Origin of the sequence: uncultured Desulfosarcina sp. (assembly GCF_963664155.2) — a bacterium.
Classification (GTDB): domain Bacteria; phylum Desulfobacterota; class Desulfobacteria; order Desulfobacterales; family Desulfosarcinaceae; genus Desulfosarcina.
On sequence record NZ_CAXXXH010000001.1, the window covers coordinates 1,210,437 to 1,325,779 of the forward strand.

104 protein-coding genes (2 of these 104 cut by a window edge) are annotated in these 115,343 nt (G+C 56.1%); 48 read left to right on the forward strand and 56 right to left on the reverse strand.

Features of this window, described 5'->3' with window-relative positions; translation table 11 throughout:
- Positions 1 to 2,599, reverse strand: partial view of an ATP-binding protein gene (locus ACHZBS_RS05390; RefSeq protein ID WP_319405500.1) — the 5' portion only. Its footprint begins 371 nt before the window's first position; the window shows 2,599 of its 2,970 coding nt (coding positions 1-2,599); it begins with the start codon at positions 2,597 to 2,599; the stop codon falls past the left edge of the window.
- Complete coding sequence (locus ACHZBS_RS05395; protein ID WP_319405501.1) at positions 2,586 to 3,659, reverse strand: DNA cytosine methyltransferase; 1,074 nt, start codon at positions 3,657 to 3,659, stop codon at positions 2,586 to 2,588. The genes ACHZBS_RS05390 and ACHZBS_RS05395 overlap by 14 nt, the downstream gene beginning before the upstream one ends.
- Positions 3,660 to 5,083: 1,424 nt before the next feature.
- On the opposite strand from ACHZBS_RS05395, the gene ACHZBS_RS05400 reads away from it, so the two are divergent.
- The 3 genes from ACHZBS_RS05400 to ACHZBS_RS05410 all read left to right on the forward strand — a co-directional run bounded on the left by ACHZBS_RS05400 (position 5,084) and on the right by ACHZBS_RS05410 (position 8,289).
- Entirely contained in the window at positions 5,084 to 5,572 is a 489-nt protein-coding gene (locus tag ACHZBS_RS05400; RefSeq protein ID WP_319405502.1) for a host attachment protein, read from the forward strand.
- 846 nt (positions 5,573 to 6,418) lie between these two features.
- Complete coding sequence (locus ACHZBS_RS05405; RefSeq protein ID WP_319405503.1) at positions 6,419 to 7,567, forward strand: hypothetical protein; 1,149 nt, start codon at positions 6,419 to 6,421, stop codon at positions 7,565 to 7,567.
- A 389-nt stretch (positions 7,568 to 7,956) separates the two neighbouring features.
- Positions 7,957 to 8,289, forward strand: coding sequence for a hypothetical protein (locus ACHZBS_RS05410; RefSeq protein ID WP_319405504.1), 333 nt, complete (start codon positions 7,957 to 7,959; stop codon positions 8,287 to 8,289).
- 634 nt (positions 8,290 to 8,923) lie between these two features.
- On the opposite strand, the gene ACHZBS_RS05415 is transcribed toward ACHZBS_RS05410, so the two are convergent.
- The 3 genes from ACHZBS_RS05415 to ACHZBS_RS05425 form a co-directional block, all read right to left on the reverse strand.
- Positions 8,924 to 9,721, reverse strand: a complete 798-nt coding sequence (locus ACHZBS_RS05415) for an aldo/keto reductase (RefSeq protein WP_319405505.1) — start codon at positions 9,719 to 9,721, stop codon at positions 8,924 to 8,926.
- Positions 9,722 to 9,913: 192 nt separating this feature from the next.
- Positions 9,914 to 13,438, reverse strand: a complete 3,525-nt coding sequence (locus ACHZBS_RS05420; protein ID WP_319405506.1) for an AAA family ATPase — start codon at positions 13,436 to 13,438, stop codon at positions 9,914 to 9,916.
- Positions 13,435 to 14,691, reverse strand: a complete 1,257-nt coding sequence (locus tag ACHZBS_RS05425; RefSeq protein ID WP_319405507.1) for a DNA repair exonuclease — start codon at positions 14,689 to 14,691, stop codon at positions 13,435 to 13,437. Before ACHZBS_RS05425 ends, ACHZBS_RS05420 begins: the two co-directional genes overlap by 4 nt.
- Positions 14,692 to 15,161: 470 nt before the next feature.
- On the opposite strand from ACHZBS_RS05425, the gene ACHZBS_RS05430 reads away from it, so the two are divergent.
- From ACHZBS_RS05430 to ACHZBS_RS05450, 5 genes are all read left to right on the forward strand, one after another.
- The gene (locus tag ACHZBS_RS05430; RefSeq protein WP_319405508.1) at positions 15,162 to 16,295 is read left to right on the forward strand and encodes an ABC transporter ATP-binding protein; all 1,134 of its coding nucleotides are present in this window, start codon (positions 15,162 to 15,164) and stop codon (positions 16,293 to 16,295) included.
- Position 16,296: 1 nt separating this feature from the next.
- Positions 16,297 to 17,226: an ABC transporter permease gene (locus tag ACHZBS_RS05435; RefSeq protein ID WP_319405509.1), complete on the forward strand. Its 930-nt coding sequence runs from the start codon at positions 16,297 to 16,299 to the stop codon at positions 17,224 to 17,226.
- On the forward strand, positions 17,223 to 18,044 hold the full coding sequence (locus ACHZBS_RS05440; protein WP_319405510.1) for an ABC transporter permease: 822 nt from the start codon (positions 17,223 to 17,225) through the stop codon (positions 18,042 to 18,044). Before ACHZBS_RS05435 ends, ACHZBS_RS05440 begins: the two co-directional genes overlap by 4 nt.
- 4 nt (positions 18,045 to 18,048) lie before the next feature.
- Entirely contained in the window at positions 18,049 to 19,215 is a 1,167-nt protein-coding gene (locus tag ACHZBS_RS05445) for an extracellular solute-binding protein (RefSeq protein WP_319405511.1), read from the forward strand.
- A 128-nt stretch (positions 19,216 to 19,343) separates the two neighbouring features.
- Positions 19,344 to 20,483, forward strand: a complete 1,140-nt coding sequence (locus ACHZBS_RS05450; RefSeq protein WP_319405512.1) for a serine hydrolase — start codon at positions 19,344 to 19,346, stop codon at positions 20,481 to 20,483.
- Between the two features lie 20 nt (positions 20,484 to 20,503).
- Here the strand turns inward: ACHZBS_RS05450 and ACHZBS_RS05455 are convergent, their stop codons facing one another.
- The 5 genes from ACHZBS_RS05455 to ACHZBS_RS05475 all read right to left on the reverse strand — a co-directional run bounded on the left by ACHZBS_RS05455 (position 20,504) and on the right by ACHZBS_RS05475 (position 25,070).
- Positions 20,504 to 22,162, reverse strand: a complete 1,659-nt coding sequence (locus tag ACHZBS_RS05455) for a protein adenylyltransferase SelO family protein (protein WP_319405513.1) — start codon at positions 22,160 to 22,162, stop codon at positions 20,504 to 20,506.
- Between the two features lie 383 nt (positions 22,163 to 22,545).
- A complete protein-coding gene (locus tag ACHZBS_RS05460; protein ID WP_319405514.1) occupies positions 22,546 to 23,157 on the reverse strand; it encodes a hypothetical protein in 612 nt (203 codons plus the stop codon).
- Between the two features lie 102 nt (positions 23,158 to 23,259).
- Positions 23,260 to 24,159 carry a haloalkane dehalogenase gene (locus tag ACHZBS_RS05465; RefSeq protein WP_319405515.1) on the reverse strand — a complete coding sequence of 300 codons (900 nt, stop codon included), beginning with the start codon at positions 24,157 to 24,159 and terminating at the stop codon, positions 23,260 to 23,262.
- A gap of 52 nt (positions 24,160 to 24,211) precedes the next feature.
- On the reverse strand, positions 24,212 to 24,514 hold the full coding sequence (locus ACHZBS_RS05470) for a hypothetical protein (protein WP_319405516.1): 303 nt from the start codon (positions 24,512 to 24,514) through the stop codon (positions 24,212 to 24,214).
- A 139-nt stretch (positions 24,515 to 24,653) separates the two neighbouring features.
- Positions 24,654 to 25,070, reverse strand: coding sequence for a secondary thiamine-phosphate synthase enzyme YjbQ (locus tag ACHZBS_RS05475; protein WP_319405517.1), 417 nt, complete (start codon positions 25,068 to 25,070; stop codon positions 24,654 to 24,656).
- Between the two features lie 442 nt (positions 25,071 to 25,512).
- Here ACHZBS_RS05475 and ACHZBS_RS05480 point away from each other — a divergent pair, with 442 nt between their 5' ends.
- A complete protein-coding gene (locus ACHZBS_RS05480; protein WP_319405518.1) occupies positions 25,513 to 26,895 on the forward strand; it encodes a transposase in 1,383 nt (460 codons plus the stop codon).
- Positions 26,896 to 27,227: 332 nt separating this feature from the next.
- Here ACHZBS_RS05480 and ACHZBS_RS05485 read toward each other — a convergent pair whose 3' ends face one another.
- From ACHZBS_RS05485 to ACHZBS_RS05535, 11 genes are all read right to left on the reverse strand, one after another.
- Positions 27,228 to 27,941 carry a hypothetical protein gene (locus ACHZBS_RS05485; protein WP_319405519.1) on the reverse strand — a complete coding sequence of 238 codons (714 nt, stop codon included), beginning with the start codon at positions 27,939 to 27,941 and terminating at the stop codon, positions 27,228 to 27,230.
- A 337-nt stretch (positions 27,942 to 28,278) separates the two neighbouring features.
- Positions 28,279 to 29,414, reverse strand: a protein-coding gene (locus ACHZBS_RS05490; RefSeq protein ID WP_319405970.1) for an IS3 family transposase whose coding sequence is annotated in 2 segments (ribosomal slippage) — positions 28,279 to 29,135 and positions 29,135 to 29,414 — 1,137 coding nt in all. Because the reading frame shifts where the segments join, the coding sequence is not laid out codon by codon here.
- A gap of 225 nt (positions 29,415 to 29,639) precedes the next feature.
- A complete protein-coding gene (locus ACHZBS_RS05495; RefSeq protein ID WP_319405520.1) occupies positions 29,640 to 31,079 on the reverse strand; it encodes a hypothetical protein in 1,440 nt (479 codons plus the stop codon).
- A gap of 194 nt (positions 31,080 to 31,273) precedes the next feature.
- Positions 31,274 to 32,050: a lipase family protein gene (locus ACHZBS_RS05500; RefSeq protein ID WP_319405521.1), complete on the reverse strand. Its 777-nt coding sequence runs from the start codon at positions 32,048 to 32,050 to the stop codon at positions 31,274 to 31,276.
- Between the two features lie 238 nt (positions 32,051 to 32,288).
- The gene (locus ACHZBS_RS05505; RefSeq protein WP_319405522.1) at positions 32,289 to 33,509 is read right to left on the reverse strand and encodes a phosphatidylserine/phosphatidylglycerophosphate/cardiolipin synthase family protein; all 1,221 of its coding nucleotides are present in this window, start codon (positions 33,507 to 33,509) and stop codon (positions 32,289 to 32,291) included.
- Positions 33,466 to 34,595, reverse strand: a protein-coding gene (locus ACHZBS_RS05510; RefSeq protein ID WP_319405160.1) for an IS3 family transposase whose coding sequence is annotated in 2 segments (ribosomal slippage) — positions 33,466 to 34,325 and positions 34,325 to 34,595 — 1,131 coding nt in all. Because the reading frame shifts where the segments join, the coding sequence is not laid out codon by codon here. Before ACHZBS_RS05510 ends, ACHZBS_RS05505 begins: the two co-directional genes overlap by 44 nt.
- A gap of 27 nt (positions 34,596 to 34,622) precedes the next feature.
- The gene (locus tag ACHZBS_RS05515; RefSeq protein ID WP_319405523.1) at positions 34,623 to 35,162 is read right to left on the reverse strand and encodes a hypothetical protein; all 540 of its coding nucleotides are present in this window, start codon (positions 35,160 to 35,162) and stop codon (positions 34,623 to 34,625) included.
- 31 nt (positions 35,163 to 35,193) lie between these two features.
- Complete coding sequence (locus ACHZBS_RS05520; RefSeq protein ID WP_319405524.1) at positions 35,194 to 36,186, reverse strand: TAXI family TRAP transporter solute-binding subunit; 993 nt, start codon at positions 36,184 to 36,186, stop codon at positions 35,194 to 35,196.
- A gap of 21 nt (positions 36,187 to 36,207) precedes the next feature.
- The gene (locus ACHZBS_RS05525; RefSeq protein ID WP_319405525.1) at positions 36,208 to 37,554 is read right to left on the reverse strand and encodes an LssY C-terminal domain-containing protein; all 1,347 of its coding nucleotides are present in this window, start codon (positions 37,552 to 37,554) and stop codon (positions 36,208 to 36,210) included.
- Positions 37,555 to 37,657: 103 nt separating this feature from the next.
- Complete coding sequence (locus ACHZBS_RS05530) at positions 37,658 to 38,089, reverse strand: hypothetical protein (RefSeq protein WP_319405526.1); 432 nt, start codon at positions 38,087 to 38,089, stop codon at positions 37,658 to 37,660.
- Between the two features lie 81 nt (positions 38,090 to 38,170).
- Positions 38,171 to 38,785 carry an MliC family protein gene (locus tag ACHZBS_RS05535; protein WP_319405527.1) on the reverse strand — a complete coding sequence of 205 codons (615 nt, stop codon included), beginning with the start codon at positions 38,783 to 38,785 and terminating at the stop codon, positions 38,171 to 38,173.
- Between the two features lie 475 nt (positions 38,786 to 39,260).
- Here ACHZBS_RS05535 and ACHZBS_RS05540 point away from each other — a divergent pair, with 475 nt between their 5' ends.
- Positions 39,261 to 39,953: a cytochrome b/b6 domain-containing protein gene (locus tag ACHZBS_RS05540; protein ID WP_319405528.1), complete on the forward strand. Its 693-nt coding sequence runs from the start codon at positions 39,261 to 39,263 to the stop codon at positions 39,951 to 39,953.
- 113 nt (positions 39,954 to 40,066) lie between these two features.
- On the opposite strand, the gene ACHZBS_RS05545 is transcribed toward ACHZBS_RS05540, so the two are convergent.
- The 13 genes from ACHZBS_RS05545 to ACHZBS_RS05605 all read right to left on the reverse strand — a co-directional run bounded on the left by ACHZBS_RS05545 (position 40,067) and on the right by ACHZBS_RS05605 (position 51,218).
- Entirely contained in the window at positions 40,067 to 40,522 is a 456-nt protein-coding gene (locus ACHZBS_RS05545) for a cytochrome c (protein WP_319405529.1), read from the reverse strand.
- Between the two features lie 186 nt (positions 40,523 to 40,708).
- On the reverse strand, positions 40,709 to 41,047 hold the full coding sequence (locus ACHZBS_RS05550) for a hypothetical protein (RefSeq protein ID WP_319405530.1): 339 nt from the start codon (positions 41,045 to 41,047) through the stop codon (positions 40,709 to 40,711).
- Between the two features lie 25 nt (positions 41,048 to 41,072).
- Positions 41,073 to 41,231, reverse strand: coding sequence for a hypothetical protein (locus ACHZBS_RS05555; protein ID WP_319405531.1), 159 nt, complete (start codon positions 41,229 to 41,231; stop codon positions 41,073 to 41,075).
- 386 nt (positions 41,232 to 41,617) lie between these two features.
- Complete coding sequence (locus ACHZBS_RS05560) at positions 41,618 to 41,821, reverse strand: cold shock domain-containing protein (protein ID WP_319405532.1); 204 nt, start codon at positions 41,819 to 41,821, stop codon at positions 41,618 to 41,620.
- A 176-nt stretch (positions 41,822 to 41,997) separates the two neighbouring features.
- Positions 41,998 to 43,029: a peptidylprolyl isomerase gene (locus tag ACHZBS_RS05565; protein WP_319409065.1), complete on the reverse strand. Its 1,032-nt coding sequence runs from the start codon at positions 43,027 to 43,029 to the stop codon at positions 41,998 to 42,000.
- A 129-nt stretch (positions 43,030 to 43,158) separates the two neighbouring features.
- Complete coding sequence (locus ACHZBS_RS05570) at positions 43,159 to 44,034, reverse strand: DUF3108 domain-containing protein (protein ID WP_319405533.1); 876 nt, start codon at positions 44,032 to 44,034, stop codon at positions 43,159 to 43,161.
- 155 nt (positions 44,035 to 44,189) lie between these two features.
- A complete protein-coding gene (locus tag ACHZBS_RS05575; RefSeq protein ID WP_319405534.1) occupies positions 44,190 to 45,161 on the reverse strand; it encodes a nucleoside recognition domain-containing protein in 972 nt (323 codons plus the stop codon).
- Positions 45,162 to 45,365: 204 nt separating this feature from the next.
- A complete protein-coding gene (locus ACHZBS_RS05580) occupies positions 45,366 to 45,842 on the reverse strand; it encodes a PilZ domain-containing protein (protein ID WP_319405535.1) in 477 nt (158 codons plus the stop codon).
- 4 nt (positions 45,843 to 45,846) lie between these two features.
- Complete coding sequence (locus ACHZBS_RS05585) at positions 45,847 to 46,341, reverse strand: SoxR reducing system RseC family protein (protein WP_319405536.1); 495 nt, start codon at positions 46,339 to 46,341, stop codon at positions 45,847 to 45,849.
- 42 nt (positions 46,342 to 46,383) lie between these two features.
- A complete protein-coding gene (locus ACHZBS_RS05590; RefSeq protein ID WP_319405537.1) occupies positions 46,384 to 48,438 on the reverse strand; it encodes an RnfABCDGE type electron transport complex subunit B in 2,055 nt (684 codons plus the stop codon).
- A 13-nt stretch (positions 48,439 to 48,451) separates the two neighbouring features.
- On the reverse strand, positions 48,452 to 50,299 hold the full coding sequence (gene nuoF / locus ACHZBS_RS05595) for an NADH-quinone oxidoreductase subunit NuoF (RefSeq protein ID WP_319405538.1): 1,848 nt from the start codon (positions 50,297 to 50,299) through the stop codon (positions 48,452 to 48,454).
- Between the two features lie 19 nt (positions 50,300 to 50,318).
- Positions 50,319 to 50,672: a hypothetical protein gene (locus tag ACHZBS_RS05600; RefSeq protein WP_319405539.1), complete on the reverse strand. Its 354-nt coding sequence runs from the start codon at positions 50,670 to 50,672 to the stop codon at positions 50,319 to 50,321.
- A gap of 51 nt (positions 50,673 to 50,723) precedes the next feature.
- Complete coding sequence (locus tag ACHZBS_RS05605; protein WP_319405540.1) at positions 50,724 to 51,218, reverse strand: NAD(P)H-dependent oxidoreductase subunit E; 495 nt, start codon at positions 51,216 to 51,218, stop codon at positions 50,724 to 50,726.
- A 278-nt stretch (positions 51,219 to 51,496) separates the two neighbouring features.
- Between ACHZBS_RS05605 and ACHZBS_RS05610 the strand changes: the two genes are divergently transcribed.
- From ACHZBS_RS05610 to ade, 4 genes are all read left to right on the forward strand, one after another.
- Positions 51,497 to 52,336: a purine-nucleoside phosphorylase gene (locus ACHZBS_RS05610; protein WP_319405541.1), complete on the forward strand. Its 840-nt coding sequence runs from the start codon at positions 51,497 to 51,499 to the stop codon at positions 52,334 to 52,336.
- Positions 52,333 to 53,646, forward strand: coding sequence for an amidohydrolase (locus tag ACHZBS_RS05615; RefSeq protein ID WP_319405542.1), 1,314 nt, complete (start codon positions 52,333 to 52,335; stop codon positions 53,644 to 53,646). The genes ACHZBS_RS05610 and ACHZBS_RS05615 overlap by 4 nt, the downstream gene beginning before the upstream one ends.
- 1 nt (position 53,647) lies before the next feature.
- Positions 53,648 to 54,982, forward strand: coding sequence for an amidohydrolase (locus ACHZBS_RS05620; RefSeq protein ID WP_319405543.1), 1,335 nt, complete (start codon positions 53,648 to 53,650; stop codon positions 54,980 to 54,982).
- A 114-nt stretch (positions 54,983 to 55,096) separates the two neighbouring features.
- Positions 55,097 to 56,806 (forward strand): adenine deaminase, encoded by a 1,710-nt coding sequence (ade, locus tag ACHZBS_RS05625; RefSeq protein ID WP_319405544.1) that lies wholly within the window; start codon positions 55,097 to 55,099, stop codon positions 56,804 to 56,806.
- A gap of 16 nt (positions 56,807 to 56,822) precedes the next feature.
- On the opposite strand, the gene ACHZBS_RS05630 is transcribed toward ade, so the two are convergent.
- Positions 56,823 to 64,874 carry an SDR family NAD(P)-dependent oxidoreductase gene (locus ACHZBS_RS05630; RefSeq protein WP_319405545.1) on the reverse strand — a complete coding sequence of 2,684 codons (8,052 nt, stop codon included), beginning with the start codon at positions 64,872 to 64,874 and terminating at the stop codon, positions 56,823 to 56,825.
- A 322-nt stretch (positions 64,875 to 65,196) separates the two neighbouring features.
- On the opposite strand from ACHZBS_RS05630, the gene ACHZBS_RS05635 reads away from it, so the two are divergent.
- Both ACHZBS_RS05635 and ACHZBS_RS05640 read left to right on the forward strand, forming a co-directional pair.
- A complete protein-coding gene (locus tag ACHZBS_RS05635) occupies positions 65,197 to 66,813 on the forward strand; it encodes a hypothetical protein (RefSeq protein ID WP_319405546.1) in 1,617 nt (538 codons plus the stop codon).
- Positions 66,814 to 67,039: 226 nt separating this feature from the next.
- On the forward strand, positions 67,040 to 67,471 hold the full coding sequence (locus ACHZBS_RS05640; protein WP_319405547.1) for a hypothetical protein: 432 nt from the start codon (positions 67,040 to 67,042) through the stop codon (positions 67,469 to 67,471).
- Between the two features lie 84 nt (positions 67,472 to 67,555).
- Here the strand turns inward: ACHZBS_RS05640 and ACHZBS_RS05645 are convergent, their stop codons facing one another.
- Complete coding sequence (locus ACHZBS_RS05645) at positions 67,556 to 67,954, reverse strand: response regulator (protein WP_319405548.1); 399 nt, start codon at positions 67,952 to 67,954, stop codon at positions 67,556 to 67,558.
- Positions 67,955 to 68,287: 333 nt separating this feature from the next.
- Between ACHZBS_RS05645 and mobB the strand changes: the two genes are divergently transcribed.
- Positions 68,288 to 68,797: a molybdopterin-guanine dinucleotide biosynthesis protein B gene (gene mobB, locus ACHZBS_RS05650; RefSeq protein WP_319405549.1), complete on the forward strand. Its 510-nt coding sequence runs from the start codon at positions 68,288 to 68,290 to the stop codon at positions 68,795 to 68,797.
- 66 nt (positions 68,798 to 68,863) lie between these two features.
- Here mobB and ACHZBS_RS05655 read toward each other — a convergent pair whose 3' ends face one another.
- Positions 68,864 to 70,156 (reverse strand): fibronectin type III domain-containing protein, encoded by a 1,293-nt coding sequence (locus tag ACHZBS_RS05655; protein ID WP_319405550.1) that lies wholly within the window; start codon positions 70,154 to 70,156, stop codon positions 68,864 to 68,866.
- Between the two features lie 638 nt (positions 70,157 to 70,794).
- Between ACHZBS_RS05655 and ACHZBS_RS05660 the strand changes: the two genes are divergently transcribed.
- The 7 genes from ACHZBS_RS05660 to ACHZBS_RS05690 all read left to right on the forward strand — a co-directional run bounded on the left by ACHZBS_RS05660 (position 70,795) and on the right by ACHZBS_RS05690 (position 80,739).
- Positions 70,795 to 72,261 carry an ATP-binding protein gene (locus tag ACHZBS_RS05660; protein WP_319405551.1) on the forward strand — a complete coding sequence of 489 codons (1,467 nt, stop codon included), beginning with the start codon at positions 70,795 to 70,797 and terminating at the stop codon, positions 72,259 to 72,261.
- A 117-nt stretch (positions 72,262 to 72,378) separates the two neighbouring features.
- On the forward strand, positions 72,379 to 73,104 hold the full coding sequence (locus ACHZBS_RS05665; RefSeq protein ID WP_319405552.1) for a hypothetical protein: 726 nt from the start codon (positions 72,379 to 72,381) through the stop codon (positions 73,102 to 73,104).
- Between the two features lie 4 nt (positions 73,105 to 73,108).
- Positions 73,109 to 74,485 (forward strand): sigma-54 dependent transcriptional regulator, encoded by a 1,377-nt coding sequence (locus tag ACHZBS_RS05670; protein WP_319405553.1) that lies wholly within the window; start codon positions 73,109 to 73,111, stop codon positions 74,483 to 74,485.
- Between the two features lie 553 nt (positions 74,486 to 75,038).
- On the forward strand, positions 75,039 to 75,650 hold the full coding sequence (locus ACHZBS_RS05675; protein WP_319405554.1) for an RNA polymerase sigma factor: 612 nt from the start codon (positions 75,039 to 75,041) through the stop codon (positions 75,648 to 75,650).
- Positions 75,637 to 75,906, forward strand: coding sequence for a zf-HC2 domain-containing protein (locus tag ACHZBS_RS05680; protein ID WP_319405555.1), 270 nt, complete (start codon positions 75,637 to 75,639; stop codon positions 75,904 to 75,906). Before ACHZBS_RS05675 ends, ACHZBS_RS05680 begins: the two co-directional genes overlap by 14 nt.
- 720 nt (positions 75,907 to 76,626) lie before the next feature.
- On the forward strand, positions 76,627 to 78,801 hold the full coding sequence (locus tag ACHZBS_RS05685; protein WP_319405556.1) for an HDOD domain-containing protein: 2,175 nt from the start codon (positions 76,627 to 76,629) through the stop codon (positions 78,799 to 78,801).
- A 9-nt stretch (positions 78,802 to 78,810) separates the two neighbouring features.
- Positions 78,811 to 80,739: a response regulator gene (locus ACHZBS_RS05690; RefSeq protein ID WP_319405557.1), complete on the forward strand. Its 1,929-nt coding sequence runs from the start codon at positions 78,811 to 78,813 to the stop codon at positions 80,737 to 80,739.
- A gap of 13 nt (positions 80,740 to 80,752) precedes the next feature.
- Here ACHZBS_RS05690 and amrS read toward each other — a convergent pair whose 3' ends face one another.
- The 6 genes from amrS to ACHZBS_RS05720 form a co-directional block, all read right to left on the reverse strand.
- The gene (amrS, locus tag ACHZBS_RS05695) at positions 80,753 to 81,940 is read right to left on the reverse strand and encodes an AmmeMemoRadiSam system radical SAM enzyme (RefSeq protein WP_319405558.1); all 1,188 of its coding nucleotides are present in this window, start codon (positions 81,938 to 81,940) and stop codon (positions 80,753 to 80,755) included.
- Complete coding sequence (locus ACHZBS_RS05700) at positions 81,927 to 84,026, reverse strand: hypothetical protein (RefSeq protein ID WP_319405559.1); 2,100 nt, start codon at positions 84,024 to 84,026, stop codon at positions 81,927 to 81,929. Before ACHZBS_RS05700 ends, amrS begins: the two co-directional genes overlap by 14 nt.
- Complete coding sequence (gene amrB / locus ACHZBS_RS05705; RefSeq protein WP_319405560.1) at positions 84,010 to 85,518, reverse strand: AmmeMemoRadiSam system protein B; 1,509 nt, start codon at positions 85,516 to 85,518, stop codon at positions 84,010 to 84,012. The genes ACHZBS_RS05700 and amrB overlap by 17 nt, the downstream gene beginning before the upstream one ends.
- A gap of 116 nt (positions 85,519 to 85,634) precedes the next feature.
- Positions 85,635 to 86,030 carry a hypothetical protein gene (locus ACHZBS_RS05710; RefSeq protein WP_319405561.1) on the reverse strand — a complete coding sequence of 132 codons (396 nt, stop codon included), beginning with the start codon at positions 86,028 to 86,030 and terminating at the stop codon, positions 85,635 to 85,637.
- 128 nt (positions 86,031 to 86,158) lie between these two features.
- Positions 86,159 to 87,202, reverse strand: coding sequence for a zinc-dependent alcohol dehydrogenase family protein (locus tag ACHZBS_RS05715; protein ID WP_319405562.1), 1,044 nt, complete (start codon positions 87,200 to 87,202; stop codon positions 86,159 to 86,161).
- 44 nt (positions 87,203 to 87,246) lie between these two features.
- Positions 87,247 to 87,459, reverse strand: coding sequence for a hypothetical protein (locus ACHZBS_RS05720; protein ID WP_319405563.1), 213 nt, complete (start codon positions 87,457 to 87,459; stop codon positions 87,247 to 87,249).
- A gap of 147 nt (positions 87,460 to 87,606) precedes the next feature.
- Between ACHZBS_RS05720 and ACHZBS_RS05725 the strand changes: the two genes are divergently transcribed.
- Positions 87,607 to 87,786, forward strand: a complete 180-nt coding sequence (locus ACHZBS_RS05725; RefSeq protein ID WP_319405564.1) for a hypothetical protein — start codon at positions 87,607 to 87,609, stop codon at positions 87,784 to 87,786.
- Between the two features lie 66 nt (positions 87,787 to 87,852).
- On the opposite strand, the gene ACHZBS_RS05730 is transcribed toward ACHZBS_RS05725, so the two are convergent.
- The 7 genes from ACHZBS_RS05730 to tpx form a co-directional block, all read right to left on the reverse strand.
- A complete protein-coding gene (locus ACHZBS_RS05730; RefSeq protein WP_319405565.1) occupies positions 87,853 to 88,389 on the reverse strand; it encodes a hypothetical protein in 537 nt (178 codons plus the stop codon).
- A gap of 61 nt (positions 88,390 to 88,450) precedes the next feature.
- A complete protein-coding gene (locus ACHZBS_RS05735) occupies positions 88,451 to 89,392 on the reverse strand; it encodes a ribose-phosphate pyrophosphokinase (protein WP_319405566.1) in 942 nt (313 codons plus the stop codon).
- Between the two features lie 107 nt (positions 89,393 to 89,499).
- Entirely contained in the window at positions 89,500 to 91,005 is a 1,506-nt protein-coding gene (locus ACHZBS_RS05740; protein WP_319405567.1) for a SagB/ThcOx family dehydrogenase, read from the reverse strand.
- Entirely contained in the window at positions 91,002 to 91,904 is a 903-nt protein-coding gene (locus tag ACHZBS_RS05745) for a TIGR01777 family oxidoreductase (protein WP_319405568.1), read from the reverse strand. Before ACHZBS_RS05745 ends, ACHZBS_RS05740 begins: the two co-directional genes overlap by 4 nt.
- Positions 91,905 to 91,931: 27 nt before the next feature.
- A complete protein-coding gene (gene trxA / locus ACHZBS_RS05750; protein ID WP_319405569.1) occupies positions 91,932 to 92,387 on the reverse strand; it encodes a thioredoxin in 456 nt (151 codons plus the stop codon).
- Between the two features lie 19 nt (positions 92,388 to 92,406).
- Positions 92,407 to 93,027, reverse strand: coding sequence for a VOC family protein (locus ACHZBS_RS05755; RefSeq protein ID WP_319405570.1), 621 nt, complete (start codon positions 93,025 to 93,027; stop codon positions 92,407 to 92,409).
- An 86-nt stretch (positions 93,028 to 93,113) separates the two neighbouring features.
- Complete coding sequence (tpx, locus tag ACHZBS_RS05760; RefSeq protein WP_319405571.1) at positions 93,114 to 93,713, reverse strand: thiol peroxidase; 600 nt, start codon at positions 93,711 to 93,713, stop codon at positions 93,114 to 93,116.
- Between the two features lie 209 nt (positions 93,714 to 93,922).
- Here tpx and ACHZBS_RS05765 point away from each other — a divergent pair, with 209 nt between their 5' ends.
- The 22 genes from ACHZBS_RS05765 (at position 93,923) to ACHZBS_RS05870 (ending at position 106,848) form a co-directional block, all read left to right on the forward strand.
- Positions 93,923 to 94,138, forward strand: a complete 216-nt coding sequence (locus ACHZBS_RS05765) for a hypothetical protein (RefSeq protein ID WP_319405572.1) — start codon at positions 93,923 to 93,925, stop codon at positions 94,136 to 94,138.
- A 133-nt stretch (positions 94,139 to 94,271) separates the two neighbouring features.
- Positions 94,272 to 94,745 carry a ferritin family protein gene (locus tag ACHZBS_RS05770; RefSeq protein ID WP_319405573.1) on the forward strand — a complete coding sequence of 158 codons (474 nt, stop codon included), beginning with the start codon at positions 94,272 to 94,274 and terminating at the stop codon, positions 94,743 to 94,745.
- 345 nt (positions 94,746 to 95,090) lie between these two features.
- A complete protein-coding gene (locus tag ACHZBS_RS05775; RefSeq protein WP_319405574.1) occupies positions 95,091 to 95,660 on the forward strand; it encodes a TlpA disulfide reductase family protein in 570 nt (189 codons plus the stop codon).
- A 118-nt stretch (positions 95,661 to 95,778) separates the two neighbouring features.
- Positions 95,779 to 96,387, forward strand: a complete 609-nt coding sequence (locus ACHZBS_RS05780) for a peroxiredoxin (protein ID WP_319405575.1) — start codon at positions 95,779 to 95,781, stop codon at positions 96,385 to 96,387.
- Between the two features lie 337 nt (positions 96,388 to 96,724).
- Entirely contained in the window at positions 96,725 to 96,934 is a 210-nt protein-coding gene (locus ACHZBS_RS05785; protein ID WP_319405576.1) for a hypothetical protein, read from the forward strand.
- 54 nt (positions 96,935 to 96,988) lie between these two features.
- Positions 96,989 to 97,564: a rubrerythrin gene (gene rbr / locus ACHZBS_RS05790; RefSeq protein ID WP_319405577.1), complete on the forward strand. Its 576-nt coding sequence runs from the start codon at positions 96,989 to 96,991 to the stop codon at positions 97,562 to 97,564.
- Positions 97,565 to 97,614: 50 nt separating this feature from the next.
- Positions 97,615 to 97,989 carry a desulfoferrodoxin gene (locus ACHZBS_RS05795; RefSeq protein ID WP_319405578.1) on the forward strand — a complete coding sequence of 125 codons (375 nt, stop codon included), beginning with the start codon at positions 97,615 to 97,617 and terminating at the stop codon, positions 97,987 to 97,989.
- A 171-nt stretch (positions 97,990 to 98,160) separates the two neighbouring features.
- A complete protein-coding gene (locus ACHZBS_RS05800; protein ID WP_319259024.1) occupies positions 98,161 to 98,316 on the forward strand; it encodes a rubredoxin-like domain-containing protein in 156 nt (51 codons plus the stop codon).
- A gap of 18 nt (positions 98,317 to 98,334) precedes the next feature.
- The gene (locus ACHZBS_RS05805) at positions 98,335 to 98,769 is read left to right on the forward strand and encodes a flavodoxin domain-containing protein (protein WP_319405579.1); all 435 of its coding nucleotides are present in this window, start codon (positions 98,335 to 98,337) and stop codon (positions 98,767 to 98,769) included.
- 59 nt (positions 98,770 to 98,828) lie between these two features.
- On the forward strand, positions 98,829 to 99,014 hold the full coding sequence (locus ACHZBS_RS05810) for a hypothetical protein (RefSeq protein ID WP_319405580.1): 186 nt from the start codon (positions 98,829 to 98,831) through the stop codon (positions 99,012 to 99,014).
- 199 nt (positions 99,015 to 99,213) lie between these two features.
- Positions 99,214 to 100,530: a cytochrome ubiquinol oxidase subunit I gene (locus ACHZBS_RS05815; RefSeq protein ID WP_319405581.1), complete on the forward strand. Its 1,317-nt coding sequence runs from the start codon at positions 99,214 to 99,216 to the stop codon at positions 100,528 to 100,530.
- A 51-nt stretch (positions 100,531 to 100,581) separates the two neighbouring features.
- The gene (gene cydB, locus ACHZBS_RS05820) at positions 100,582 to 101,610 is read left to right on the forward strand and encodes a cytochrome d ubiquinol oxidase subunit II (protein ID WP_319405582.1); all 1,029 of its coding nucleotides are present in this window, start codon (positions 100,582 to 100,584) and stop codon (positions 101,608 to 101,610) included.
- 99 nt (positions 101,611 to 101,709) lie between these two features.
- Entirely contained in the window at positions 101,710 to 102,054 is a 345-nt protein-coding gene (locus ACHZBS_RS05825; protein ID WP_319405583.1) for a cytochrome c3 family protein, read from the forward strand.
- A 9-nt stretch (positions 102,055 to 102,063) separates the two neighbouring features.
- Entirely contained in the window at positions 102,064 to 103,038 is a 975-nt protein-coding gene (locus ACHZBS_RS05830) for an NAD(P)H-dependent oxidoreductase (protein WP_319405584.1), read from the forward strand.
- Positions 103,039 to 103,066: 28 nt separating this feature from the next.
- A complete protein-coding gene (locus ACHZBS_RS05835) occupies positions 103,067 to 103,246 on the forward strand; it encodes a rubredoxin (protein ID WP_319405585.1) in 180 nt (59 codons plus the stop codon).
- 127 nt (positions 103,247 to 103,373) lie between these two features.
- Positions 103,374 to 103,535 (forward strand): rubredoxin, encoded by a 162-nt coding sequence (rd, locus tag ACHZBS_RS05840; protein WP_319405586.1) that lies wholly within the window; start codon positions 103,374 to 103,376, stop codon positions 103,533 to 103,535.
- A 206-nt stretch (positions 103,536 to 103,741) separates the two neighbouring features.
- Entirely contained in the window at positions 103,742 to 104,935 is a 1,194-nt protein-coding gene (locus ACHZBS_RS05845; protein WP_319405587.1) for a flavodoxin domain-containing protein, read from the forward strand.
- 115 nt (positions 104,936 to 105,050) lie between these two features.
- A complete protein-coding gene (locus ACHZBS_RS05850; RefSeq protein ID WP_319405588.1) occupies positions 105,051 to 105,257 on the forward strand; it encodes a ferredoxin in 207 nt (68 codons plus the stop codon).
- Positions 105,254 to 105,601, forward strand: coding sequence for a DsrE family protein (locus ACHZBS_RS05855; RefSeq protein WP_319405589.1), 348 nt, complete (start codon positions 105,254 to 105,256; stop codon positions 105,599 to 105,601). Before ACHZBS_RS05850 ends, ACHZBS_RS05855 begins: the two co-directional genes overlap by 4 nt.
- Before the next feature lie 10 nt (positions 105,602 to 105,611).
- Entirely contained in the window at positions 105,612 to 106,295 is a 684-nt protein-coding gene (locus tag ACHZBS_RS05860) for a DVU0298 family protein (RefSeq protein WP_319405590.1), read from the forward strand.
- Positions 106,296 to 106,432: 137 nt separating this feature from the next.
- Entirely contained in the window at positions 106,433 to 106,582 is a 150-nt protein-coding gene (locus ACHZBS_RS05865; protein WP_394707966.1) for a type II toxin-antitoxin system HicA family toxin, read from the forward strand.
- A 47-nt stretch (positions 106,583 to 106,629) separates the two neighbouring features.
- Positions 106,630 to 106,848 carry a type II toxin-antitoxin system HicB family antitoxin gene (locus ACHZBS_RS05870; protein WP_319405591.1) on the forward strand — a complete coding sequence of 73 codons (219 nt, stop codon included), beginning with the start codon at positions 106,630 to 106,632 and terminating at the stop codon, positions 106,846 to 106,848.
- Positions 106,849 to 107,478: 630 nt separating this feature from the next.
- Here the strand turns inward: ACHZBS_RS05870 and ACHZBS_RS05875 are convergent.
- Entirely contained in the window at positions 107,479 to 108,159 is a 681-nt protein-coding gene (locus ACHZBS_RS05875) for a 4Fe-4S binding protein (protein WP_319405592.1), read from the reverse strand.
- A 591-nt stretch (positions 108,160 to 108,750) separates the two neighbouring features.
- Here ACHZBS_RS05875 and ACHZBS_RS05880 point away from each other — a divergent pair.
- Entirely contained in the window at positions 108,751 to 110,217 is a 1,467-nt protein-coding gene (locus ACHZBS_RS05880; RefSeq protein ID WP_319405593.1) for a TolC family protein, read from the forward strand.
- 117 nt (positions 110,218 to 110,334) lie between these two features.
- On the opposite strand, the gene ACHZBS_RS05885 is transcribed toward ACHZBS_RS05880, so the two are convergent.
- The 5 genes from ACHZBS_RS05885 to ACHZBS_RS05905 all read right to left on the reverse strand — a co-directional run.
- On the reverse strand, positions 110,335 to 110,640 hold the full coding sequence (locus tag ACHZBS_RS05885; protein WP_319405594.1) for a putative quinol monooxygenase: 306 nt from the start codon (positions 110,638 to 110,640) through the stop codon (positions 110,335 to 110,337).
- 26 nt (positions 110,641 to 110,666) lie between these two features.
- A complete protein-coding gene (locus ACHZBS_RS05890) occupies positions 110,667 to 111,077 on the reverse strand; it encodes a GNAT family N-acetyltransferase (RefSeq protein ID WP_319405595.1) in 411 nt (136 codons plus the stop codon).
- Positions 111,078 to 111,139: 62 nt separating this feature from the next.
- Positions 111,140 to 112,525 carry a pyridoxal-dependent decarboxylase gene (locus ACHZBS_RS05895; protein WP_319405596.1) on the reverse strand — a complete coding sequence of 462 codons (1,386 nt, stop codon included), beginning with the start codon at positions 112,523 to 112,525 and terminating at the stop codon, positions 111,140 to 111,142.
- Between the two features lie 127 nt (positions 112,526 to 112,652).
- Complete coding sequence (locus ACHZBS_RS05900) at positions 112,653 to 113,426, reverse strand: hypothetical protein (RefSeq protein WP_319405597.1); 774 nt, start codon at positions 113,424 to 113,426, stop codon at positions 112,653 to 112,655.
- Positions 113,427 to 113,563: 137 nt separating this feature from the next.
- Positions 113,564 to 115,343 carry the 3' portion of a PAS domain S-box protein gene (locus ACHZBS_RS05905; RefSeq protein ID WP_319405598.1) on the reverse strand. Its footprint extends 857 nt past the window's final position, so only the last 1,780 of its 2,637 coding nucleotides appear in the window; the start codon falls outside the window, past its right edge — the gene reads right to left on this strand; its stop codon occupies positions 113,564 to 113,566.

Consider the following 115,343-nt stretch of genomic DNA (forward strand, 5'->3'; position numbering starts at 1 on the left):
TATGGCGTTCTAAGCGGTTCTCAAACAACTCCTGAATAAACTTTTCAATTTGATAGCCTACAATTTCTATAGGTTCTCTATACATCCGCCGCTGTAAGGGAGTAAATAAATTCAGAAAATTATCCAAATGGTCAAAACTTGTTCTTATTTTACGGTATAACGGCTCCAATTCGTCGTTGGCGCGTGCCCACCCTTTTAGTTCACGTACTCCCTTGCGAATTGTTTTTATAGCAGAATCAAATTCATGATTAATTATTCCAATTGTCATACCAAGCTGGGCCAAGTCAGCATCAAGATCGGCCTGTTCTCTTAATGCCAGTAGCTCTTCATCAATAGCTTCGTCCATTTCAATATTGGTTATGAATTCTCCAGCTTCGTCTGTTTCGAATGCAACAGCATCTGCGAGTTGGTTACGAACATGTTCAAGAATGTCGCGATTTCTACGTGCAACCGATGCAATATCGGCTTCCATATCTCCACGTAGTTTCTCTATTGATTCGGTAGCCATTTCAGCAAGATTCTGCCTACTGAACTCTGCAGTCACTTTTTCTATTGTTTGATTCATTTCAGCAATGGCATTTCTGGCGATATCCAATACCTTTTTCCGTGTTTCAGTGGCAGTACGGTTGGTATCCTGCACTTCTTTATTCATTATTGTTCGCGTTTTGTGGACAACGTTATCCAGTATCGCTTTTAGCCTTCTCCTTTGATCTACATATATTTGCGCCTCTCTAGCTACGTTACCTATTGTTTCGGTTATCCGTTCCGCAGCGGGGCCAAATACCTCCGTCTCCAATCTTGAATACTCGTTTACATACGCCTCCCAATCACGTCTTAATTGTTTGGTAAGACCGACTCCACGTGGCTTGGTAACACGATAGGATTCACTAATTTTTGATAATTTTTGGTTAGCGCCTAGTTCAGCATCAAGTAAGGCTTGTGCCGCTTTGTCCGGGTCCTTGATCTGGCCGGCTGAGTACATCTTTCGCTTTATCCAGTTGTCAAGTTGTACCACCTCAATGTCTACCAAACTCTCGTTTGTTCTTTGAAAAAACTTATCCAACAATTCCGAAAAATTTTTTCTTTTGGTCGTTGCCTGCCGCTCTTTTTTTTGGCGTGCCAATTCAATTCGAGTATATTCCCTCTTCTTATCATCATATAAAGTCGAAATATTTGCATTTGATCTAAAAAAATCGGCAGCTAACTGAATAAAAAAATTAATCAATATCTCACGAAACTGGCGAAAAGCTTTATTGTGTTGAAATCCCTCACGCCCGGCCTTTTCAACCAGTTTGTTGTTATCGACTTTATCGATTTTTACAGCGCCAAAAACTCTTCTATATGAGAAAAAATAGTACCCGGCACCTTTATTCCGACGTAGTTCTATGTCCAGCCAATCAAAATCCGAAAGCCCATAGGGGAGAACCCGCAAACCATTCCGGTATACATACAGGCCCCCAATTAAGGATGTTTTATCAGATAAAGCTCTCCATTCATCCGGTGGCATTTTTGTTTCGCGTCGATTCCCTTGAACATAACCGAATTCAATTTTAAAAGGGCCACATAGAGTTTTTTTTCCGGCACCTTCTTTCCATGAAACAATATGGTCAACAGGATCGGCATCATAAATGCGAACTTCGCCACTAAACTGACCGTAGTCATCAAAACGCCCTTTTAAATGATGATCAGCGTTTAAGAGCTCATCTTTGGTAAAAAATTCGTTGCTTTCTATTAAATCCTCATAATTTCGATCCGACTCCCAATAGCGGAAGGCTGTGTTTAAAACGGATTCTTCATCACTGGTGAATGTTTGATTGGAAAACCCAATGAGAAATTTGGTAAAATTCCGTTCTTCGCTCCGTTTTTCTGCCTCGACTTCCGCTTCAAGGTTTTCATCTGCAGGCATTATGTAAAAATGGGTGCCATGCCCGGAACCGGACAGACTCAAACCGTCAAGAAAATCATCTATGTCTATAGGATCGATGCATACCGTTTCTAATTCCTCCAAAATTGTTGGAAATTCATTATTATCGTGATGGTTGTCCCAGAGATACTTCACATTGGCTTTTAACTGATCGATAAGTCTGGCGATATCTTTCTGGCTGGGTAGTTTACCATTTGAGAAAGTGCGAACTGGGATCTCAATCTCTTCAAGGTTAATACCCGGGATAGTGAAAAGGCCCCAATGAATATATGCACCAACAAGATCGTGAAGTCCGTCCTCCCTCTTAGCCCTTGTCAGCACCAAAACCTGACGACCGATCAACGCAATTGCCAAGCGCCCAATCCCTTTTTCTCCCATAATACTCCGGGCCACCTTATCTTGCGGGATATAGGGGAGGCCAAGTTCATGTTCTGTGTCGAGCTTACTTTCAGTTCCGATGGTGAGCCATCGTCCCTCAAACTCAGCTGCTGTCATGCCATAGCCGTCATCTCTTAGGACAAACAAGCCATCGGATTTAAAGAAGTCAACCTCAACGTTATCAGCGTATGCATCGTATGCATTCTTAAAAAGCTCACTAATTGCTGTCGCAATACCGGCAATTTGTTGCCTACCTAGCATATCAACAGCTCTGGCTCTAGTTTTAAACTTTGCCATTTTTATCAATCCGAATGAGATGCTTTCCAATCCGTTCAGCCAATGCAGGAGGAACAGCGTTGCCAATTAGACGTGCCTTTGCAGCTTGACTGGAGCATATGAAGCGATATCGCTTAGGAAAAGTTTGCAGTGTTGCACCCTCTCTTAGAGATAACGCTCTGTCTTGATCAGGGTGACCAAATCTGCCGTTTGAGAGGCTATTGAATCGTGTAGTAATTGTAGGAGCAGGCCTATCCCACCACATACGCGCATAAACATCCATAAAATTTTTATCTTTACCCTCGTATGCTGGGATTTGGAGTTCTGGATCATCCCGCCATGCGAAACGATCACCGCCATCGTGCGGTGTTGTTCTAATACGTTGTAAGTTTTTATTTGATAACGCTGCTGCGGTATGCATTCTAACAGGTTTGTCCACATGTCCTGCGATAATTGGAGGAAAACTTTTAATTTTACCAATAAAATTTCGTACTGTTAGCCGTTTATTCCTTCTTCCTTTAGGCAGGACAATTTTGCGATGCCGGCGTGAAGCAATTAATAAAAATCTGTTTCGATTTTGTGGGACGCCAAATCGAATTGCGTTAACTACATCGTTATCACAAACATATTTTTGTTGTTCAAGAAATTGAAGAAACTCTGGTAGAGATGTCTTCTCATTTTTATTTTTTAGGCCGGGAACATTTTCGATGAGGATGTATCCAGGATTAAAATATTTAACAAATCTACGAAATTCACTTATGAGGAATGCACTACTTTCACTTTTTGTTTTGTCGGTATTTATTTTACTCCAAAACTGGCAGGGGCTACATCCAACGAAAATTAAGCTGTCATCGTTTTTTCTAATTCCAATTTCTTCTTTCAATTCCTCATTTTTTAAATATCGTATGTCTTTTTGTATAAATTTGGCAGGCTTATTGTTGTGTTCGTATGTTTCCTTGCATTGGTAATCAACATCTATTCCAGCTAATATTTTTATGCCGGCACGTGATAGGCCATAACTCATGCCTCCCGCACCACAGAAAAAATCGACTGCTTTTAAAACTTGGTCACAATGATTCATGTTGTTTATCGTGCTAACCATTTTTTTGAGAGCTCACACCTCATGAATGAGTAACAAGTGAAAATTTTATCCATATAACGATTTGATATAAATATAATATTAGAAAAAATCAAGGATATCAGAAAAATGGGTTTGTCATAATAAAACAATCCTTTGCTTTTAACCGCTACTCGTTATTTTCAATGATATACAATAAAAAGCCGCTGGGCTTTAGGTCCTCTCTCAAATATTGACCAGACGAGATAGAAAGAAAAAATCGTGTAATCTTTCTGTTTCTTCCGTAGTACATTTTTAGAGTTCCCTCAACTGCTCTCCATTTTAGAAATATTGTAAGGCACCAAAACAACCCGGATGATCCCATCCGCCGTATCCCCGATCTCCAACCCCACAAAACATCACAGCGCATAAAAATGCCCATTGCGTACAGCGATGTCCTTTTCCACCAGGCATCTGACAACATCACCGGAACGCATTCCCGCTATCTTACAAGCGCTGGTCGCGTACCGATCCCGGCCCGCTCCTGCCCCATGATCCGGGCGCCGGGAATGGTAAGTATCGATGCAAAAAACCAGATTGTGGGTCAATGGGGCCGGGACTCGGCAACAATAGTTGTATATCTGGGGGAAAGCAGTGGAAAAGTCCAGAAAAATTACCTTGATCGAAATGATTTCAGGCCAAACTGGCTGATTAACAAGGCCGGTTGTAAAACGTGTGTTCAGGATCCAGACCGTCGTTGTGCATAGGGTCTCAGCGTTTCCCGACGTTCAAGGAAACCGCCGACGCAATCAATCTTTTTGATCCGGCTTGATCCTGTCCCCAATCCTTTCCGAGAAGGACCGTCGCAAGCACCTCGGCACCTCGACCCCCTCGGGGGCTGTTCCTGGAAACCTCGTCACTATCCGGGGCCAGAATAATATTGACAGCCAAAATCAGTTATAACTAAACTTGATGAAGTGGTGGGAACGATCGCCGATGTTGATCCGCATTCACCCTTTTCACACCTGAATCCCCGTTTGCCCGCTTCTGCTGCGGTGATGCTTCATCCCCATGCTGATCCATCTTCCTGACAGGATGCCTGATAGGCACTGATCCGTTTTCCGATCATTTCCTGCCAATGGTCCCCTAAAAATGGAGGAAGTCATGACTGAGCAGGATTGGCTGGCCTTGGGAGTAACCCTTTTCGTGATGTCAATTATCGGGTTGATTCTATTGCTGGGTTTAACCGGGGCTTTTTCTTAAATGTAAAAGACCAGACCGGGCCATGTGAAAATTTGAGTTCGCCCCAAAGCAGCCGGTAAGACAGTCAGGCCCCCAATAATCAATGGAACCATCGGATATGAATAGGGCTCTTGCAGTGGCCTGGTTCTCAAAGACAGGAATGGACGTCGGCTTACATCTTTTTCATTGAAAAAGGAGGGACACAGATGAGCGAGACTCTGATTGTGGTGGTGAACCGCACGTCGGCACGTTTTTTTACACTCGAGCCGGTGAAGTTTCCCAAAATCGAGTCCGGTCCCAGATTAAAACCCCATGCAGAACTCGTAAACGCTGAAATCAAATCGGCCAAGGATAATTTTTCGGATTCCAAAACGGGCCGTGGCGCGGTTCCCCAAGGCGGCGGCGTCCACGGCTACGATGACAAACGGGATCAGCATCTGGATGAGTTGCGACGCCGTTTTGCAGCCAGGGTCATCAAACGCATCCAGAAGCAAAGAAAAGCGGAAGGTGCAGGCACGGTCATCCTGGCGGCTTCTGCCAGGATGCGCAGGTTTTTGTTTCCGGAGATGGAGGACCTGGCGCGACAGGGATTCCGACTCCACAAACTGTCTAAAAATATGATCAACTTCTCTCCCCAAAAAATTCATGAGTATCTGGCCGGGGAAGGCTTGATCCCTAAACAGCAAAAACCCTGACGCGGTATATGCAGCGCGATAATTTCAGGTAGACCTGCCTCACGTGAAAATGCGAGGCTTCGCCCTCTTCGCTTGATGAAGTGAAGCGGAAATCCCGCCTGCGGGGGCCCTGAAGCACGAAGGATCACGGAAGCCGCTATTTAACGCATCTTGGCTGCATTTCACTCCAGGACGCGTTGTCCTCTCTTCTGTCATCGCCGCTTCGACTGCATGGATCGATTCGTCTCTCGACGCCTGTGTACATGGGAGGATCGATTCTGCGACGATCGACTCCGGAGCGCCTGCTTTGGCTGCGTCGTTTGTCTTGTTGCTGTTCCACTGCTTCGACCTCAAAACGAATCACATGGATGGCTGCGTTAAAGGGTGACCGACCGATATATCTCTATATTAAAATGATTATAGCACCTGTCAAACATAAACTGCCTTTCTCAAAAGAATCGGATTGTATCCCCGAAACCATACTATAACCTATCTCAAAAATAGTCTGAGTGCCCATGGCGGCTTATGAAACGATTCAAAATGCTCACATACTACCTGTATGCTGCGCTTTTTCGCCGTTGCATGCCTTGCCCTGAACCCTGATCCTTATTTTTGAGATGCGTTCTAACAAAAGAATAGCCATGGATGGGTCATGTGACAAAAAGTGCACCCGCCGATTACGAAACCGGTTCATTTATCTGCCATGACGTCTTTTTCTCCCTCTGTTCCCTCACCGGGTAGATCCTAAACACAATGAAACTCAAACAAATCCCACCCTTTGTCATTTTCGGTTCACCTTGGCCTGCTGTTTGCTGGGTACTGGGATCAGAAAGAACCGCCTGACGACGACCATCCACAAGGGAAAACATGTTGAAACGATGGACCCTGCATCCGCTCTGCCGGTTATGCATGGCAGCGATTTTCATTCTAATGTCCGGCTGCGGCTCCGGCGGCGGTGGCGGAAAAACGGAGGCGCCTTCCGGTCAGACCAGCTATTTCCCGACCGTCAATCCGGACGATGGCCCACCTGCCGGCAATCCGGCCGGCACCGCATCGATACCGGCCGAAGCGAACCTCGAAGACGTATCCTCCCCCGATCAGATTGTCGGCAACGGCACGCCGGAGAGCTGCAGCGCCGAAGCTTTTATCGATGCCGTCGCCCAGGGAGGAACAATTGTATTCGACTGCGGTCCTGATCCGATCACGATAACGCTCCCAAGACCGGCCAAAGTGTTCAACAATGCCGACCCCGACATCGTCATCGATGGCGGCGGTTTGGTGTCGCTCAGTGGAGGGGGGCGAACCCGCCTGCTGTACATGAACACCTGTGATCCGGATCAGGTCTGGACCACCGATCATTGCCAGAACCAGGATTATCCGCGATTGACGGTGCAGAACATCACCTTTGCCAATGGCAATTCCAGCGCTGAAACCGAATATGACGGCGGCGGGGCAATCTGGGTACGCGGGGGACGATTCAAGGCCGTCAACTGCCGCTTTTTCAACAATGCCTGCGCCGATGAAGGCCCTGATGTGGGCGGCGGCGCTATCCGGGTGTTCAGCCAATACGACGGCCTGCCCGTCACCATCGTCCATTGCACGTTCGGCGGTGTCGAAGGATACGGCAACCGTGGATCCAACGGCGGCGCCATCAGCAGCATCGGTGTCTCATGGACCATCATCAACAGCCTGTTTTCCTACAACAGCGCCCTTGGATACGGCGCCAATCCGGCGCAATCCGGTACGCCGGGCGGCGGCAGCGGCGGCGCCATCTATAATGACGGCAACACGATGACCCTGACCGTTCTCGGCTCGCGCATCGAATACAACGAGGTCAATGAACACGGATCGGCCATCTTTTTCGTTTCCAATGACCACACGGGCGATATCATCATCGACGAGTCCGCAATAACGGACAATATCGGCGGCTTTTGGTACCCGGTATACGACGGCATCTCCATGCACAGCGACACGCCGATCACGGTGACCGACTCGATCATCGAAAACAATTCGTAAGCATCGGTCGGCCCCTTGCACACTTTTCCTTCTGTGTATCGAGGTCTTTTCGTGTGTTTAGTGTGTCCTGTGGTTCTCAGCACTCCCTTAAACCGCCTTTTTCGCTCCCGAAACATCGTTTTAAGACCAAAACATGGCCCTGTTTTTATCCTGAGCCCTTGATATTCGTTCATTCAGCCTGGCCCGACCCCATGCACTGTAAATTTTTTTGAAGATGCGGCTGTTTCGCAAGATCATGTAGGACAAAAAAGGACAGGCATTTCAGCGCTGCGCCGACGCAAAGTTCAGATGGGCACCGATACCGGATCCAACCTTGACGACGCATATTTGGACTGTCCGAGGGTGCCGCTGGCACCGCTTGTCCATTCAACCAACGAAAGGAGTCTCCCATGAAAACCAAACCGATCATGCTCCGCACAATGCTGTTGGCCTGCGTCTTCCTTTTCGTGGCCACGGCGACATCGGCCCTGGCCATGAGCGAAGAACTCATCGGCACCGTGGTGAAGACCGATAACGGCGCCGCCCTCAGTACCGACGCCGGTGAATATCTTATTCTGGGCAAAGATCTTGAGTCTTATACCGGAGATACCGTGGCCGTGACCGGTGACGTGGAAGTCGGCGCAATGGCCAAAACGATCCGTGTCGCATCCGTCAGCATCCTGGACATCAACCCCGTTATCAAGTCACCCGCGGCCGAGGAGACCATGCACCACAAGGGTTGATTCGCAGGCAGCGCGTTCCATTCAGCCGACAACGAATCGGGCACCAGCCTGTCTGGCCGTTTGGATGCATTGAAGTTAAAGAAACCGTTGGGGTGGGCGGAAAACCTTGTCCTGCCTTCGTTTCGCCTGCAGGGAGCCTGACCCCCCTTCCGCCCAGCCCTTCAACCGCCTTGGATTGGATGTTTCGGCAGTGTGGGTCGATCTGATGGACGATGCGTTTACTGCGGTGTTCATCCAGCAATTTTCTGTTGAGGGGCTTGGCAATGCCTGCAAACGGGGTGGGGTTGATAACGAGAACACCTTCTGAAGCGGTTCGGGTGATATGCCATCCGAGAAGGGCGAAACCGGTCGAAGCGGCGTTTTCTCACCGGTCCCCGAAAAGAGCCCGCGTTCAGGCCATACGGCTTGATTGTTGGTCTGTCACGGCGGTTTGGTTTCTTTCCATTGTGAAAAGTGGAGGCATCCGCCGTCGTAGGTTATCTTCTCCCGCAGGGGCTCGCTCACGGTCCGGCTTTATGCGTCGCCTCGGTGCGACCCCGAATTGCATTCCTGCATACCCTTTCTTCTGGGTCTCAAGGTCTTTCCGTGTATTCCGTGTGTTCCGTGGTTTCCCGCTCTTTTCTCTCCGTGGTATTCATTTCCCGTAAACCAGCTTTCCGATCATCCGCACCCGTTCCATCTCTTCCGCCGTCAGCGCCCCCTGATCCAAAACCGCCAGGTTCTCCCGCATCTGCTCCAATGTTTTCGCCCCCATCATGCAGACATCCACCGCCGGATGGGACAGCACGAAGCGATAGCACTCGGCGGCGGTCAGCGGCGTTTCGCCGTGAGGCAGCTTTCTTTTTCCGAGAAGTTTGCGCCAGTCCGTGGCGGTGAAGCTGACCACGCCGGGCCGGTCGTCGCCGGTGAGATGGGGAAAGGTTTCGGTTTCCGCACCGCGATGGGCGGCGTTGTAGCGGATGTGGAAAACATCGAACAGGCCCTCCCTGGCCAGCTCGGGAAACAGCTTGCGGTTGTGGCTGGTCAGCCCGATGAAGCGCACCAGGCCCTTTTCCTTGAGTTTGAGCGCCCCGTCGATGACCTTCTGCGGCGGACGCTTGGGAAACCAGCCCAGCAAAAGCACGTCGGCGTATTCCAGGCCGGCATCCCCTAATCCCTTGACAAAAAAATGCTCGGTGAGCCAGGCGTGATGGGCGTAGGTAAGCATGCCGACCACCAGATCGTCGCGCCTGCCGGCCGCGGTAATGCTGCGGATGGCCGAACGCATGGGACCGGAGCGGCCCCGGATGAAAGTGCCCCAGGTGAAGTAGTTGCAGCCGCGCTCGAAGGCCTCCTCGTAGGCGGCGGCCGGGGCACCGAAGCTCGATGAAATGCCCAATCTGCCTACTTTGAGGTTGGTGCGGCCTAGGGTCTTTTTTTCGCTAAAGGTCATGTGATCCTCCAAGTCGTTCAACCGCTTCCTCAAGCATTTCTATGTTGGGATTGTTACTCTTCGGCATCGGGTTTCAACCTTTTTTTAATTTCCATATGTGCCATCTGCCGCTCACGTGCCCGGCCTCCACGAATGGCATCGACGAGAGTCAGCAGCTCATATAGTTTTTCGTCTTCCCGTGCCGCTTGCGGATTAAGCGGAACCCAGCGTGTGTTGCGCGATGGCCAGACCCGACGCACGGTCTTCGACCAATTCCACCAGGTGGCGGTGGTGCGTAAAAAAGATCACCTGGGTTTTTCGGGACAGTTCACCCAACACCTTCAGCGTGGCCAGGGACCGCTCGTCATCGAAGCGCAAAAGGATGTCGTCGACCACGAAGGGCAGCGGCTCGTTGTGCTCCAGGTACTGCTCAAGGCTGGCCAGGCGCAGGGCCAGGTAGAGCTGGTCGGCGGTGCCGTCGCTCATGCCGTCGACCGTGACCTGGGCGTCGCCTTGCGGCCGGATGCCAACCAGGACGGGGTGGCCCTTGTCGTCGTAATCGGCCCGCAGCCGGCTGAAGGCGCCGAGGGTCATCTGGCAGAACAGCTCGCTGGCCCGGGAGATCAGAGGCCCCTGGTGCTTCTCGCGGTACTGCTCGACGGTTCGGGAAAGAATGATCGAGGCAATTTTCAACCGGGCATATTTCTCAACGTCCGACTCAAGGCCGGCCAGCAGGCGCTCGGCCTTCTCGGCGTACGTGGCGGCCGCGGAGCTGCCGTCCATCTGTTCGAGCCGGGCTTTCAGCGCGCCGATTTGCTGGTCGAGCGCCGAACGCTCCGTTTCCAGGGCCTGCGTGGCCTCACCCAGCTCCTGAAGTTCAGGCGCGATGCCGTCGGCATCCAGGGATGAGGCTTCACCAATAAATGCGTCAACCGTTGCCCCGGCGCTCAACCGGCGCAATTGCTGCTGGATGTCGTCAAGCGCTCTGACCAGCGCCTGGCGTTCCCGGGCCCGTTTTTCCGTCTCGGCCAGCAGCCCGGCATCGGCGCAATGGGCCGCCTGGCACAGAGATTCGATCAGCGCCCGGCATTCAAAATGGCGCCGCTCCGCATCTTCCAGTTCTTTCCGTGATGCTTCCAGCCTTTCGACCAGGCCGACGTGCCGGGACTCATCTTTACGGGCATGGGTCAACCGGCCGTTGAGCAATTCGGCCGCCCGGTCCCTGGATTCGGCCTTGAGATCCGGTGCGAGGGCGTCGACCAGCGCATCCACCCGGGACATGAATCCGGCGGAATCCCGGTCGATGCCGTCGATGCGCTTGCGCAGCACGTCGACTTCACCGAGCTTGCTCCGGACCTCCCGGACGCTCTCGATGACAGCCAGCGCCGCCGTCGGCGTGGCGTCGGCACGGATGCCGATTTTTTTGACGCTGGCTTCCCAGCTCGTTTTCCACCGGGAAAGGGCATCCGCCAGGTCCGCCCCAGTGGCATTGCCCTCTTCCAGGTCCGCCTCGAGGCGGATCAATTCCTGGTCGGCGGCGGCGATCCTGGATTCGAGGTCCCTTTGGGCGTTAATGTGGGCCTGGGCCGTCCTGATCAGCCCGGAAAGCGGGGGGGTTGGCTCCCGGGGAACCCCGGCGGCCTCGAGCGCGGTCATCAGGTCCGATTTGAGGACCGCCAGTTGGGCGGCCAGCGCTTCCGCCCGGCCCTTTCCGGATCGCCAATCGGCCAGTTTGTCCCGCAGCGATTCGATCCCGGCAAGCCAGCCCCGCATCTCCCTCGGCGTTTGCGGGGTCACGCCGGCCGGTTCCCACGCCTGTTGCCACGCGATCTCCAGATCAGCGTGCTGCGTCAGGGACGCTTCAAGCGCTGCATCGACATCGGCAAGCGTTTTTTCCAGCTTCTCTTTTTGGGCTTCCAGCAACCCCTTCCGACTGACCTGGTCGGCTTCACGCCTGAGACGGTCCGAGATGTGATCCGCCCGGACCATGCTCTTTTGGAAGGCATCGGGCAGGCCTGAAGCATCCTCAAAATGGCCTAATAATTCCCGGGATGCTTCAGCCGGCGGCGTCTGGCCTTCCAGCGTCTGGCGAATCACCCCCCACCCTTTGTCCCGCAGGGCTCGGATGGTTTTCAGGTCCGTCTCGGTGGGCACCTCCCTGGCCGAATCGATGGCCTGAATATCGGCCCGGATCGCAGCAATCTCGCCTTGCGTTGCAACCCTGGCCTCGCGCTGTTTTTCAAGCGCGCGCTGCAACGCATCCAAGCGGGCGTCGAACCGATCGATGGTCTCCCTGGATGGCAGCGGCAGTTCGTCGATATCCGCCAACGCACCACGCCAGAACGTCTGTCGTTTCAGCAACCGCTTCAGGTCGCCTTCAAGCGCATCGCTGGCGGACCGCATCTCGCCCAGCTGTTTTTCGATGGGTCCGGCCGATACCGCGGGTTGCAGGGCATTTTCAAGGGGTGACACATCCACGGGCGCCGGCATCGCCCGGCGCTGATCGGTCAGCTGGCTGAATCGGATATTGCGTTTGCGCTGCTGCTCGGCAGCCGATTCCTGCCTGGCGGCCAACCGTTCGTAAGCGTTGGCGAGTTCCTGGATCTCACCCACGGTCGACGGGGGCAGTTGCAATGCCCTGGCCGCTTCACCGGAGATGTCCGCGCTGATTTCCTCAAGCCTGTCAGCGGCCTGCTTCTGCAGCGTCCGCATGCGCCCTTCGAGTCCGGGCCGGTCTTTCTGGGCTTTGCGAAAGCCGCCCAACTCCTGCTGCAGCGATTCGATCGTGGCGGCATTTTCAAGCAGCGCCCGGTGAACCGGCAGGGCGTTTATTTCACTGCCGATTTTCTCGATGGCGTCCCGCGAACGCGCCACATCCCTGCCGGCCATTTTCAGATCTTTTTCCGCGTCGCGGCGCTGGTCTCCGAAATCATCCGCAAGATCCGGTACCCCCTGATAAGCCACAAGGTCGGTGTCGATTTCCTTTTTCCGGGCGATCAGCGGCAGCGCCTGCTGGACGCGTTCGAGCCTGGCCAGCCGTTGTTTGTGTGCCGCGAGCGTTGTTTTTACCTCCTCCATCCGATTTTGAGCATTTCGGAGCTCCAGATCGAGGTCCTTCCACGTCTTGGGCAGCAAGAGGGCATCCTTCTGCTCCTGGCGGGCGGTTTTTATCGCTTTAATCGACTGGTTGATCGAAGGCGTCGACCCGCTGGGCTTGAACAGCAGGCCGCATGCCTGCTCAAGATCCTTCTGGACGTTTTGAATGCGGATCAGGCCCGCGCCGGCTGCGAACAGGGCCTCGCCGACGCTGCCTTTGCCGGAGATAATCTCTTCCCCGCCGCGGATCAGGTCCTCGTGGCCGATGGCAAACATCTGCTCGAACACCTCGGCGCCGACACCGCCCAGAAAGGGAGCCAGCGCGTCGTCATCCAGCACGGTTTCATCGTCATGGCCGCGCAGGGTTTTGGCCAGCCCCTTGCGGCGAAGGAAGTCGATTGCGTCGCCGTTGCCGTTCACCAGCCTGGCCCCGACACGCAGGCTGGGGTAGCCGTGGAGAAAATTAACCGGTTCCCGTGACGGGATGCCGAAAAGCATGTGCCGGATGGCTTTCAAGGCCGAGCTTTTACCCGCTTCATTGGGCCCGAACAGCATGTGAAAATCCGCACCGGTGTCGGGCAGATCAATGGTCACGTCGGTAAAGGGGCCATAGGCGGCCAGCCGGATGCTCCTGATCTTCACGACGCGGCGGCCTCCTTTTTCATGCGGTTCACCAGCAGCGCATGGGCCTGCGCCACCAGTTCGCGCAACTGCTCCGGATCGTCCGGCTGGAGCCTGGCGTCCCCCTGGCGGTAATCCGGCGGCAGTTTTTGAAAAAGGGTCGACAACGCTTTGCCCAGTTCCAGTAATTCCGGGTCATTGGCCATCAGGTCGTCCACCAGCGCGCTCAACTCGCGCAACGGTCCCGGGTCGGCCACCGACCTAGCCCTGGGCCGGGTTCTGACGATTACCTTTTCAATCCAGGCCCGGTCGCCAAAATGGGCAATCGCCGTTGACCGGACCGCGTGCTTGAGGTGTTCGGGGTCGGCCGCGATCTGGTCGTGAACGTCGGTCTCACCGCCAAATTCCACCCGGGCAATCACCGGTTTGGGGTCATGCCGATCGATGACCGCTTCGAAGACCGCCAGAAACCGTTCAAGGATCTCATCGGCGCGGGTCACGCCGCCCAGACCGACATGCACCCGTTCCCAGCGGATCACGTCAAGGTCGTGGCGGGTAATCTCGGGGGGCGCCCCCTCTTCCGCGGTCACCAGCACACACCCCTTGGCGCCGGGCTCCCGGATGTGGCGGCCCTGGACGCACCCGGGAAACACGACCGGCGGATCATCGGCCACCTGCTCGAACTGGTGGACGTGCCCCAGGGCCCAGTAGTCGTAGCCTTTGTTGATCAGGTCGTCGAGCGAGCACGGCGCGTAGTTCTCGTGCCCTTCCCTGCCGGTGAGGCTGGTGTGCAACAGGCCGATGTTGAAATGCCCGGGAACCGGATCGGGATAGTCGAGGGCGAGGTTGTCCGTAATGGCAGCCTTCGAAAAGCTTTGCCCGTGAACCGCCGCTTTCAGATCGTCAAGGATTTTTGTTTCCGGTCTTCTGGATGAAAAGACATGCACGGTGTCGGGATACGGCAGGGTTCGCGTCATCCTGCCGGCAGCGTCGTGGTTGCCCGAGATGATCAACACCTGAATCCCCGCCTCGCCGAGCCGCCGGACCTGGCTGATGAAGTAAAGGCCGGTGTTGTAGTCTTTCCAATCGCCATCGAACAGGTCGCCGGCGATCAGCACGAAATCCACGGCTTCATCGACGGCCAGATCCACCAGGTTCTCGAACGCCCGTCTCGATGCCTGGCGAATTTCCTCGACGGGTGCCCCGTCGTAAGCCTCGAGCCGGTGCAGCGGGCTGTCCAGGTGGACGTCGGCGCTGTGGATGAATTTGATCATGGCCCGGCCATCCGGCCATGGCGGCAACCGGCAATCAAGCGTACGGCGGCCTCGATGAGGGTCGGCTTTCTGTTCAAGATCGGATCTTTTCTCCTGCGGTTGATTGGAAAAGAGAATTATATCAGGTATGGGTTTTAGTGAAGCCCGGAGCCGATGTCAATGGGATAGGACTGCCGCCGGACCGCGGGGGGCGGATGCCTTAAAAAAGGCCGGGGTTAGGAAACCGGAAGCCCTGTGGAGTCGATTTTGATTGCAACCTTCTCCCCGAAAGCCTCTTGAACGGCAGCAAAAAAGGGGATTGACACAAAAATGCCACTCCGTTATGCTCATAACCGTGAAAAGGGAACCCGCATCTTTATCCCCTTGTACCTCAACCTCCGCGCTACGATCATCATTCCGTAGAGAATTGTTTAACGCGTCTAAATAATAAGTTGTTTAAATAACGGCCGACTACAACAACAGGGGTCTGCATGGTTGAAAAGCAGGGAACAGGACAAGAAAACGCTGAAACGCCCTTGCCCGCCGCCATTTGCGCCGAGCGCGTAACCAAAGCCTTTGGTGAAGGCAAAAATAAGGTTCTGGCTCTCGATGATGTTTCTCTCACCATTGAAGAAAATGAGTTTTTTACCTTATTGGGGCCTTCGGGTTGCGGCAAGACGACCCTGTTGCGTCTGATTGCCGGGTTTGACCAACCCACCGCGGGCGCGATTTTGCTCCGGGGTCGGGACATCTCCCACCTGCCGCCCAATCAGCGTTCGGTGAACACCGTGTTTCAGGATTATGCATTGTTCCCACACATGACCGTCGCCAAAAATATCTCCTTCGGGCTCGAGATGCTGGGGAGGCCGAAAGATGATATTAAAAAGACGGTCGGCGACATGCTGGCACTGGTTAAGATGGAGGAGCTTCGCAACCGTCGCACCGACCAGCTTTCCGGCGGGCAGCAGCAGCGCGTGGCGCTGGCCCGGGCCCTGGCTCCCCGCCCCCAGGTACTGCTGCTCGACGAACCCCTTTCGGCCCTCGACTACAAGCTTCGCAAGGAGATGCAGATTGAGTTGAAGCAGCTGCAGAACGAAACGGGGATCACCTTTATTTTTGTGACTCACGATCAGGAAGAAGCGTTGACCATGTCCGACCGCATTGCCGTCATGAACGCCGGCCGCATCCTGCAGATCGGCTCCCCCCGCCAGATATACAATCAACCCGCCGACCGATTTGTGGCCAGTTTTATCGGCAGATCCAACTTTCTTTCGGCCGAAGTCCTCTCCGTAACGGGTCGGCGCGCCCGGCTGAAGCTTTCTTCCGGGAGGGAAGTCATTTCCGCGCTGCCAGACGACAGGGTGCCTCGCGGCATCGTAACCGCCGTGGTTCGGCCTGAATACGCCGAATTGGTTGCAGGTTCAGGCGACGTGGGCGATCTGCAGGGCGTACTCGAAAACATCGTTTATTTAGGCACGGATACCCAATACCACATCCGTTTGCCGGATGAGACGACCTTCGTGACCCGAAGCCAGAACCAGTGTCAGGAAGCCGAAGCCTTTGAGGATGGGCAATCGGTCAGCGTCGTCTTCAAGCCTGAAGCCGTCCAAGTACTGAGGTCCTGATGTGAGAAATACGACGGCCGCGTCCAATCCGGTCAGCGACATGCAAAGAAGCCGAACCCGAAAGAACTGGCTGTTAAGTGCGCCGGCGCTGGTGGTTCTGGCCGCCGCATCGTCCGGGCCGCTCTTGATCGTACTGGTCTATTCGTTTCTGAGCGCCGGCGAATATGGCGGCGTGGTCTGGAAATTTTCAACGGATGCGTGGTTCAATGTGGTTTTCTTTCGGGATATTTTCGATGGAACGACCACTTTCGCCGACGCCCATATGACGATCCTCTGGCGATCGGTCCGGCTGTCGTTTACGACTACCCTGATCACGCTCGCCGTCGGCTTTCCAACTGCCTATTTCATCGCCACCCGGCCCCGGAGAAATCGCAGCCTCTGGTTGTTCTTGATTACGGTTCCGTTCTGGACAAACCTGCTGATCCGCACCTTTGCCATCCTCGAAGTAATCCGCAACGAGGGACTCATCAATATCGGTCTGCAGATGCTCGGGATTATCGATAAACCGATCCAGATGCTTTATACCGATTTCGCTATCATGGTCGGCATGACTTATGTTTACCTGCCGCTGATGGTATTGCCCCTGTACGCATCCATGGAGCGCCTGAACTTCAGCCTGGTTGAGGCGGCTTACGATCTTTATGCCACCCGCCATAAAGTGCTGCACCGGATTATCATTCCTCTGGTCAAGCCGGGGATCATTGCCGGGTCTATTCTGGTTTTCATCCCGTCGCTCGGCGCATTTGTAACCCCGCGGGTGCTTGGCGGGGGCAAAAAGATGATGCTTGGCAACCTGATCGAACTGCAGTTTGGCGCCGGGCGCAACTGGCCGCTGGGTGCCGCGCTTTCCGTCACCCTGCTGGCCCTTGTCATGGCCGCCCTGTTGATGTATGTGCGCACGACCCAGCGTCATTCGGGGAGCATGCGATGATCGCTTTTATCAAGAAACGCACGCCCTTTTCCCTGAAACGGCAGCCCGGGTTCGGCTTGATCGCCGGCCTGTGTTTTGTGATGCTTTATGCGCCGATTATTACGCTGGTGATCTATTCGTTTAACGCCGGCAAATACATCTCCCCCTGGGAAGGGTTTTCCCTGCAGTGGTATGCGGCGGCCTGGAAGAACGAAGCCGTCCAGGACGCGACGATTCGCTCACTCTTTCTGGCGATACAGGCCGGAATCTATTCGACCGTGCTGGCGACGATGGCGGCGCTGGGTACAACCCGCACCCGTCCTTTTCGGGGGTTGATGGCGATCTACGCCATGATCAACCAGCCGCTGATGGTGCCGGAAATCGTCACCGCCGTGGCGCTTCTGATCCTCTTTGCGATGATCAAATCGCTGACCGGCATTCAGGGGATGTTCTACCTCGTCATTGCCCATACGGCCTTTTGCATTCCGTTCGCCTACCTGCCTATCCGGGCACGCCTGGAGGGAATGGATCTGAACCTGGAAACGGCGGCGGCCGATCTTTACGCCACGCCGTGGAAAACGTTCTGGCGGGTAACGCTGCCCCTGCTTTTCCCGGGGATCATCGCCGGGGCCATGCTGGCATTTGTCATCTCGCTGGATGACGTGGTGATCACCGAATTCATTAAATCATCCGGGCAGGAAACCCTGCCGACCTATATGCTGGGTCAACTCCGCCGGGTGGTTACGCCTGAAATCAATGCCATCTCAACCGTGTTGCTGGGTCTTTCGATATCCGTGGTCTGTCTACTCTTTTTCGTCGAAAGGAGGTCTCGGAAATAGGTTTTTGCGCATTGGTCAAGACAGTGGTGGAAGAGGCGGAAAAGCATGTTCTTTGCCGGGCCTCCTCTATCCGGCGACGTTGCCGATCTGGCGTCGAGGAGCGGAATTTAAACCCATAACGAAGGGAGTTGTCACCATGAAAATCAATAAGGTTGTTGCCGCCGTTGCAGCGTTCGGACTGATCTTCGCGACGAATGCGCTGGCAGCAGGTCAATTAAATCTTTTTAACTGGGGGAATTATACCAGTCCCGACCTGATCAAGAAATTCGAGTCAACCTACGACGTCAAGGTCACGATAACCGACTATGATTCGAACACGACCGCACTGGCCAAGGTCAAAGCCGGCGGACACGGCTTCGATATCGTCGTGCCGTCGGCCAATTATGTAAAGGTATTTATCGAAGAAGGCCTGGCGCTCGAGGTTCGCCCGGATCAGATGGAAAACTTCACGCATGTCGCCCCCGAATGGCGCAACTCCCCGTTTGACCCGGGCCGCCGCTACAGCGTCCCGTGGCTGTGGGGAACGGTCGGCATCGCGGTGGACACCGATGTCTATAAAGGCGACATCAACACCTCTTCCATCGTTTTTGACCCGCCCAAAGAGCTGGCGGGCAAGATCAACATGTCGCCGGAAATGGGCGATGTGCTGGGAATGGCATTGAAGTACATCGGCAGCGAGCCCTGCACCACCGATAAAGTGGCCCTGAAAAAAGCCCGCGATCTCCTGATGGCCGCCAAACCGAAGTGGGTGTCCATGGACTATGGCCTGACCGAAAAAATGCCGCGCGGCGACTTTTCTGCGGCGCTCTACTGGAATGGCGCCGTCTACCGGGCCGGGCTGGCTAAATCGTCAATCAAATTCGGCTACCCGCGTGAAGGCTATGAAATCTGGATGGATAATGCGCTGGTGCTCAAAGACGCGAAAAACGTCGAGAATGCCAAAAAGTTCCTGAACTTTATCATGGCGCCGGAAAATGCGGCGCTGAATTCCATCTTTACCCGTTATGCCAACGGCATCAGCGGTTCGGAAGCGTTCATGCCGGATGAGATGAAAACCGCGTCGGCGATCGTTATCCCGGAAGAATTCAAGGCTGCCGGCATGTTTTTCCCCGCCTGTTCCAAAGAGGCCACCGAGTACTACACCGCTATCTGGACGGAGTTGACCAAGTAGCCCTCCGGAACCTTTTTTTTCCCGCTAAGATGCCGATAGCGGGGTTGTTTTAAAAACAAGAGGATCTGTTTACCGGGTCCTCTTGTTTTTATTTTCAATCGATTGCTGACGCGTTGCGAGAGGAAGACATGGAAACGAAGGTCACCCTTGCCAACTGGCGAACGGCGCCGTACAGCACGCACGCCTTTCATCATGTGGATCGCATCATCCCGGTTTCCCCCATCAACCGTTCGGGGCGGGTCTGGGAGCTTTCAACCGACCCGCAATCCATAGACACGATCGTTTTCGACGATCAACACGGGCGGGAGCGGCGATTGACCGAGGTACTCGACGCCACCGCCACCCGGGGGCTGGTGGTGCTGCGGGGGGGGCGAATCGTCGCGGAGCGGTATTTCCATGGGTATGACGGCACACGCCCGCATATTTTGTTCTCGGTCAGCAAGTCCCTGACCGGGGCATTGACCGGAATCCTGGTCGACCAAGGCCGAATCGACCCGGAGAGCCCCGTGGTCAAGTATATCCCGGAGGTGTCCGGTTCCGCTTATGGAGACTGCACGGTACGCCATGTGCTCGACATGACGGTCAGCACGTCATTTTCCGAAGCCTACCTCGACAAATCGGGCGAATTCGCCCGCTACCGACGCGCCATGCTCTGGAACCCGGTCGAACCGGGAGAAGATCCCGGCACCCTGCATGCTTTTCTGGCATCCCTGTCCCGGGCAACGGAACCCCATGGAGAGGTTTTTCACTACCTTTCGCCGAATTCCGATCTGCTTGGCTGGTTGGTGGAACGGGCATCAGGCCGGGATTTTGCCGGCCTGTTTTCCGACCTGATCTGGAAGCCGCTGGGGGCTGAAGCCGGGGCCTATGTGACCGTCGATATGATCGGATCGCCGCGCTCGGCCGGTGGAATTTGTGCGCTTCCCCGTGATCTGGCCCGCTTCGGCGAGATGATGCGTCTGGGGGGTAAAGGATTCCTGCCGGATTGGTGGGTGCAGGATATCCGGTGCGGCGGAGACAGCGGGCCCTGGCGGAAAGGCAATTTTTATCAGTTGCTTCCCGCCGGACGCTACCGCAGCCAATGGTACCAGACCGGCAGTCCGTCGGGAGCCTTCTGTGCGATCGGCATTCATGGCCAGTGGCTGTGGGTCGACCCCCAAAGAGAGGTGGTCATCGCCAAGGTTTCCGCCCAGGAAGACCCGGAAAATGAGGATATCGACTTTACGCTGATGCGTGCTTTCGAGGCTATCGCCGAAGCCGTTCAATAAATGACGGGGTCGTCACCGCTTCAGGAGCTGCACGACAGCATCGAACAGCCTGGCCGGCGGCGGGCCCAGTCCGGCCGTTTGGCGGCAAAGCCCTCTTTTTCCGGCTGTTCGTCGTAGGGACGACGAAGCAGGTCAAGCAGGTCGTGAATCAAGGTGAAGTCGCCCTGTTCGGCCTTGTCGATGGCCAGTTGGGCCATGTAGTTGCGCAGTACGTATTTGGGGTTGACCGCGTTCATGCGCCGGCGCCGGGTCTTGGGGGCGATGTTGTCCCGGCCGGCCCGTTTCAGATAGCGTCGAAGCCAGTCGCCGGTCCGGCGGCGCACGGCGGGCGTCACCTGTTCGGGAACGTAATAGGCATCCATGAGCGGGCGCATAAGCGCTTCATCACCGACTGCTGCCGGGGACAGGTCATCCGCGTTCAGCCGGGCGAGACGCCGGAAGAAGATCGTCATGTCGGTTTCGGCCAGGCGTAAAATGGCAAGCAGCTCGGTGATCAACGCCTCGTCCGTCGCCGGCTCGAATGCGTTCAATCCCAGCTTGCGGGCCATCATCTGCTGCCAGGCGTCCCGGTAAGTGTCGGCGTATCGATCCAGCACCGCCTGCAGGCGTTCGACCTGCCCAATCAGCGGATAGATGGCGTTGGCCAGCTGGGCGAGGTTCCAGTGGGCGATGGCCGGCTGGTGGCCGAAACGGTAGCGCCGCCCGGCGGCATCGGTCGTGTTGGGTGTCCAGTCGGGATCGTAATTTTCCAGCCAGCCGTAGGGGCCGTAGTCGAGGGTCAGGCCGAGAATGGACATGTTGTCCGTGTTCATCACGCCGTGGACGAATCCCACCCGCATCCAGTGGACAATCATGTCGGCGGTGCGGCGGCACACCTCCTCGAACCACTGCAGGTAAACGTCCGGCGACGGTTCGCCCAGGTGGGGGAAATCGGTGCGGAGCGTATAGTCCGCCAGCTGCTTCAATACATGCATCTCCCCCCGGGCGGCGAAGATCTGGAAGCTGCCGAAACGCGTAAACGACGGCGCGACGCGGCAGACCACGGCACCCGGTTCCAGTTTGGGATGGCCGTCGTAGAACATGTCCCGCTCCACCTCCTCACCGGTCAGGGTCAGGCTCAGCGCGCGGGTGGTAGGCACGCCCAGGTGAGCCATGGCCTCGCTGCACAAAAATTCGCGCACCGACGAGCGCAGCACGGCCAGGCCGTCGGCCGTTCGCGAATAGGGGGTAGGGCCGGCCCCTTTCAACTGCAGCATCCAGCGCCGGGAATGGCCATTCACGATCTCGCCCAGATTGATGGCCCGTCCGTCGCCCAGCTGCCCGGCCCAGTTGCCGAACTGATGACCGCCGTAGCACATGGCAAAGGTCTGCATGCCCGGCAGCAGCCGGTTGCCGGTGAACACCTGGGTAAACGCATCGGATTCGCAGGTTTGCGTCGAAAGACCCAGCAGATCGGCCACCTCCCGTGAATAGGCAACCCGCTGGGGCGCCGCCACAGCAGTGGGTTTGACCAGGGAATAGCACGCCCCCGATACCTGGCGCCGCCGGTTCTGAATGTCAGGATCGGCAGGCAGCTCACGGACGAAGCGGTTATCGAAGCACAATGCGTTCAGGGTCTCCTGCGGTTTCGCGGATGTCTGACTGGGGGCAATGAAATCGGTGGATTCAAGCAGGTTCATTCGTATCGTCCTTTCGCCCATCGGCCGACCGCCCACCGCCATCAGATTGCTCGATGATGGCGGCTGATCAGTCTTCACCGATGGCCGGTGTTTTATTTTCTGATTCGGTATCTTTGATGGAATCGTAAAAAGTGTCATTCCCGCGTCGGCGGGCACACGCAGTGAAGCTTTAGCGCTATCTATAAGTATTTGATAACAATAGATCCCCGCCTACGCGGGGATGACAATAAAGAGAGTATTTCCACTTTTTACGACGCCGTTATCATTGGTTCAGTGTAAGCACTGAACCGCGCTGATGCCATACCGTGGAATGCAAACAAAAGGACGGGGATAAGGAAAGATCGTCGGGGGAAAACAGGAAAGGGAGTAGGTGAAACGCCCGGCTATTTATCGGTCCCGGCAGCGACTGAGGGGGTGCCGGTTGCGGGCGGATTCCCGGCCGCCGGTTCGGCGGACGGTTCGTCCGGGTTGCCCGTCTCCGGTGTTGATGCATCGGCGGCCGGTTCACGATTGCCTGGATCTTCCGCCGCAACTTCGGCATCTGCGCTTTCCACGCCGGCGTCGGCCGGTTCCGGCTCGTCTGCCGGTGGCGATTCGGTTTCGGCGGGCGGTTCGGCGGCTTCCTCGTCGGTCTGGGACGGCGATGCAAACGAAATGTCGGAACCCGACCCCCTGGGGTCGGCTTTCCCGAAAACCATGATGGTGAGAACCCGGTCCGACTCCCAGACAATCGAGTAGTTCAGGCTGCGCAGCAGGCGCTTGAGCCCCTGTTCCAGCGGCAGATTGCCGATGGTGGCGCTGACCGGATGGTCCTTCCATTTTCGGTTGAGATTGAATCGGTAGCCGGTATCCCGGGTGATGGTTTCAAGCACCTCGCCCAGGGGTTCGTTTTTGGCCGTCAGGCTGATCAGCGGGTCTGCTGCCAGGGCCGGATGAATCGCAGCGCCGCCGGCCTGGAAGAAAAAGCAAACGATCAGGCAAAAAATGGATTTCATGGAAGCACACCAAAAAATAAGGGTTGCCGGCCGCGGCCACTGAAGGTTTCGATCCGTTTCCGATGATGGATGGCATCGTTTTAGTCTATTTTCCCCCATTTCTCAACGGCTGAATGCCGCCAGGGCTTTTTTCGCGACGGTTTCCCCCCACTCGGGGACAAAGTGCCCCGCCTCGGCGATTTCAATGGGATCGGGGCAGTCACGGATATCGTTTTTCAGGGCACGCATCACCGGGGAGCCCAGCACCGGATCCTGCTTGCCGATGGCCATGAACGACCGGCCCCGCCATGAATCGCCAAGCCAGCGCCTGGCATCGCGGGACAGCCGGGCGCCGGGTGCATCGGGATGATTGGGCACCATTTCCGGAAACCGCCGAATACCGGCCTTATAGCGACCGTCGGGAAACGGTGCATCGTAGGCGCTGCATTCGGCCTCAGAAAGCTGGGAGCAGGTCCGTTGCAGGAGCCGCCCCGGTAAAAAATCGGGATTCTTTCTGACCCATTCCCGCCACGCCAGGAATCCTTTGGATAACTGATAATCCCCGGACCCGAGGGTGGTGTTCATGACCACCAGGCGGGAAAATCGCTCGGGCATCGCCATGGGCAGGGTCAGTCCGATAATACCGCCCCAGTCTTGGCAGACCAGGGTGATGTTGGTCAGGTCCAGTCGCTCGATGACGGCCAGCAGGGTATTGCGGTGAAAATCGAAATGGTAGGCGGATGGGTCAACCGGCTTGTCCGACCGACCGAAGCCGAAAAAGTCGGGGGCGACGACACGACCGCCGGCCCGGGTGAAAACCGGAATCATGCGGCGGAAAAGATAGCTCCAGGTCGGCTCGCCGTGCAGACACAAAAAAGTGTCCCCGGCGGCTTCGGGCCCCTCATCCAGGTAGTGCAACCGAAGGCCCTCGAAGCCGTTGAGGTTGTCCAGGTACGTGGGGGGAAACGGAAAATCGGGCAGCCCCGCAAAGCGTTCGTCCGGTGTTCTCAATGATTCAATCATCGCGGATCTCCTCTTTCGGGCGGTTGGGAACGATTGCGTGTGGGCGGATCGACTACAGGGTCTTCAGCTTGCGCAAATAGTCGCGAACATAGTGGGGTAGAACTCCCAATTTGAGATAGGCCTTGAAATCCTCATCGGCAATTTCCGGGTTGCGCGTCCAGGTGGCCGCCGCCCGCTTGAATACCTCATGCTCGCTGATGCCCTGGTTGCGGGCATGATTCCACAGGCGCTCCTCATCCGACAGGGGGGTCCGGTTGGCCCAGTATCTGTCCAGCCGGCGCATCACCTCAAAATAAATAAGGGCGGCCAGAAAAACCAACAGCACGGGCCAGTGGAAAACAAACCCGTCTTTCATCGAGCACCTCCGGCGATAATCGTCAGCTATACCATAATGCCGGAAATTGAAAAAACATCTGGGGGTCGGAAAGATTCGGCAGGTTGGTAGTGCTGGCCTGAATGGTTTTAAACACAAAGGCCCGAAACGATGAGCGCGGTTACTCCCCGATAATTTTAACCAGCACCCGCTTTTTGCGCCGCCCGTCAAACTCACCGTAAAAAATCCGTTCCCAGGTCCCGAAATCCAGGCGGCCGCCGGTGATGGCCACCACGACTTCCCTGCCCATGATCTGGCGTTTCATGTGGGCGTCGGCATTGTCTTCGCCCACGTTGTGCCGGTACTGGGAAACCGGCGCATGGGGAGCAAGCTTTTCCAGCCAGACCTCATAGTCATGGTGCAGGCCGGATTCATCGTCGTTGATAAAGACGGATGCGGTGATGTGCATGGCGTTGACAAGCACGAGACCCTCCTGGACGCCGCTCTCGTCGATGCACCGCTGCACGTCACCGGTGATGTTGATGAATGCCCGTCGGGTGGGGACTTCGAACCAGAGTTCTTTTCTATAGCTCTTCATGGGTGACTCCCTGTATTCGCAGTGGCAAAGAAAAACACGATACAAATATTTTAAGGGAAAAGCCAATCCATTCAATAGATGGCTGATGAAAACGTAAAACCTATGTATATTGAGAGCAAACCGGGGAATTGACGAATGTCAGAGTCAATGATTTCCAAGAATGCAATCCGGAAATGGCATTATTATCGTTTGGATCAACATAGACGGCACATACCTTTCAGAAGCAGCGGTTTGTTTGTAGTCGGAGATATCACGAAGCGCTGTTACTGATTCTGCCTTGTATAGATCAAGAATATATAAACTACTGAAGTTTCGCAGTTAATTTTCCAGCAATCGGAGAGAGTAATGTTTTGTAAATATTAGGAATTTAATTGAAAAGCGGCTCTCTGTTTAGTATATTAGACATCGCCAAACACCTAATATCACTAAAGAAAGAACCGCTATGTCCATTCCTAATACATTTTCCCTCTCCTTGCAAAAACAATTTGGTACGGAGCGTATTATCGATGACCACGAGCTGAACCAGGCCTTTACTGCTCTCAGGTTCAACTCAATGGTCCGCAGCAGCAATATCATCAAAAAGCGAGGACGCGAAACACTCACGCTGCTGTTTGCTTTTATCCTGATACCGTTCCTAAAAAGAAGCCTGACAGGATTCTGGAACTGCAGATACCTGCAGAATTACGTCCAGGCCCATAAGGATACGTTCTACCGGTTCTTGAACAATGAGACATTCAATTGGCGCAAACTGGTTTATCTGTTAGCGCTCAAGGTGATCGCCACGAATGATGATGTCCCGTTAGGCGAGAAAACATTGATCGCTGATGATTCGATCTGCCCCAAGACAGGTAAGGAGATTGAACTGGTCAGCTACCATTTCGACCACAAGGTCAACCGCTCCATCCTTGGGAACCAGTACCTGCAATTGGGCTTTCACAACGGGTTGAACTTTTTCCCGTTGGATGGCGCCTTTCATACCTCCAGCCATCGGCCCAATACCCATATGCGTGATATCGACAAGCGCACCAGCGGCTGGAAGCGGCGTAAAGAGGCGCTGAGCAAAAAGACCGATGTTCTGGTAAAGATGATCGACAACGCCTGGAAATCAGGGATCGATGCCAGTTTCGTCTTGTTCGACAGTTGGTTCTCCCATGACGACATCATCCGGCGGATCGTGGATATCGGCTACGGGGTCATCTGCCGGCTAAAACGCGGTCGCGTCAAGTACGGATACCAGGGAAAGGACTATACCCTCAAGCAGTTGTGGCAACAGTTCGCCAAAAAGAACACGGTCTGGATCAAGGATCGCACCGTTAAAGGGGTGTGTGTTGATGTCACCTTGAAGAAGACCGGCCACGTCCGGGTGCTCTTCGTTTCCGATGGCCGCAAACAATGGCAGGCCCTGCTCTGCACCGATATCGAACGGGAACCGTCCCGGATACTGGACTACTACGCCAGGCGCTGGGCGATCGAGGTTTATTTCAAAGATGCGAAGCAAATGCTCTACATGGGAAAAGAGCAGAGCAATACATTCGATGCCCTGGTGGCGTGCCAGAGCCTGGTGATGATCCGGTATCTGATCCTGGTATATATCCAGATGAAACGCCGGTTCAACACGTCGGTTGGCCCATTATTCCGCCAGATTTCGGATGACCAGTCCATCTGGATGTTCAGTCGCATGATCTGGACCCATGTCAAAGAGCTGATTGCAAAGTCAAGTGATGTACTTTCGTACCGGATTGAGCCGGATCTAATGTTTCATTTTATCGATATTATTGAAGATTTGATCATCAATAAGGCTCGATTAGTAACTGCGAAACTTTAGTAAACTTTTCAGGCAAAAAGGGTGCCCACTAAATATTAGGGTTGACTTTAAAAATTTGTCTTTGGGTTTTATATCTGATTTTCAGGTATACGGGCATCAATGATTCTCGAAAATATCTCGACAAATCCAGATTTAATAAAGACGTATGATTGCAACCATAAAGGAAGTTTTTTGCTTTTGCATGACCGAGATAATGCAATCAATGACATTAACTTGATGGACAATAACAGTATCCCAGTGAAAAATCACAACGATTCTCTGGGTGCCAAAACCTGTGGCAGATATCTACTGCCAAGTTATTCTCTATTTCTGGATGTGATTGAGTAATTGGTTTAATTAAGTAGTCTATTAATTTTTTCTAAAATATAATTACTTAGTTCTATTGGAGGTTTGGGTTTGGGGGGATCTGACACAATCGGAAATGTCTCTATTTTTAATTTCATGTTTCGTGCAATAACTTGACTTCCATAATATTCATTGATGTATCCTAAAATCTGAATCTTTGTGACATTGTTTTCCCTGGTTTTAACAAAATATACGGTGCCTACTGGTGGCGCATTGCTCATGTGGCTATAGAACAGATCCGGATAACCTGTCTTATTGTGTATTTGTGAAAAATAGGGAGCATCTCGAATTTCTCTATATAAAATGGATTCAAAATTCGCGAGACCTTTTAAATACCAAGAAACACCATTTTCAGCCCTCAATATTTCATACCCGCCAGGACCTGTGACATATACTAAATCATAATAGACACCAGGATTTTTAACACCGCTTGCCCATCCATCTTCCAAGTTTAGACGATCTAAAGGTCTTAAAAGGATTTCCATTGGTTTTATCGATTTCGATACCGGTGAAAACCTGACCCAATTTTCCAGATTTCTGCTGTATTCATCCACCTTGTTATCATACCTCTGGGTAAGTTGTTTTTGAATATCGTTCAGGATATCATAAACATCTTTAATCATCCCTCCATGGGTAGAAATTGGATAGAAAATAAAAATTGAAAATAAAGTGATCGATAAACACTTAATCTTCTTTGTCATACCGAAAACCTCCATTGAATAATTATATTTATAGATCAGTTCCCATAAATTAGAACATAATCAACATGGTCTGGCAGTTATCGAGTTTTCAGGTGCAAATTTCCGCTAATATCGCTTCGGTGAGAAAGGAGGAGGGGAATTTATATATGAGCTTTATTTCAAATAGAATAAATTGGTTGTTATGGTCAAGGGGAAAATGCCACATTATTAGCATAAATACAACAAATCGGAATTTTCAAAAGCATTCGGACGTAGATGGAGGTGGACCCCATCGGCTGGACAGCCTGAGGGGTAGAATAAGCTATGAGCCGAGAGCTTTTTAAAAGATAAAAAGGCATCAGGCAGCCTCGGCGAAAGGATGGGGCAGACCGTAATAAACCTCATCCGGGGTTCTGTCGTCAAGGGCCGAATGGCCCCGTTCGTGATTGTAATAATCGAGCCACCGGCCCAGACCCTGCCGCAGCGCCTTACCGGTGTCGAATGCGTGCAAGTAAATGTATTGGTGTTTGAGGGTCCACCACAGCCGCTCGACGAATATATTGTCCTGGCAACGACCCCGACCATCCATACTGATGGCGACCTTGTTATCGATGAGAACCTTGGTGAACGCGTTGCTGGTAAATTGAGCCCCTTGGTCGGTATTGAAGATTTCCGGTGGCTCATAGCGGCTCAACGCCTCTTTAAGGGCATCGATACAAAAGGCGCTGTCCAGGGTGTTGGATATCCGCCAGGCGAGCACCTTGCGGCTGTGCCAGTCCATGATCGCCACCAGATACATGTACCCACTGGCCATGGGGATGAAAGTGATGTCGCTGGCCCAAACCTGATTGGTGCGACTGATGGTCATACCCCTTAGCAGATAAGGATATACCTTATGCTGGGGATGGGGGCGGCTGGTCCGCGGTTTGGGATACACCGCCTCGATACCCATTAATCGCATCAGCCGCTGAACCCGTTTGCGATTGGCTGTTATGCCCTGACGATCCAGCTGGCGGCTGATCGTTCGGCTGCCCGAGGATGGATTGGTAAGATACAGTTCGTCGATCTTGCGCATCAGTTCCAGCTCTTCTTGGCTTATGGGTATGGGTTGGTAGTAATAGGATGACCGGCTAAGATCGATTAGTTCACACTGCCGGGAAACGCTCAGCTGCCGATCCAACGGATCGATCATGGATTTACGCTGTTTGCGATTCAGCTGCTGAGCTTGCGTGCTAAAAAATCGTTTTCCACCTTGAGTTGACCGATCTGGCGGTACAGTTCGGCGGTTTGGGCATCGGCCTGTTTTCTGGATCGGTGGCTTTTATCGAAGATATCGGCTGCACCGTCGAGCATCTGCCGCTTCCAGGTGGAAATCATGGTGGGGTGAACACCAAATCGACTGGCCAACTGTGCTGCGGTTTCTTCGTTCTGAATGGCAGCCAGAGCGACCTTGGCTTTGAACTGTGGACTGTGTGATTTGCGCTTGTTACCCATCGTCAGATCCTCCTCATTTTTGGTCTGACTCATAGCTTAGCACATTGTCCAGTTTTTGGGGTCCACCGCCGATTGACTCGAATCGCGAATTCAAATCATAAATGCATACTCTTGGATTGTGCCTCCTTATGTATTTTCGCTTAAACGAATACTTCATTAGGCGATTGACAGCCAAGCGTTCCCCGATAACCGCCAGATAAAACAAGGCGTTCCGAACGACCTCACCTATGGGTTCGGTTTCGCGTTTCTTCTGCCAACATTTCGTTGCGGCACCAATCGAAGCAGCCCCAAACCGGCAATCAGAAGAAAAATTAGGATGACACCTCTCCCGAACATTCGATCGACGATCGCCTCCACCGGATCGGTCATCACTGAAATTCTCTGGTCCCACGACTTGGATTCGAGGAGTTCGATGGCCCGCTCCAGCAGAAGGGTCACCCGATCGGCGGCGTGTCCGGTCTCGATTGCCGCATCGCGCACATCAGCTATGCGAAGCGGCTCTCCTTGGCTCTCCGGATCAGTATCGAATCGACTCACCACCCTGTCGATGGCATTCACCGTTTCGGTCAGTTCCCTGGCAAGCGTTCCGGAAACGGAAATTGTTTCGCTAAGCTCGGTCATGATTTCAAGGAGTTCTGTCTGCCGGGACGCAAGGTCGTCCAGGAACAGGGTCCGTTCTTGAGCCAGCCGATCGAAGAGCTGGTCGACGGCTTCGGAACGTTGGGTATGAATGCTTTCAGTGGCACGATCGAGTGATACCTTCACGGTTTTTTCCAGCGCTGCTTGCAGCTGAGCGATCGCATCTGTTCTTTCGGCTGAAACCCTCGAAAAGAAGGCCGCCTGCTGTTCTTCCAGATCATTTTTGATGGTTCCGAGGCGGTCTGAAAATTTTTCGCTGAGCTGCCGGGCGGACTTGATCGCCTCGATGAGTTGCGCGCCTTCCGGCTGGTCCATGAGCCGGTAGGCCGTGAGTTCGGTTTGTTCTCCGATCAGGTAAGGGTAACGTCCGGCAAACCAAAGCAGCCGTTCTCCAAGCAGACGCGCGTCGTCAACAACGGCGGTCGCCTCGCTGACCTCTCGGAGGAGACCGCGCGCTTTTCCCCGCAAGGACAGAGAGCTGATCTTACGCTCGTCGGCGAACTCATCGAATCTCACCAGCGCAACGACTGTCCGGTCAGCATTCTCCACGATCCATGCGTCGATCAGCCCGCGCAGGACGCGCAGTTGATCCACGGAGAGGATTCCCCCCGCGGAAGTCCATACATTCGCTTCTGCCTGCTTGAGTCGCTCCAGTGCGGGAATGCCTGCTTCTCCTATCCCGGCTGGGATCCAATGGACGCTGAACGACCACGTCTGCAGGGATGCCAGCACCAGCAGATCAAGCAGATTTACCGGAGGATTCGGGCCCACCGCAATGTCGAGGCTGGCGCCCACACCGTTGCGGAGGAACGACTGGGCGAGCCAGCGGCCCTTCGAATCCAGTTTGCCGCTACGTGTGAGCAAGTACACCGACTCACCGAGCGATGCGATATAGTCGTCGGCCATGCCCATGACCAGGGCTTGCATTTTCAGTGCAGAACCGTCGGACCGGACAGCCTCGCTGGCGGATGGCCCGGACGGTGCGGATGGCGGGGCTATGGCGCAGGATGCGACAGTTATGGACACTATTAAGGCCGGTATCGCAAGATATACGCTGTTACGTGTTGCCATGAGTTGAGTCCCGTTGAACTGCAATGACGAGCGCATTCCGCGTCGCTTGCGGTGGGGTTAGCGAACGAACAATAAATTGTTTTTTATCCTTCCGGTGAAGATTCCCCACGGCTTGCCCTGAGCCTTGGTCCTTATTTTTGAGATAGGTTCTAATTATCGTTTAACGTCAGGTTTTCTACCATTTCGTTCCAGAGCAATATCGCGTAAAGCAACGGGACATGGTCGCGGACCGAACTCGGGATGAAAACCGCTGAATTGATTTTCGCACCTTCCCGGGCACTCCCGTTAACATTCGAATCCTCGCGAAAGGGGGGGGCATCATTTTCCCCATCGTCGTCGCAACCATCTCGGCCACCATTTTGGGGTTCAATCCATTTGAGCTCGCCCACGTGGCGAAAGAAACCAGCCGGAGGGACACTGGCAACGATGTCACTGCCATTGACCACCCGAAAGGCTTTAGATCGAAATCTATCTTTAAAGGCTTGATCTCCCACTCTGGGTGATCCGAACGTGTAAAGCCCTTGAACATCCTCCAGTCGGTCGGCGGCAAGGGTCGCGAGAGCCGCACCCAGACTGTGCCCGGTTATCCATATTTTGAGGCCTTGCGCCTGTAACTTGTCGATTGCCGGCTGCAACTCATCCCAGACCTCATCCAATGCGGCCTTGAAACCACTGTGGACCCGCCCACCCTGATCCCATTGGGACAACCGGATATCGATATCGGTTTTTAAATCGGCAATTATCCGACGGGGATCAATATGTTCGTCCCGTTTCCAGATCTCGCTTCCTCGGAAGGCAACGATGGCGAACCTGTCGTTGGCGGCAACGAAACACTGGGTGCTGGACCGATTGAAAAATTGGATATGGGTCAGTTCGGCCTGGGTAAATCGTTGCATTACATACGCGTCGTCCGCATAGACAAGCATGGACGCTTCTGCCAACCACCACGCATTAATCAGGCTGAACGAAGAAGTATTATATTCAAAAGGGAAAAAATGAAAATTTTCAAAATAATCGTAATTCTTGTACGGCGGAGAAAGGTTTTTAAATGTGATTTCGGGGGGTTCCTTTTTGCAGACAACTGCTGCACCCGCACCCCGGGGGGAAAGCCAGAAAACCGCCAACACCATGGATAGAAGAAGGCCCGCAGATAACCGTGGCGATTTACAGCAACGGTTCAAAAAGGCCTCCGAACTCTTTCCGTAGTTTATAGAGCGCATCAGTGGGCTGGCGAAACTCATCGGCATCTTCCCGTGTGATTTGCCGACTGTAGGCCAGATCATTTTCATAAAACATTTCCGCCAACTCGGCAGACAGGATGTCACTCTCGAACACCACGGCCGTCTCGCTGTTGAAGTTCTCGCTCCGCGGGTCCAGATTGTAAGATCCCACAAGTGAATAACGCCGGTCAAAGACGGCATACTTGGCATGGATGGTCCCTTCGGTCTTCTGCGCGCGATCGTATCGCCAACCGAGCCATTCCCAGATCTGGACGTTTCCCCCGCTTTTCCTGATTTCCGCATCCTCGTTGATCGACAGAATGTTCTTGTAGTAGCTGCGTCCGACCATGGTCATTTCGGGCAGATCATTCGTCTCGGGGCTGTTGGTCAGGATCATCACGCGCACGCCCCGTCCGACGGCATCTCTGATCGCATCGACGAAATCGGCCGAGGGGATGAAATAAGCGTTGCAGATCACAATCTCATGCTGGGCATGGTCAAACAGTTTTCGATAGGCCTGTTTGATATAGGATTCGCCCAACCGGGGGCGGTTATGAAAAAACCGGCTGCGCGCATGGTCAAATTTCAGGTCCGGTTTCACGCGGGCCATCTGGTCTACGCGTTCGACCAGGTTTGACCGGGTCGAGTAGGAGACGGTCAATTTTCCGAATTTATCCAGGAATTCCCGTGTCTGTTGCCAATACAGATCCGTATTCAGGCCCGCCCGGCTCGCCTTTATCTTAAGAAAATGGTCGAAATTGCTGTCGAATGCCGTAACCATGTCGCTGACAAGGCTTCCTTTGACGAGGACATCCTGATCGCGCCAGTTCTGCTCGGGATCCGAAGGGTCCACCCGAAAATACGCGTTGGCGATATTCAGCCCGCCGACGACGGCAGTTCCCCCCTCGGTTTCTCCGTCCACGATCCACATCTTCTCATGGTAGCGGTGATTCGGTGCTTCGGGATCCCTGGCGGGTGAGAGGAACGGCACCGGCATCTCGTTTAGCCACTCCAGATAAAGGGACTCGTAGCCCTGGACTTCGATTCCGTGCTGAGCGCTGGCTCCGGGGTGCTGGACAGAAACCCGCATTTTTAAGTGAAGAAACTCTGCCGGGTTGGGATCAGGCTGCCCGGTGTTGAGGAAGTTGGCCGAAATAGACCACATCGGGGGTCTGCCCGTCAAGCGCCGAATGCGGTCGGCGTTGGTTGTAAAAAAGGAAGTAGCGCCCCAGGCCGCGCCGGGCATCCGCCACCGAGTCATAGGCATGAAGATATACTTCTTCATACTTGACGCTCTTCCAGAGGCGTTCGACAAAGACGTTGTCGCGCCAGGAGCCTTTCCCGTCCATGCTGATCTGAATATGATGCTTTTCCAACAAGCCGACAAAGTCTTTGCCGGTGAATTGGCTGCCCTGGTCGGTATTGAAGATTTCCGGGGTTCCGTAATCCCGAATCGCTGCTTCGACAGCATCAATGCAGAAATCGGCCGTCATGCTGTTGGACAGCCGCCAAGCCAGGACACGTCGCGTCGCCCAGTCCAATACAGCCGCCAGGTAGATAAAGCCCTTGTTCATCGGAATGTAGGTGATATCCATGGCCCAGGTCTGATTGGGCGCTGTGATCTTTCGATGGCGCAGCAAGTACGGAAACACCTTATGGCCCAGATGCGGTTTGGTGGTGCGGGGGCGTTGGTAAAGGGCCTCTATCCCCATTTTTCGCATCAAGGTGGCGACATGCCTGCGACCGACACTGGCCCCGTCTTGTCGCAGCAGATCCCGTAGCATCCGGCTGCCGGCAAAGGGATATGCAAGATGCAGCCTGTCAATCTGCCGCATCAATTCCAAATCTGCTGCTGAGACGGCCCGGGGGGCGTAATAGAACGACGAGCGCGCCATTTTCAGGATCTTGCATTGCTGCACCACCGGCAACGGGTGCTGCCGATCAATCATCACTTTGCGCTCGCATCGGGAATACGACCGAGCGCGCCGGCCAAAAAATCGTTTTCCATTGCCAACTGGCCGATCTTGGCATGTAGATCTTTGACATTGGGGCCGTTGACGGCCTTGCGCTCTGCCGCTGTAGCGAACAGATCCTTGGCGTGCTCTTGCAGTTGGGTCTTCCACTGCACGATCTGGTTCGGGTGGACATCGAACTGTTGAGCCAACTCCGCTAAGGTCTGGTCGCCCCGTAAGGCTGTTATCGCCACCTTGGCTTTGAAGGTTGCTGCGTGATTCCGTCTAGGTCGTTTCATTGTCTGCTCTCCTTGGTTAACGAATAGTTACTGCGTTATTAGAGCAGAGTTTTCACTTAAAAGCCTGTCCTTTTTTCCGAAACCGGCTCTCTGTTTCAAATCGAAATACATCCACTGTGTCTGCAGGCCGAGATTCGAGAGCGCATCCACGATCACACGGACATCGAGGCCTTCAGCTTTTTTCTTTTTAAGGATCTCGGCAATATGCAGTCCCGATTCGTCGCCCCAGAACACCAGGGCTTGAATGCGGATAGAGGTTCGGGCCTTTTCGAGCAACTGCACGCGCGCAGCAAATGATTCATCACCGTTCCTCAGCAACGCGATCCGGCTGTAATCATGAACGTCGTAAAGGCTCGCATAACCCACTTCCTCGAGCGGGCTGCCGGTATATTCATTCAATGCACCGAAAACCGGAACCGGTTGGTGGTCTTTGCCGATGGGTTCCAGGAACGGCATCAAGGGTGCCAAGACATGATCCGGGCCCGCTGGCGGCCTATCCTGCGGGGCGCAACCCAGCAGAAGTGCCAAAAGGCAGCCACCGATCAGCAAAAAATGGTATCGATTCATGGCAAAGTTCCGATCGGGCCGATGGATGACGCTAATCGATCAACCCGGTTTCCTTGTAATACCTGAGTGCGCCGGGATGCAGTGGAGCGGTCAGCCCCTCGAGCATGCCTTTGCGGGTCAACTGGTAAAAGGCCGGATGCTGCCGGCGAAAGATCTCGAGATTGTCAAATACCTCTTTGGTGAGGTCGTAGACGACATCCACAGGCACCCTGGCGGACGTACACAGGGTGGCGATAACGCCGAACGTGGTCACGTCCGCTTGACCGGCCGCATCCGCGCAGAGCTGCATAACCGGAATCGTCGCTTTGATGTAGTATTTGCGAGTGGCAACCAGTTGGTCGATACCGGGTCCGACGATTGGGATAAGGCGGGCTTGACGCTCACCGGAAAGGGCCTTGCGGATGGTCTCGCTGGGGTGCCCCACAGTGTAAAAATAGGCGTCGATACGGTGGTCCGCCAGCAAAGCCGGCGCATCTGAGGCCATCACTTCAATGGCATCGAAATCCCGGTTTGGATCCAGGTCGAATGCCGTCAAAGCCTCCGTGACCGTCCAGTGCTGGCTGGAGCCCGGATTGCCGAGGCTGACTGTTTTTCCCCTCAGATCATCCATGGCATTGATGTCCGCATCCACCGCAGCCACCAGGGTCAGGGCCTCACGGTGGAGACTGAACACAGCCCGCAGTTCCTGCTGGGGGCCCTTGTCCGCCCACTCGACCAGGCCATTGAACGCCTGGTAGAGTTTATCGGACTGGGTAAGGCCGAAGTCCATGTAGCCGGCCAGAATCGCATTCATGTTGAAGGTCGCGCCATCGGTTGCTTCCACCGTCGCCCGAATACCATAGTCGTGGCGTTTGGCGTTGAGCATCCTGGCGATGGCCAGGCCGCTGGGGTAGTAAACGCCGGACCGATCCCCACCGCCGATGGTGACGAAAATTTCAGCGGCCGAAAGCACGGGTGGACCGCCAAGCAATAACAGCCCGATCAATAAACCGGCGAACCCAACGACTGTTGTCTTTTTTCTCATGGCGACCTCATTCTCCGGCCTTCAATTTGGCGACGGTTCCATTGACGCCCCGATACGAAACGTCTGGGATGCTTCCCAGCCGAGCGACTTGACTTTATCCAATGCCACAGGACCCTCATCGAGTATCAACACGACGCGATGCCCATCGGTAAAGTAGGGATCGCCGGTCAAATTGGCCCTGGGGTTGGACGCTCTAACTCGCCCAACGCCTTTCACAAAGCCGACTTCGGCGAGCATTTGCGAATAAATCAGATCCTCGATGACGGCATCGCGCGCTTCGTCAATATCCGGATCGATCTTGTGGGTGACGGGTGGCCAGGCTCGGGAGGTGAAGCGGACTCCGATGTCACGACTGACCTGGCCGACAAACACCGGTTTGCCCCGGTAACGCAAGGGACTGTACCACAGCCGCAAATGGTTGCGCTCGTGGATGTTGTGCCGCGGTTTCTGACGCGCGAAGTCCTGGCGCCGGCCGTAGGAATAAAGCGGGCTCACCGGCGAATAGCGGTAGCGCGAACCAAAAAGATAGGACTTGATCGTTTTCCAAACGGCCGTGGAATAAGTCTCTTCGGCTGGCAGCCAACCCCGGCGGGCGAAGGCGGCAGCGACATCCTTGAAGTCACCGATAATCACCAGATTCAAGGGGTCCCCGAGCTTGTCGCCCGTTAGATTGGTGGTGCAACAAGGAAACTCCTCAAGGGCTGCCTTTAGCTCATCTTCATTGACCTCAAGGATTTCATCATCCGCAAAATCCACCATGCGGTAGTCGACCCGCATGCCGGGGATCTGGACGAAAAAAGTAAAGAATTTAACCTGCTCGGCTGCGATCAGGTCGATCTGCACAACTTTTTCACCCTCATCGAGGTTGGTGAAAATGAAACCCGCTGCAGCCGTGTTAGGCATGACCGGATTGTGGAAGCTCATCGACCGGAAATGATTCTCCATGGCATCGCGGTAAATGCCGAAAAGCCCGCCTCGCACGGCATAAACCGTTTCCAACGGTGAAAAATAATTTGGATCCGTGGCCGTGCTGTTCAGATAGTAAATTCGGTCGCTATGGTTTTCGACCTTGACCCATACCGGTTGAATCTCCTTCCGGATCAAATCGGTATTAAACAACGCACTGCTCTCCTCGGCGGTCGGCACCGCCACGGTCACCCGCACTTCCGCATCAGACTTCGATAGCGCGCGGTCGCGAAACCGGATCTCGTTGACCGAAGCAGGTTTAAAAGAGGTTGAGGTTCGCAACGTGGCACAGCTGGCAAGCACCATCACAGGAAGCAGGGTCGCAACAATCCTCACGATGCTTGTAATGCCGGGTCTGAAACCACCACCGTAGTGAGGTTGGGAAAACCTAACTGAACGCATCGATTGTCACATCTCCCGTTTTACTTTTTAGGCCGTCTTCCGCACAGCAGCATTATCAACCTGTTGCTCCGCTGTCGCAGCGTGCGCTAACGAAGGCTTTTTATCAATTGAACTTCGTCAGGGCTTCTTTATAGGCATCGTAGAGCGCCTTATAGGCTTCTGCAAAACCATTCTTGGCAGAATCCCAGGAATCCCCTGAAGCGTTTCCCAGCTCGTCAAGTTTTTTTGCGGTGACGGCACGTTTCTGCTTCAGGTTTTTGATTTCTTCCTGGTAGGCTGTCTTGGCGTCGCCGGAGGCATCGGCTACCTCACCCTCCAACGCGGCGATCTCTTCATCCGTTTTTTCCAAAAGGACCTTTCCATGCTCGACCGCTTCATTTTTTTTCTCAACCAGATAGGCCTTGATGGTCTGCAGAGTTTCTTCCGTCTTTTGGGCAACGTCGCCTGATATCGTGCCACCGAATACCGGTGTGAACGGCGGCACGGATATAACCAATGCAACCATTAATGCCGCTGATAATATTTTTCTTACCATGAGATCCTCCTGTCGGTCGTTGGTCGACCCTGAAAATTGTGTCCCGCCGTGTTTGGCAAGGCTTGAATGACATTCTTTATGCTACTGCCTTTGCATACAGCGCATCTCCGGTGCGCCGTATCCCCAAACAACCGTGGCCTCGCCCTGGTGTTCCCAGAAAAGCTCGTTTCTCCCCTTATATTTGGAACCGCTGCCGGAAGGCTGCAAAAGCATCAGCGACACCTGATCACCGTGCTCGGCGATTAAAGCCGGTGGCTCGGTTTCAAAAAATGTGATGACCACTTCGTTTCCTGGATTGCCATCGCATGCGTAAATGAATGGACCCTTTTCAGGAACCAGGCGATAACGTGCCTGCAATTCGGCGATACGGTTTGTGTATACGTTTTCGGTGCAAGATCGTAGGGAATCACTTTTCCAACAGTCGTTGCGTCCTTTAATCCAGCCACGCTGCTCCACCTCGAGCACCGGGGGATGTTCGTTAACCGCCTTTCGGCGAGCGACGGCATAAACCTCGGCCAACTCCCGGTCCAGTGTTGCGAGTCCATTATCCCTGCATATCAATTCTTCGATAGTCCCATCCGCTTTGGCGCAGTCGAACGAAGGGTCTGCCGCCAGGGCGCTGTCCCTGACTGATCCGAATGCTATGCACATCAGAGAAATGATAATAAATTCGACTATCTTTATCCGCTGATTCATCGTTTCCCCAATTACAAGGTTATTCCGGTCAATTCGTCAGGAAGATTTCGAAACAGATGAACAATCTTCAAATCGTAGGTTGTTGTAGCGAAAATGAATATAAAATAGGCATTGAAACAACATTGTTTTCAATTTGGTTTTGTCAAGATTGGAAACTTCGTTGAATCATAGAGATATAAACCGATATAATATCAAGATCTTGTCGTTATCCTGACGATCGATTAGGTAGCGAATCCATAATGATAGAAAAATGTGGGGGTAACCAGAGGGTTGGCCTCCAATCAATCCTGCCACCATCCGTCTCATTTCATTTCGGTTATTCTGAATGGTTTTTTTCGATAGTTTCCATTCAATTGAAAGTTCCGTTTTGGAAGCGGTCACATTAAAACATCAACCCCACATTTTCCAAACTGGCTTGCCATAATACCCGCGTACGCTTAAAATTAACCACGACACCTAATAAAGGAATCCAAATATGAATCCGGATGCAAGTGAAAGATCGAAACCGTCAGAAGCGTCCAACCGACTGATCCTGGTATGGGATCTGCCCACCCGGCTGTTTCATTGGCTGCTGGTAATGCTGGTGATCGCATCCTTTGCCACCGGCAAGATCGGAGGGCTTTGGATGCAGTACCATATGTGGAGCGGCTATGCCATTTTTGGATTGCTGTTGTTCCGTGTGGCCTGGGGTTTTGTCGGGGGACGACATGCGCGCTTTTCGAATTTTGTGTATGGGCCGGGCGCAGTGCTGCGCTACGCGCGTACCATGCTAAACCGGGAGGCATCCAGGCATCTGGGTCACAATCCGCTGGGAGGCTGGTCCGTACTGGCCATGCTGATCGCCCTGCTGGTTCAGGCTGTCACCGGCCTGTTCGCCAATGACGACATTTTCATCGAGGGGCCTCTTTACCCCTGGGTCAGCAAGGCAACCAGCGACTGGCTTACCCATATCCACAAACTGAACCAGGAAGTCATCCTGCTGCTGGTTGCCGTACACGTGGTGGCCGTGTTTTTTTACCTGATCCTCAAACACGAAAACCTGATCCGGCCGATGTTCACCGGTCGCAAACACTGGGGTGCAGAAGATCAGTCGTCGACCAACCTGCTTGGCATGGCGGCACTCATAGCCAGCCTGCTGGCCCTCGGGGTCTTTCTATTGGTGCGCTGACATGCAAAAAGAGCCGCTCGCCGATGGGTATGCCGCCGGCGCTTAATGGTGAAACCGGTCGGCTTCAATTTGCCGCATCGGGCTGCCGACGACTCCGGTGCGACGTATGGCTATTAATTCCGATAGGTCGAATGGCAGGCTTTACAACTCTTGGCAACCTCTCCGAATTGCGCTTTGACGGCCTCGATATCACCGCTTTTTGCCGTTTGTTCCAGTTTTTGGACAGCGCTCTCAAATTGCTGTGCCACAGCCATGAATTTGTCCTTTTCCTTCATCGCCAGGGCATTAAGGGTCGTATTGCCTTTATCCGATCCGGGCACCATGACCGCCTCCCACGCTAAATCGGCCATTGTCCGAAGCACCGCCGCATTATGTTCAACCTCGTTGGTATCGTAGGGCGGCTGTCCTTTGACCACAGCCGCCAGGCGGCCGAAATGCTGACCGATAACCGTCATCACTGCCTGGCGGTAGCGAATGGCATCCTCGGGCTTGGCAAAGCCTGCGAAAGCCACGCCGACCATAGCAGTCAAAAGGACCCCACAAATCGTCACCTTTAGTGAAATTCTCATACGCTCTCCTTTTTTTCTTGATAGTTGGCTGTCTTCAGCAACGAGTGGCAGATACCGGCTATTCGCAATTATCGCTACGGTCCTGAACAAGGAAGGGGACGGGGAACAAGTGCCGATAGGAATGAATAGAATAGTTTTGTTGCCTGGGTCAAGGGGCAAATAATCGGTAAATCCACCCTTGGGGTTTCAGGCGGACAATAAATCAAGGTCGTCAAAAAGCAGTTCCACCGAACTCTCTTCGGAGGAATTGTATAAATCCATGACAGATTCGGCAATTTTGGTGGCATTGGGTTCGATGGGAAATATATTGTGGGTCCGCAGGGTTGACAGCAAGGCGTTCATTCCTTTAGAGATTGAATTCACGACCATCTCACTTTTATAGTTCTCTTCACCAAGCAATGTAAAACTTCCCGTATCCAGAATGGGCGACGCCGCTTTTTTCAGATCTTTATCGATGATTGCATATTCTTTGATGTTGAGTTTTTTCTGGGTACGATCTCGGAATATCATATATTTTTGACGCATGGATTTTCTCCGTTTCATCCGTTTTCTATAATGATGAATCCTCTTCTACATCCTGGGATTCAATGGACGCATCGTCTGGCTGGGCAGTGCTTTTCTCCAGTCGGCTTTGTCTTTTTTCCGCTTTCTTTTTCTTCCTCGCCAATTCTTTTTGACGTTTATTAAATTGATAATTTGATCTTGCCAAATAGTCACCTCCCTGGCGGTTGTTTTGACAATCAAAAAGGAAAGGGCATCCCCTCAAGATTAGAAGGAATGCCCTGTTTACTCAGAAGCTTAGTTAGTTCACAGTGACATTTGCTGCGGCAGGGCCTTTTTGCCATTGCTCAACATCAAAGGAAACGCGGTTGTCTTCCTTGAGGGATTAAAAACCGCCTGCGTTAACTGTGAAAGGATAGTCTTTATTTAAAAAAAATACAATCTAAATATATGTTATTTTTATAATTTTTTTTAATTCACCATTTAACCGTACAAAATATAGATGTTACGCGGAAAAAACAGGGCGCCCCTAAACAACCGGGGCATCCCGCCATTTCTGGCAGAATGCCCCGGTTGGGAATCAATGCGATGTTGTCAGTTTGTTCTTTTTACGTTCTTGGCTTCAGGTCCGCGATCACTCTCCTCCACGTCGAAAACGACCATGTCCCCTTCGGACAGGGTTTTGAATCCCGTCATGTCGATGGCGGAAAAATGGACAAAGACGTCTCGACCTTCGTTTTCGTTTATGAAGCCATACCCCTTTTTGTCATTGAACCATTTTACTGTTCCGTTCGCCAAAACACTGACCTCCTCTTCTCCAAAGTTCCCCTCCAAAACGTCCCTTTGCCTTTGCAGACGATACTCCGGCACATGGAAAATTGCCGCTCAGAAGATGTCAGATCAGGGGTTGCGTTGGCCAAACTATCATCCAGAAAAATCTTTAGCCAATGAAATACTCATTGTCAAGCGAAAAGCTACAGCGGAAATCGTTTAATATCCGCATGTTCCTTCAGTTTGTCCAAGTAGACGTCGATCTTTTTACCCTCCTGCTCCTGGCGGAGACGGGCGGAAATGGCCTCCTTTACCTCGTTGAACGCCATGGTCTGCTCTTCCTGGCGTTCGGTCACCCGGATCAGGTGGTAGCCGAAGCGGGTCTGCACCACATCGCTTGTCTGACCCGGCTGAAGGGCAAAGGCGGCTTCGGAAAAGGGCGGAACCATCTGATCCCGGCTGAAAAAACCCAGGTCGCCCCCCTTGGTCTTGCTGGGGCAGTCAGAATTTTCCTGGGCCAGGGTGGCGAAATTCTCACCATTGTCGATTCGCGTCTTGAGAGCCTGGATGGCGGCCAGGGCTTCAGCCTGCTTGGCTTCGCCGGCGTTTTCCGGCACTTGAACCAGAATGTGGGAGGCCTTCACCTGCTCCGGCTTGCGGAACAGGTTTGGATTGTCATCATAAAATGCGCGGATCTGCTGGTCGGAAACGGATATCTTCTGGAGCACCTCTTTGTCGATGAGCGTTTTGATGGTCAGCCCATTCTTGATCTGAAGCTTCAGCATCTCCTCGGAAAATCCCATTTCCGACAACGCGTTCTGATATGACTTCTCATCCTTAAAGGCAGCCTTGAATTCATCCAGGGCTTTTGTTACGGGGCTGTCCTTGACATCGATTCCCTCGGTCTGGGACTGCTGCAGCAACAAGGTCCGGTTGATCAGGGTCTCACGGATCTCCCCCTCGTAGCGTTTAAGCTGCTGAGGATCCACCGGCCGCCCCTGGCGTGCCAGCTTCAGGGAGACCAGTTTCATCTCGCGGTCCAGGTCTTGACGCAGCACCGCGGTATCGTTGACCCGGGCAATTTGTCCGGCAGGCGCCTCCGCGGCAATGATGATTGTCGGAGCAGCCAGGAGGATCGCCATCATGGCGAGGGCAGCGAAAATAGTCTTGGGTTGAATAACGGTCATCGATTTCTCCTTGATGGGTTGCGGGGCGCTGATAAATACCCCGGGAATTGGCCGATCAGAAAGGCACTGATGGCGGTCAGTATGGGTTTAGGGTTAATGAGGGCGATGAAACGACCGATGCGCTGAGGCACTCGGCAGTCTTTACAATGAGGCCACTGCTGATGATTGTCGTCCATGTCATTCTTCTGAAGGATTACCCGAAGACAGCGGGCCGGTTCCCGTCATGCTCACCAGTTCGCCGGAAAAGCTGCCCACGATTACTTTGCTTTTCAATTTCACCGGTAGGCGCCGGTGATCCGCAGAGACCCAGAGCTGAATTTTGGCATCCGGGCTTTTCTCGAAGACGCCGCCCACATGCGCCAAATCCGGCTCGATGAGAAACGTGTCGAAGGTTCCCGCCGACACCTTCACCGTCTCCCGCCGGACCACATCGGCCACCCCCAGAACGTGCTTTTTCCCGTCGGTCACCGATCGTTGTATGCGACCGCCGACGACCAGGTTGGCCGACCGGGACCAGTAGAAAATGGACAGCGGATCAAAGGTGCCGGCCGTGATGAAAATCGGCTCCCGAACCTCTCCCTGATTGATGTATTGGACGGTCATGTCCTCCCAATCGAAGGAAACGGTGATGTCCCGCCGGGTGCTGCCTTCATGCTGTTTCTTGCGGTACAACAACGACCGTTGCATGGTGGCGTCAGCCCATGCGTCAATACGGTCCCTCACCATGTAAAAGGGATCCACAAAGGCATTGGACCGGGCTGTCAGGACAAAATGATGGGCATCGATCCCGGCCATGTGCTCCTGGTGCAGCACTTCCAGCACCGCCTCCCCGGCCGGAATGATGGTCCATTTGAGCACAAAGGTCAATCGTTCACCCGGCCTGAAGGCTTGCGTGGGAGCAGGTGAATCCGCTGACCGGGCCGTGCCGCCGATCAACAGCCAGATGGCAATCCCCACCATGGCAGCCCAGCGGGTACCATGATGGCGCCGCCCGGCACCCTTGATCCCCCCCCGATCCATTGCCCATTGATGTCTGTTTGTCCTTATCCGCATGGTGACGTTCGCATATTGATAAAGGTGTTGAAGCCCAACTGCATCCGCAATAACGGCAATTTCGTTCGTCGAAACCGGTCCATCGGTCGACCCGTCAGCCATTCAGTGGGATTTTGATCAACTCCGTTGAATCCCCGTCCCGTCAGCCGCTGCACTCAACGGCCGTCAACGGACAAGCTGATACCGGCAATCGACCGGCGGCGATTTTTCGTCCACAACCATACCCGGTATGCCTGGGTGAAAGCCACAGCGGTTACCAGCCGGGGAATCCACAGCCAGAAGGGATGAATGCCCAAGGGCAGAAACAGGGAGGGATCTTCCACCATGGCGTGATTGATACCGATGGAGACGTGCAGGGTTTTAAGATGCTCTGGAGAAAGATGGCGTTCCCGGGTTTCCGCTACGATCACCGCACCGCCGTAAGTGATACCGAACACGGCAGCCGTCATCCACAGCATGCCCACCTGCCGATCCAGACCCAACAGGCCCAGAAAGGGTTCGATGATCCGCACCACCTTGTCGATGAGGCGGTACTGCTTCAGAATTTCCATAAAAATCATCAGGGCCGTGATAATGAGCAGAATCTTCAGGCTCAGCCATGCCATGGCTTTGGCCCACACTTGCATGGCCGGCCAGAACGTCACCCGGGCCGAAGCCAACGCCCCCCCCGCCGCTTTATGAGCCGTATCCGGACCAACCACCCAACCTAATGCGAAGACGGTCAGCACGGCAGCCGACAGCCGAACGGCAGTCGCCAGCCAGGCGGGACATCCGGACTGACTCTGCACCAGGCCTTCCTGGATCAGGCTGTGGGCGATAAGCAGAAACACGGCCATCAGCGTCATCTGGTCGACGGTGAAGGGCAGCACGGACATGGCGGCTATGGCGCCATAGATACCGGTCAGCAGACCGGCCAGCAGCGGCAGGGCAGCCATGGCCGGCAGATGGAGCGCTCCCATCAACGGCTCCAGCAATCCGTCCATCCGGCCGAGCCAACCGGTATAATCCAACAGAAAGGTAACAAAGGAAACCGGCAGGATGATCTTAACCATCCAGAGAAAGCCCGCCCATCCCTTTACGGCGCCACGTTCAAAGTTGGTTTTAATCGGACATGTGCTGGGTGCCACGGTGATGTTCCTGTTTGCTGCCTGTTCCGGTTATGGGTCCATTCGCTGTCAGAAAAGACCCTATACCACAGTTTTTTTGGCAGGGCACGAATTGAAATGCAGGGTGGTTTTCACAAAAAAGAAACAGCCGAAAAAATCATGGCTGATCGGTGTTGATCGTTCACATCTCCGGAGGATGGCCGGGAGGCATCCAGGAAAAAATGGTTAACGCATGAGATAAAATCCCAGGGCAGGATCGTCCGGCTCGTTGGGGTGAAAGGAGGCCCCCACATAAAGACCGCTGACGTTGCGCACGATGACACGCTTCTCCATGGGCGTCCGTTTGCGGTCGTCCAGGCGAAATTCCACCAGCAGTTTTGCGCCGATGGGGAAGGTCCGGGGAACGGTCATTTTCAACTTCAGGCCGGTAGTGGACAGATCCACCACCTTCGCCAGGCCGGTGTCCTCGGGTCCGTTTTTTCCCAGAAGGGTAAATTTTCCGGGTAAATCGGCTCCCTTGCGGTATTGTTTGCGCTTTTCCAACCGACAGCGGAAATGATGGCCACAGGCACAGGTACAGTTGACCGAAATTTTCTTATCGGTTGAGGCATATTTGCTCACATCCGCGGTTTTGGCCTGGCCGCATTGAGGACAACGGAAGGTGGCCGTGTTGTTTTTGGATATGAAAACAGTCTGATCCATACGATTACAATTCTGTTTGAGGCATCACCAGTGCATCCGTCGATGGCGATTGGCGGCCCCTGACCTTTATGATTTCAGGTTTGTAGCTGGTATTTTCGGAAAGGCGCCGGCCCGTGATGCGAATGACGATAAAGGCCAGCCCGAAAAACAGGAAGCCGAACAGGGCGGAAAGTCCGGACGGATCGCTGCCCCGCATGACGGCCACCGTCTGCCCGAGTACCGCACCGGCGATCATGGCCAGAATCGGGAAGACATAAAGCAAAAAGGTGGCTTTTAACAAGGAGCCCGTTTTAATGTTCAAAACGATCCGATCCCCTACCCGGGCATCGGCGGTGTTGATTGCCTCCACCTCCATCTCCATCTCCTTGCCCTCGCCGCCAACATTGCAGACGTCTTTGGACGAACAGGACGCACAGGCACTGGAGCGGGTGGTTTTTACCCATACCGTCCCGGCCTCGGGGCTTCCCATTTTAAATACGACACCTTCTTCGGTGGCCATAGGCGTTTCTCAGTATATCGTTGTGTCCACCCGTAAGGGAAATCAGGCGTTGACGGCGTCCCTTATCTTTTCCAGCGGCCGCTGATCTTCCGTATTCCGATAGCAGATAAGTCCGCAATTGAGACACCGGGAAGCCTCCGCCTGGGCGGCCTCCGTGTCGAAACCCTTCTCCAGTTCCATCAGCTGTGCCAGGTCGCGGCTGTCGGCCAGGGGCATGATTTGGCGCCGGCTGGTCGCCACCGCTTCCACGTGGTCCACGTTCTGGATGGCTGCATCGGACTTCAGGATGTTTCCCGGCAAATCCAAAGGAATATCGTAAATGAGCTTATGGATGGCCGCGGCGGCACGACGCCCGGCGCCGATGGCCTTGATGGCGCCACTGAAATCGGTCAGGGCGTCGCCTGTGGCAAACAAACCGGCTTCGTCGGCATGGTCCGGCGGTTTGTAAGGGGGAATGGCCGTCCAGGTTCCCGGGCGGCTTTCAGTGTCATGACCGCCGTTGGGCCGAGTAAAAATAAGCTCGGGGAATCTTCCCGCGGAGAAGACCAGCGTCTGGGCTTCAAGCCGGCGTATTTCACCGGTATCCCCATTCAGCACTTCGAGTTCGGTAAGCGACTCCCCGTCGCCGAACAGGCGGGTAACACCGGCTCGCAAGATTACGTTGGCTCCGGCTTGGGTCAGCGCCGAAACGGTGGCGTTGCCGGGGCTCTCCCGAAAAATGAAGGTAACGGTCTCGGCGCCCAGGGAACGGGCCTTGTCCAGGCTCTCGCCGGCCAATTCTTCACCGCCGACAATCACCGTATGACTCCCGCAGGATACCGTCCCATGTCCCTTTTTGCCGGAACGCAGCAGGTCCAGCAGCAGGCAGCCGCCGGGCAGCGGCGCTTCCACCGTTTTCTCGGCACCCCGGGCCAGTCGGCTGTCCCACCCGCCCGAAGCGAGGAACACCGCCTCGTAGCCGTCATCCAGAAGGCCGGCCACGGTCACGTCACGGCCCAGCATCTGGCCGGTTCGGGCGTCCACGCCCATCTCCAGGATACCGTCGATATCCCACTTGAGGATCGTTTCGGGCAGACGGTACTTGGCAATGGCGGTATTGAGCAGGCCGCCCAGGCGGTCCGTACCTTCGAACACCGTGGCCCCATGGCCCAACCGGGCCGCAAAAAAGGCCGCGGAAAGGCCCTGGACCCCGCCGCCGACCACGGCGATGCGGCGGCCGGTATCCGGAGCCTTGAATGGCTGGACGCGCTCGTTCCGGGTGCGTTCATAGTCGGCGGCAAAGCGCTTCAGAAAATTGATCGCCACCGGCTCGTCCACATATTTGCGCCGGCAGTCGTTTTCACAGGGTCGCGGGCAGATTCTGCCGATCACCGTGGGAAAAGGATTGCGTTCCTTGATGGTTTGAACCGACCCGTGGTAATCGCCTTCGGCGATCTGCCGGATGTAACGGCTGATGTTGATCCCCGCAGGGCAGGCGCGCTGGCAGGGTGTCGTACAGTCTTCGGTGGTGTACTCCTTGAGGATTCTCCGGGTGACCGACGACAAGGTGATGATGTGCTTGGGACAGATCCGCTCACAGGTGCCGCAGCCGGTGCATTTGACTTCGTCCACCACGGGAAGCCCCTGGGGGCCCATGACGATCGCGTCGAAGGGGCAGGCGGCAGCGCAGGTACCCAGGCCGAGACAGCCGATATTGCACACCTTCATACCGCCGGAGAGCAGGGCAACGGCCCGGCAGTCGTTCATGCCGTCATAGCTGTATTTGACATCCGCGTCGGCCACGCCGTAAGTGCACCCGGGCAGGGCGATATCCGGCTCCTTGGCCTCTACGCTGACACCGAGGATGGCGGCAATGGCCAGAGCCACCTCATCGCCGGCGGCCACACAGGAGTTGGGCGAGGCCTTGCCCGCCACGATGGCTTCCGCGTTGGCGCTGCAGCCGGGCATGCCGCAGCCGCCGCAGTTGGCCCCGGGCAGGACTTCTTCGACGGATACGATTTTGGGGTCCACATAGACGTAAAAAACCTTGGAGGCCAGGGCCAGGCCGACACCCACCACCAGTCCCAGTCCGCCCATGAGTATTATGGCTATCGTCATCTCAACGCTCCTGTTAAAAAATGGCGTCGAACCTGCATTTATCGTAGCAGGTCAGACACTTGATGCACTTTTCCTTGTCGATGCGGGCCACTGCCTTCTTTTCCCAGACAATGGCATCGGCCGGACAGGCCCGGAAACACATGCCGCAGCGGGTGCAGGCGTCCGGTTCAATTTCAAACCGGAGAAGCGCCACACAGCGTTTGGCCGGGCAGCGCTTTTCGTAAATGTGAGCCTCGAACTCATCCCTGAAGTAACGCAGCGCGGAGAGTACCGGATTGGGGCCCGTCTGGCCCAGGCCGCACAGGGCGGTCTCACGGATGGTCTGCGAGAGTTCGATCAGGATGTCGATATCGCCCGGTTCTCCGCGCCCCTCGCAGATTTTTTCCAGAATCTGGAGCTGGCGGCGGGTGCCCTCCCGGCAGGGGGTGCATTTACCGCAGGACTCATCCTGAATGAACTCCATGAAAAAACGGGCCATATCCACCATGCAGGTTTTTTCGTCCATGACGATGGCTCCGCCGGAGCCCATGATGGCACCTACCTTGGCGATGGCCTCATAGTCTACCGGGGTGTCCAGGTGGGATTCAGGAATGCAGCCGCCCGACGGGCCGCCCAGCTGAACGGCCTTGAATTTGCGTTTGTTGGGAATGCCGCCGCCGATGTCGTAAATGATGGTGCGCAGGGGCGTACCCATGGGAACTTCCACCAGACCGATGTTGTTCACATCCCCGGACAGGGCGAACACCTTGGTGCCCTTGCTGGTCTGGGTACCCACACCGGCATACCAGGCACCGCCCTTGACCATAATCTGGGGTACGTTGGCCAGGGTTTCCACATTGTTGAGAATAGTGGGCTTTTCCCACAGCCCCTTGTGGGCCGGAAACGGCGGTCGGGGTCGCGGCATGCCCCGCTTGCCCTCTATGGATCGCATCAGGGCGGTCTCTTCGCCGCAGACAAAGGCGCCGGCACCCTGGTAGATCTCAATATCAAAGGAGAACTCCGACCCCAGGATATTGTCACCCAGCAGCCCGTAATCCTTGGCCTGATGGATGGCGATGCCCAGCCGCTTGATGGCCAGGGGATACTCGGTACGCGCGTAGATGTATCCTTTATGGGCATCGATGGCCTTGGCGGCGATAATCATGCCCTCCAGCACCGCATGGGGGTCCGCTTCGAGGATGCTCCGGTCCATGAATGCACCGGGGTCGCCCTCGTCGGCGTTGCACAGCACATATTTGACCGCGCCGGCACTCTTACTGGCAAAATCCCATTTCACGCCCGTGGGAAACCCGGCACCGCCGCGCCCCCGCATGCCGGAGACCTTCATCTCTTCGATGATCTGTTGAGGGGTCATGTCGAACAGCGCCTTGGCCGCGCCGATATATCCGTCCCGGCCGATGTACTCATCGATGGACTCGGGGTTAATCAACCCCTTGTTGCGCAGGGCCCGGGGCATCTGGTGGGCAAAAAAGGGAATCTTTGTCTGGGCGGCGATTTTGGCTTTGGATACCGGGTCCTTGTAAAACAGGCGCTCCACCGGTTTGCCGTTGATCAGGTGGGACTCCACCAGTTCGGGCATATCCTCCACAGTAAGTTTCTGGTAGAAAATATCGCCGGGGTGAACCACCAGAATGGGCCCCATGGCACAGAAGCCGTTGCAGCCGGTCTCGATCACCTGGACCGTATCGCTCAAGCCCTTTTCCTCGATGGCCGCCAGCAGGGCGTCCTTGACCCGGATGGAGCCGGTGGCATGACAGCCGGTGCCGCCGCAGATCAGCAGGTAGGTCCTGTCCCTGAACGCCAACCGCTCCTTTTGTGCACGTTTAATGTTTTCCAGGTCCTGAGTGGTCAGTTTCGCCATATTCCATCTCCAGCAGGTTTTACCAGGAACCGTCCAGCCCCCTGATGCCATTCATGTACAGTCGGCCGCAGGCCACAAACAACGAATATTCGGTCACCATCAGCGGGATTTCGAAAGATTTGGCCATCTCCACGAATGCCGCAGGGGGGGTTTTACCCCTGACGATGACAATAGTGCTCACACCGACGATTTTTGCCGTTCGGATAACATGGTCCGTGGTAACGCCCGTCAACAGGGCACAGCCCTTGGCCGCGGCCGCCAGCACATCGTCCATCAGGTCCGCCGCCCCGCCGGCGACGATGGTCTTGTCCATCTGGTTTTCACCACAAAGCATGCTGCCTTTGAGGATATCTTTAATTTCGGAGATTTTCATGTTCGCTCTGTCTTGAAAGCAATTGGGGTTAAGGGATTGACAACGATACGCCTAAGCATACATGTCGAGCAATTCAAGAACTTTGTCCGAACTCACGTCTCCGTGGGTGTCCTGATCGACGACCATCACCGGTGCCAGGCCGCAGGCACCCAGGCAGCGAACGGCTTCTAAAGAGAAACGCCGGTCCTCGGTGGTGCCGCCCTCTTTCAGCTGATATGTATTTTCGATGCGGCTCAGGGCCTCCTTGATGCCTTTGACGTAGCAGGCCGTTCCCATGCAGATCCTGATGGTGTGCCGGCCCTTGGGCACCATGGAAAACAGGGAGTAGAAGGAGGCCACGCCATAAACACTGCTGGAAGGCAGGTTGAGGCCCTGGGCGATGTAGTCCAGCAGCTCCACGGGCAGGTAACCGGCGATGGTCTGGCACTCCCTGAGAACCGTGATGACAGCCCCGGAAATGGTCCTGTTTTTTTGGATGACCGCGTCGATCTGCGACCACATGTCGTCGTTGATATCCGGGTGGTGCGGGTGGTGGGTCAGGGTCATGTCTGGAACGCTCCTTAAACCGCAAAAATGCAAAGGCTTCAAATGCGCATTGATTGGACGAATCGGCTGCCGGTAACGCAATGATAAAGAATCACCGATCACCGCGTGGCAACATTTCATAATTATATATAAATGTCAACGCTATCATGGCCGTCCACCCGCGCCTGACAACGCTTGACGGAGCTGGAAAAGCTGGTCTATAACTTCAACACCCGGAGGGTGATTAAAATTACCCGAAAGGATAGGAAAACCCCGCAAGCAGACACCGGAGGCAACCCTTGGACCGCCTGAAAGCAAAGGTGAGCGAAACTGCCGTATTTCTCGAATCGAAACTCGACGCTACGCCGGTAACCGGAGTGATCACCGGCACCGGGCTGGGGGAGGCCGTCGGCCCCCTCGACAATGCGTTGACAATGAATTACGCCGACATCCCCCACTTTCCCGTATCCACCGTTGTCGGGCATTCGGGACGGCTGATGGCCGGGACCCTCGCCGGGCACCCGGTGATGGTCATGCAAGGCCGCTTCCACCTGTACGAAGGCTATGGCCCCGGAGCCGTGACCTTTCCCGTACGGGTAATGCAGGCGCTGGGTGTAAGGCACCTGATTCTCTCCAATGCGGCCGGAGGAATGAACCCCGCCTTTCGCCAGGGCGACCTGATGGTGATCCGCGACCACATCAATCTCACCGGTGAAAATCCGCTGATCGGAGCCAATCATGACGACTGGGGACCCCGATTCCCGGACATGACGGGAGCCTATGACCGTTCCCTGATCCAGCTTTCCCGCCGGGCTGCCGACAGCCTGGGCATTCCTTTAAAAAGCGGCGTCTATGCCGGATTGAAGGGGCCGTCACTGGAAACACCGGCAGAAATCCGCTTCTTGAAACTCATCGGTGCCGATGCGGTGGGTTTTTCAACCGTGATGGAAACCATTGCCGCCGTGCATGCCGGCATGCGGGTGCTGGGACTGTCCATCATCACCAACATCAACGACCCGGACCGTCCGGCTCCGGCATCGCTGGAGGCGATCGTGGCCGCGGCCAACCGGGCAGCCCCCATGCTCAACCGCCTGATCGGAGCGGTAGTAGATCAGATCCACGGGGACGCATTGCCATGACGACAGCCGCCGATCTGTTGATCACCAACGGTATCGTCATGACCATGGACCCGCATGGCCGCATCATCGAAAACGGAGCAGTGGCGGTCTGCGGGGAGACGGTGGCGGCTGTCGGTCCGGCAACCGAGGTCGGATCGATAGCTGCAAAGGAGACCATCGATGCCGCCGGCGGCATCATCATGCCCGGCCTGATCAACACCCATACCCACGCCGCCATGACCCTGTTTCGGGGATTGGCCGACGATCTGCCGTTGATGACCTGGCTCAACGAGCACATCTTCCCCGCCGAGGCCCAGCTGGATGCGGACAAGGTGCATGCGGGCACGCTGCTCGGCTGTGCGGAAATGATCCTTTCAGGGACCACCTGCTTCTGCGACATGTACCTGTTCGAAGATGCCGTGGCCCGCGCTGCCAGTTTCGCCGGTATGCGGGCGGTGGTGGGGGAGGTGCTCTACGATTTTCGCTCGCCGAACTACGGCCCCATTGAAAAAGGATTCGACTACACCCGCCACCTGATCGACACCTGGAAAAACGACCCGCTGGTCACCATCGCCGTGGAACCCCACTCCCCTTATCTGTGCGCACCGGACCTGCTGACCGAAGCCGCCGACATCGCCCGGGAGCATCGGGTACCGCTGGTGATCCACCTCTCCGAGACTCACAAGGAAGTCCACGACATCCGGGAAAAATACGGAACCACGCCGGTGGCTCACCTGGCCAACCTGGGAGTGCTGGGCGCCAACCTGCTGGCCTGTCATTGCGTCGTACTCAGCAACAGAGACATGGATCTGCTTCAGCAGCATGACGTCAAAGTGTCCCACAATCCGGAGAGCAACATGAAGCTGGCCTCCGGCGTCTCACCGGTGGCCGATCTGGTCGAACGGGGAGTGTGCATCGGTCTGGGCACCGACGGCTGCTCCAGCAACAACAACCTGGATCTGTTCGCCGAGATGGATATGGCCGCCAAGCTGCACAAAGCCAGCCGCCTGGACCCCACGGTGATGGACGCTGCCACCGTGCTTCGCATGGCCACCATCGACGGTGCGCGGGCCTTGGGGCTGGACCGGATTACGGGCAGCATCGAGACCGGCAAGAAGGCCGACATCATCGTCATCGATACCCGCAAACCCCACCTGACCCCCATGTACCATCCGGCCTCCCATCTGGTCTACGCCGTCGGCGGAAGCGATGTCTTTGCCACCGTGATCAACGGCCGGGTGCTGATGAAAGACCGCCGACTCATGAATATGGACCTGGAAAAAATCATGGCCGACACCCGCCAGATCGCCGAAGCGATACGGGGCCACTGACATGTATTTCGATACAGTGATCCGTAATGGCACCCTGTTGACCGTGGACGAACGCATGTCAATCATCGAAAAGGGATGGATCGGCATTCAGGCGGGCATCATCCGGGCTGTTGAAGCCTCCTTGCCGGACATGGCACCGCCTGACGCCCGCCTGACCATCGATGCGGCCGGCGGTATCGTCATGCCCGGTCTGGTCAACACCCACACCCACCTGCCCATGTCCCTGTTCCGCGGCCTGGCCGACGACCTGCCGCTGATGGACTGGCTTAACGACCATATCTTCCCCGCCGAGGCCCGCTTCATCAATCCGGACACGGTGCGCTGGGGCAGCCTGCTCGCCTGCGCGGAGATGATGCTCTCCGGCACCACCTGCTGCTGCGGGGGTTATTTTCACGAAGACGCGGTGGCCCGGGCCGTCGCTGAAACCGGCCTGCGGGCCGTGCTGGCCCAGGGAGTCATCGATTTCCCGGCCCCCGGCGTGCAGGATCCGTCGCAAAACATCGCCCATGCCCGGGAATATGCCCGGCGCTGGACGGGCCGCCGCCCTCTGATCAGCCCGTCCATCTTCTGCCATGCGCCCTACACCTGCGGCGACGGCACCCTCAAGGCCGCCAAGGCCGCCGCCGATGACCGAGGCCTGGTTTTTCAGGTGCATGTTGCCGAAACCCGGTTCGAACGGGAGCAATCCATCAAGGAAAAAGGTCTCAGCCCCGTCGCCCATCTGGACCGCCTGGGTATTCTCGACCAGCGGACGCTCCTGGCCCATTGCGTCTGGGTGGACGACGCCGACATTGCCGCCATCAGCCGGCAGGGCTGTGCCGTCGCCCACTGCCCGGAAAGCAACATGAAGCTGGCCTCGGGCATCGCGCCGGTGACCAGGATGCGGTCAGCGGGAGTAACGGTGTCGTTGGGCACTGACGGCTGCGCCAGCAACAACAACCTGGACCTGTTCGGTGAAATGGGCACGGCCGCCAAATTGCACAAGGTGGCCACCGGCGACCCCACAGCCCTGAATGCGGCCAGCGTGCTGAAAATGGCCACCATCGACGGCGCCCGGGCCATCGGACTGGCGGATTGCATCGGCTCCCTGGAAACCGGCAAGCAGGCGGACATCATCGTTGTCGAGACCCGCACTCCCCATCTGACGCCCTTGTACCACCCGGAATCCCACATCGTCTATGCAGCCGACGGCGCCGACGTGCGCCATGTGCTGGTGGCCGGCAGTCCGGTAGTCAGGGACAGGCATTTGCTGACGATCGACGTCGGCGAAGTGATCGATCGGGTCAATGATATCGCCCGCGATATTCGTTCAAGCCTCAATGGAGATGCCAAATGAAGGGTGGAGACCGATCTAAATCAAAGAATGAGAATACCCCTTTTATTGACATCGGTGTTCGCCGGAAAATCAATCCGTTTTTAGCTTGGGCCATTGTTTCAAAAAGGAAAAAATATGGATTTCGAGAAGATCATCACTGCCGCCCGCGGTGAGACCCCGGTGGACCTTCTCCTGACCAATGCCAGGATCGTCAATGTCTTTTCCGGCCGCGTCGCCAACGGGAGCATCGCCGTCAAAGACGGCTACATCGTCGGATTCGGCGACTACGAAGCCGCTGAGAAGCTGGACGTGAAGGGCCGCTGCGTGGCCCCCGGGTTCATCGATTCCCACGTGCATATCGAAAGTTCCATGACCTGCGTCTCCGAATTCGCCCGGACCGTGGCCCCCTGCGGCACCACCACCGTGGTAGCCGACCCCCACGAAATCGCCAATGTGCTGGGGGCGGCAGGCATCGACTACATGCTCCGATCGGCCGAAAACCAGCCCATGGACTGCCTCTTCGCCCTGCCCTCCTGCGTACCGGCCACAGATATGGAAACCGCCGGCGCCCGGCTGAATGCAGCCGATCTGGCCCCTTTCATGGATCACCCGCGCATCGTGGCCCTGGCTGAGATGATGAACTACCCCGGCGTAATCTTCACCGATGCCGAGGTGATGGCCAAACTGGCCCTGGCCCGCGGCCACCGTCGAACCATGGACGGCCATGCACCCGGACTTTCCGGCCGCCGGCTGTTTGCCTACACGGCCGCCGGCATCGCCTCGGACCACGAGTGCACCCGGGCCGACGAGGCGCTGGAAAAGCTGGAACTGGGCATGCACATCATGGTTCGCGAAGGCACCTGCGCCCGCAACCTGGACGCCCTTTTTCCCATCATCAGCGAGGATACCTGGCAACGGATGATGTGGTGCACCGACGACCGCCATCCCCACGATCTTCTCGCCGAAGGCCACGTGGACGCGGTGATCCGCAAGGCCGTGGCAAAAGGACTGAACCCGCTGACGGCCATCCGCATGGGCACCATCAACCCGGCCGACTACTTTGGCATCAAGGATGCCGGGGCGATCGCCCCGGGCCGCAGGGCCAACCTGGTGATCTTTTCCGACCCGGGGGACATCCGCGCCGAAATGGTGTTTTACATGGGAAAACCGGTAGCCGAAAACGGCCGCCTGCTGCCCGGCGTGCAGCGGCCGGCGCCGGTGGCCGTGCCGCCGTCCATGCGGCTGGATCCACACAGTCTGGATTTTTCCATACCGGTCAAAGGCAGACGCATACGCGTCATCCGGGCTATTGCCGATCAGGTGATTACCCGCTGCGAAATTATGGATGTGACGGAGAAAGATGGCATGGCCGTGGCCGATGTGGCCAAGGATGTGATCAAAATGTGCGTGGTGGACCGCTACACCGGACGGGCCCATACCGGCATGGGATTCGTGACCGGACTGGGGTTGAAGCGCGGGGCCATCGCCTCCAGCGTGGCCCACGACTCGCACAACATAATCGCAGCAGGAGTATCAGATGCCGGGTTGCAGGCGGCGGTGGCGGCCGTGGTGGAGATGGGCGGCGGGTTGGCGGCGGTCGACGACGGCACGGTCCTGGCCAGCCTGCCCCTTCCCGTGGCCGGACTCATGTCGGACCAGCCGGTGGAGACCGTCCGCCAGCAGATGGACGGAGTGATCGCCGCCGCGAAGGCTCTGGGAGCGGTCCTTTCCGACCCCTTTATGACTCTGGGCTTTCTGGCCCTGCCGGTCATCCCGGACCTGAAACTGACCGATAAAGGCCTGGTAGATGTGACCCGGTTCGAGATCGTGTCCCTTTTTGTTTAGCAAGCGGCGTTCGGACTCATCCAGCCATTCCAATGGCGGCATCAAATGCCGCCCGGACCCGATCCGGGAATCGGGTGGCCAACGGCCGGCCCCTTTCATCACGCAGGGTCCACACGGCCCGGTGCATGCCGTAGGCGATTTTCACCCGAGAACCGTCCGGTTCGAGACGGAAGTAATCCACATGGAAGACCACACTGCAGGCGCGCAGTTCCTTGACGGACAGGGTAAGCAGGACGCGGTCGAAGGGCATGGCCTCGCGCAGGTGGTCCACACGGCTCTCCAGGGCCAGCAGTTCTCCCTTCTCACCGATGCCCCCGAAGAAATCCGGAATCAGTTCGAAAAAGAAACGATCCCGGATCTGGCCCTGCCATTCGTAGTAGTTGGCATAATAGATATTGCCCACCAGGTTGGCGTGGGACAGGGTGGTTTCAAAGGTTTGCTCGCGCACGATGGGGCGCACTACGGGCCCGGACGGCGCCATGTACATGACAGAATCATCCTCGCCGTCGAACAGGTGACCCAGGGATTCCGGCAAGGGTTCGGGGGTGTCCGGCGCGTCGAATTGCGGGCACATGTCTTCGATGAACTGGCCGTAGTAAGCGGGATAGGGTGCCACTTTCGCCACCCCCGGCCCCAGGATCTCCACCCAGGTGGTCTGCAACCTGCAGAAGGCCAGGCGCTGGTATCCGCCGCCCTTGACCATCTTGCGGAAATCGTAGGAAAGGGTCATGGTAGAGTTCTCCGGCCCGCTGTTGTCGGATACCCACATGAGAATTTCAATCCGGTCGCTGGTGCCTGCCTCGCCCAGGATCTTCAGGTGGCCGTAATTGGTCACACCGCCCCAGCGACCGCTGGCAAACTGGTCGGACATTTCCGCGAGCACCGGCCAGGCCGACGCCTCACGGGTATTGCCCATCCATTTGATGAAGTTGGAGAAGTAGATGGTACGGCTCAGGTTGGCGCTGGGCTGGAAGGTCACCGGCAGCCGTTGGACGAACACCAGTTGGCCCTGGGGACCGCCTTCGATCATCTCGAAAGGGCGGGTCTCATACAGGGGTTCGTATCCCGGGTAATCCGCGGTCAGCAGGTGGGCCGGAACACGCTGCACCGCCTGTTCACCGACCGTGACGGCCAGAATCTGGGGTGACCCCCAGGTCAGGCGGATGGCCAGCGTGAGGATCCGGATGGATGTGCCCCCGCCATCGCTGCCGGCAAACAATACCGCCTGGTCCTTTTTTCTCATGATCGTAAGGCTTGAATCGGCTCGGCCGCCGGCCTTGGCCAGGGTTTCGACCGCCGCCCAGACACGCGTACCGGCGCTGTCCAGCGCCTCCCCCTGGTCGATAAGGCTGTCCAGCACTTCCGATCGGTGATCACCCAGCAAACCATTCCAGCCTTCGCGGTCTCTGGCGGTGATGGCGGCGAGGTCGCACCCCACCGGGCCGGGCCCGCAGACACACAGGCATGTCCGGTCCTCGTGGGCCAGGGAAAGATCCAGAATAGACGGTGCCACATCGGCAATAGTCGGCTTCCCGTTCTCCTGCCACCGGACTGCCAGCGGCGGTGCGGAAACATCATACCGCCGGGCCGCGGCAGACAGGGCCCGTTCCAGCATCGGCCGCTCCGCTTCCCGCCGTTCCGGTTTGTTCTTGTCATGGATGCCGGGGATACAGGCCAGTTCCAGGAGAGGTGACCTGACCGAAAAATGTCGACAGGCCTCTTCGATCGCCTGATGCACCAGACGGCCGTCCCGGTCCTCGGGAAAAACCAGGTCGGCCACCGTCGGGTAGGCATCGTGGTGTTTGAGAATTCTCAGCCGGTAGCCCTGCAGCACCGCTCTGGTTGTGCCGTCATCGCTCACCGCCGCCACCCGGTATACCAGATCCCGATCCTCTTGGCCCACAAGCTCCACCCGCACCGTGGCGGGTGTGGATGCGCTGAAAAATTCAGGAAATAGATCCATGCGGTCGATGGACACGGGCAGACTGGTGTCCTGGGGTACCAGCAGGGCCGCACTCTGCAACAGGGTATCGGTAAAAAAGGCATCGCCCAGATGCAGGCCGCTACGATTCTTCTCGTCAAAGGCCGCACCAAAGGCTTTAACTGATCGCTGTTCTGCCGGCGTCAGGCAGGCGGTGAAGAGCGCCGTTCCGGTTTTCTCACCGGTTTCCCGGATATCCCAGACGGTCTGGATGCCCTGGAAGCGAGTTCCCTGGAAAAGCAGGCTGGGCCGGTACAGGTCGGTCTGCGGCACCAGGGGCATGGGTGTGTTCGGATGGGCAACGGTTTCCATCGGCGCACGGTCGGTCGCACCGAAGACCAGTGTGGCCGCAAAGAAGTCCGACTGAACCCCGGTTCCCTGTTTACGGATACCGGCATGAACCACGCTTTCGCCGTCGTCTTGCATCTCGGCCAGCGTCGCGCGGATAGTGATGTCGGCGCCTGTTTCCGGATCGACGGTGATCGGCCGCAGAAGGCGGACATTCCGGATCTGAACCCGCGACAGTTGCGTTTGGCCGGACAAGTAAAGGGCGGCCTGGGCCATGGCCTCCAGTCCGAAGACCGTGGGAAAAAGATAGGAGCCCTGGAAATGATGGTCGATCAGGTAGGGATCGGTCTCAAGGGAGAGGTGGGTGGAGAAAACCGCTTCCACCCCGGGGGTCAGATGGGTTTGATGCTCCAAAAATCGGCACCCCCGGGGCGCATCGGGCAATGCCTGGTTCCAGGTGTCCATTCCCCCCATACGTGCCGCCACCACCACCTGGCTGCTGCCCGGATCATGGGTGAAGACCTTGAGAAACCGGTTGACGCCTTCGTCCGTGGGAATCGCATCGATACCCTTGCCGCGAAGCAGATCCACACTGCCCATGCGGGCCCCCATCCCTTCGTCACGCCAGATGCTGTAGGCCACAGTGGCCGTCCGGGTCTGGGGGTGGTCGGCGGAAAAACCGCGAAGGGCAATGTCCATCACCTCATTGGAGAATCCGTACCAACCGTTGCCGGGCATGCCGGTGATACTGATGATGGATCCCATCCCGACAATCAGTTTGGGCGGGTTGGACGCGAGTGCGTCCAGCAGGTGAAGCATCCCCAGCACCTTGGGTGCGGTTTCGGCAAAGGCCTGCTCCGGTTTGACCTGGCCGGTGAGCCGCGGCCGGTTGAGCCCGGCGCCATGAATTATTCCGGTCACCGGGCCGAGCCGATCGCTGACCGCCGTCAGCATTTTCGCCAGCGCATCGCAGTCCGACACATCACAGGGAAAATAGTCGGCCGTCAGCCCCAGAGCGGCATACTTATCCAAAAGCGTTCGGATCTCCAGCGATGCGGCAGTCGGCGACGCCTGATCCGGATGCGGGGTTCGCCCCACCAGGGCCAGGCGCACGCCGGTTTCCCGCGCCACGGCCAGGGTGCAGGCAGCCGTGATGCCCCGGGCACCGCCGGTGACGAGGATCACATCATCGCCCGACCACTGGATGTCCCGTTTTTTAAAAGTGAACGGCTGGAGGAGTCGCGGGCATAACGTCCGGCGGGTAAGGTCCAGATCGTACCCCACGGCAGCAAAGCTATCCTGGGTGATCGTCTCAGCCAGGGTTTCCCAGGCGATCGTCTCTGCCGACAGCGCCGGACAAAAATCAACGACACGAACCCGAAGATCGGCCCTTTCCAGGTGAAGGCTCGCACCCAGGGCCACGGCGCCACACCGATCCAACCGGGCAAAACGTCCATCCCGGCCGAAAAAGCCGCCGCCGAACTGAACCCAGGCTACGGTGGTGCGCCGTCGCGGTGCACTGGCCGCCGGCGGCACCGTTGTCAGACTGGCCCGCATACGGATCAGCCGGTGCAGCAGCGCCGAACGGTCTGTTTCCCGATGATCGTTTCTGGGCAGGATGGCAATAATGTGGGAAAAGTCCGGATCGCGAACATTTTCGGCCGCGTCTTCAGCCTCGAAAGCATGTACCCGGGTGTAGGCCCCCCGTTGAAAGAATTGCTGCCCGAGTACTGCGGCCACATCCGCAGTATCTTCGCTGTGAAGAATCAATACCCGGGACTTCTGCCAGTCATTTTCCGAGCGCAGCTGCCAGGTATCGGGAAACTGGGGATATGGGGTCTCCACCAAATCCATGCTGAAGTTGCGCACCCAGGTGGACTGGTCGGCAGCCAGCGCCGGTGCGGCGCCGGTGCTTCCGGCGCCGGCGCCATGCTGTTCGGCGGCCATCCGGTTCAGGATCACACTGATCTGCCGCAGACTGCGGGTGAGCAGGGGGTCCATATCCACGTGAGCCTGGATCTCCATGGCCGTTGCCGTGCGCTGGACCAGCGTCTTGAGCTTGTCCGGCCCCATATGAAGGTCCTCGTCAACTTGAAAATCCGGATCCAGGGATTCGCCGGGAAAACCGGTAAGGCTGCCGGCCTGGCGCATCAACTCAACCAGGGCATCCACGGGCTTAGCCGATGCGGTCCCCATACCGGCGGCAATCCGATCAACCACATCAGCCAGACTGGCGTTGGCCAGCGACTGAACATCCACACGACCCGAAACACCCGCCTCCGTGGTCAGGTGGGCAATCAGGTCGCCGGCCTTGATGGAATCCAGGTTCAGATCGTCCAGGAGCCGCATGGAAAGATCGATGCTCGCGGTGGGGAACCCGGTGATTTCAGAGACCCTGGCGAGCAACCGCCGCCCCAGTTCTTTGTGGTCAACTGCGGGATGATCGGCTGGTATGTCAGCATCACCACGCAGCCGTTGGGCGGCCTCGGTCAATTCTCCTAGAGCGGCATTGGCCAGAAGCGCCGGATCGGGGAAAGTCACCCCGCACCTCCTGGCGAATTGGGCAATCAGATCGCCGGCCTTGATGGAGTCCAGGTTCAGATCGTCGAGAAGCCGGGATTCCCGGGACAGGGACGCGAGAGGAAAACCCGTCACATCGGAAACCATCCGGAACAACCGGGTCTGGACCGGTACCGGTGCTGAATCTCCGGCCGCCGGCACCCCTTTTCCCCCGGCAGCGGGTTTCATTGCCAGGGCTTCGGGATCCCAGAAGGAGAGATCCGCCTGGACCACCCGGTTTAAGAATGCCCCCCTGGCCGCCAGGTAGCGGCTGACCAGCGCCTCGGGAACCCCGGCGAAGGCTTCAGCCAGGATGGTGGGGATGTCGTCGGCCGGCATGGCGTCAGCCCCGGGGTCCTGCCTGTCGGTGTGCGGCAGGGTTTCGCAGGGGTTGACCACAAAAGATTTTCGGGCTGCCGGGACAAATGGACGGATCAGTCGGTTTTCAAAAAACGCTTCCCAATGGACCTTTACGCCATGGGCAAACATCGCACCGAGTGCGCGGTTGAGGTCCGAGGCACCGCCGGCAGTTCCTTCCACCGGAAGGCATGCCGTCCCCGCCTCACCGAGAACGTCTCCGGCGAGGCCGGTCAGCACCCGGCCCGGTCCCAGTTCGACGATCAGATCACAGGATGTTGCCATGCTTCGGGCAAGTTGAATAAAATCTACCCGGGACCTGATCTGTCGGGAGAAATGTTTGTTCAGCGGCTGTCCCGATTCCAGCATCGCGCCATCGACGCTGGAAAAGATCCGGCATGCAGCCTTTTCCATCGGTTTCGCAAGCAGGGCCATTTCGTCCACCTGCCGGGCGGCATCGTCGCACAGCCGGCTGTGAAAAGCACCGGAAACCGGCAGCACGCGGGCACTGATTCCGTTTTCCTGAGCAATTCTCATCATGGCCCGGACCGCCTCCGTTTCTCCGGAAAGCACGGTCTGCCGGGGGCTGTTGAGGTTGGCCACGGTGAGGTATCCACCGGCTTTCGGTATCATTGCCAGTGCAGTGGATTCGTCGCACCGGAGGCCGACCATGGCTCCCTGAACCCCGGATTGAGCGGACATGGCCTGTCCGCGGCGGGCGGAGAATTTCAGGAGCGTGGCGGCATCGAACACCCCGGCGGCAAAACAGGCCGTCAATTCTCCCAGGCTGTGTCCACCGACGGCTTCAGGGCGGATTCCCAAACGGGTAAAAAACGTAAACCACAGCATGGAGGCCAGACAGATGGCCGGCTGGGCATTTTCCGTTCGGGAAAGCACGTTGAGCCAGCGATCCCGCTCTTCGGGACCAGGTGCCCGGTCGGCATCCCGAAATATCAGCCGGCTCACCGGAATACCGGTCAGGTCCCGGGTAATCTGATCCGCCTGTTCCAGCAGCGATCGGGCCCACGGGAACCGCTGCACCAGTACGCGGGCCATATTGAGCTGCTGAGAACCCTGGCCGGGAAAAAGGAATCCAACCCGGGACTTGGCCTCCCCCCTTCCCAGCCAGATATCGGGTCCCAGAGCAATGACCGGCCCGGAGCCAGGGTCTGTGTCATGGCGCCTGAGGGAGGCCTCCAGTTGGAGCAGTCGGGCGGTGAGTTCGTCAGGGTTCCCGGCGACAATCGCTGCCCTGTAGGAAACGTCGGACGGCTCCTGCCGGTTCAGGTCTGCGGAAAAGTCGGCCAGTTCGGCCATGCTGATACCGTCGGCGGTCTTGATCAGGTCCGCTATTTTTTTCAGCAGCGCTTCCCTGCCGCCGGCGCCAAGCACCAGGAGCTCGCTCTCCTGAGCATGGGCCAGCAGCGCTCCTTCATCCAGGACGGGTTCCAGTATGTCGTCGGGTTTGTCCCCGGAAACCAGCGTGATGTGGCAGTTGATGCCGCCAAAGCCCATGGAAGAGACACCGGCCTTCAATTGCCTGTCGGCAGGTTCCTGCCGACCCAGGCGAACGGGGTAGAGGCGTCTGGCCGCGGCATCGAAAGCCTGGTGGGGTTCGGTGCAGGCGGCGGTCGGAGGGACTACCCGGCGGTTGACCGCCATCACGGCCTTGATCAGTCCGCCGATGCCCGAGGCCGCCTTGGTGTGGCCAAGGATGGACTTGAGGGAGGTGATGCCGCAGGGCCGCAATTGGCCGCGGGGCACCGGTATTCGTCCAATCACCCGGGCGATGGCTTCCAGCTCCGTGCGGTCTCCCACGGTGGTGCCGGTGCCGTGGCCCTCGATGAAATCCAGATCCTTGATCCCATGGGGTGCATGCTGGTACGCCCGTTCCAGGGCCAGGGCCTGGCCGGATACGCTGGGAGCGGTAATGCCTGAACCGCCGCCGTCCGACGAGATGCCCCAGCCATGGATCACCGCGTAGACACGATCGCCATCCCGTCGGGCTGCGGCCAGGGGCTTGATCACCATGAAACCGCAGCCTTCGCCGGGGATGAAGCCTTTCCCGCCGCGGTCGTACACAGTCATATCGCCGTCGGTGAGAGCCCCGGTCTTGGCAAAACCGATCAATTCGAACGGGTCCAGGCTGATATCCACGCCACCCACAATAGCCATGTCCAGATCCTGTTCCACCATGCGCGAGGCGGCGTGGGCCACGGCCAGAAGGGATGAAGAGCAGGCACCGTCAACGGTGAAACCCCCGCCCATAAGGTTGAGATGGTTGCAGATGCGACCGGCAATCGTATTGGAGAGCCCGCCGGCCAGGGTGTCCTCGTCCACCGGTGGGAAGACGGCGGTGTATCGGTCCTTCAGGGTCCGGGAGAGAAGGTCGATCTGCCGGTCATCCATTCCCTGGGTCCGCGCGGCACTGTGCAGTGCCCGTCGGACAAAGGGCCACCGCAGCCGCATGGTATTGGCCCGGGTCTGCTCGCCGGTGAGGGTGTTGCCGATGATGACGCCGGTGCGCGCTCCGGGCAGGGTCTCCCGGGTGTACCCGGCGTCGGCGACAGCCGCCAAGCTGGTTTCCAGGGCCAGCCAGTGTACGATATCCGTGGTGCGTACGGTGGAAAACGGGATTCGCCGTGCGGCCCAGTCGAAATCGAACCCGTCGATGACGGCGGCCTGGCGTCCATAGGTTTTGTCCGGAACTTTTTTATCCGCATCGTAATAGTCGGCAAGCGGCAGCCGGCAATCCGGAATACGACGGAACTGCCGCCGCCGGCCCAGGATATTTTCCCACAGCTGTCGGGGTGTGGCTGCATCTGGATATCGACAGGCCAGTCCAATCACGGCAATGGCCGGTGGCGGTGACCGGTGCGTCATTTTCGCCTCACTTTCTCGTTAAAAAAATCTCTAACGGTTAGACGCTTCTTGAAGCCCTGCCTGCCAAAACGGGTGGATACAGAAGCAGTAATTATGAAATATCCATGCCAGATTGTTGAAACCAGCAGATATCGTTACCAAATGGCCGAACACCCAGCTTTCGGCAGTATCTTTTCTCATCCGTCCGGGTTTCGACGCTCGCAAAAAATTGCGGTTTATGAGATAAAAGAATCACGCTGTGGGTTGTCGTCGGCACATGTGTTGACAATCAGTGTATATTATAAAGAACACCATTTTCATTCAGATGATAGGGACCACGACCATGACATTGCGAACCTGTGTTTCGTCGGCGGGGCGGTTTATCTATGGCGTCCACCGTCCGCATTTCACCGCTGACAATTTTCGGGAGACGGAACGCCTGGCCGACCTGGGAGTGCTGCCGGACGGCACCCGTCAGCGCAATGCAGCCAACTTTCCCTGCGGACCGGTCCGCGAACCGGCGGCGGACTGGATCTTCGAGGTCCCCAACGCCTTCCCCTTCCGGGGCACCACCTACATCGGCAAAACCTGGGCCGATGCCCGTGCGAGCTGCCCCGAAACCATCACGCTGCCAGAGGCACCGGAGATCTCTTTTTTCAAGGATCATCCCGATGAGCGGGCAGCCAGTCAGGCTATCCGCAGTCTGCCCCGGCCCCTTCAGCTGGCCCTGGCAGTGACTTCCACCGATGCCCGGGACCTGCGCTGCCTGGCCCAGATGGCCTGCACCTTATGCATGGACGAAAACAGCGGCCTCCCCTGGGGTCTGGCCTATGAGAGGCGATCCGACGGAGGAGCCAAGGCGGTGATTGCGGATGAATCCCTTTTCGAAGCGGTGGCCAACAACCGCCATCTGCCCCATGCCTATCTGCAGGCCATGGTGCTTCGCCCCGGCGCCCAGGGAGAGAGCGAAATTGTGGGTGAATGGCACCGATCGAACCCGGACAGCCATGTGCTGGAATACCTGCGCCGCAACTCCTACATCCCATGGGGCCACTATGCCGCCAACATGGCCGATAACGCCGTGCGATACCGGATTCAGGATCTTTCCCTGCAGGATATGATCGGCATGCGCCACCTGTATTACCAGCGAAGTTACACCCGCCTGGCCGACCTGCTGGGCGTACCCCCCGTGTCCGGCGGACGCGCACTGACCGGTGGTGAATTGGAACGGCTGAGACTGAAAATCAAAGCTGAATTGAAGGGAAATAAGAAAATTGAGTTTAACCGGACCCTGTGGGGCTGGAATTACGGGTTTGACTTCGCCCCCACCGGATACCGCCTGCATGCCTCCCACCAGCAGATCCACCAGCAGTTTGCGCTGATCCCGGCCGATGTCCCCCTGGCAACGGAAAAGGGATCTCTTCCGGCCTATGCATGCGGAGATCAGGTGGGTGATTTCGTCAAGGCGTTTCGTCGTGAAACGGGAAGGGGCTTTTTTGAATGCTATCAGCAGGCGATTATTGAGAATCGGCGAATGGACGGGAACACACAAGGCGAGCAACGCCTGGTGGTTTTTGAAGACGACCGGGTGATGGTATTCGTGCCCAAGGCCCAGACCTCCCAGTGGGAGCTGCAGCTGATGCCCAAAAAAGCGGTGGGCAACATCGTTGAGGCCGACACACCCATGCGCCGATCTCTGGACCGGGGCATCTTAACCGCCGTCAAGGTCTTAGAGGGCATGGGGGCCCGCATGATCACCACCATTGAATATTCCAAATCCGTGGGCAGCGATGACGAGGATCAGCGGTTGCTTTTGGCCTTTTTACCCAGGCTGCCCGAATCTCCCGGGGCATTCAGCGAAGCCCAGCTGCGCTGGATCAACGGGCACTACCCGGAAGATTTTGCCCTGGCATGCCGCCGGCATCTGCCGGAAGGGAAGGATACCAGGCAACACCGATAAATGCCCACGGGTTTTATTTCTTTCAGGGGCGTTTGCCTCGCTCCATCAACCGGCGCGTAATAAAAAATGGTTGCCAATCCGAGGAAAATGCGGTTTATATAAGCAACAATCGCACTGGAGCTGCATCTCCTTCAAAGAAATCTCCCGCGTCCCTCTCTTGCCAGGTTTGCGATCTCAGTACCCGTCAAGCATTATCCTGAATAGTAAACCAGTGGATGGTTCTTCCATGAGCGGAATGTTCCTGCGCCTGATACAATTCAAGTTTCGCAAGCGGCGGCGGCACAAGGCGCAAGCGGGCCTTTTCGTGACCTTTGACAACACCTTTTCCATAAACCAAATCGGTGATATCAATATGGGCGGGTTGTCTTATTACTACGAAGATCCTGGCTTCACCATGGGAATGCGCGCCCATTCACTGCGGATAGTAACGGCAGATGACCCCACCGGCATCAACCATATCCCTTTTCGGATCGTTTCAGACCGTGAAACCGGTTCCCTGCTTTTTAAAAACAGGCGAATCAATCGCCAGGGTATTCAATTCAGCGGCCTGACCTTGGTCCAGAAGCGTAAGCTGAGAGATATCATCCAAAACTACACCCACAAACCGACCGATTCCAAAAATAACGCATCTTTGCCCGTCTTTCCGACCCATCTGTAGCCCCTCCCCGTCAACCGCCACAACAAACCTGATGACAGGGAAAGGTAAAATCATCCTTACTAAGAAGGCGTTCATCGACTTTTTTTACCCTCGCCGTCCCTTGTCTTCCACAACAAAGGTCTGCACAAGGGCGAAAAGATCACTGACGCCGTATGGTTTGAGCACAAAGGCATCCGCACCGACCTCAGTTGCCCGCAATTCATCCGCCGGGTTGCCCGATGCCAGGATACAGATGATTTCGGGGTGGGCCGCCTTGATTCGGGCGGTCAATTCAAGACCGTCGATATCGGGAACATGGATATCGGAAAAAACAATGTGGATTGGGTTGGATGTCTGGATGTACTGCCAGGCCGCGAACCCGTTTTCGAAGGTGTGAATTTTGCGGTTAACGCTGAATTCAAGGGTATCGACTACAAAATCCCGAACTAACGGGTCATCTTCCACCACAGCAATTTGAACGTTGGGAATGATTACCCACCTCACGCGGTCATAAGAAAATCCGAGTCCTAAACGCCCTTGGAAGATCAGGAGTGCCAGCCGGTGATCCCCGGTTTATGCTAAAGGTCCGTGTTGCCAGGCCCGCCATGGAGCACCCTGCGTCAACGACATGTAACCTGATCCGGGATTTTGGTCAAGAAGATCCCGAATCAAAAAAACGTCGCGATTAACGGGAAATGGCCGGTTGGCCGGGGCTTGCCAGCCCAATGATGAGGGCCTGAATTGTCTTGACATTGGCTATCTCCCGGCTTAATTTTGCCGGGCGACCGGCTGGGATGCCAATAAGATTTCGCAATCTGAATGGAAAAGGAGTCAATTTTGCCGCCTGTTATCTCCATCGTGGGCAAGTCGGAATCCGGCAAAACCACACTCATCGAGAAACTTATCCCCGAGTTGAAGCGCCGGGGTTATCGCATCGGCATTGTCAAGCATGCCCATCACGGTTTCGATATGGATCGGAAAGGAAAAGACAGCTACCGCCACAGACAGGCAGGTGCCGATACGGTGATGATCGCTTCGCCCGGCCAGATCGCCATGATCAAGGAGGGCCCCGGTGAACGTCTGGACGATCTGATTCCTTTTTTCAATGATATGGACCTGCTGATCACGGAAGGATTTAAAAGAGACCGGGCCCCGAAAATTGAGGTTTTCAGGGCGGAACGGCACCAGCATCCCGCCTGTTTGGAGGATGACACACTAATGGCTATGGTTTCCGATACGCCCCTTGACGTGACGGTGCCCCAGTTCGCAACCACCGACATCCAGGCGATCACTGAATTTATCGTGGCCAGATGTATCCCCAGCCCGTGCAAAACCAAAAGCGGATAGATGAGCATTCAGACCTGATCTTCTGCGCCAGTCAGCCGAGAAGGGGCGGCGCCTGGTGGACCGGCTTCAGTTCCAGAAGGTGGAGGTGGAAATGAAGCACCCGCCCCCACCGCCGCCGGATGAAGCCGGTGACGAACTGCCGGTGAGCGAATGAGAATCGCCTTCCGCAGGAGTGGCAGCACCGGTGGCGACACCGAATCCGGACGGATCGATGATGATGCCGTTTGCCACCCCGTCGGCATCCCCGAATCCACCATCCTGAATCTCGAACTCAACCGACAGGCGGTCGGCGGCGAAGACCGCATGGGCAGAGTAATCCTGCCATCCGTTGGTCATATCGTATTTGAGCCACTTGGCCGTCTGGGGCGCCGGTTCTGAAAAATATGCCTGGACCCTGGCGATACCCCCCACCTGTTCCATCTCCAGCCGGAAACTGACCAATCCCAGGGGCAGGTCGAAGGGGAGCCGATCCACGGCACCGATGGTGGTCAGGTCTGTAGACTCTATGGCCGAAATCCGCGTCACGCCGCTTCCTGCAGGCGCCTCGACGGCTATCTGCCCCGCGCCCTCAAAGACATTCACGCAACGGAGGTCGTTCTGCTCGGCATCGGCAATACCGTTGTTGTCCAAATCGATTGACATGCCCACTTCCTGGTCGTCGGGTATGCCGTTGCCGTCCTCATCCAATTCGGATTCGCCGGTGGTGAACCCGCTGGGAGACGACCAGTCGGAAAGAGCCCCCTTGACGCTGGTGTAACGGACCACCCAGCTGTACTGGGTGTTTTCTTCGAGCACCAGCGGAGGCACGTCCAACTCCGTCAGGCAGGTTGAACTGGTAACATCCAGGACGCATAGGCCATCCGACACCCGGGTGACGACCCACTGGGTCTGCAGGTGGCGGTCGTTGGGATCCGGTGACGTGAAAACGGCTGTCTGGAGGACGGGGGTCAGGAAGAGATCGGAGAAATTGTTTCCCGGCGAGGTGGCTTCCGGCTGGCTTGGAAGAGCGGTCTGGCCGTAAAACCACACCTCTTGAGAATCGGCGCTCCGGTTGCCGGAATCATCGTAGGCCCGAACCACGAAAGCGTAATCGGTGTATTCATCCAACCCGATTAATGTGCAGGTAGTTGCTGAGCTGTCCCATATCGGATGACTGTAGTTGTAACCGTCGCTGGCCTGACGGCAGAACACCCGATATCCCACCACGGTGGTTTCTTGATTGGCGTCCCAGGCCAGCGTCACCTGCCGGGTTGCATGACACAGACGGGGCAGTAAGAGGAAAAACCCCATCAGCAGGAACAGTCCGAGCCATGTCCGGGTAATCAATGTCAGGTTGTCTGGCAACAAAGGCAGTTTCATGCGGGTACGAATCACTCCAGGTGCCGTCCAGGATCATTTCCGATCAGGTACCGCTGCAGAACGGTTGCCCACCCCATCGTCATTGCCCGGGGTTAGGCATCGGGGCGATCACATCCATCCATCGCCTCGGGATGAGGGTAATGACCGCCGGACCTACCGGCAGGCCAACCATTTTTCGTTGATGGATCGAACCGGAGAAAGATCACTGATATGGGCCAGTGAAACAGCATCCCTTCGGTCCCTGCCGGATCTTCGCTCTGGAATGAAGTCGGCATAAGAAAACCGGCGTTGCTCAAAAGCAATTCGACGCTCTTCCTGAATGTTGTAACCAGCACGAAAGCATCTTTTCATCGTCACTTTCAACTTTTTTTTTGGGAAACCGAACTCAACAGGGGCTTCGCGGTCAACCGGTCACGATGGGCGCAGCAATGGCCGTGCCACGTTCCTCTACACCCTGCCATCGGGTGTTTATTTGATCCGCCCAGGACAAAATTTTGCTTTCGGTTACGAGTTTTGCGCACCAGGTTACGATTTTTGCGCACATTCGACGATGTTTGATTTGCCTTGGCAAATTGTGTTAACGCATAAAAACGGCCTAAAAGGGAAGGCCCCTACCGCTTAGGAAAGCACTGCCGACCATGAATCTGAGATTTGGAATCACCGGGAAACTGCTGGTCTGGTTTCTCGTCATCATCGCTATTTTTTATGGCACGATACTGGTCCTGTACATCAATGTACAGCAAGTGGTCAGGCTGTCCGGATCCATCGTGGCAAAAAACTATGCCATCGCCTCCGGGACGAAAAAGATGATGGAAAGCCTGCTCAGCATGGAGGAAAATAAACAGAAATACCTGCTGCTCAAGAAGGCCGACTACCTGGTCTTTTTCAATGAAGCGCAACAAACCTTCGAAGAAAACCTGGCCCAAGTGACCCGTCTGACCGCCATGGGCCATAAAATTTCCGATGTGTGGCAGGACATCAGTGATGATTACGGAACCTATCCCAACGCGAAGGAGGTCTCTGCCTATTTGGCCGGTGAAGTGAAAGACCCTGAAGCCGTAAATACATTCTGGATTCCCGAATCGATCGTCAACGTGTGGATCAGCAAAATTTCCGGGGAACGGCTTAAAAATGAACAGGAAATCGAACAATCCACCCGGGATCTGAACCGAAAGGGCCGGCTTTCCGCTAAAAACGGGCTCATCGGCCTGGCCGTATCCAGCTTGGTCGGTTTATTAGGCATTTTCTACCTGGCCTATTCCATGATCCGCCCGTTGCGGGAACTGATGGACGGTATCCGGGAGATCTCCTCGGATCGACTCAGCACCCCGCTTAAGGTTCGCAGCCAGGATGAGTTCGGCGAGTTGGCCCATGCCTTCAACGAAATGTCCAATCGTCTGCGCAAAGAGGAGCGCATGCGGTCGGATTTCATCTCCATGCTCAGCCACGAGATTCGAACGCCGTTGACCTCCATTCGCGAGTCGGTCAATATGATTCGGGAAGAGGTCATGGGGCCCATCAACAGCCGACAGGAAAAATTCTTAGGAATCGCCGGTTTGGAAATCAGCCGTATCAGCGACCTGCTGAGCCACCTGATGCAGGCCTCCCGGTTGGAGCCCGGCTTGCTGAACATGCAGTTGGAACCCATCGATCCGCACACTTTTGTTTCCGAGTGCACCAACAGCATCAAGCTGGCCGCCGAGGCAAAAAGCATTGAACTGCGTATCCAGGTCCCTGACCAATTGCCTCCGATCGTCGGCGACCGCAAACAGCTCCAGCAGGCGATGCTGAACTATCTGTCCAATGCCGTAAAATTTTCCGAACCCGACACTCGGGTCACCGTCGGCGTCCGTCAACACCGGTCACAAAACCGGCTCTCTTTTTTCGTGAAAGACAACGGCCCCGGCATCCTGGAGGAAGATCAGGCATTTTTATTCAACAAATACTATCGGGGTCAGCGTGAACGCGAACGGCTGGAAGGGGTCGGCTTGGGGCTCAGCATTGTCAAAAATATTATCGAATCCCACCATGGCACCGTGTGGGTCAGCAGCCAGGTGGGCAAGGGAAGCACCTTCGGATTCACCCTTCCCAGCGCACCCGAGTGATGATACCGGCTTGTCGGTGCAGGCAGCAATCGTTGAATTTTCTTGAATTGTCGCCCGATGACGATTAAATAGAGATCGAAAATGATCAAAGAACAATTGAAAAAAAATGGAAATCACATGACACCTGCAGGGGGTCAATCATACCGCCTGATGATCATCCTGCTCGTCGTCCTCGGTCTGTTTACGGGCTGCGGGTCCGTTTTTCAGGGCCTTGACGACAGGATGCATCGAAAGCGATTCAAGTCGGACTATGAATCCTTTGAAAATGCGCTGTCGGTTTACAAAAACGGTGATTACGAAGCGGCCATGGGTCTGTTCAAGACCCTTTCGACAGCCAGGACCGATGCAGAACTGGCCCGAAAGGCATGGCTGGGTGAAATCTGCTGCCGGCTGATGATAGCGGACACCCAGGATGACTATACCGCCGCCATTGGCCTTTGGCATGATTTCGGCAGCTCTGCAGCCGATAATGATGATGCCTGTGATATAACCCTGCTCGGCCCACTGATTTCACGCAGACCCCCCAAAAGCACCACACAGGTGATCTATATCAACCCGCCGGCAACGAAGGTACCTGATAAGACCTCAATGTCTACAGTCGGGCAGCGGGACGACAGGCAGCGGGACGATAGGCAGCGGGACGATAGGCAGCGGGACGACAGGCAGCTCCGGACCGAGATGGCCGACCTGAAGAAAAAAGCGGAACAGGCGGCTCAGCTTCAGCATCGGGTGGATGAAGTTTTAGCCGAAAACCGGTTGCTCAAGGAAAAAATCAAGGCGCTGGAGGCCATTGACCAGAATATCCAAAAGAAAAAAACCGAAATATCGGCTCCCAGCGAATGAAACGATGAAAAAAAATGCCCCCCCAAAATCCGTTCTCGTTGTGGACGATGATCACAATGTACTGGAGGTACTGGATGCCCGGCTTTCCAGTTGCGGACTCATCGTTTACAAGGCGGATGGCGGCCGAAAGGCGCTTCAGATCCTCAAGACCCGCCGGATCGACCTCGTGGTGTCGGATGTGAAGATGCCCGAAATGGACGGCATGGCGCTGTTGTCGGAAATCATCCAGACACAGCCGGGTCTCCCCGTCATCTTTCTGACCGCCTATGCCAATGTACCCGATGCGGTCAAAGCCGTTAAATCCGGTGCTGTGGACTATGTCGAGAAGCCCTTTGACGGCAAGGCCCTGACCGAAAAAATCCAAATGATGTTAGATGAATTCGAGGGTGCGGGCCCGGCCAAGCCAGCCGATCCATTGCCAAGCAAGGACCTCGAAGAGGATGTTAAAAGCCCGACCATGAAAAACCTGCATGGCCTGGTAAAAAAGGTGGCCCGCAGCAGCGTGAATGTCCTGATTCTCGGAGAGAGCGGCGTGGGCAAGGAGCGCATCGCCAAGCAGATTCACCAACTGGGCCACCGCCGGGAAAAACCATTTGTCGTGGTCGATTGCGGTGCCACCCCTGCCGGCCTGCTTGAAAGCGAACTCTTTGGCCACGTCAAAGGGTCATTCACCCATGCCGTAAGCGACAAAAAAGGGCTCATCGAAACGGCGGATACCGGGACGCTGTTCCTTGACGAAATCGGCAACATCTCCCACGAGATGCAGATCCGCCTGCTTCGGTTCATCGAAGACCGGACCATCAGGAGAATCGGCGGGCTGAAGGGAACCCCCGTGGACTGCCGGATCATCGCGGCCACCAATGCCGATCTGGGCGAAGCGATTAAAGCCGGCCGGTTCAGGGAAGATCTGTTTTTTCGCCTCAGGGTGGTGACCCTGACCATTCCTCCCCTGCGGGAGCGAAAGGCGGATATCCCCATTCTGGTCGACCACTTTACCGAGCAATATTGCAGCCAGCACGGCGTGGAAAGGGTCAACGTCCTTAAAGAAACAATGGACTGGCTTTGTGACTACTCGTGGCCCGGCAATGTCCGCGAACTGAAAAACGCCATCGAGGGAGGCATCGTCATGTGCCGGGACCATGTGCTTCGACCGGAGGATTTCCATGTGGCAGGCATTACGGAGACCTGCAGCGACAGTCTGGCCGATGACGACTGCCTTTCTCTGGAAGAGAGCGAAAAAAATACCATCCTCCGGGCTTTGGAACAGACCGGGGGGGTTCAAAAAGAAGCTGCCGAGGTGCTGGGTATCAGCCGGCGGGCCATCCACTATAAAATCAAAAAATACGGGATCGATGCCGGCAGTATCAAGGCCAGGCACTGACCCCATTTTTCCCTTCCCGCAAAAAAAACAGGGGGGGGTGGGGCTCAGGATAGGCTGAAAAGGTAACCTTCGTTCACGCCAAACCCGTCGGGAAGATTTTCAAATAGTGAATGGAGCTTGTTTCAAAACGTCTTAGTTAGGTCAAGATCAAGGCGGACGATCATTTCAACCGCAGGCGTAGCCGCGCTAGGTTGAGGATTGAAATGTGAGCCCTACGCCGATATTGGGCGAAATGGGGCGTTTTGAAATTGGCTCAATGTTTAAAGGATATGTTGGCTGTTACATCCAGTCTGCCGGAGATCGGAAAAGTCGTCCTTCCCAACCCAACCGCCCCCGCCTGTAACCAAATCCTCCCGCCAGTCTCCCTAAAGCCGTGGTAAAAAGCAATGGACATCTCCTCGATAAACACATATGAAAGGTGAAAAGATGAAGGAAATACTGATTTTGCTGGCAGTAGTGGGCGTATGGATCCTGCTTCAGGCCTATATTCTGCCGAAACTGGGTGTCTCAACATGAATGAGTGATGCCTGTCAGGTGACAGACAAAAAAAACCATGTCGAACCCGTCGGAGAAAACGAAAAGCGACGATAAGGATACCGAACTGATCCGGGCGATCAACAGTGGTCGTCAGGAGCTATTTTATGAACTGGTCAAACGTTACGAAAAAAGCCTGTACAACTTTGGCCTGAGAATGTGCGACAACCCCAGCGACGCCGAAGACATGGTGCAGGACACCTTCTTAAATGTCTTTAAATATCTTGAGGGGTTTCGATATGAGACCAAGTTCAGAAACTGGCTGTACCGGGTTGCCACCAGCGCCTGTCTGAAAAAAAAACGCCGGTCCAAGTATGCGCCCGACCGGGAACTCTCCTTGGAAGCGTTTCTTCCGGAAGACGAATCGGCCGTATCGGTGGACCTGCCCCGCTGGGCGTCCCAACCCCTGGAGCAGGTGCTTGATGGAGAACTCAACGGCATCATCCGGCAAGCGCTGCTGGAACTTCCGGAAAAGTACCGGCTGGTGATCGTTTTGCGGGATGTGGAAGGGTTTACCACTCAGGAGACGGCGGAAATACTGGGCCTGACCCCCACCAACATCAAGGTACGCCTGCACCGGGCGAGGTTATTTCTCAGAGAAGCATTGAAAACCTATTATGAAACCGACTGACCCTCACCATTCCCACGAAAACTGCCTGGCGCTGTTCGAACGGCTTTCCGAGTATATCGACAAAGAACTGGACGCTCCCGCCTGCAAGGACATCGAAGCACACATCAAGGCGTGCAAACCCTGCCAGGTCTGCCTGGACACCCTGAAACAGACGGTGGATTTTTGCAAGAACCTTGAACGTCACCAGGTACCGGAGACCTTTTCCCTGAAATTGAAGGACACGATTTCCGAGCTGGTGAGAAAAAAATCCGACTGAATGCACTGCATTTTACTTCCCGGTCTTCATCGCTATCCGATCTTTTTTGCACCTTTCGCGCTGGAAGCACCTGATGTCCATTCACTCCTTCAACCCTGCACAATTTGATCGCAAGGGAAAAACCGACCCTCGGTGTAGGTTAACACCGCCTTAGACCGGCTCACCCTGAAGCACTCAATCGGAATGGACGGCACCGTTCCAGACCATACCAACTATGTATTTTTTTACATAGTTAAATGGACGGTTGTGAAGTGCGCACCATAATTTTTGTGATGAAATCCCCTGCTCCCATGTGACGAAAAACTGCCGGAACCACCCTATAAAAAATATTAACTCATATGAATCATTTAATTTAATTCAACTCCAACTACAAAACCCATTTGTTTTTTTCCGTTGGCACCTTCATTGCTCTAACAAGAGAGAGTTTTGAAAAATTAGATACTTATTCGATTTTTGGGTTTCGGCGCAAGTTGTTCCGGAAACATTGGCCTTGGTCAGCTCTGGGGTGCTGTAACTGGACGCCGGTGTAAGTATGGTGGACACGAGAAAACTACATTCGCATCCACGACGGTATTTTTTTCAGGGCTGAAAAGGCTTGAACCCGATTAGGCGAAGGCAGGCTATCAGGCGTCTGGGATTATGCAGCGGTCTCGTTGACAAAGCCGCATAATCACCATAGAGTCAATCCACTTTTGCCTGCTGAGCAGATGAGATATTCCAATGGGACTGGCAGTCGCTGTGCGCATCGCTTCAGAACTCACTGGCAGGTTACAACTTTCTGTTTTTCCCTGTCTGTTAGAGAGACTCATTTACTCCCGTCATGAGCCATCGGTAGAACTCACGGCGCTCTCCCGGCTGATCAGAATGGATCCTGCATTATGCTTCATGACCATGCGCCTCGACCGATCCATGGGTTCGAATTCTCACACGGCGGATAACCCCGGAGTTGATGCCGTGGTCAGGCGTATTGGGATGGCCGGCATCGACGCCATCACGACCCAAGCCATGGCCGACCAGGCTCTGAACGGTATCCACCATCAACAGGGGCTGGCCCTTGGATGGTTGTGGCGGCACTGCCTCACCACGGCCCTGCTGGCCCAGGGACTCGCCCTCGAACTCGATTTTCGTCCCGTGGAGGAGGCCTATACCGCCGGCCTGCTTCACGACATCGGCAAGCTGGCCCTTTTCGCCCGCACGCCGGCAGCATGTGCCCCTATGCTGTCCGACCCTGATCAGGCAAGTCAATTGCTCAAAGCAGAGGAACAGGTTGCCGAATCAGACCATTGCCGAATCGGGGCACAGTTGATCCGCCGGTACACCGGTGCGTGGTTTGCGTCAGATGCTGCCAGGTATCACGCGGCCGCATCCGCAGAGGTGATCAATGCCCTCCCCCTGGTCCAGATAGTATGGGCAGCCAACCGATTAGCCCGTGATCCGTATCCATCATCCGAGGCTTGTCAAACCGTTTCAGGGCTTTTGAATCTGAATCCCCGGCAGCTCAACCCCCTATTGCACAAAGCCCAGGAGCATGCACTGGCGGCGGCAAATGAACTCGGCGTGGTTGCTGATATGCCGGAAAAAGATCGGACGACCGGTACGCACACCGTACCACTGAGCCAGGAGATCAGGACCAGCACCGTTCTGTCCAGCGTCTATGGAGAACTGCTGACGGCAACCGATCATGATGCTATCGTACGGGTGTTGCGGCAAAGTCTCAGTGTGTTTATGGGTATCGACGATCTGATCCTGTTCGATCATGATCCCCACAGGGATATCTTAATCGGACGTTTCCCCGTGGACAACGTCTTCCCCATTCCCATAGACCGGCTGCATATTCCCCTGACCGCATCGGACTGCCTGCCAGTCATCTGCCATGTCAGCGGCGAAGCGATGAATTCATTTTCGCGTGCCCGCCAGGGAAAACTGACGATTATTGACCGACAGCTCATGGCATACATGCACAAGGACGGCATCGTCTGCATGCCGGTTCGATCGGGCACCGGTCACGGCACGGCGGTTCTGCTTTTAGGAATCGATGCCGGTGACAGGACATGGGTCGAACAACAGACCACACTTTTGAAAGCCATTGTCGCGGCCGTGGCCGGAGCGATGGAAAGAGAACGACAACGCTGCGATCAGAAAAACAGCCAGGCAACAGACCGAATTGAATCGATCGAATCTAAAACACGCAAAATCGTTCATGAAATCAACAATCCGTTGAGCATCATAAAAAACTATCTCAAGGTTCTGACCCTGCGCACCGATGAAAAATCATCGGGTAAGAATGAACTCCGCATTATCGATGAAGAGATCAGCCGCGTGACCGGGCTGATAAAAGCCCTGACATCCCCGTCAGATAAAATTCCCGTAAACCTTGAAACCGTTGACGTGAATGCCACGATCACCGATATCCTGAGTATCTTCCATGAAAGCCTGCCAAAAAAGACATCCATCCGCTTGAGCTCGGATCTGGATGCACACATCCCCGTCATCGCATCGGATCGGGACCGCTTGAAGCAGGCATTGATAAACCTGCTGAAAAATGCGATGGAAGCAATGCCCGATGGAGGAACCATTCAGGTGAGCACCCGCATGGTGAAAAGCTCCCCCGGACATATCGATGACAAAGAGGAGGCCGGCCATATCAAAATCAGCGTCTGTGACGACGGTCCGGGTATTGACGAACGGATCAAAAATGACCTATTCAAGCCTAATGTGACTTCGAAAACGGGTCATGACGGTCTGGGGTTGTCCATCGTCCATGAGGCCGTAACTCGCCTCAAGGGCTCCCTGGTGTGTGAAAGTGCCCCCGGCGGGGGGACCTGTTTTCACATTGAGCTGCCCGCAGGCGGCAGTGGATCGAAAAACGGAACCACAATAGATTCAGACACTTAGGAGCGTTTCATGAAGAACCGCCCGCAAATATTGATCTGCGACGACGAGCCATTGATGACCGCAAGCATCAAAGCGGTATTAGGCACCGGCAATTACCGGGTTCAAACCACCAACAGCCCCCGCCATGCCCTGACCCTCATCCATGCCGAATCGCCCGACCTGGTCATCCTGGATGTCATGATGCCGGAGATGACCGGTTTTGAATTGCTCGATGCCATTGACCGGGAGCACTGCGACGCCGCCTTCATCATTGTCACCGGAGAGGCCTCCGTCGATTCGGCCATCAAGGCCATCCGCAAGGGCGCCAGCGATTATCTGAGAAAGCCCTTCGAACCCGACGAACTGATCATCCGTGTGGAGAACGTGCTGAAACAACGGCAGATGAAACACGACCACATGTGCGTCGAAGCCGAGAAACGGCAGTTGGAGAATCAGTTGCGCCAGTCCCAGAAGATGGAAGCCATCGGCACCCTGGCCGGCGGCATCGCCCACGATTTCAACAACGTGTTGAGCATTATTTTAGGCAATGCGGAACTGGCCCTGGCCGACATGTCCAGCGAACATGCCGCCCACCTGAACCTGGAACGGATCCTCACGGCCAGTCTACGGGCCCGGGAAATGATTCAGCAACTGCTCAGTTTCAGCCGCAAGGAAGAATCCGGCCGCAAGCCACTTCGTCTGAACAGCGTCATCACCGAGTCGCTCAAGCTGATGCGTGCCTCCCTGCCCACCAATATCTCCATCGAGCGCGATATCTGTGCAACCGAATGCACCACCATCGCCGATGCCACCCAGATTCACCAGATCATGCTCAACCTGTGCACCAATGCCGCCCATGCCATGGAACCCGGCGGCGGCGTACTGACCATCCGTCTGGATCCCGTGACGCTGGATAGCGCCGCCGCCGTCGATGCGGATCTTGCCCCAGGCAACTACGCCAGGTTGGTGGTCGCCGATACCGGCCACGGCATCGAAAAAGATATCATCGACCGGATTTTCGACCCCTATTTCACCACCAAGGAAACCGGCAAAGGCACGGGCATGGGGCTCTCGGTCGTTCATGGCATCATCAAAGGCAGCGGCGGTGCCATAAGGGCCTTCAGCGGACCGGGACGGTTCACGGAGTTTCACCTCTACCTGCCGAGGGTGAACGCGATCATTGACGCGGAACCGGCCATTTTCAACCAACAGCACCTGCCGGGCGGCCATGAGCATATCCTGATCGTGGATGATGAAGAGATGCTCGTGGACATGATGCGACAGGTACTGGAGCAACTGGGGTACACGGTCAGCGCCTATACCGACAGTGCCGATGCACTCAAGGCGTTTCTCGCCTCCCCCCGGGCCTACGACCTGCTCATTACGGACATGACCATGCCCGGGATGACGGGCACCGGCCTGGCCAAAGCGGTAAAGGCCGTTCGCAATGACCTTCCCATTATTCTATGCACCGGATTCAACGAACAGATTAACCAGGAGAACTCCCAATCATTGGGTATCCAGTCCTTGATCATGAAGCCGGTGGGCATGCAGCAATTGGCGGAAACCATCCGCAGCGTGATGGTGCTGAAACCGACGGAGCGTCGCAAAAATCCACGGTTTGGGGCTCCTGCAGGCACCTTCGTCATCTCACGCACCCACCCCTACGAACGCTTCAGCCTGGTAGACATCGGCATGGCCGGACTGGCTTACAGCCATGAGATGGAATCGGTGTCAGACCATCTATCGGACCAGTTGGCCATTATGACGCCCGACGGTGAAATTTTCATCAGCGGCATCCGCTGCCACAACGTTTCCGACATCCCCGCCGGCAGCGGCATTCCCCTCCCCGAAAGGGGCCAGGCCCGACGCGGTGTGCGCTTCGAGGACCTGACCATGCTCCAGACGGAACGGATCGACCAATTCATCCATAACCACACCACCGAACAGTTGCACTGATCCACCTGTCCGATCACCCCACATCCGCCGGCCATACCCCGGGGATGGGGGTACGGCAGAAGCGGCAGCGCCCCTTTGCGATATTAAAGGTGGGGATGTGGTAGCCCTGCCGCTCCACCAGCATTTTTTTGCAGTGGTGGCAAAAAGTGTGATTGCCCGCGTGGCCCGGCACGTTGCCTAAATATACATATCTGATCCCTTCGGCCATGGCCAGTTCCCGGAACCGGATCAGGGTATCCACCGGGGTGGGGGCCAGACGGTCCAGACGGTAACGGGGAAAAAATCGCAGAAAATGGAGGGGATAATCGGGCCCCAGATGCTCAAGAATCCAGCCGCACATGCGCTGGACCATGTCATCGCTGTCTCCGTAGCCGGGAACCACCAGGTGGGTCATCTCAAAATGGATCCCCTGACGGTGCAGGGTGACAAACGTGTCCAGCACCGGTTTCAGCCGCCCGCCGTTAAGTCGTCGATAGATATCATCGCTGATGGACTTGAGGTTAACGTTGGCCCCGTCCAGCACCCGGCACAAGTCCAGCAGCGGCTCAGGATTGATATAGCCGTTCGACACCCAGACATTGTTGAGACCTTTCGCCCTGGCCATGCGCGCCGTGTCGATCATGTATTCATAAAACGTAGTCGGCTCACTGTAGGTGTAGGCGATGGATTGACACCCGCTTTTCAAGGCGGCGCGAACCACTGCTTCGGGAAACAGGTCAAGGTGGCGCACATCTTCGGGGCGGACCTGGGAAATTTCCCAGTTCTGGCAGTTGAGGCAGCGGAAGTTGCACCCGGCCGCCGCTATGGAAAAAGCACTGGTGGCGGGCAGAAAGTGAAACAGGGGTTTTTTCTCAATCGGGTCTACGTTGGCCGAACAGGCATTGCCGTATGCCAGGCTGTAGAGGGTGCCGTCCAGGTTCACCCGGCTGCGGCAGACGCTGCGGTCTCCCGGTGAGAGCCGGCAGCGGTTGGGACATAAGGTGCACATGACGGCGCCTTGGTCCAGCCGGCTGAAGTGATAGGCGGCCTTGGACCATTTCCACAGGGACGCGGGCGCATCATTTTGGAAGATCGTGCCCCGGATGTCCGACGGCGGATTGCCATCGGAGCCAAAGAAAAACCAGCGGGCATGGCCGGTAGCCGCGCTGGAAAGGCTGCCCGCGGCGGCCAATATGAATTGTCGCCGACTAAGAAGGGTCATGGATCGTTCCTGCAACCAGAAAGCTGCCCAGCTTTATACCGGCCAGACATAAGGTCGCCCACAAGAGCCCCAAAAAAGGGATCAACACCAGGCTCACCAGCAGAACACCGATGGCCGCACCCACCAGATCCGCTGAAAAACTATTCGCGGCGGCGGCGGTGCTGTCCCCGGACACCATGAGCACCACGGGGAACTGGAATCCGCAGCAAAAGGAGACGGCCAGGCCGAAGCCGTATAGAACCATGGCCGGCATCCCCTGCCGGGCAACGACAAGGATCAGGGCAAACATCAACAACAGCAGGCACAACAGCAGATCGCCGATCATCAACGCCCGGCGCCGGTTGCCGGCAAAACGCCCCCCTGCCCAGGCACCGGGCAGCAGCCCGGCCAGGAAAACGGTAACCAGCACTCCGATTTGAAGGTAGATATAACCATAAAATACCTGGAAGATAAAGATGGCCACCATCTCGGCACCAATGTTGACGCAGCCGGTGGTCAGCAACACCCATTGGGGACGTGAAATTCGAGTCAGGTAAGCCAGCACCGCAGCCGACAACACCAGGGCGAACCAGCGCGGCGATTCGCCGTGGCGCGCAAACCATCCAACGAACGAAAGCCGCATCAACCGGGGAGACAGGTCCAGGTTTTGTCCGATGCCTGGATCCACGGCGTCGTTGAGTTGACGGATCCGTTGGCCGGTCAGGTCGCCGGCATAATACCGGCGGATATGGCGGGTGTCGATCCCCTTTTGTTCCAGAAGTGCCGGAATGTCCGTCCCTATCGGGCGGTCACGGCAGACGAACAGCAGCCGCTGCCCCGGCATGAGCATGACATGATTAAAATAGGTTCCAGCCGTATTGGCCAGCGATGACAGTTTCTGTTGCCGTGTCTCCGAGATGTAATCGGCCACCCCGTCGATGCCGAAACTGAACACGCCGCCCGGCGCAAGGTGCTTTTTGGCCAGTTCGAAGAATCCGGCGGTGTAGAACCGGTTCACCTGAAAAGTTTCCGGCTCCGCCAGAGTGACCAGGATGGCGTCGTAACGCGTCGATATTTGAGACAGGTAAGCGCGGGCATCCTGGGCGATAACGGTCAGTCCGTCAATGGGTTCCACCAGACCAAAACGAAGCTGCAGCCGTGCCGCCAATGGATCCAGTTCCACATAATCCACCCTTTCGGGGCGATATTTGGCCACCTCGGCCATCATGCCTCCGACGGCGGAAATCAGCAGCAGACGCCGGGGACGATCTACCTGGGAAAGCGGGAAATGAACGATCTCCTCTGCCAGCGCCTGGTCCTGGGAAAAAAGGCTCGGCACACCGTCACAAAAAACCGTGACCAGATTTTCCGATTCAACCACCTCAATGCGGCCGTAGCGGCTCTCCGCATAATGAATCCGGCGACCTTCCCGAGCAGGCAACAGCCGATCCTCAAAAGCGACTCCCGCCCCCAGGGCAAGCATCGCTGTAATTAGGGCTGCTGCGCTTCGGCGGCAAAAGGCCGATTCCAGCCGAAACAGTGACGCCAGAAGCGGCAGATGGACCACCAGAAGCGTCTGAAACGGGGTCAGCCAATGAACCAGCGCAAAGGAGAAAACCGCCGCACCAGCCACATCCCCGGCGTTGTCGGCCATATAGACCCAGTTTCCGGGATATCGGGTCGACCGGCATCTGGCTACCGACAGGCTGTAAGGCAGTACGAAACCCACCAGCAGCGCAAAGGGGAGAATAGTAACGGCCACGTAACCCAAGGTGGGAAAAAATCCCACCGATGTGCCATGAAGGAAAATCAGGTCCCGCAGCCAGCGAATGGCAACCACCTGACCCACAGCAAAAATAACCAGCAGGCAGGAGAGAATGGCCAGGAGGGGTGGGGATGGCCGCAGCGCCCGATTCCGAATTCCCTTGGCCGCCACGGTACCGATGCCGCCGAATACCAGCCAGCAGAAAAAGATCAGGGCAATAACGATCTCATTGCCCTGGAATTGGGCCAGGTATTCGCGGACACACACCAGTTGGACGGCCACTGAGGCAATTCCCGTGGCGACCACCACCCCGCGGACACCGCCGTCATCGGGCCTCTTCAAAATATTGAACCTGATAGACCCGCACTTCCAGATCCCCTTTCCGCCATTGTCCGGCAGGCAGGCCGGCTTTCACGCACAGGTGGGAGAGGAAGGGTTCCGGCTGGGGCAGTTGCTCCCACACCTGGGGTAAAAAAGTGGCGCTGGCAAATCCCTTTTTAATGACCACGCCGTCGATGCCGGGCCTCAACCGGGTCAGCAGGTCAGCGGCATCGGTGTAGTCCATCAGGACCGGCTCGGAAAGCACGCTCACCTCAATATGCACGGCATCCAGTTCCATTTTACCCAAGGGCGGAAACCGCGGATCGTGGAAGGCCGCATTAAGCGCATTGTCGCGCACCCCATCCAGAAGGGGTGCGGTGGCCGACAGGCTGCCGATGCATCCTCGCAATTGGTTGTCGATTTTCAAGGTGACGAAAGTGCCGCTGCGGACCTGAAGCGCCTGATCCGCAAGGAGTTTCTCCAGCCGCTGAACATCGGCCGGTGCGGTCGTATCACCGAAATGACGGACCAAGGTCTGCCGGGCAAGAGCCACCAGGGCGGCCCCCTGCTCAGAGGTCAGCGGTTGACGGTTATCGGTTCGGTTTTGCATCGGTTCATCTCCGTAAAAAGCCACGGCGCCATATCCCACGACGGCGGCCTTGTCGCCGGCGGTATCGCCGCTGTTGCGGTAATCCAGCAGTACCGGTTTCCAGTTTTGTTTTCGGGCCAGTTCCAGCAGCACACCCACCGGGTAGCGGCCGCAGGTGCGGTTGTCCTGATCCTGCTGCCAGTGTGAATCCAGCGAAAGGATTCGGTCCAGCGTCTCCCGATCCCTTTTAACGGCATCGTCATAAGGCAGGTAATGGGACAGGTCGGCGCTGATCACCAGCAGGGTCCGAGGATTCCGGAGCAGGGTCGCAATGGCTTGCGCCATCGTTGAGGCATTGCAGGGCCCCATCACCACGGGGATCAATTCGAATTGCGACAGGCGCGCCTGTAAAAAAGGAAGCGTCACCTCCAGGCTGTGCTCCTGCCGATCCGATGCCGCCACCGTCGCGAACAATTCCGGTCGGACGCTCAGCATTGGGCTGAAATCACCGACAGGAACCGCGCCCAAAGGGGTTCGCCAGCAGGAGGCCCCGGTAACCGAGGCGTTGTGAAATCCCACCCGGTGATCGGGTCCCAGCAGAACCACCCGACCGAACTGGTCACGCGGAATGGCCAGAACGGCATGGGCGGCGGTGGCGCCGGAATAGGCGAATCCGGCATGGGGCATCATCAGGGCGCGCAACCGGGTGTGTGGGCGGTGACCGGCATCCGGATCCTTTTCGGCTGCCTCGATGAGACGTCGAATCAGCCGATCCAAATCCTCCCGGTTTGCAGGATAAAATTTGCCGGCCCAGACAGGGTCACGCACCGCGGCATCGCTTGCGCCTATCGGTGCGGGCAAGCACCACAGGAGAACGGTCGCCGTTAAAAACAGCAGATACGAAGAGAACTCCTTGCCGTTCATTCTCTGATGGTCACAAAAAACGGTGGACAGAAGAGATCGGCTTCAAATGGCCTGAATAAGGAGTACAATGGGGCAAAAGCGTGTGTCAAGGAATTTGCCGGGGATCGAAAACCGCTTCATCCGGCGGAAGGGGAACCGGCCGGCACCGGTTGATTCGCTTCGGCGCCGGCCAGGGGATCGCGGGACATGAAATCGGCATCGGGCTTTAGCCAGTATCCGAGCAGACCGGCGTTCTCCGGATCAATTCCGAAGTAGTACCCTGCCGGTGCAAGACCCTTCATGAGCGGCAGGATCCGCGTACGGAAAAGCTTTTCCTTGAATTCACAACCCGCAGGGGTTCGACCTAAATAAACCATATCGTAAAGGGCCGATTCAATCCGGCCGGTCTCCTCGCGCAGATCATGCCCCAGGTCGATGGAATAGAGAAACCCGAGGCAGTTGTCGATCAGGACTCCGATATCCCGGTCCAGCCTGCTGATCAATTTGAAACGGTTGATGATAAACTTTCTCACGACGGCATCTCCGATCCTATAGCGGGCATCGATCGTCTGCTCTCAATAGAATTATCCGACGGCTGAAAAGGGTATCGGCAGTTTCCCGCAGAGGCTTTAGGGACGCAGCAGAAAATAACCGTGCCGCTTCAGGGATGATCCATCACCAGCACCTTGGCACCCCGGATCCGTCTGTTTTTCAATTCCATAAGCGCTTGGTTGGCCGCTTCGAGGCCGAAGATCTCCACCTCGGGGATGATGGGGATGCCGTCGGCCAGCTCCAGAAACCGGGAAACGTCTGACCGAGCCACGTTGGCGACACTTTTAATTTCCTTTTCATGCCACAAATGAGAAGAATAGTCCAGCCGCAGAAGTGCATCCTGGTCGGCTGCTTCCTTGCGAATGGCATTAACGACCAGCCGGCCGCCCGGTTTGAGATTTTTCAAGGCCTCAACCACCGGCGTCCAGGCCGGCGTAGTATCGATGATTCGGTCCAGCAGCCGAGGGGCGGTGTCTTTCGTATCCCCGGCCCACACGGCACCCAGGGACCGGGCGAAGGCCTGTTCGCCGGGGCTTCTGGCAAAAACATAAACCCGAATTGCAGGAAACCGGTGCCGAACCATTTTAAGCACCAGGTGGGCGGAAGCCCCGAATCCGGTGAGCCCTAAACGTTGGCCGTCCCGCAATTCGCATAGGGCCATGGACCGGTACCCGATAGCGCCGGCACAGAGCAACGGAGCCGCCTGGGCATCGGAAAATCGGTCCGGAATCGGAAAGGCAAAAGCCTCGTGCACCGTCATATACTGGGCGTACCCGCCATGGGCATCCCGCCCGGTGGCGGCAAATTCAGGGCAAAGGTTCTCCCGGCCCTCCAGGCAAAAATCGCAAACGCCGCAGGTCCGGTAGATCCATGCTACCCCCACCCGCTGCCCGCCGGAAAACCGAACCGCTCCGGATCCGGTCCCGGCGACCCGCCCCACGACCTGATGCCCGGGAATGACGGGAAACCGTGGCGGGGACGTCCGGCCCTCGATTTCGTCCAGTTCGGTATGGCATACCCCGCAGGCCGCCACCCGGATCAGAATCTCATGGTCACCCGGCGTCGGGATGGGAACCGTCTTAAGCACCAGTGGCACTTCGGTCTGGTTCAGATCGTGGATGCGCATCAGCATCATGGCGTTCATCGATTTCATGAGGATGTCCCCTGCATCAAGGTTCAGCGGGTAAAGGAACAAGTTCAATCGGATTCGGCCTGTCTCCGGTCCGGTCCGGTCCGTCGGTCTTTCCGATAGGACAGGCTGACCACCACACCATCCCGGACACTTTTACGCCGATCCGTTCGATTACGACGCTTTTCCACGAAATCGGATCTTTTGCCGGGAACCCGCGTCACCCGCTTTTTCGGTTCCTCGTTTCTGACGAAGGCGCTGTTGATTACAACGATATCCATGGCTGATCCTCCTTAACAAGGAATATCGGCAACGATTGCAATCACTTTAACGAATTATGCGCCTGGCCGTGTCTGTTTTCTATGAAAAAGCGCTAAAGGTTAAAGCCGCGATGGTCGATAACCGAATAAACCGAAACCAAGGAGCAAATGATGAATGTCAGTGCCGCACCCCCAATCAGCACGGCCATGACCGCTGCCTCTCAGCAGCTTCAAACCGTCATGGAAACCCAGGTGGCCATGTTGCGCGAAATAGCTGAAAGTCAGCAGCAGGTGGCCCAGATGCTCGCCGAAGGCGGTCTGGGTCAAAGCATAGACATCCGAGCATAGCCTTTCTTTCCTTGCCCACCAACCCGAAAAAAAGGAGACGGCATCGCCCGTCTCCTTTTCTATTTCTCACATCCCCACCAGCTGCCGATAAAAAAAGGAAAGTTCCGATTTTTCGCATGTGTCGGCCCATTTCACCACGGCTGTCGAATAGCGGCCGAGCTTGGCAACCCGGGTAAAAAAGAAACGGGCATGCGGGTCCGGCATCCGCCCGGAAAAATAGAGCAGTCGGGGGCATAACAGGGCGTTGATGTGGGGGATTCCATGCCGGCGGCATACCCGTACCCCTCTGCCGTCGTCGATAATCACAAACCGGGCCGCACCGTTCAGGTAGTGGTGCAGGGTATCCCGCTCTCCCCGGTGAAGGCGTTGAACATCTGCCGCGCCATTGGGCAAGGCTCCGGTCGGGTGGTCCAGAACGGTGACTCCCGGCTGTCGACCGGCCAGTGCATGCAGTTCATCGGCGCCGGGCTGCGCTGGGACGGAGACTTCATCAAAGACGGAACGGGTCATAAGCAGGGAAAACAGCTCGCAACTGGCCTTTATCAATCCTGATTTAAACAACAGGATGGCCGATGATGCATCGATGAGGGCTCGTGGTGTCATGTCGGGTGGCCTTTTCAACTATCCCCACTACTCCTTTGCCCCGAAAAGAATGAACACCCGGCTAATCGAAGAGGGCACCCACGCTCTCTCCGGTGTGGATGCGCCGGATAGCTTCGGCAAAGAGCGGGGCCACCGAGAGCGTGTGGATCTTATCGGCCTGTTTTTCCCGGGGGACGTGCACCGTATCGGTAACGGCCACGGATTCGATGGGACTGTCCACCAGCCGGTTTACGGCCGGCCCGCATAGCACGCCATGGGTCGCCCCCACGTGAATGCTTTTCACACCGGCTGCCGCAAGGGTTTTTACCGAGGCGGCCAGGGTGCCGCCCGTGGAAATCTCGTCTTCGAAGATAATGGCGTCGCGGCCCTTCACTTCACCCACCACCAGCCCTTGGACGACTTCGGTATCGGCCACGCGCCGCTTGTCAATGATGGCCATGGGTAGATGCAAGCGTTGGGCAAGCCGGCCGGCCCGTTTGGCGCCGCCGGCATCCGTGGCCACCACCACGGCGTTGTCGAGATCCAGCCGTTCACGGAAGTGCTCCACGAAATAGGGAATGGCGGTGAGATGATCCACCGGAATGCTGAAAAAGCCATGCACCGCGTCCGAGTGCAGATCCATGGTAAGCACCCGGTCGGCGCCGGCGGTCCTGATCAGGTCGGCCATGAGGCGGCCGGTGATGGAGATGCGCGGTGCGTCTTTTTTATCCGAGCGGGCATAGGAGAAGTAGGGAATCACCGCCGTGATGCGCCGGGCCGAGGCACTTCTCAAGGCATCCATAATGATGAACAGCTCCATGATGGTGTCTCCCACCGGCGCAGTGAACGGCTGGACGACGAATACATCCTTCTCCCTGACGTTTTCCCGGATCTGGACAAAGAGGTTGTCGTTGGAAAAGCGGGACACCGCCAGGCGGCTGAGGCCGAGGCCCAGGGTTTCGCAGATTTGGGTGGCCAGTTGCAAGTTGGCGCCGCCGCTGAAAATTTTGAGGTCGGAGGACATGGTCTTTTCTCCCCGTTGAATTTTTAAGGGATACTGCCGGTCTATAAACCGGGACCACCACCCAAAGCAACCCCTGATCCCCCTTGAGATGCCGATTCGTCCAGATATCAACGCGTTTTGACGGGACCGGCCCCGACCAGGTAGAGCAGCACGCCGTCGGTCGCCAGGTCCAGCAGATCAGCCGCTTCCCGGTCGTAAATGGCACCGATGCCGCAGGCTCCCCATCCCAGAGCGGTGGCCGCCAGGTAGGCTTGTTGGCCCAGGCGCCCGGCCTCGATCATGGCATATCGGTAGCCCCGGGCACCCCAGGTTCGGTCGAGGGCAGCCGGATCGGTCATGAACAGCACATGCAGGGCGGCATGCTTCAGCCACATCTGATCCAGGCAGGCCGCTGCCATGGGCTCTGTAAGCTGCCCGGCGAGCACACATCCCAATCGTTTCGCGTCCGGGTCCAGCAGGTAAAAACCGGGGGGAACCGGCATCCCCATGCCTGCCAGAACCCCGAGGGTAATGGCAGATCGGACCGACGGCGGGGTCGAAACCGTTCCTATATTTCGGGCCATCAGATCCAGAAACGTCATAGGGTTTTCCCTGGTCCCGGACGAGGGGATGAAGTTTCTGCGGGAACGGCGCTGCCACAGCATACGGGCATAGTCCGCCGACCCCGGATGATCCGGCAGGTTGAGATCAACCCACGCGGACGGCGGGTTGTCGAGCACATGCAGCACCGGGCGGTCTTCGGCAGGGGTGTTGTTGATCCCGTTCCCGGCCCGATGAACCGCGAGGATATCCGCATAGGCGACTTCTCGATCCGATACTGTGGATGCCTGACGGATTTCAGCGGAAAGGGGTTCCAGGTCGCGGGGGGCTACGGTCTGTTTCTTGCCGGCATTGCCTTCATGCAGATGTACACAGGCCAGGCAGGCTTCCCGCTGCGAATCCAGTCCCAGCAGGGTCGCGGCACGTTCATCATCGAAATCCAGATGGATGGAAAAGGAAAGATCCAGGGCACCCAGAGCCAGCCTCAGGTTCTCCAGAAGATGGCCGGCATCCAGCAGCACATAGCGGTAAGCCCGGTCGCGGTACTTCCATGCGCTGCGGAAAAAAATTCCGGTAATGTAAAAGGTGGCCGAAACACCATGATCCGCCGGCGGGATCTCAGGCACCGGCCCCCTGCGCAAAGCGGTCAGACAGAAATTGAAAAGATGATAGTGGTACACTCCCGGATCGATCCCATCGATATGATGGACGGCCAGGTAGAGTTCAACCGGGTAAAGGGCGCCGGCCGAGGCCACGCTGCGGTAGTAGAAAGGGGTGCCCGCGTGCATGGTGCGGGCGGTAATATCATGGGTCAGGCTGAAGGCCGTAGAAATTTTCCGAAAGTCCAGTGCTTCCGGGCGGCTTGAATCAATGGCCTGCCGGCGATTCATCAGATCGAAATAATCGACCGCCGGCAGCTTCCCGCTGCGATCCAACGGCACCCGGGGCAGCTCCGGGTAATGCTTGACCGGCATCGGTTGATGCGCCCAGTCCAGGGTGTGGGGGGTCAGTTCATGGCGACGGTAGCTGGTGGCCCGATGATAATCAGTCGCCATTAACTTCTGTTCGGTCATGATGGGTTCACCAAATCCGCCAGGGCGCTGTCGACATCCCCAAAACGGAAGGCAAACCCGTCGGCGGTCAGGCGGTCGGGACGCACCTGCTGACTGGCCAGCAGCAGCCCGGCGACCTCCCCCATCATCAGCCGCAGGGCCAGGGAAGGTGCGGGAACCACGGCCGGCCGGCCCAGGGCAGCCCCCAGTGCCCGGGCGAAATCCTTTTGGCGGACCGCCCCCGGCGCACAGAAATTATAGGGGCCCCGCGCATTTTGGCGATCAAGGAGAAATTGAATCGCAGCGAGAAGATCGGCCATGTGGATCCATGGGAACCACTGCCGGCCGTTTCCCAAAGGCCCGCCGACAAACAGGCGAAAGGCCGGCAGCATCTGGGCCAGGGCACCGCCGCCGACACCCAGCACCACGCCGAAACGCATGGTGGCCACCCGAACACCTTTCGCTTCTGCATCCAGTGCAGCTTTTTCCCAGTCCACGGACAAACGTGCCAAAAAATCGTTTCCCGGGGTCGAATGCTCGGTGAGCACCTGGTCACCCCGGCTGCCATAGTAGCCGACAGCCGATGCGCTGATCAGGATCTTGTGTTCACCGTTCATAGCGCTGACGATGTTGCGGGTAGTGAGAATACGGCTGTCGACGATCTGCGCTTTATAGGCCCGGGACCAGCGTTTGAAAATAGTGCGCCCTGCCAGGTTGACCACCGCATCGGACCGGTTCACCGCGTCCTGCCACGCGCCGATGCGGGTCGTATCCGCGCTGATCCATGAAAAAGTCGCGACCGATTGGAGCGGATGTGTGGCGGAAGTCCCCAGCCCGGTCACCGCGTGCCCGGCGTCCAGCAGCAAGCGGGTCAACGCCGTTCCCACGAACCCCGATGCCCCGGTGATGGCAATCTTCATTTCAACTCCTTTAGCATGGGGTGGACACTACCCATTCAGGAAGCGCCGGAGATATCGCTCGATCTCCTGTCTGGGCAAGGCTCCGGCAGCCGTATCCACCACCTTCCCGTCCCTGAAGAACAAGAGGGTCGGCAGGCTCATTACGTTGAAGCGGCTGGCCGTCATCGGATTCTGATCCACGTTGAGCTTGACGACTTTCAATCGGCCCGCGTAATCCCTTGCCAGGTCGTCCAATACCGGGGCCATGGCTCCGCACGGGGCACACCAGGCCGCCCAGCAATCCAGCAGTACGGGCAGGGGGCTGGCAATCACTTCATCGGCAAACGTGCGATCGGTCACCACCACCGGCCGTCTATTGATCGGGATGGGAGGGAAGGGCTTTTTACATCGACCGCAGCGGGGACCGTCCTGCAGTTTTGCCGTGGGAATCCGGTTTCGGGTGCCGCAGCTGCGGCATCTTATCAGCACACTCTCATTTGCCATCGCCCCTCCTTAACGGGGTTCATCGTTGCCGTGAATGACCAGACATCTTCAAATCCACCGATTCCGTTCCGCCGGCAAACACCGTGCCTTCACCGGGGAATACCATCCGCTGCTCGCCGGGGGTGGCGCGTTCGACCGCCGGCCAATTTCCCGGCTGGGGATCCGGGCCTTCAAGGGCAATTCGTCCCGGATGCCGGTCCAGCATCCTCGGGTGCCCACGCAGATCCACCCCAGCCACCGGTGAGCTGAACTCAATGGGGAGGGTGTTGGGATCAAAGGTGTAGATGGAGTGGATAAATCCGTGGTCGATCACTTCCGACACCCAGAATCCGGCGGCTTCCAGACGATCTTTCAAATCCCACAAATCATCCTCGCCCTCGACCCCAAAAGCGATGTGGTCGAAAGCAAAAGGCCCCTTCACCGGTACGCCGTGATCCTTTTCAGGTATTTTCTGTACATCGGGCCATTCAAAAAAAGCAATCATGTCACGGTCGGAAATCTCGAAAAAATAATGCCGGTAGCCTTTGCCGCCCAGGCCGGCCACCAGCCGCATCCCCAGAAGATCGCGCCAGAAACGGATGGTGCCGTCCATGTCACCGGTGGCCATGGCCAGGTGATTGATTCCGGTATATGAAGACATGCCCCCTCCTGGACGGTAACGGTTGTCGAGAATTGAACCCATCGCTCAATGCAGACAGTGGCCGAAATGGACGATAGGAAACGGACTCACCCACCGGCACGGCCGTCATCGCAGGGACCGTCATCGTCCATGCCCCGGGAATGCTCCGCCGTAAAGCTGGCCGTACAGGCCTGCATGACGTCTTCACTGGAAAGGCAGGCCATGGCCTTGTCGTAATCCGGTTCTTTTGAAATCTCATCCACCAGCTGCGTATAGACCACCTTCCCCTTTCCGTCGATGACCACCACCGCCCGTGCCATGAGACCGGCCAGCGGCCCGCCGGTGATGCGCGTGCCGTAAGCATCGCCGAAACCGGGGCTGCGAAAAGTAGATGCGGAGACCACGTGATCCAGTCCTTCGGCCCCGCAAAACCGCGCATGGGCAAAGGGAAGGTCGGCCGATATGCACAGCACGACGGCATTGTCGGTGTTGCCGATCTCGGCGTTGAATTTTCTCACCGACATGGCGCATGTCGGTGTATCGATACTGGGAAAAATGTTAAGAACAACCGTTTTGCCGGCATAGTCCTTCAGCGAAACATCGGACAGGTCGGTACGGGTCAAGGTAAAATTCGGGGCATCCGTCCCCCTTGGGGGAAGATCGCCGGACAATTGAACGGGTGATCCTTTGAATGCAGTTTGAGCCATAGGGTCCTCCTCGGGCGGTATAGGTGAATGTCAAACGGGTCTGGGCCGGAAGTATTGACCCGAAGCAGCTAACGACGGTATGCTGGTTTCAGCATAATCAATAAACATGCCAAGGCACAAAACACCTCTCGCTCAATGGCATTATTATTGCTTTTATTATTCCACAATAAGGCATTTTTCACAAACTTCAAATCATCGGGAGGCTATTCATGAGTCATAAACGCTACCACGTCAAATCCGCCTGCCCCCAATGCGGGTGCAGCTTTGCGCAGGTGTTGTCCAAAGAAGAGATCAAGGCGCGCTATGGGGATGCGCCGAACATTGAACTGGAATGCGGTGAATGCATGCTCCAATTTCAGGCCGACCGCAAAAGCGCCTGCCCCGAGTGGGATGATGAGTGCCGTCTGAATGAAGAAAAGGCCTGATCCGTCAAGTGTTTCATAGATTTTTTAGGTTGACAGCGCACCGGTGAAGGGGGCATGTATCGGATATAAGCGATTCTGGTAAATACCCATTTTGCGACACCCCTCACGTCTGGAAAGAAAGGCAAATCCAACCATGATCTACGATTTTAATGCGGACGATGTATTTGAAATGGCTGAACAGATCGAAAGAAACGGCGCCGCCTTTTACCGGAAAGCCGCCGCCGACATAAAAGACCCGGACGCCAAGAATTTTCTCGCGGACCTGGCGGCCATGGAAGACAGCCACGAAAAAACCTTTTCCGCCATGAGAAAAAAGCTCACCGAAGCGGAAAAAAAATCGACCATATTCGATCCGGGGGGCGAAGCGGCATCGTACCTCAAGGCGCTTGCCGACACCCGCATCTTTTTCGAAAAAGAGATCGATACCACATCGTTGAAGGCGATCCTGAAGGCAGCCATCCTGGCTGAAAAAGATTCCATTGTTTTTTATCTGGGGATGAAAGACCTGGTTCCGGAAGGTCTGGGCCAATCCCGGTTGGACGGCATTATCAAAGAAGAGATGTCCCACATCAACCTGCTCAGCCGCCGCCTCATCGCCACCAAGTAGCCGCTGGCTGCCATGGTCTATCGGTTAAAAACGGGAAGCGTCCTCAGCTGAATGGCTGTAAAGCTTCCCTTGACCTTCCTTTGTTTGCGGTGTTTCGGCTGGTGCATGAGACACCAATGTGCCACATTCACACATGATACGCATCACCATCCGGCCGAACACCGGACGGTGACCCTTTACATCCTGTCGGTGTGGTGTTGAAAAAAGAAATGCGCCTGGTCAAAACAGGGCAAAGTGAGTACCCAACGCACAGTTTCGGTTTGTTAGATGATCAGAGCCGCCAAATGTAATGCCAGATGGCCACGCGAAATCGTTTTCCAACATCCTTGACGGAAAGGTACTGTCATGAAAACCTTTTACCTGCGCTTGACGGTCGTTCTGTTCCTGTTGGTCCTGCCCGGTATGGCATCGGCGGAGAAGGCACCGGCAGCCGGCGACCTCCTGGTCGATATTCGCCTGGACGCTCCCGAGTCACCCGACCAGCGTACCTATCTGGGACTGTCCGAAGACGGCAGATTCGATCCCACGACCATCACCGGACAACTGCTCGTCATCGAGATTTTCAGCATGTACTGTCCCCACTGCCAGCGTGAGGCTCCGGCCGTCAACAGCCTGTATCAGGCCATCCAAGCGTCGGAAACCTTGCGGGGTCGGGTGAAAATGATCGGGATCGGCGTCGGTAATTCCGCCTATGAAGTCGACCATTTTCGCAAACATTATCGGATCGCGTTCCCCCTGTTCCCTGACGAAGACTTTATTATCCACAAATCAGTGGGGGAGGTTCGCACCCCGTTTTTCATTGTCGTCTCCATTGGACCCAACGACAAGGGGCGGGTCTTGTGGACCGGGGCCGGCAGCATGGACAAGTTGGAAACCTTCATAAGCCGCCTGAACGGCTTTTTAAGCCTGGATTGATCAATTTTCGAAGCTGCCGGACAACAGGCCTTTCCCTGATGATCTCAAATCACCGGTTGGGAAAGTCGTTTGGGAAAATTGAAAGTGCTCAAATTAAATTATTGAAACGGTGAAGCCAATGAGGAAGTCAAAGCAGCGAATGCACGTGATGGGTGGTGTGGCCATGCTGTTGGCCGCGATCGTTACTGGCCCGTGCGCCGCCCAGGAACAAACCATCGGCACTATGATCTATGACCCCGGCCCGCTCAAGCCGGTGGACAGTGTATTAAAGGTCAAGGTCGGTGATCCGGCCCCGCTCTTTTCCCTGCCGTCCCTGACGGGTGAAACCCTTTCCCTGGCTCAATACCGGGGAACCCGCAACGTCGTGATCTCCTTTGTCCCCGCAGCGTGGACGCCGGTCTGTTCGGATCAATGGCCCGGCTATAATATTGCCAGAGATATCTTCAAGCAGCACGATGCAATCCTGCTGGGCATCACCGTCGACAATCTGCCCACCCTGTACGCCTGGACCCGGCAGATGGGCGAGCTCTGGTTTCCCGTGCTGTCGGACTTCTGGCCCCACGGTGAAGCTGCCCAGCGGTTTGGTGTGTTGCGTACGGACGGAATGGCCGAACGAGCCCTGTTTATTATCGACAAAGCCGGAATCATTCGCAACATAATGGTATCCGATATCAATCGGCGCCCCAAACTGAAGGACATCGTGGATGCACTACAGGCAATTCAGTAACCCATGAGCGACCCAAGCGTCCCATTTTTCCTGTCTTGCGAGACAACTATGTATCACAGAAAACATGAGACCTTGAATCCCGGACCCTTCCATTGGTAATTGCAGGAAATTTAGGCAGCCTCATTCACCGCACCGATTTTCAGGATAGCAGGTTTGGCCTTCCGAATCGTGGGTCCCTGGGCGTAAGAAATCCTATTTTCTTAATATTCTCTTTAGGTTGTTTGGCATTCTAACCGTCACCCATACTTTGGCACGTATCTTGATATTCTCTATTGTGATGCTGTCGGCTCTGCCTGAACGACCGGCGGCACCCAACCTCTTCGGAGAGCATCAATCCGTGAAACCGTGTGACCACAATCTCAGACAAGTTATTCTGCTGGCAGAACGCATGATCAAACTGGCCAACGATGGCGATGACGACCGCGAGGACACCGGCTGCGGCATTCTTTACGGTATGCTCCGCGACTCGGGTTACAAAATCAAACAACTGGCCGAAGCGGAAAAAATCAAACACATCGCCAAAGGCTGGTGGGATGAACGTTGCTGACGGTCACTATCGTCCATATTAAAAACCCTTAACATTGCAAAAGGAGGAAAACGCGTGGCATCGATTAAAGGAACACAAACGGAAAAGAACATTTTAACGGCTTTTTCCGGTGAATCTCAGGCGAGAAACCGCTACACCTATTACACCAAACAGGCCAAAAAAGAAGGTTTTGTTCAGATTGCCGACATCTTCGAAGAGACCGCCAACCAGGAAAAAGAGCATGCCAAACGGCTGTTCAAACTGCTGGAAGGGGGAGAAGTGGAAATCACCGGCGCCTTTCCGGCCGGCGTAATCGGCACCACCGTCGAAAACCTCAAAGAAGCGGCAGGAGGCGAGAACTACGAATGGACCACGATGTATCCCGGTTTTGCCAGTGTCGCACGGAAAGAGGGCCTGGATCACGTGGCATTCATCTTCGAGGCTATTGCCGTGGCTGAAAAGCAGCACGAAAAGCGCTATCTGGACCTGAAAGCCAACATCGAAGCCGGGCGGGTGTTCAAAAGAGAGCAAAGCGTCACCTGGCGCTGCCGGAACTGCGGTTATCTGTTCGAAGGCACCGAGCCCCCCGAAATGTGCCCGGCCTGCGCTCATCCCCAAGCCCATTTTGAAATTCTGGGTGAGAACTGGTAAACAGCACCACACCTTTATCAACCGTTTAACAAAGCGATAAGGAGAAAAAAATGGCTGAAAGATATGAGGTTTACAAGTGCGATCTTTGCGGAAACATCGTTGAGGTGCTTGCCGGCGGCGGTGGCGAGCTGGTGTGCTGCGGTCAGCCCATGAAGAAGCTGACGGCAAACACCGTTGATGCGGCCAAGGAGAAGCACGTGCCGGTCATCGAAAAGATCGACGGCGGATACAAAGTCAAAGTGGGGGGCGTCCCCCACCCCATGGAAGAGAAGCACTGGATTCAGTGGATCGAGCTGATGGCAGACGGCAAATCCTACTTCCAGTTTCTCAACCCGGGCCAGACACCCGAAGCCGTTTTCAAAATCGATGCGGCATCGGTATCAGCCAGAGAATACTGCAACCTTCACGGATTGTGGAAAGCCTAAGGGTCTCATCTTTGAAAAATCGGATGACGGCGGTCCATCGCGACTGCCGTCTCCGGTTAAACGAATCCCGGTCCGGGCCATCCGTCAGGGACTGCATGTGACGCGTGCCCGCCAGATAACCATTTTTGACGGATACCGGCCACATGATCAACATCCACAAGGAGGTGCCTCATGGGCAGCTGGAAATGCGGAAACTGCGGATATGAGCTGCAGGCGGACAGGCCGCCTGAGAAATGTCCGTCATGCAAGGAAAAATGCGATTTTCTGGACAACACCTGTTACACGCCCGACTGCCAGTACGAAGGCAAGGATCCCAGAATTAAATAGGACGGAAGGGAGCAGGAAATGGCTAAAACGCTTATTGTGTACGCCACACGCACAGGTGAAACTGAGAAAATCGGCAATTTGATCGCCGAAGGGATTCGTTTCTCCGGCCATGAGGCGGAAGTGGTGAAAGTGACCGACATTAAAAAAGAACAGGATCTGAAAGGGTATGATGCCGTGGTGCTCGGTTCTCCCACCTACCACGGAGAGATGGTTCAAGGGATGAAGACCCTGCTGTTCATGGCCGAAAAAGCGGAACTCGAAGGCAAGGTAGGCGGAGCCTTCGGCGCCTTTGGATGGAGCGGCGAAGCGCCGGACCGCATCTTCGACACCATGAAAAACATCTTTAAAATGAATATGGTGAGCATCCCGTTGCGGCTCAAGTCCGCCAATCTGGGCGGCGGCATGAAAATGGCCCAGGATTACGGCAGGGAGATCGCCGAAAAATTAGCCTGACGCGGAACGCCCATCGCTTTATTAAACCACACCAATCCTGAATATAAAAGGAGGCTGCTATGTCCACACCCCAACATTGCCCCGGCTATGAGAACTTCAAAAACCTGAAATCCTTTATCTGCAAGTGCCCTGAATGCGGCGAGAGCAAAGAGATTTTTTCCGACGAGTTCGAGAAAAGCCACACCTGTGGGAAGTGCGGCAAATCCATCGACTTTACCCAATGCACCCTGGATGGAGGCGTATAGCCGGCCCCCGGTACCGTTTGCTGCCCCATTCGACCTGCACAACCCCATAGGGGCCCCCCTTCACCACGGCTCCGCTGGTTCGCTGGAGATGCGCCTGAGGGGTCTGGGACCGCCGGAATGAATACAATAAATCACCAACAAGTATAGGGCAGCCGACCCGGTCGGTTGGCTGCCGGCATCTGTTCAAGGAGGAATGGGTATGGACGTTGTCTTGTTATCCCGGCTTCAGTTTGCCGCCGCCACCATGTTCCACTTTCTGTTCGTCCCCCTGACCCTGGGGCTTTCCGTTCTGGTGGCATACATGGAGACCCAATATGTGCGGACCGGCGATGAAACCTATCTGCGCATGACTAAATTCTGGGGCAAACTCTTTCTGATCAATTTTGCCCTGGGGGTGGTCACCGGCATCACCCTGGAGTTTCAGTTCGGCACCAACTGGTCGCGCTACTCCGCCTACGTGGGTGACATCTTCGGGTCGCTTCTGGCCATCGAAGCATCCGTGGCATTCTTCCTGGAATCCACCTTCATCGGCATCTGGATTTTCGGATGGAAAAAACTGTCCAAAAAAGCCCATGCCACGGTTATGTGGCTGGTGGCCGCCGCCGGCAACGTTTCGGCTGTCTGGATTCTTCTGGCCAACGGGTGGATGCAGCAGCCGGTGGGATTCACCATCCGCGACGGCCGGGCGGAGCTGACCGACTTTCTGGCGGTGATCACCAACAAATTCGGTCTACTGGAAATCGTCCATACCGTCCCTTCCGCATTCATTCTGGCCGCCTTTTTCATGATGGGTATCAGTGCCTGGCACCTGCTGAAAAAACAACATGTCGATTTTTTCACCCGTTCCTTCAATATCGGCCTGATCGTGGGGTTAATCGCCTCTATCGCCGTGGTCATAACCGGTGACATGCACGCCGTTCACGTCACCCGAACCCAGCCGGCCAAACTGGCCGCCATGGAATCTCACTGGGAAACCCAGACCCAGGCTCCCATCGTCATGTTCGCCATTCCTGACGAAAAAAACGAACGCAACGCAATCGAAATCGGACGGCTGCCCGGCGCCCTGAGCCTGTTGGGACATCACGACATCAATGCGGCGGTGACCGGCCTCAAGGATATTCCCAAGAATGAACGGCCGCCGGTCCTGCCGACATTCGTTTCGTTCCGGACAATGGTGGCGTTAGGAACGCTCTTCCCCCTGCTCACCATCGTTGGAATGTTTTTGAAAAACCGCCTGCTTGAATCCCGCTGGTACCTGTGGGTCATGCTTTTTGCCATCCCGCTGCCCTACCTGGCCATCGAGATGGGATGGGTGCTGGCCGAAGTGGGCCGTCAACCCTGGATTGTGTACGGCCTGCTGAAAACCGCCAATGCCGCTTCTCCGGTGGCGGCCTCCCAGGTGATGACGACTCTGGTGGGTTTCATTCTGGTTTACGGTCTGCTGGGCATCGCCGGTTTTTACCTGATCGCCAATTTCGCCCAAAAAGGGCCCGAACCGGCAGCGGAAAACGAATAACCGGCCAATGGCTGAACCATTCATCAAGAAGGACGAAACACGGGGGTTATAATGGCACTTCAATCCGTATGGTTTTTTCTCTGGGGGCTGCTATGGGCTGTCTTTTTCATGACGGACGGCTTCGATCTGGGAATCGGTTCGCTGTATCCCTTCCTGGGCAGATCGGAACGCGACAAGCACATGATGATTCACGCCATGGGGCCGCTGTGGGATGGCAACGAGGTGTGGCTGATCACTGCCGGCGGCGTTACCTTTGCCGCCTTTCCGCTGGTCTACGCGGTAATGTTCTCATCTCTGTACTCGGCGCTGATGCTGATTCTTTTCGCCCTGATCCTGCGCGGTGTATCCTTTGAGTTCCGCAACAAAGTGGATAGTCCCGCCTGGAAAAAGGTATGGGACACCTGCATCTTCATAGGCAGTTTCCTGCCGGCCTTATTGTTTGGCGTAGCCTTTGCGAACATATTCAAGGGGATACCCATTGACCAGGACGGCGTCTACCTGGGCAACCTGTTCACCCTGCTCAACCCGTACGGCCTGTTGGGCGGCGTGCTGTTTCTCTGCCTCTTTCTGGTCCACGGTGCCCTGTGGCTCACCGTCCGCTCCGACGGCAACCTGGCCCAGCGAGCCGAGAGCCTGGCCGGCAAGCTGTGGCCGGTGCTCACCGGCGTTGCGGTCGTATTTCTGGCGGCGACTTACGTCTTCACGCCGCTGTATGGCAATTACCTGGCTCACCCGGTCCTGTTCCTGGTACCGGCTGTCTCCGTTGCCGCCATCGTGGGCATCAAGGTCTTTCTGATGCAAAAAGCCTTTTTCAAGGCTTGGGTGGCCTCGGCGGTCACCATCGTGTCCTGCACGTTCTTCGGCGTTATCGGGCTGTTTCCCAACCTGTTCCCCTCCAGCATCGATAGTGCGTACAACCTGTCGGCCTTTAACGCCTCGTCCAGCCCATTGACCCTTAAGATCATGCTCATCGTAGTAGTGCTTTTCGTGCCCGTGGTGCTGGCCTATCAAATCTGGGCCTACAAACTGTTCAGCGTCAAGGTGACCGACGATGACTTGGCCCATGAGGAAATGTACTGATTGTCGACGGTACCCCGCCACGTCGATCAAGCAACCTGCCCGGTGGATGCGGCGGGCCAATCATCATTGACGCATCAACTACCAGAAACGGAGTTTTGCATGAAACCCAATCCATTGGTTATCGCCGTCGCGGCGGCAGTCCTTGGCTTCTTTGCGGCCATCGCCGCCGCCGCCAACCATGGGCCGGAAACGATCAACATATTCGGCGGCCAATCGGGCAACGTGCCCTTTACCCACGCCCAGCACCAGAATCGACTCAACGACTGCAACGTCTGCCACAGCATCTTTCCCCAGGAAACCGATGCAATCAAGCGGATGAAAGAGAGCGGCGCACTGAAGCCTAAAAAAGTGATGAACCTCCAGTGCATCAAGTGCCACAAGGAGGAGAAACGGGCCGGCAAACCGCACGGACCGATAACCTGCTCGACCTGCCACAAGAAATAGTATTCAACCATGCTGATTTTGGGACTTCAAGGCAGCCCCCGTAAGGGCGGAAACACCGACACGTTCCTGGTCACTTTTCTGGAAAAGGCCGCCCAGGCGGGCGCTGCCGTCAAAACCATCCAGGTGGCCAGGGCCGGGATCATTCCCTGCAAAGGCTGCGGGTACTGCGAAACGCACGGCACCTGCGTCATCGCCGACGACCCCATGTCAACGGAAATATTTGGTCTTCTGCGCGAAGCGGATCTGGTGGTGGCTGCAACCCCGGTATTTTTTTACGGCATCTCCGCACAGCTTAAAGTTCTCATCGACCGATGCCAGACCCTGTGGTCGCGAAAATACGTATATAAATTGAAGGATCCACTGGCGGCCACCCGAAAGGGACTGCTGTTCAGCGTCGCGGCGTCTCGGGGACGCCAGCTGTTCGACGGCATCCACCTGACCGCCAAGTACTTTTTCGATGCCATCGATGCCCAATTCAGCCATGCACTGACCTACCGGGGCGTTGAAGCCAGGGGTGCCATCCGCCAGCATGAAGGACTGGCCGCGGACATTGACGAGACCCTCCAAAAAACCGTTCTTCCCCTGGTCAACCGTAAAAAAGTTCTTTTCCTCTCACCGACGGGCGCCTGCCGGGCACCCATGGCGGCAGCCATGGCGCAACAGCGCTACGGCGAAAAGATCCGTACCGGTTTTGGGGGGTGGTCTCCGGGGGGTGCGCTGCATGAGCCGATGATCCGGACTATGCAACGGGCCGGTGTGGACATGGGCTACCGCAAACCGCTGAACGTGGAACAGGCCTTATACGGCGCCACGCCCGATCTGACGATTACCATAGGCAACAGCGCCAAGAGGATGCCGGTTCCGGGTAAAAACAGGGTGCACTGGTCCCTGCCTGAACCGGTTTCACCGGATGATGCAGCCATGGACCGTCTGCGTCTGGAGACCGAAGCGCATGTCGACACGCTGAGGCGATTAATTAAATAAACTGGAATTGAAAGAAAAGGAGTTAAAAATGGCCGAGCCCCATGAAATGTATCAGTGCCAGACCGCCAGCTGCGGGTATATTTACAATCCCGATAAGGGCGACCGTAAAGGCAAGATCGCCAAGGGAACGTCGTTTGACGAGCTGCCCGACGACTGGAAGTGCCCCATCTGCGGTGCCGGAAAAAAGATGTTCAAACCTTTAGGATAATCGTCGTCAATTTCGATTAGACACCGCCAGGTTCTTCATGGTAGAGAGAGACACCCTCTTTTAAAACATGAATGCATCACCCATGGCGGCACCTTTAACAATTAATGCATAATTTATGGAGGTAACAATGGACAGGTATGTATGCACCCTTTGCGGCTATGTTTATGATCCCGAAGCAGGCGACCCGGACAATGGCGTGGCTCCCGGCACCAAGTGGAAAGATGTTCCCGGAGACTGGGTATGCCCGGTGTGCGGAGCGAGTAAAGACGATTTCGAAAAGGAAGAATAATTCGCTCGGTCCTTTCCAAGCGTTCTTTTTTTCGACTGGTTCCGGATGCCCTTTTTCTGTTCATGGGAAAAGGGCATCTCGATTATGGATCAACCCCTCCAGGACCGGAACACCCGGTCGACCAGATCCGTCTGGCCATATCGACCGGCGCTGGTCCACAACGCCGCCCATGATGGGCAGATAAAAACGGCAACAGGAAACCGAACATGAAACCGACTAAAATTGCAGACGGCGTCTATGATGTTGGCGTCATCGACTGGAACATCAGAGATTTTCACGGCTACTCCACCGATCGGGGAACCAGCTACAACGCCTATCTGGTCGTGGACGAGAAGATCGCTCTCATCGACACGGTGAAAGCCCCTTTTGCCGACCAGCTGATCGGCAATATCTCCCAGATTATCGATCCCAAAAAGATCGACGTGGTGGTCAGCAACCATACCGAGATGGACCATTCGGGGGCGCTGCCGCGCATCATGCACCGGGTGGGCGAGGATAAACCGCTTTACTGCTCCAAGATGGGCGGAAAAAATTTGGCCAGCCATTTTCCCAACGCCTGGAACTACCACCCCGTCGAGGATGGCGAGGAGCTCACCCTGGGAAAGCGCACCCTGGCCTTCATGGAAACCCGCATGATCCACTGGCCGGACAGCATGTTTACCTACCTGAAGGAGAATCACATCCTCTTTTCCAGTGACGGCTTCGGTCAGCACTACGCCGGGTTCGACAAATTCGACGACCAGGCCGGCACGGACCTCATGGTGCAAGCCAAGAAATACTATGCCAACATCCTTTTGCTTTATGCGCCCCGCATTCTGAAGCTGCTGGAAAAAGTGGTGGCCTCGGGCATCCAGATCGACATGATCTGTCCGGATCATGGCGTCATCTGGCGCCAAGGCCCCGGCAGGATCATCGACGCGTACCTGAAATGGAGCCGGCAGGAGCAGGAAAAGAAGGCGGTGGTTATCTATGACACCATGTGGAAAAGCACCGAAGCCATGGCCAACGCCATTGCCGAAGGCATCTCTCTCACCGGCGTCAAGGTCAAGCCCATCCACATTCGCAGTTCCCATCGCAGCGACATCATGACCGAGGTGCTGGATGCGGCGGCCGTGGTAGTGGGCTCGCCCACCCTGAACAACCAGATGTTCCCCACGGTAGCCGACGTACTGGTTTACATGAAGGGGCTCAAACCGGAGAACCGGATCGGCGGCGCCTTTGGCTCCTATGGCTGGAGCGGCGAATCGGTGAAGCTGGTAACAGCGGAACTGGAGGCCATGAAGTTCACGATGATCGAACCGGGCCCCAGGCTTCAGTACGTTCCCGATGGCGCCGGTATCGACGCCTGCATCGAATACGGCAAAAAAATCGGCGACGCCGTAAACGCCAAACTGCTGTGAACATCCAACGTCCACCGTCGAATGCCGACTATTTAAAAACTGCCCGAACGAAGCGGGCACCCTATTCGAAGTTCAACGTTCAATGTTCGATGTTGGATGTTCAAAAGCGTGTTTTATGAAAATACCCGTCGTCGATATCGGTACGTGCAGCCTGTGCATGGGCTGCGTGGCCGTCTGTCCGGAAGTGTTTCGCGAAAACGATGCCGGATACATTGAGGTCATCGAGCTGGACGCCTATCCCGAGGAGACGGTGAACGAGGCCATCAAATACTGCCCTGAAAACAGCATCAGCTGGGAAGATCAAAATAGTGAGGAAGCATGAAGAAAGTCGCACTTTTCGTTTTTAACGGGGACCCGGTCTGTTTCATCCATGTACTGCTCAACGGGCTGGACCTGAAGGCAAAGGGTATGGACGGCCGTATCATCGTGGAGGGGGCGGCCACCGCCCTTCTGCCCAAACTGGCCCAACAGGAAAATCCCCTTCACAAGCTGTGGGAGAAGGCCAAATCCCAGGGTATCGTGGAAGGGGTATGCAAGGGGTGCGCCCTCAAAATGGGTACCATGGATGAAGCCGTCGATCAGGGTCTGGCCCTGCTTGACGACATGTCCGGCCACCCCTCCATGTCCCGCTATATGGAAGAGGGATTCGAGGTCATCTCCTTTTAGGGATGAAATCATGGGCAACCGTGAACTTAAAGCCCGCATCGTGCAGCTGCTTGGACAGGACGATTTCAAAGACGCCCTGGAAACCATCCGGTCGATCCCCGGTCGCCAGGCAGTCAATCCCCTCTTCTCTCTATTTTATTCGGGAGACGAAGTAATCCGCTGGCGAGCCGTATCGGCCATGGGTTCGGTGGTTGGCCATTTGGCCGACACCGCCATGGAATCGGCGCGGGTGGTGATGCGCCGGCTCATGTGGAACCTGAACGACGAGTCCGGCGGCATCGGCTGGGGATCACCCGAAGCCATGGGTGAAATCACCGCCGTCCATGCCGGTCTGGCGGGCGAGTTTGCCTCCATCCTGATTTCCTATATCAATCCGGATGGCAATTTCCTCGAACACGAATTGCTCCAGCGAGGATCGTTGTGGGGCGTGGGACGGCTGGCCCACGCCCGGCCGGTGTTGGCGAAAACGGCCGCCCCTTTTCTGACCGCATTTTTCGATTCACCCGACCCCTGCCTGCGAGGCACGGCGATCTGGGGGGCCGGTCCCCTTATTGACGGTAGCCTGCGCCCGCTTCTAAAAGCCCGGCTGTCCGATAAGGCGCCCCTGCGACTCTACCGGCAGATGCGCATGACACAGACCACCGTCGCCGACCTTGCCGCAGCAGCTCTGGCCGCCACGGGGATTGACGCCTGACCTCGTCGGCGCCATTCGACCAATGGTTTGCGGAGAAGAAGGGCGTGCAGCGGAATTGCCATCCGAGTGAAAGGCAAGATTATCCGAAACCTTATGTATATTGGCAAGCCCCTCTTTGATGTGTATCGATACCCACTATGGACAGCCGGGAAATCATCCGGTTTCTCAAACAAAATGGCTGGTATGAAGTCGTTAAAGTTGGTTCTCATACCCAATTCCGGCATCCACAGGGAAAGGGGCGAGTTACCGTACCGCACCCTAAAAGGGATATACCGATCAACACATAAAAAGCATCGAGCGCCAGTCGGGGCTTAAGTTCAAGTGAGGCGATATCATGGCAAATTATATAGCTATCGTTCATAAAGAGGACAAAACCGATTTTGGCATATCTTTTCCAGACTTTCCTGGATGTGTTACCGCGGGACAAACCGTTGATGAAGCCAAGCACCTGGCCCAAGAGGCCCTTGCCCTCCATAGTAAAGGAATAATTGAAGACGGCGAGCAATTGCCGTCTCCATCCAAACTCGAAGATATCAATGCTGATACGGATTAAGCTGATGCCGTCGCCTATTTGGTTGTTTCTATTCCGGACACCAAACCTCGCACAGTAAGGGTCAATATTACTTTACCAGAGATGTCCCTTAAGCAAATTGATGCGGCTGCAAAAAACGGGGAATGTCAAGGTCCTCATTTCTTGTTCATCTCGCGCAGAACGCCATTCATTCAAACCAATTGCAGCCACCGGCATAGTATTCGCCCCAAATGGATCTCGCGGTAGGAAAGCCGGTTACCCGGCACCCCCGCACAGACCCGGACGTGCGGTTCTCCCACATCCGGTTCTTCGGTTGCACTCGCTTCCGCGCAAACCTTCGCAGTTACCCGTTACAAGATCCAGTTGCTACTCCCCGCAGTGAGGTTTGCTCGTGTTTATCCAGCCCTAAATGTTCGGCAAGAGTTTCTCCTTTGCAGGCTGCGTGCTTCCGTCAGATCCTCCCCCTTGCCTGCTCCGCCACAGGCGCAACACTCGATACGGGTGGATGGCTAATCCTTATCCGACAGAGACTGGCACCCTGCAAGATGCACCAATCTTCGCCTGGCGCGCTAATGTTAAACTCACTGATTTTTATGTAGCGCTGCGGAATAAAAATCCAGTGCAGTGATTGATTGGCCTATTAACATTTCCTTAAGCGGTTTTTGCTTCTCTTAATATCATGGTTGTTGCATCGACAGGGCAAACCGTAACGCAAAGACCACATCCAAAGCATGCTTCAGGATGGTATTCCAAGTGTTCGTCATTGAATATCCGTGCATCAAAGAAGCATCTATCGACACATTCGCCACAGTGGATACAAATGTCAGTATTTGTAGCCGCTACATATTCAGAATGAACCATTAACTCTTTTCGTTTGGTAAGCTTTACTATCTGCAATTCATGACAACAACAGAAACAGCAGCTACATAATGCAAAGATTTCGTGGTCAGGCATGAATAAAGCAAGATGGATCAGCCCGTTTTCGTTAGCTTTTTTTAAAATATCAGTCGCTTCAGTCAAAGAGACATGACGCGCTTTACCTTTTGAAACAAACTTATCTCCAACTTTATTCAGTAGAAAACAGACTTCCAAAGGTTTGTCACATCTTTTATAATGGGTTCTGCATTCACAATCCTGAACTGCGACCGAGCTAGCATTTGTAAGTATCTCCCTAACCTGCTCTGTCGGCAATACCCATTGTTTTGTACTAACTGACTCTGAAACGGGGATGACTTTTGAAGATGCTGAAATTTGCCCTTTGTTTAGCCATTTGTCGTAGTTGACAAGTCTTTTCTCTAAAAAAGGATCAGCGATATAATATTCTTTCATCATCTTGTACATCCTCGTTTATATTATTGCAGCCAATGCTGCCTGTCGACCAACGCAAGCAGGCCTGTGCAGCTGTTTCCATTTTTTATAAAATGCAGGGAGATAAGACAAGTAGTGACAACGCCGAGCCATTAGAGAAAAAAAACGGAAATATATCAACCAATAAATCCCGAATCCCATCCACCTTCGTCGATTGGTGCCCCGTCTGCAAAGGACTAAAATCGGAAATCGAAATAATGCACGATCCTCGATAATTCCGACCCCAGCGCAGCCAATTCAGGCTTGCATCTACCCGGCGGCAACGTTATCATAAGCCGAATCAAAACATGCCGGGCAATGTTGCAACGGCAAGCCATGTCGATTCGCACCGGTGCTTGACCGTGGGTGATAGCGCCGGTTTTCAGTCCACGGTTCCACCCTGATAAACAACCACAAGTACCAATGCCAGAAATCATGATCCGGCCGCTGGGCAAAATTTTGGGCATTTGCCCTTTTTCGACAACGGGAGCAATGGGTCGGTAACCTGAAAGCGAAATAGGGCTCTAATTGGATATTGAAACGAGATACCCGACCATCAGCCATGAGGAGGAAGGAATGCCACGTTCCCCGGTCCTGACCACGCTGGTTTGCACCCTGGTGTGCGCGGCAACGGTAATCGGATGTGCATCGAAAGATGCCTACCGCTATGACACCATCAAAACCGAGTATGCCGACATGGCCTGTAATTTAGGCAAATCGCAGGCGGCCGACACGCCCCCTGCCACCTGTGCCGTCAACAGCAATTTGACATTGCAGGATATGCTCGACATCGCCCAAGCCAACAACCCGGATCTGCTGATGGCCGTGGCCCGCATCGAACGGGCCCGGGCAATGCTGGAAAAATCAGCCGCCCCCTTCTATCCCCAAATCAATGTCTACTCCGAATACCTGCAGGGTGATGCCCCCTCGGCCTATCTGTTCAAATCCATCGACCAGCGCAAACTGCCCCCGGGCACCGATTTCAACGCCCCGGGATGGTTCGAGAATTTTGAAAGCGGTGTCAGCGCCGGCATCAACCTGTTCAACGGCGGCAGAGACGGCCTCAACCGGGAAATGGCCAAGACCGGCCTGACCATTTCTCAACTGGACCGCGACGGCATCGAAAACCAGGTTATGGCCACGGCCATCGGTGCCTACTACGATATCCTCGCCGCGGCCAACTTCACCACCGTGGCTGAAGAATCCGTGGAATCGACCCGGTCCCAGCTGCGCATCATGGAGGTCCGATTTCAAGCGGGTGGCGCCCTGAAAACCGATTTGCTTTCCCTGCGGGTGCGCATGGCGGAAACCGAAGAAGTTCTCGTCCAGAGCCGCAACCGGCAGCGCCTGGCCAAGGCCGCTCTGGCAGAAATTCTTGGTGTGGAGCCCGATGTGCCTTTCGGTGTCGTCGATGCGCAGGCCTATGCCGTCGATATCCCCGATGACCCTTTTTCGGCACTGGACTACGCCCTGATCCATCGGCCCGAACTGGCCAGCGTCCGCGAAAAACTGCGCCGGTCAAAAATGGCCGTGGATGCCTCCCGGGCCGGTTACCTGCCCCAGGTGGATTTCATGACCCGCTATTATGCTGACGACCCTGACATGAAATACAGCGCCAACCGGGACAACTGGACTGCCGGCCTCTACCTGAACTGGAAGATCTTCGACGGGTTTGCCACGGCAGGCGACCGGGCCGAGGCCCTGTCCCAACTGCAGGAAACCATGGCCGCCGACCGAAAGACCCTGTTGGCCGTTAAGTTCGACGTCAAAAGAGCCTACCTCAACCTCAATGAAGCCGAGGAGCGGTTGAAAGTAACGGCGTCCAATGTACGAACAGCCAAGGAGACCTATGAGCTGGTCAAGCGCCAATACGAGGGCGGATCGGCGGACATCACCCGCTACCTGGAAGCCGAACTGGCCTACAGCCGTTCCAGAATGAGTGAAACCGCCGCTTATTTCGACCGTGAAAAAGCCCGCGCCCAGATCGCCCGGGCCATCGGCCACTGGACCGGCAGCCGTGAGAGCAGCGTCCAGGAGGGGTAAACCGATGAAGGGAAAGCCCCAGATAGGCAGCAACATCCATGATGCGGTTCACCCCCTTGCTGGCAAGGTGTTCAATCAAGCTTGAAGCGGGGACTTTGATCCTCATTCACTGCAAATTTATGCCTCTTCGAGGACATTGAGGGAAACGTCCGTCACGAGGTCCTTGACCTGCTCCCGGTAAACCCGCATGTGAGGTGATTTCAGGTGCGCGTGAAGGGCTTCCAGGCTCGCCCACGTCTCGATAACGGTGACCCTGTTTTCGTTCAGGGACTGAGGCGGCAACCCGGCGTCCACATCAACGGTCGGGACATAGTCGATGCACCCTTTCTCACCTTTGACGTTGGGCACATTCGAATTGAATATCTCAAGAAATTCGGGAACCCTTCCGGCTTTCACATGAATCGATGCAATGACATGAATCATTAAGATTCTCCATCAATGATGTTCTGTTAGATTATCTGCATTTTCCGCTCCAGCACCCACGCCTGCGGATGCCTTTCCAAGCCGATACGCGGATAATAATCAACCGCCTTGGGGGCTGACAGCAAAATGATCGAGCAGCGTTGACCCAGTTCCGCCCGGGTCCGGGCAATCAGCTCCCTGCCAATGCCCTGCCGCTGATAATCGCGGTCAACGGCAAGATCGGAAAGATAGCAGCAGTAATAAAAATCCGTAACGGATCGGGCGATTCCCAAAAGGGTCTCTCCATTCCACGCCGTGACCGTCAGATTTCCGTTCGCCACCATTCCGGCAATGCACGCCGCATCATCGACCGGACGCCGCTCCGCCAGGCCGGATCGCTGGAGAATGTCCACAAACTGCCCGGGGGTAATCTTCGCGTTGATCTGGTATTGTATCATCTCACTGACTCTGTTTTGGCCTTCATTTGGCTTCATCGGCCATCGGTATCGGAAGACATGACTTATGATCGCGCCTCAACGAAAGCGTCCACGGACCGATCCACATCCTCGGAGGTGGTGGCCCATGAACTGACACTGATGCGAATGGCCGGTTTGTTGTCCCATTGCGTTCCGCCGCACCAGCAGACACCTGACGCCTGGATATTCGCCAGTATTTCCCGGGTCTGTTCGGGGGTGTCCGCAGCCACCAGGACCTGGTTGAAGACCACCGCGTTGAGTATGCGAAACCGGCGGGCGGCCAGCCGTTCGGCAAATTGCGCGGCGCGCTCGCACATCCCGTCGATCAGTTCGGCAACGCCATTTCTGCCCAGGTACCGGAGGGTCGCCCACAGGTCGACGGCCCGGGCGCGGCGGGACATTTCGGGGACATGCATCATCCCGTCCCGATGCTCGCTGTACTGGATATAGGCACCGCTGGCCTGCATGGCGGCCGTCAGGGAGTCCCGCTGCCGGCACAACACAATGCCGCAGTCATAGGGCGTGTTCAGGGTCTTGTGGCCGTCCACGGACCATGAATCGGCCAGTTCGACGCCCTGTGCCAGCGCTTTTCGTGCCGGGGATGCTTTCACCCACAGCCCGAAAGCGCCGTCCACGTGCGCCCAGGCATCATTTTTTTTAGCCGGGTCGCAGATCTCCTCAAATGCATCGAAAGCGCCGGTGTTGACGTTGCCCGCCTGGAGGATCAGCAGGCATCGGCCGTCCAGAACAGGAATCCGGGAGGCAACGATCCGGCCCTGCCTGTCTGCCGGCACGCGTTCGATACGATCTTTGCCCAGTCCCAGCAATGCCAGGGCCTTGAACACCGAGCTATGCGCCTGTTCGCTGACGATCACCCGGATCGGTGGGGCACCGAAAAGGCCGCGGGCATTGACATCCCAATCCAGCCGTCTGAGCAACTCATAGCGGGCCGCGGCCAGGCCGCACAGGGTCGCCGTGGAAGAGCCGCTGACATAGCCGGCCACGGTGCCATGGGGCAGTTCCAGCAGGTCGCGCAGCCAGTTGTCGCAGACCTGCTCCAGTTTGCCGACAACCGGGGAAATCACGTACAGGGCGGGATTCTGGTCCCAGGCATCCGCCATCCAGCGGGCGGCCAGGGCAGTGGGAACCACTCCGCCGTTGACGAAACCGAAGTATCGTCCACCGGTCTGGGCCACCGTGGCCGGGGCGCCGTAGGCGTTGAGCAGTTCCAGGGTGCCGGCTCCGGATTGCCAATGTTCCGGCAGCGGCTCGTCGAATCGACCCAGGTTTTCGATGGCCTTTTCATCGGGAAAAACCGCCCGTTGCTCAATGGCATCGATATATTCGAAAGCATATTGTCTGGCCTGATCGAGGAGTGCCTTGCTATCCCGTTCCCCGCGCATGCGAGCGTGTAAGTCCGATGTTTTCATTTTTCACCACCAGCGTCCCCTGTGTTAATCGTGCCGGAGCGTTCGACAGGCATCATACGGTTGAAAACCACAGCAACGGGGTTCATCTGAACAGAATTTCTGTGGTCGCCGGACACACCACCGTCCACTATTTACGCTCTAAATTATTAGCCACGTCAATTAGCAGGCTTGCAGTCAGACGCGAGCGGTTGACGATGCCTGCGAAGCGCTCTTTTTCCTGCACCACCGGCAGCGTGTCCATGTTGAGCGCCTCCATTTTTTGCAGTGCCCGGCGCTTATCGGTCAGTTTGTTCAACGCATTCTGAGATCCAATGAATCCGGGCAATCGGGAGAGCGCCTCCCGGTTGCCCCGGTTCAGCCACTCGGCGAAATCCTTTGGAGTGAAGGGCGGACGTTGCGTCTCGAAAACGGCGGTGAGCCCTCGCGCATTGGCCATCCCGAAAAAGGTTCCATCCGGGTTTTCGAAAATCAGGTAATTCAGGAAGGGCTCCCTGGTGAGCTGTATCAGGTACTCTTGAATGGCTGGCCCATAGTAGCCGCCATGGCCAAGTCGGAACAGCAACCCTTCGGTCTTGTGCTCAATAAGCCTCGGAATTTCCCCCACGGCCCTCTTTTCATCGATCTCCAGGGGTTCAGCGGGCAGCCCCGTAAGGGGCGTTATTTGGGACGCAATCGCAGATGTTGACGCTTTGACGAAAGCCGTCTCAATCTTTACCCCACCTTCTCCGATCTCGAATTTCTGCAACTTGCCGGTAACCAAAAGAAAGACAATGACCGGTACAACTGCGACGACAATGTCGGCCGGTTTCACCTCGAAGCGGCTGTTCTTGGCACGAATGAGCACCAGCATGGCAAGTATGAGGACGAAGCTGCCCACAGAGAGCGGAATCATGATATCCATTGATCACCTCCTTGCATTTAAGGACGCCTGGTAAATGCCCCCGTCACCCCTTGCATTGGAAAGGGGCACCGATTGCGGTCACGAGGGATCGATCCATCTGATTGGGGTGGGTGGATTCCGGTTCGGCGTGTCGTCCTTTAGGTAAGCGCCTTGCGGACCATTCGCGCCAAATGGTCCATGCTGAATGGCTTCTGGATGAAATTGACGCCCTCGTCCAGCACACCGTGCTGGACGATCACGTTGGCCGTGTAACCGGACATGAAAAGCGTCTTGATGTCAGGCCGAATGGCAGCAATCCGGTCATGCAGTTCCTTGCCGTTCATTACCGGCATGACCACGTCAGTCATCAGCAGATCCGCCGTCGGGCCATCGCCTTCAAAAAAAGCCAGGGCCGCCTCCGGCGTCGACACCGCCAGGACCGTGTAGCCGATGCGTTCGAGCATTGTCCGGGTCATCACCCGCACCATCTCGTCGTCTTCCACCAGAAGCACCGTTTCTTTGCCGGCAGCCATCGACACCTCATCCGATGGTGCAACGAGGGTACCGTCTTCATCTTCCCTGGGAAGGTAGATGGTAAACGTGGTGCCCTGGCCGGGTTCGCTGTAAGCGTTAATGAAACCGCCACCCTGCTTGACGATGCCGTAGACGGTGGCGAGCCCGAGACCCGTTCCTTTTCCCACCTCCTTGGTCGTGAAAAAAGGCTCGAAGACATGGGCGAGCGTTTCCGGCTCCATTCCGGATCCGTTGTCGCTCATCGACAACCGGACAAAATCACCGGGGATGAATCCCGCATGCTCCTGGCAGTAGGCCTCGTCTATCCGGTTATTCACCGTTTCGATGGTCAGCTTGCCACCGCCCGGCATGGCATCCCGGGCATTGACCGCCAGGTTGATAAGAATCTGTTCGATCTGGATCGGGTCGAACCTGACCGTCCAGAGACCATCTCCGGCGAAAACCTGCAAATCGATGTCTTCCCCGATCAGTCGGGCAAGGGTCTTCTGCAGGTCGCGAATCCGGGCATTCAGGTTCAGCACCTGCGGCGAAACGACCTGTTTGCGGGAAAATGCCAGAAGCTGGGTGGTGATGTCCCGCGAATGTTTGGCCGCTTTTTCGATTTCCAGCACTTTTTTCAGGAGCGGAGGGTCCGTGGCAAGATCGGCTTTGATCAGGTCCGCATAACCCAGAATGACACCGAGCATGTTGTTGAAGTCGTGGGCCACCCCGCCGGCCAGTCGCCCAATGGATTCCATTTTCTGGGCCTGATGGAGCTGGGCTTCTAATTTGGACTGTTCGGCCTCCGCCCGCTTTCGATAGGAGATGTCCCGGACGAAGGCGACATGGTGATGCTCCGTTTGGTTATACATGATATGATTGGAAGATATTTCGACCGGAAAGTCGGTACCGTCTTTGCGCCGGTGGATGGTTTCAAAAATGCGATTTCCGGCCACCATCATCTCCTGCCATTGAATCTGCCAGCGCTCTTTGGGAAAGTGGGGGTCGATGTCCCACAGGTGAAGCCCCATCAACTCCTCCCGGGTGTACCCCAGGGAGCGGCAGGCCTGATCGTTGACATAGAGAAAATCGCCTTCGCGGCCCATCCAGAAAATCGCCTCCGACGCCCGGTCAATGGAGAACTGAGATCGCAGCAGCGTCTCTTGCACGCGTTTTCTTTCGGAAATGTCGGTCGAGAAGGCGCAGCTGTAGTCCATACCGCCGAAGGCTACGTAGTTGGCCGTGATCTCGACGGGGAAGATGGTCCCGTCTTTGCGCTGATGGTTGGTTTCAAAAGTGCGGACATTGTCCCGGAGAAGCAGGGTCCAGTAATCGTCCCAGATTTGCATATCGAACCCGGGGTCGATGTCCATCACCGACATCTGCAGCAATTCCTGCCGGCTGTAGCCCAGCGACCGGCAGATA

Bases quoted from the DNA above. Each gene is read 5' to 3' on its own strand.
- ACHZBS_RS05830 (WP_319405584.1), top strand. From the start codon at position 102,064: ATGCTGATTTTGGGACTTCAAGGCAGCCCCCGTAAGGGCGGAAACACC.
- ACHZBS_RS05475 (WP_319405517.1), bottom strand. From the start codon at position 25,070: ATGAAGAGCTATAGAAAAGAACTCTGGTTCGAAGTCCCCACCCGACGG.
- ACHZBS_RS05670 (WP_319405553.1), top strand. From the start codon at position 73,109: ATGAAAAAAAATGCCCCCCCAAAATCCGTTCTCGTTGTGGACGATGAT.
- ACHZBS_RS05730 (WP_319405565.1), bottom strand. From the start codon at position 88,389: ATGACACCACGAGCCCTCATCGATGCATCATCGGCCATCCTGTTGTTT.
- ACHZBS_RS05890 (WP_319405595.1), bottom strand. From the start codon at position 111,077: ATGATACAATACCAGATCAACGCGAAGATTACCCCCGGGCAGTTTGTG.
- ACHZBS_RS05460 (WP_319405514.1), bottom strand. From the start codon at position 23,157: ATGAAATCCATTTTTTGCCTGATCGTTTGCTTTTTCTTCCAGGCCGGC.
- ACHZBS_RS05855 (WP_319405589.1), top strand. From the start codon at position 105,254: ATGAAGAAAGTCGCACTTTTCGTTTTTAACGGGGACCCGGTCTGTTTC.
- cydB (WP_319405582.1), top strand. From the start codon at position 100,582: ATGGCACTTCAATCCGTATGGTTTTTTCTCTGGGGGCTGCTATGGGCT.
- ACHZBS_RS05455 (WP_319405513.1), bottom strand. From the start codon at position 22,162: ATGAACCTGCTTGAATCCACCGATTTCATTGCCCCCAGTCAGACATCC.
- ACHZBS_RS05775 (WP_319405574.1), top strand. From the start codon at position 95,091: ATGAAAACCTTTTACCTGCGCTTGACGGTCGTTCTGTTCCTGTTGGTC.
- ACHZBS_RS05690 (WP_319405557.1), top strand. From the start codon at position 78,811: ATGAAGAACCGCCCGCAAATATTGATCTGCGACGACGAGCCATTGATG.
- ACHZBS_RS05850 (WP_319405588.1), top strand. From the start codon at position 105,051: ATGAAAATACCCGTCGTCGATATCGGTACGTGCAGCCTGTGCATGGGC.
- amrB (WP_319405560.1), bottom strand. From the start codon at position 85,518: ATGAACGGCAAGGAGTTCTCTTCGTATCTGCTGTTTTTAACGGCGACC.
- ACHZBS_RS05540 (WP_319405528.1), top strand. From the start codon at position 39,261: ATGAATCCGGATGCAAGTGAAAGATCGAAACCGTCAGAAGCGTCCAAC.
- ACHZBS_RS05805 (WP_319405579.1), top strand. From the start codon at position 98,335: ATGGCTAAAACGCTTATTGTGTACGCCACACGCACAGGTGAAACTGAG.
- ACHZBS_RS05880 (WP_319405593.1), top strand. From the start codon at position 108,751: ATGCCACGTTCCCCGGTCCTGACCACGCTGGTTTGCACCCTGGTGTGC.
- ACHZBS_RS05450 (WP_319405512.1), top strand. From the start codon at position 19,344: ATGGAAACGAAGGTCACCCTTGCCAACTGGCGAACGGCGCCGTACAGC.
- ACHZBS_RS05630 (WP_319405545.1), bottom strand. From the start codon at position 64,874: ATGACGCACCGGTCACCGCCACCGGCCATTGCCGTGATTGGACTGGCC.
- ACHZBS_RS05470 (WP_319405516.1), bottom strand. From the start codon at position 24,514: ATGAAAGACGGGTTTGTTTTCCACTGGCCCGTGCTGTTGGTTTTTCTG.
- ACHZBS_RS05570 (WP_319405533.1), bottom strand. From the start codon at position 44,034: ATGCGGATAAGGACAAACAGACATCAATGGGCAATGGATCGGGGGGGG.
- ACHZBS_RS05515 (WP_319405523.1), bottom strand. From the start codon at position 35,162: ATGAATCGATACCATTTTTTGCTGATCGGTGGCTGCCTTTTGGCACTT.
- ACHZBS_RS05620 (WP_319405543.1), top strand. From the start codon at position 53,648: ATGTATTTCGATACAGTGATCCGTAATGGCACCCTGTTGACCGTGGAC.
- ACHZBS_RS05815 (WP_319405581.1), top strand. From the start codon at position 99,214: ATGGACGTTGTCTTGTTATCCCGGCTTCAGTTTGCCGCCGCCACCATG.
- ACHZBS_RS05735 (WP_319405566.1), bottom strand. From the start codon at position 89,392: ATGTCCTCCGACCTCAAAATTTTCAGCGGCGGCGCCAACTTGCAACTG.
- ACHZBS_RS05680 (WP_319405555.1), top strand. From the start codon at position 75,637: ATGAAACCGACTGACCCTCACCATTCCCACGAAAACTGCCTGGCGCTG.
- ACHZBS_RS05875 (WP_319405592.1), bottom strand. From the start codon at position 108,159: ATGATGAAAGAATATTATATCGCTGATCCTTTTTTAGAGAAAAGACTT.
- ACHZBS_RS05580 (WP_319405535.1), bottom strand. From the start codon at position 45,842: ATGGATCAGACTGTTTTCATATCCAAAAACAACACGGCCACCTTCCGT.
- ACHZBS_RS05520 (WP_319405524.1), bottom strand. From the start codon at position 36,186: ATGAGAAAAAAGACAACAGTCGTTGGGTTCGCCGGTTTATTGATCGGG.
- ACHZBS_RS05415 (WP_319405505.1), bottom strand. From the start codon at position 9,721: ATGACCTTTAGCGAAAAAAAGACCCTAGGCCGCACCAACCTCAAAGTA.
- ACHZBS_RS05655 (WP_319405550.1), bottom strand. From the start codon at position 70,156: ATGAAACTGCCTTTGTTGCCAGACAACCTGACATTGATTACCCGGACA.
- ACHZBS_RS05535 (WP_319405527.1), bottom strand. From the start codon at position 38,785: ATGAATCAGCGGATAAAGATAGTCGAATTTATTATCATTTCTCTGATG.
- ACHZBS_RS05800 (WP_319259024.1), top strand. From the start codon at position 98,161: ATGGGCAGCTGGAAATGCGGAAACTGCGGATATGAGCTGCAGGCGGAC.
- ACHZBS_RS05530 (WP_319405526.1), bottom strand. From the start codon at position 38,089: ATGGTAAGAAAAATATTATCAGCGGCATTAATGGTTGCATTGGTTATA.
- ACHZBS_RS05745 (WP_319405568.1), bottom strand. From the start codon at position 91,904: ATGAAGATTGCCATCACCGGGGCATCGGGGTTCGTGGGAACGGCGTTG.
- ACHZBS_RS05845 (WP_319405587.1), top strand. From the start codon at position 103,742: ATGAAACCGACTAAAATTGCAGACGGCGTCTATGATGTTGGCGTCATC.
- ACHZBS_RS05425 (WP_319405507.1), bottom strand. From the start codon at position 14,691: ATGATCAAATTCATCCACAGCGCCGACGTCCACCTGGACAGCCCGCTG.
- ACHZBS_RS05725 (WP_319405564.1), top strand. From the start codon at position 87,607: ATGATGAATGTCAGTGCCGCACCCCCAATCAGCACGGCCATGACCGCT.
- amrS (WP_319405558.1), bottom strand. From the start codon at position 81,940: ATGACCCTTCTTAGTCGGCGACAATTCATATTGGCCGCCGCGGGCAGC.
- ACHZBS_RS05895 (WP_319405596.1), bottom strand. From the start codon at position 112,525: ATGAAAACATCGGACTTACACGCTCGCATGCGCGGGGAACGGGATAGC.
- ACHZBS_RS05605 (WP_319405540.1), bottom strand. From the start codon at position 51,218: ATGACCCTGACCCACCACCCGCACCACCCGGATATCAACGACGACATG.
- ACHZBS_RS05810 (WP_319405580.1), top strand. From the start codon at position 98,829: ATGTCCACACCCCAACATTGCCCCGGCTATGAGAACTTCAAAAACCTG.
- ACHZBS_RS05640 (WP_319405547.1), top strand. From the start codon at position 67,040: ATGAGCGGAATGTTCCTGCGCCTGATACAATTCAAGTTTCGCAAGCGG.
- nuoF (WP_319405538.1), bottom strand. From the start codon at position 50,299: ATGGCGAAACTGACCACTCAGGACCTGGAAAACATTAAACGTGCACAA.
- ACHZBS_RS05765 (WP_319405572.1), top strand. From the start codon at position 93,923: ATGAGTCATAAACGCTACCACGTCAAATCCGCCTGCCCCCAATGCGGG.
- ACHZBS_RS05410 (WP_319405504.1), top strand. From the start codon at position 7,957: ATGAAAACCAAACCGATCATGCTCCGCACAATGCTGTTGGCCTGCGTC.
- ACHZBS_RS05485 (WP_319405519.1), bottom strand. From the start codon at position 27,941: ATGACAAAGAAGATTAAGTGTTTATCGATCACTTTATTTTCAATTTTT.
- ACHZBS_RS05480 (WP_319405518.1), top strand. From the start codon at position 25,513: ATGTCCATTCCTAATACATTTTCCCTCTCCTTGCAAAAACAATTTGGT.
- ACHZBS_RS05665 (WP_319405552.1), top strand. From the start codon at position 72,379: ATGACACCTGCAGGGGGTCAATCATACCGCCTGATGATCATCCTGCTC.
- trxA (WP_319405569.1), bottom strand. From the start codon at position 92,387: ATGGCAAATGAGAGTGTGCTGATAAGATGCCGCAGCTGCGGCACCCGA.
- ACHZBS_RS05870 (WP_319405591.1), top strand. From the start codon at position 106,630: ATGGCAAATTATATAGCTATCGTTCATAAAGAGGACAAAACCGATTTT.
- ACHZBS_RS05755 (WP_319405570.1), bottom strand. From the start codon at position 93,027: ATGTCTTCATATACCGGAATCAATCACCTGGCCATGGCCACCGGTGAC.
- ACHZBS_RS05430 (WP_319405508.1), top strand. From the start codon at position 15,162: ATGGTTGAAAAGCAGGGAACAGGACAAGAAAACGCTGAAACGCCCTTG.
- ACHZBS_RS05615 (WP_319405542.1), top strand. From the start codon at position 52,333: ATGACGACAGCCGCCGATCTGTTGATCACCAACGGTATCGTCATGACC.
- ACHZBS_RS05550 (WP_319405530.1), bottom strand. From the start codon at position 41,047: ATGCGTCAAAAATATATGATATTCCGAGATCGTACCCAGAAAAAACTC.
- ACHZBS_RS05545 (WP_319405529.1), bottom strand. From the start codon at position 40,522: ATGAGAATTTCACTAAAGGTGACGATTTGTGGGGTCCTTTTGACTGCT.
- ACHZBS_RS05635 (WP_319405546.1), top strand. From the start codon at position 65,197: ATGACATTGCGAACCTGTGTTTCGTCGGCGGGGCGGTTTATCTATGGC.
- ACHZBS_RS05400 (WP_319405502.1), top strand. From the start codon at position 5,084: ATGAGCGAGACTCTGATTGTGGTGGTGAACCGCACGTCGGCACGTTTT.
- ACHZBS_RS05795 (WP_319405578.1), top strand. From the start codon at position 97,615: ATGGCTGAAAGATATGAGGTTTACAAGTGCGATCTTTGCGGAAACATC.
- ACHZBS_RS05720 (WP_319405563.1), bottom strand. From the start codon at position 87,459: ATGGATATCGTTGTAATCAACAGCGCCTTCGTCAGAAACGAGGAACCG.
- ade (WP_319405544.1), top strand. From the start codon at position 55,097: ATGGATTTCGAGAAGATCATCACTGCCGCCCGCGGTGAGACCCCGGTG.
- ACHZBS_RS05660 (WP_319405551.1), top strand. From the start codon at position 70,795: ATGAATCTGAGATTTGGAATCACCGGGAAACTGCTGGTCTGGTTTCTC.
- ACHZBS_RS05860 (WP_319405590.1), top strand. From the start codon at position 105,612: ATGGGCAACCGTGAACTTAAAGCCCGCATCGTGCAGCTGCTTGGACAG.
- ACHZBS_RS05685 (WP_319405556.1), top strand. From the start codon at position 76,627: ATGGGACTGGCAGTCGCTGTGCGCATCGCTTCAGAACTCACTGGCAGG.
- rd (WP_319405586.1), top strand. From the start codon at position 103,374: ATGGACAGGTATGTATGCACCCTTTGCGGCTATGTTTATGATCCCGAA.
- ACHZBS_RS05715 (WP_319405562.1), bottom strand. From the start codon at position 87,202: ATGAAATCGATGAACGCCATGATGCTGATGCGCATCCACGATCTGAAC.
- ACHZBS_RS05395 (WP_319405501.1), bottom strand. From the start codon at position 3,659: ATGAATCATTGTGACCAAGTTTTAAAAGCAGTCGATTTTTTCTGTGGT.
- ACHZBS_RS05770 (WP_319405573.1), top strand. From the start codon at position 94,272: ATGATCTACGATTTTAATGCGGACGATGTATTTGAAATGGCTGAACAG.
- ACHZBS_RS05500 (WP_319405521.1), bottom strand. From the start codon at position 32,050: ATGCTTGTCTATGCGGACGACGCGTATGTAATGCAACGATTTACCCAG.
- ACHZBS_RS05835 (WP_319405585.1), top strand. From the start codon at position 103,067: ATGGCCGAGCCCCATGAAATGTATCAGTGCCAGACCGCCAGCTGCGGG.
- ACHZBS_RS05505 (WP_319405522.1), bottom strand. From the start codon at position 33,509: ATGTGGTCTATTTCGGCCAACTTCCTCAACACCGGGCAGCCTGATCCC.
- ACHZBS_RS05600 (WP_319405539.1), bottom strand. From the start codon at position 50,672: ATGAAAATCTCCGAAATTAAAGATATCCTCAAAGGCAGCATGCTTTGT.
- ACHZBS_RS05405 (WP_319405503.1), top strand. From the start codon at position 6,419: ATGTTGAAACGATGGACCCTGCATCCGCTCTGCCGGTTATGCATGGCA.
- ACHZBS_RS05885 (WP_319405594.1), bottom strand. From the start codon at position 110,640: ATGATTCATGTCATTGCATCGATTCATGTGAAAGCCGGAAGGGTTCCC.
- ACHZBS_RS05675 (WP_319405554.1), top strand. From the start codon at position 75,039: ATGTCGAACCCGTCGGAGAAAACGAAAAGCGACGATAAGGATACCGAA.
- tpx (WP_319405571.1), bottom strand. From the start codon at position 93,713: ATGGCTCAAACTGCATTCAAAGGATCACCCGTTCAATTGTCCGGCGAT.
- ACHZBS_RS05900 (WP_319405597.1), bottom strand. From the start codon at position 113,426: ATGGATATCATGATTCCGCTCTCTGTGGGCAGCTTCGTCCTCATACTT.
- ACHZBS_RS05525 (WP_319405525.1), bottom strand. From the start codon at position 37,554: ATGCGTTCAGTTAGGTTTTCCCAACCTCACTACGGTGGTGGTTTCAGA.
- ACHZBS_RS05865 (WP_394707966.1), top strand. From the start codon at position 106,433: ATGGACAGCCGGGAAATCATCCGGTTTCTCAAACAAAATGGCTGGTAT.
- ACHZBS_RS05440 (WP_319405510.1), top strand. From the start codon at position 17,223: ATGATCGCTTTTATCAAGAAACGCACGCCCTTTTCCCTGAAACGGCAG.
- ACHZBS_RS05585 (WP_319405536.1), bottom strand. From the start codon at position 46,341: ATGGCCACCGAAGAAGGTGTCGTATTTAAAATGGGAAGCCCCGAGGCC.
- ACHZBS_RS05780 (WP_319405575.1), top strand. From the start codon at position 95,779: ATGAGGAAGTCAAAGCAGCGAATGCACGTGATGGGTGGTGTGGCCATG.
- ACHZBS_RS05825 (WP_319405583.1), top strand. From the start codon at position 101,710: ATGAAACCCAATCCATTGGTTATCGCCGTCGCGGCGGCAGTCCTTGGC.
- ACHZBS_RS05465 (WP_319405515.1), bottom strand. From the start codon at position 24,159: ATGATTGAATCATTGAGAACACCGGACGAACGCTTTGCGGGGCTGCCC.
- ACHZBS_RS05590 (WP_319405537.1), bottom strand. From the start codon at position 48,438: ATGACGATAGCCATAATACTCATGGGCGGACTGGGACTGGTGGTGGGT.
- ACHZBS_RS05740 (WP_319405567.1), bottom strand. From the start codon at position 91,005: ATGACCGAACAGAAGTTAATGGCGACTGATTATCATCGGGCCACCAGC.